At 65.6% G+C, this 115,343-nt stretch carries 101 protein-coding genes and 2 pseudogenes (1 of these 103 running past the window's edge); 56 read left to right on the top strand and 47 right to left on the bottom strand.

Annotation, left to right across the window (positions count from 1 at the left end):
* Positions 1–3,391 carry the 5' portion of a glycogen/starch synthase gene (locus BS38_RS26405; RefSeq protein ID WP_081818814.1) on the bottom strand. The gene continues 353 nt to the left of window position 1, outside the view, so the window shows 3,391 of its 3,744 coding nt (coding positions 1–3,391); the start codon lies at positions 3,389–3,391; the stop codon falls past the left edge of the window.
* A gap of 315 nt (positions 3,392–3,706) precedes the next feature.
* Here BS38_RS26405 and BS38_RS0104790 point away from each other — a divergent pair, with 315 nt between their 5' ends.
* From BS38_RS0104790 to BS38_RS0104775, 3 genes are all read left to right on the top strand, one after another.
* Positions 3,707–4,606, top strand: a complete 900-nt coding sequence (locus BS38_RS0104790; protein ID WP_043437683.1) for a polysaccharide deacetylase family protein — start codon at positions 3,707–3,709, stop codon at positions 4,604–4,606.
* 236 nt (positions 4,607–4,842) lie between these two features.
* Entirely contained in the window at positions 4,843–5,934 is a 1,092-nt protein-coding gene (locus BS38_RS0104785) for a type I restriction endonuclease (protein ID WP_028269755.1), read from the top strand.
* A gap of 289 nt (positions 5,935–6,223) precedes the next feature.
* A complete protein-coding gene (locus BS38_RS0104775) occupies positions 6,224–7,072 on the top strand; it encodes an HAD-IIB family hydrolase (RefSeq protein ID WP_028269754.1) in 849 nt (282 codons plus the stop codon).
* Positions 7,073–7,171: 99 nt separating this feature from the next.
* Here BS38_RS0104775 and BS38_RS0104770 read toward each other — a convergent pair whose 3' ends face one another.
* Positions 7,172–7,969, bottom strand: coding sequence for a GOLPH3/VPS74 family protein (locus tag BS38_RS0104770; protein WP_028269753.1), 798 nt, complete (start codon positions 7,967–7,969; stop codon positions 7,172–7,174).
* A gap of 150 nt (positions 7,970–8,119) precedes the next feature.
* Between BS38_RS0104770 and BS38_RS0104765 the strand changes: the two genes are divergently transcribed.
* Positions 8,120–8,380 (top strand): hypothetical protein, encoded by a 261-nt coding sequence (locus BS38_RS0104765; RefSeq protein WP_028269752.1) that lies wholly within the window; start codon positions 8,120–8,122, stop codon positions 8,378–8,380.
* A 97-nt stretch (positions 8,381–8,477) separates the two neighbouring features.
* On the opposite strand, the gene BS38_RS24410 is transcribed toward BS38_RS0104765, so the two are convergent.
* On the bottom strand, positions 8,478–9,977 hold the full coding sequence (locus BS38_RS24410; RefSeq protein ID WP_231511080.1) for an HNH endonuclease signature motif containing protein: 1,500 nt from the start codon (positions 9,975–9,977) through the stop codon (positions 8,478–8,480).
* Positions 9,978–10,033: 56 nt separating this feature from the next.
* Positions 10,034–10,918: an aminoglycoside phosphotransferase family protein gene (locus tag BS38_RS0104755; RefSeq protein ID WP_028269751.1), complete on the bottom strand. Its 885-nt coding sequence runs from the start codon at positions 10,916–10,918 to the stop codon at positions 10,034–10,036.
* A gap of 224 nt (positions 10,919–11,142) precedes the next feature.
* Between BS38_RS0104755 and BS38_RS0104750 the strand changes: the two genes are divergently transcribed.
* The 3 genes from BS38_RS0104750 to BS38_RS24405 are packed head-to-tail and all read left to right on the top strand — an operon-like array spanning position 11,143 to position 15,162.
* On the top strand, positions 11,143–12,561 hold the full coding sequence (locus BS38_RS0104750) for a class-II fumarase/aspartase family protein (protein WP_028269750.1): 1,419 nt from the start codon (positions 11,143–11,145) through the stop codon (positions 12,559–12,561).
* Positions 12,558–14,090 (top strand): SLC13 family permease, encoded by a 1,533-nt coding sequence (locus BS38_RS0104745; RefSeq protein WP_028269749.1) that lies wholly within the window; start codon positions 12,558–12,560, stop codon positions 14,088–14,090. The genes BS38_RS0104750 and BS38_RS0104745 overlap by 4 nt, the downstream gene beginning before the upstream one ends.
* Positions 14,091–14,127: 37 nt before the next feature.
* A complete protein-coding gene (locus tag BS38_RS24405) occupies positions 14,128–15,162 on the top strand; it encodes a LacI family DNA-binding transcriptional regulator (protein WP_051628729.1) in 1,035 nt (344 codons plus the stop codon).
* A gap of 40 nt (positions 15,163–15,202) precedes the next feature.
* Here BS38_RS24405 and BS38_RS0104735 read toward each other — a convergent pair whose 3' ends face one another.
* Both BS38_RS0104735 and BS38_RS24400 read right to left on the bottom strand, forming a co-directional pair.
* On the bottom strand, positions 15,203–15,382 hold the full coding sequence (locus tag BS38_RS0104735; RefSeq protein WP_231511079.1) for a hypothetical protein: 180 nt from the start codon (positions 15,380–15,382) through the stop codon (positions 15,203–15,205).
* A 260-nt stretch (positions 15,383–15,642) separates the two neighbouring features.
* Positions 15,643–15,987, bottom strand: coding sequence for a CBU_0592 family membrane protein (locus BS38_RS24400; protein WP_051628728.1), 345 nt, complete (start codon positions 15,985–15,987; stop codon positions 15,643–15,645).
* Between the two features lie 195 nt (positions 15,988–16,182).
* Here BS38_RS24400 and BS38_RS0104725 point away from each other — a divergent pair, with 195 nt between their 5' ends.
* The 8 genes from BS38_RS0104725 to BS38_RS0104690 all read left to right on the top strand — a co-directional run bounded on the left by BS38_RS0104725 (position 16,183) and on the right by BS38_RS0104690 (position 27,358).
* Entirely contained in the window at positions 16,183–17,106 is a 924-nt protein-coding gene (locus BS38_RS0104725; protein WP_028269747.1) for a LysR family transcriptional regulator, read from the top strand.
* A 69-nt stretch (positions 17,107–17,175) separates the two neighbouring features.
* On the top strand, positions 17,176–17,778 hold the full coding sequence (locus BS38_RS0104720; RefSeq protein WP_028269746.1) for a TetR/AcrR family transcriptional regulator: 603 nt from the start codon (positions 17,176–17,178) through the stop codon (positions 17,776–17,778).
* Positions 17,779–17,880: 102 nt separating this feature from the next.
* Positions 17,881–19,419, top strand: a complete 1,539-nt coding sequence (locus BS38_RS0104715) for an aldehyde dehydrogenase family protein (protein WP_043437672.1) — start codon at positions 17,881–17,883, stop codon at positions 19,417–19,419.
* Entirely contained in the window at positions 19,420–21,087 is a 1,668-nt protein-coding gene (locus BS38_RS0104710; RefSeq protein ID WP_028269744.1) for a GMC family oxidoreductase, read from the top strand.
* A gap of 126 nt (positions 21,088–21,213) precedes the next feature.
* Positions 21,214–22,842, top strand: coding sequence for an APC family permease (locus BS38_RS24395; RefSeq protein WP_231511077.1), 1,629 nt, complete (start codon positions 21,214–21,216; stop codon positions 22,840–22,842).
* A gap of 144 nt (positions 22,843–22,986) precedes the next feature.
* Positions 22,987–23,541, top strand: coding sequence for a hypothetical protein (locus tag BS38_RS0104700; protein ID WP_051628727.1), 555 nt, complete (start codon positions 22,987–22,989; stop codon positions 23,539–23,541).
* Positions 23,538–26,447, top strand: a complete 2,910-nt coding sequence (locus BS38_RS0104695; RefSeq protein ID WP_028269742.1) for an ATP-binding cassette domain-containing protein — start codon at positions 23,538–23,540, stop codon at positions 26,445–26,447. The genes BS38_RS0104700 and BS38_RS0104695 overlap by 4 nt, the downstream gene beginning before the upstream one ends.
* 14 nt (positions 26,448–26,461) lie before the next feature.
* Complete coding sequence (locus tag BS38_RS0104690) at positions 26,462–27,358, top strand: IclR family transcriptional regulator (protein ID WP_231511076.1); 897 nt, start codon at positions 26,462–26,464, stop codon at positions 27,356–27,358.
* A 15-nt stretch (positions 27,359–27,373) separates the two neighbouring features.
* Here the strand turns inward: BS38_RS0104690 and BS38_RS0104685 are convergent, their stop codons facing one another.
* Positions 27,374–28,186: an IclR family transcriptional regulator gene (locus BS38_RS0104685; RefSeq protein ID WP_028269740.1), complete on the bottom strand. Its 813-nt coding sequence runs from the start codon at positions 28,184–28,186 to the stop codon at positions 27,374–27,376.
* 207 nt (positions 28,187–28,393) lie between these two features.
* A complete protein-coding gene (locus BS38_RS0104680) occupies positions 28,394–29,167 on the bottom strand; it encodes an N-carbamoylsarcosine amidohydrolase (RefSeq protein WP_028269739.1) in 774 nt (257 codons plus the stop codon).
* A 457-nt stretch (positions 29,168–29,624) separates the two neighbouring features.
* On the opposite strand from BS38_RS0104680, the gene BS38_RS0104675 reads away from it, so the two are divergent.
* Positions 29,625–33,491 carry a hydantoinase B/oxoprolinase family protein gene (locus BS38_RS0104675; RefSeq protein WP_028269738.1) on the top strand — a complete coding sequence of 1,289 codons (3,867 nt, stop codon included), beginning with the start codon at positions 29,625–29,627 and terminating at the stop codon, positions 33,489–33,491.
* Positions 33,492–33,607: 116 nt separating this feature from the next.
* On the top strand, positions 33,608–34,972 hold the full coding sequence (locus BS38_RS0104670; protein ID WP_028269737.1) for an MFS transporter: 1,365 nt from the start codon (positions 33,608–33,610) through the stop codon (positions 34,970–34,972).
* A 190-nt stretch (positions 34,973–35,162) separates the two neighbouring features.
* Here the strand turns inward: BS38_RS0104670 and BS38_RS27025 are convergent, their stop codons facing one another.
* Together BS38_RS27025 and metH are read right to left on the bottom strand one after the other, a co-directional pair.
* On the bottom strand, positions 35,163–35,315 hold the full coding sequence (locus BS38_RS27025; protein WP_028269736.1) for an LPXTG cell wall anchor domain-containing protein: 153 nt from the start codon (positions 35,313–35,315) through the stop codon (positions 35,163–35,165).
* Positions 35,316–35,358: 43 nt separating this feature from the next.
* The gene (gene metH, locus BS38_RS0104660) at positions 35,359–39,009 is read right to left on the bottom strand and encodes a methionine synthase (protein WP_028269735.1); all 3,651 of its coding nucleotides are present in this window, start codon (positions 39,007–39,009) and stop codon (positions 35,359–35,361) included.
* A gap of 588 nt (positions 39,010–39,597) precedes the next feature.
* Here metH and BS38_RS27935 point away from each other — a divergent pair.
* The 4 genes from BS38_RS27935 (at position 39,598) to BS38_RS26640 (ending at position 44,306) form a co-directional block, all read left to right on the top strand.
* The gene (locus tag BS38_RS27935; RefSeq protein ID WP_442853333.1) at positions 39,598–40,458 is read left to right on the top strand and encodes a HipA family kinase; all 861 of its coding nucleotides are present in this window, start codon (positions 39,598–39,600) and stop codon (positions 40,456–40,458) included.
* A 37-nt stretch (positions 40,459–40,495) separates the two neighbouring features.
* The gene (locus tag BS38_RS0104655; protein ID WP_156037065.1) at positions 40,496–41,254 is read left to right on the top strand and encodes a hypothetical protein; all 759 of its coding nucleotides are present in this window, start codon (positions 40,496–40,498) and stop codon (positions 41,252–41,254) included.
* A 516-nt stretch (positions 41,255–41,770) separates the two neighbouring features.
* The gene (locus tag BS38_RS27020) at positions 41,771–42,982 is read left to right on the top strand and encodes a phosphoribosyltransferase-like protein (protein ID WP_156037064.1); all 1,212 of its coding nucleotides are present in this window, start codon (positions 41,771–41,773) and stop codon (positions 42,980–42,982) included.
* A gap of 253 nt (positions 42,983–43,235) precedes the next feature.
* Complete coding sequence (locus BS38_RS26640) at positions 43,236–44,306, top strand: reverse transcriptase family protein (protein WP_331280044.1); 1,071 nt, start codon at positions 43,236–43,238, stop codon at positions 44,304–44,306.
* 13 nt (positions 44,307–44,319) lie between these two features.
* Here the strand turns inward: BS38_RS26640 and BS38_RS0104650 are convergent.
* The 7 genes and pseudogenes from BS38_RS0104650 to BS38_RS26400 all read right to left on the bottom strand — a co-directional run.
* A pseudogene (locus tag BS38_RS0104650) lies at positions 44,320–44,928 on the bottom strand (ABC transporter ATP-binding protein); the annotation flags it as partial.
* 26 nt (positions 44,929–44,954) lie between these two features.
* Positions 44,955–45,691: pseudogene (locus tag BS38_RS24390) on the bottom strand (GntR family transcriptional regulator).
* Between the two features lie 79 nt (positions 45,692–45,770).
* Positions 45,771–46,778, bottom strand: coding sequence for an ABC transporter permease (locus BS38_RS0104640; RefSeq protein ID WP_081818812.1), 1,008 nt, complete (start codon positions 46,776–46,778; stop codon positions 45,771–45,773).
* Positions 46,775–48,304: a sugar ABC transporter ATP-binding protein gene (locus BS38_RS24385; RefSeq protein ID WP_043437748.1), complete on the bottom strand. Its 1,530-nt coding sequence runs from the start codon at positions 48,302–48,304 to the stop codon at positions 46,775–46,777. The genes BS38_RS0104640 and BS38_RS24385 overlap by 4 nt, the downstream gene beginning before the upstream one ends.
* 5 nt (positions 48,305–48,309) lie before the next feature.
* Positions 48,310–49,308: a sugar ABC transporter substrate-binding protein gene (locus tag BS38_RS0104630; protein ID WP_028269731.1), complete on the bottom strand. Its 999-nt coding sequence runs from the start codon at positions 49,306–49,308 to the stop codon at positions 48,310–48,312.
* Between the two features lie 361 nt (positions 49,309–49,669).
* Positions 49,670–49,975, bottom strand: coding sequence for a hypothetical protein (locus tag BS38_RS0104620; protein WP_028269729.1), 306 nt, complete (start codon positions 49,973–49,975; stop codon positions 49,670–49,672).
* 103 nt (positions 49,976–50,078) lie between these two features.
* Positions 50,079–50,492, bottom strand: coding sequence for a MarR family winged helix-turn-helix transcriptional regulator (locus tag BS38_RS26400; RefSeq protein WP_051628725.1), 414 nt, complete (start codon positions 50,490–50,492; stop codon positions 50,079–50,081).
* A gap of 345 nt (positions 50,493–50,837) precedes the next feature.
* Here BS38_RS26400 and BS38_RS0104610 point away from each other — a divergent pair, with 345 nt between their 5' ends.
* The gene (locus tag BS38_RS0104610; RefSeq protein ID WP_028269728.1) at positions 50,838–52,097 is read left to right on the top strand and encodes a prolyl oligopeptidase family serine peptidase; all 1,260 of its coding nucleotides are present in this window, start codon (positions 50,838–50,840) and stop codon (positions 52,095–52,097) included.
* A gap of 88 nt (positions 52,098–52,185) precedes the next feature.
* Here the strand turns inward: BS38_RS0104610 and BS38_RS0104605 are convergent, their stop codons facing one another.
* Positions 52,186–52,965: an SDR family NAD(P)-dependent oxidoreductase gene (locus BS38_RS0104605; protein ID WP_028269727.1), complete on the bottom strand. Its 780-nt coding sequence runs from the start codon at positions 52,963–52,965 to the stop codon at positions 52,186–52,188.
* An 83-nt stretch (positions 52,966–53,048) separates the two neighbouring features.
* On the opposite strand from BS38_RS0104605, the gene BS38_RS0104600 reads away from it, so the two are divergent.
* Positions 53,049–53,666, top strand: coding sequence for a TetR/AcrR family transcriptional regulator (locus tag BS38_RS0104600; RefSeq protein ID WP_028269726.1), 618 nt, complete (start codon positions 53,049–53,051; stop codon positions 53,664–53,666).
* Between the two features lie 63 nt (positions 53,667–53,729).
* Here BS38_RS0104600 and BS38_RS0104595 read toward each other — a convergent pair whose 3' ends face one another.
* Complete coding sequence (locus BS38_RS0104595; RefSeq protein ID WP_028269725.1) at positions 53,730–55,313, bottom strand: amino acid permease; 1,584 nt, start codon at positions 55,311–55,313, stop codon at positions 53,730–53,732.
* 497 nt (positions 55,314–55,810) lie between these two features.
* Between BS38_RS0104595 and BS38_RS0104590 the strand changes: the two genes are divergently transcribed.
* Both BS38_RS0104590 and BS38_RS0104585 read left to right on the top strand, forming a co-directional pair.
* Positions 55,811–57,214, top strand: a complete 1,404-nt coding sequence (locus tag BS38_RS0104590; protein ID WP_028269724.1) for a DUF6421 family protein — start codon at positions 55,811–55,813, stop codon at positions 57,212–57,214.
* A complete protein-coding gene (locus BS38_RS0104585) occupies positions 57,211–57,984 on the top strand; it encodes an SDR family NAD(P)-dependent oxidoreductase (RefSeq protein WP_028269723.1) in 774 nt (257 codons plus the stop codon). The genes BS38_RS0104590 and BS38_RS0104585 overlap by 4 nt, the downstream gene beginning before the upstream one ends.
* A gap of 51 nt (positions 57,985–58,035) precedes the next feature.
* Here BS38_RS0104585 and BS38_RS24375 read toward each other — a convergent pair whose 3' ends face one another.
* The 5 genes from BS38_RS24375 to BS38_RS0104560 all read right to left on the bottom strand — a co-directional run bounded on the left by BS38_RS24375 (position 58,036) and on the right by BS38_RS0104560 (position 63,803).
* Positions 58,036–58,905: a serine/threonine-protein kinase gene (locus tag BS38_RS24375; RefSeq protein WP_231511074.1), complete on the bottom strand. Its 870-nt coding sequence runs from the start codon at positions 58,903–58,905 to the stop codon at positions 58,036–58,038.
* Entirely contained in the window at positions 58,902–59,204 is a 303-nt protein-coding gene (locus tag BS38_RS27015) for a hypothetical protein (protein WP_051628742.1), read from the bottom strand. The genes BS38_RS24375 and BS38_RS27015 overlap by 4 nt, the downstream gene beginning before the upstream one ends.
* A 211-nt stretch (positions 59,205–59,415) precedes the next feature.
* Positions 59,416–59,955 carry a MarR family winged helix-turn-helix transcriptional regulator gene (locus BS38_RS24365; protein ID WP_051628724.1) on the bottom strand — a complete coding sequence of 180 codons (540 nt, stop codon included), beginning with the start codon at positions 59,953–59,955 and terminating at the stop codon, positions 59,416–59,418.
* A 96-nt stretch (positions 59,956–60,051) separates the two neighbouring features.
* Positions 60,052–62,058 (bottom strand): ABC transporter ATP-binding protein, encoded by a 2,007-nt coding sequence (locus BS38_RS0104565; protein WP_028269722.1) that lies wholly within the window; start codon positions 62,056–62,058, stop codon positions 60,052–60,054.
* Positions 62,055–63,803, bottom strand: a complete 1,749-nt coding sequence (locus tag BS38_RS0104560; RefSeq protein WP_028269721.1) for an ABC transporter ATP-binding protein — start codon at positions 63,801–63,803, stop codon at positions 62,055–62,057. The genes BS38_RS0104565 and BS38_RS0104560 overlap by 4 nt, the downstream gene beginning before the upstream one ends.
* 185 nt (positions 63,804–63,988) lie before the next feature.
* Between BS38_RS0104560 and BS38_RS0104555 the strand changes: the two genes are divergently transcribed.
* Together BS38_RS0104555 and BS38_RS0104550 are read left to right on the top strand one after the other, a co-directional pair.
* Positions 63,989–64,444 (top strand): group II truncated hemoglobin, encoded by a 456-nt coding sequence (locus BS38_RS0104555; protein WP_028269720.1) that lies wholly within the window; start codon positions 63,989–63,991, stop codon positions 64,442–64,444.
* Positions 64,445–64,517: 73 nt separating this feature from the next.
* Complete coding sequence (locus tag BS38_RS0104550) at positions 64,518–65,366, top strand: PhzF family phenazine biosynthesis protein (protein WP_028269719.1); 849 nt, start codon at positions 64,518–64,520, stop codon at positions 65,364–65,366.
* 18 nt (positions 65,367–65,384) lie between these two features.
* Here BS38_RS0104550 and BS38_RS24360 read toward each other — a convergent pair whose 3' ends face one another.
* From BS38_RS24360 to BS38_RS24350, 6 genes are all read right to left on the bottom strand, one after another.
* Positions 65,385–65,708, bottom strand: a complete 324-nt coding sequence (locus BS38_RS24360; RefSeq protein WP_043437662.1) for a YegP family protein — start codon at positions 65,706–65,708, stop codon at positions 65,385–65,387.
* A gap of 106 nt (positions 65,709–65,814) precedes the next feature.
* On the bottom strand, positions 65,815–66,228 hold the full coding sequence (locus BS38_RS27565; RefSeq protein WP_231511067.1) for a hypothetical protein: 414 nt from the start codon (positions 66,226–66,228) through the stop codon (positions 65,815–65,817).
* Between the two features lie 10 nt (positions 66,229–66,238).
* Positions 66,239–66,958 carry a GAF and ANTAR domain-containing protein gene (locus BS38_RS0104535; RefSeq protein ID WP_028269718.1) on the bottom strand — a complete coding sequence of 240 codons (720 nt, stop codon included), beginning with the start codon at positions 66,956–66,958 and terminating at the stop codon, positions 66,239–66,241.
* A gap of 185 nt (positions 66,959–67,143) precedes the next feature.
* Complete coding sequence (locus BS38_RS0104530; protein WP_081818809.1) at positions 67,144–67,629, bottom strand: Hsp20/alpha crystallin family protein; 486 nt, start codon at positions 67,627–67,629, stop codon at positions 67,144–67,146.
* 130 nt (positions 67,630–67,759) lie between these two features.
* Positions 67,760–67,855, bottom strand: a complete 96-nt coding sequence (locus BS38_RS27880) for a winged helix-turn-helix domain-containing protein (protein WP_331280041.1) — start codon at positions 67,853–67,855, stop codon at positions 67,760–67,762.
* On the bottom strand, positions 67,839–68,591 hold the full coding sequence (locus BS38_RS24350; RefSeq protein ID WP_331280040.1) for a response regulator transcription factor: 753 nt from the start codon (positions 68,589–68,591) through the stop codon (positions 67,839–67,841). The genes BS38_RS27880 and BS38_RS24350 overlap by 17 nt, the downstream gene beginning before the upstream one ends.
* A 297-nt stretch (positions 68,592–68,888) precedes the next feature.
* Here BS38_RS24350 and BS38_RS24345 point away from each other — a divergent pair, with 297 nt between their 5' ends.
* A complete protein-coding gene (locus BS38_RS24345) occupies positions 68,889–69,893 on the top strand; it encodes a hypothetical protein (protein WP_231511066.1) in 1,005 nt (334 codons plus the stop codon).
* Between the two features lie 70 nt (positions 69,894–69,963).
* Here BS38_RS24345 and BS38_RS27360 read toward each other — a convergent pair whose 3' ends face one another.
* From BS38_RS27360 to BS38_RS0104500, 4 genes are all read right to left on the bottom strand, one after another.
* Entirely contained in the window at positions 69,964–70,122 is a 159-nt protein-coding gene (locus BS38_RS27360; RefSeq protein ID WP_197024897.1) for a hypothetical protein, read from the bottom strand.
* A gap of 4 nt (positions 70,123–70,126) precedes the next feature.
* Positions 70,127–71,176, bottom strand: coding sequence for a glycosyltransferase family 2 protein (locus tag BS38_RS24340; protein ID WP_043437659.1), 1,050 nt, complete (start codon positions 71,174–71,176; stop codon positions 70,127–70,129).
* Between the two features lie 298 nt (positions 71,177–71,474).
* Positions 71,475–72,452 carry a hypothetical protein gene (locus tag BS38_RS0104505; RefSeq protein ID WP_028269716.1) on the bottom strand — a complete coding sequence of 326 codons (978 nt, stop codon included), beginning with the start codon at positions 72,450–72,452 and terminating at the stop codon, positions 71,475–71,477.
* Positions 72,453–72,543: 91 nt separating this feature from the next.
* On the bottom strand, positions 72,544–73,431 hold the full coding sequence (locus BS38_RS0104500; protein ID WP_028269715.1) for a hypothetical protein: 888 nt from the start codon (positions 73,429–73,431) through the stop codon (positions 72,544–72,546).
* A gap of 254 nt (positions 73,432–73,685) precedes the next feature.
* Between BS38_RS0104500 and BS38_RS0104495 the strand changes: the two genes are divergently transcribed.
* The 5 genes from BS38_RS0104495 to BS38_RS24335 all read left to right on the top strand — a co-directional run bounded on the left by BS38_RS0104495 (position 73,686) and on the right by BS38_RS24335 (position 78,188).
* Positions 73,686–75,044, top strand: coding sequence for a hemolysin family protein (locus tag BS38_RS0104495; protein WP_028269714.1), 1,359 nt, complete (start codon positions 73,686–73,688; stop codon positions 75,042–75,044).
* Complete coding sequence (locus BS38_RS0104490; RefSeq protein WP_028269713.1) at positions 75,041–76,081, top strand: hemolysin family protein; 1,041 nt, start codon at positions 75,041–75,043, stop codon at positions 76,079–76,081. Before BS38_RS0104495 ends, BS38_RS0104490 begins: the two co-directional genes overlap by 4 nt.
* 75 nt (positions 76,082–76,156) lie before the next feature.
* Positions 76,157–76,930, top strand: a complete 774-nt coding sequence (locus BS38_RS0104485) for an SRPBCC family protein (RefSeq protein ID WP_028269712.1) — start codon at positions 76,157–76,159, stop codon at positions 76,928–76,930.
* A gap of 2 nt (positions 76,931–76,932) precedes the next feature.
* Entirely contained in the window at positions 76,933–77,616 is a 684-nt protein-coding gene (locus tag BS38_RS0104480; RefSeq protein ID WP_028269711.1) for a DUF4166 domain-containing protein, read from the top strand.
* A 206-nt stretch (positions 77,617–77,822) separates the two neighbouring features.
* The gene (locus BS38_RS24335; RefSeq protein ID WP_197024896.1) at positions 77,823–78,188 is read left to right on the top strand and encodes a hypothetical protein; all 366 of its coding nucleotides are present in this window, start codon (positions 77,823–77,825) and stop codon (positions 78,186–78,188) included.
* Between the two features lie 29 nt (positions 78,189–78,217).
* Here the strand turns inward: BS38_RS24335 and BS38_RS0104470 are convergent, their stop codons facing one another.
* On the bottom strand, positions 78,218–79,138 hold the full coding sequence (locus tag BS38_RS0104470; protein WP_028269710.1) for a 2-hydroxyacid dehydrogenase: 921 nt from the start codon (positions 79,136–79,138) through the stop codon (positions 78,218–78,220).
* A gap of 31 nt (positions 79,139–79,169) precedes the next feature.
* Positions 79,170–79,658 carry an SRPBCC family protein gene (locus BS38_RS0104465; protein WP_156037061.1) on the bottom strand — a complete coding sequence of 163 codons (489 nt, stop codon included), beginning with the start codon at positions 79,656–79,658 and terminating at the stop codon, positions 79,170–79,172.
* A gap of 184 nt (positions 79,659–79,842) precedes the next feature.
* On the opposite strand from BS38_RS0104465, the gene BS38_RS0104460 reads away from it, so the two are divergent.
* Positions 79,843–80,214: a VOC family protein gene (locus BS38_RS0104460; RefSeq protein ID WP_028269708.1), complete on the top strand. Its 372-nt coding sequence runs from the start codon at positions 79,843–79,845 to the stop codon at positions 80,212–80,214.
* A 23-nt stretch (positions 80,215–80,237) separates the two neighbouring features.
* Here the strand turns inward: BS38_RS0104460 and BS38_RS0104455 are convergent, their stop codons facing one another.
* Complete coding sequence (locus BS38_RS0104455) at positions 80,238–80,558, bottom strand: hypothetical protein (protein WP_156037060.1); 321 nt, start codon at positions 80,556–80,558, stop codon at positions 80,238–80,240.
* Positions 80,555–81,436 (bottom strand): helix-turn-helix transcriptional regulator, encoded by an 882-nt coding sequence (locus BS38_RS0104450; protein WP_028269706.1) that lies wholly within the window; start codon positions 81,434–81,436, stop codon positions 80,555–80,557. The genes BS38_RS0104455 and BS38_RS0104450 overlap by 4 nt, the downstream gene beginning before the upstream one ends.
* Before the next feature lie 102 nt (positions 81,437–81,538).
* On the opposite strand from BS38_RS0104450, the gene BS38_RS0104445 reads away from it, so the two are divergent.
* The 3 genes from BS38_RS0104445 to BS38_RS0104435 all read left to right on the top strand — a co-directional run bounded on the left by BS38_RS0104445 (position 81,539) and on the right by BS38_RS0104435 (position 86,902).
* Positions 81,539–82,990 (top strand): MFS transporter, encoded by a 1,452-nt coding sequence (locus BS38_RS0104445; RefSeq protein WP_028269705.1) that lies wholly within the window; start codon positions 81,539–81,541, stop codon positions 82,988–82,990.
* Positions 82,991–83,082: 92 nt separating this feature from the next.
* Positions 83,083–84,102, top strand: a complete 1,020-nt coding sequence (locus tag BS38_RS0104440; RefSeq protein ID WP_028269704.1) for an aldo/keto reductase — start codon at positions 83,083–83,085, stop codon at positions 84,100–84,102.
* Positions 84,103–84,250: 148 nt separating this feature from the next.
* The gene (locus BS38_RS0104435; protein ID WP_028269703.1) at positions 84,251–86,902 is read left to right on the top strand and encodes an exo-rhamnogalacturonan lyase family protein; all 2,652 of its coding nucleotides are present in this window, start codon (positions 84,251–84,253) and stop codon (positions 86,900–86,902) included.
* A 9-nt stretch (positions 86,903–86,911) separates the two neighbouring features.
* Here the strand turns inward: BS38_RS0104435 and BS38_RS24330 are convergent, their stop codons facing one another.
* Positions 86,912–88,126, bottom strand: coding sequence for an MFS transporter (locus BS38_RS24330; protein WP_051628722.1), 1,215 nt, complete (start codon positions 88,124–88,126; stop codon positions 86,912–86,914).
* Positions 88,123–88,962: a MurR/RpiR family transcriptional regulator gene (locus BS38_RS0104425; RefSeq protein ID WP_197024895.1), complete on the bottom strand. Its 840-nt coding sequence runs from the start codon at positions 88,960–88,962 to the stop codon at positions 88,123–88,125. Before BS38_RS0104425 ends, BS38_RS24330 begins: the two co-directional genes overlap by 4 nt.
* A 42-nt stretch (positions 88,963–89,004) precedes the next feature.
* On the opposite strand from BS38_RS0104425, the gene BS38_RS0104420 reads away from it, so the two are divergent.
* Genes BS38_RS0104420 through BS38_RS0104405 form a run of 4 tightly spaced genes read left to right on the top strand, consistent with a single transcriptional unit; the run spans position 89,005 to position 92,503 of the window.
* The gene (locus tag BS38_RS0104420) at positions 89,005–89,310 is read left to right on the top strand and encodes a tripartite tricarboxylate transporter TctB family protein (RefSeq protein ID WP_081818806.1); all 306 of its coding nucleotides are present in this window, start codon (positions 89,005–89,007) and stop codon (positions 89,308–89,310) included.
* A 3-nt stretch (positions 89,311–89,313) separates the two neighbouring features.
* A complete protein-coding gene (locus BS38_RS0104415) occupies positions 89,314–90,837 on the top strand; it encodes a tripartite tricarboxylate transporter permease (RefSeq protein ID WP_028269700.1) in 1,524 nt (507 codons plus the stop codon).
* Complete coding sequence (locus BS38_RS0104410; protein ID WP_028269699.1) at positions 90,834–91,844, top strand: Bug family tripartite tricarboxylate transporter substrate binding protein; 1,011 nt, start codon at positions 90,834–90,836, stop codon at positions 91,842–91,844. Before BS38_RS0104415 ends, BS38_RS0104410 begins: the two co-directional genes overlap by 4 nt.
* Before the next feature lie 2 nt (positions 91,845–91,846).
* Complete coding sequence (locus BS38_RS0104405; protein WP_331280039.1) at positions 91,847–92,503, top strand: methyltransferase; 657 nt, start codon at positions 91,847–91,849, stop codon at positions 92,501–92,503.
* A 112-nt stretch (positions 92,504–92,615) separates the two neighbouring features.
* Here BS38_RS0104405 and BS38_RS0104400 read toward each other — a convergent pair whose 3' ends face one another.
* Entirely contained in the window at positions 92,616–92,918 is a 303-nt protein-coding gene (locus BS38_RS0104400) for a helix-turn-helix transcriptional regulator (RefSeq protein WP_028269697.1), read from the bottom strand.
* 66 nt (positions 92,919–92,984) lie between these two features.
* Between BS38_RS0104400 and map the strand changes: the two genes are divergently transcribed.
* Positions 92,985–93,767, top strand: a complete 783-nt coding sequence (gene map, locus BS38_RS0104395; protein WP_028269696.1) for a type I methionyl aminopeptidase — start codon at positions 92,985–92,987, stop codon at positions 93,765–93,767.
* On the opposite strand, the gene BS38_RS24325 is transcribed toward map, so the two are convergent.
* A complete protein-coding gene (locus BS38_RS24325; RefSeq protein ID WP_051628721.1) occupies positions 93,739–95,118 on the bottom strand; it encodes a cation:dicarboxylate symporter family transporter in 1,380 nt (459 codons plus the stop codon). The two genes, map and BS38_RS24325, sit on opposite strands and share 29 nt — an antisense overlap.
* A 437-nt stretch (positions 95,119–95,555) precedes the next feature.
* On the opposite strand from BS38_RS24325, the gene BS38_RS0104385 reads away from it, so the two are divergent.
* The 4 genes from BS38_RS0104385 to BS38_RS24315 all read left to right on the top strand — a co-directional run bounded on the left by BS38_RS0104385 (position 95,556) and on the right by BS38_RS24315 (position 98,990).
* Positions 95,556–96,038 carry a hypothetical protein gene (locus BS38_RS0104385; protein WP_028269695.1) on the top strand — a complete coding sequence of 161 codons (483 nt, stop codon included), beginning with the start codon at positions 95,556–95,558 and terminating at the stop codon, positions 96,036–96,038.
* Positions 96,039–96,511: 473 nt separating this feature from the next.
* Positions 96,512–97,183, top strand: a complete 672-nt coding sequence (locus BS38_RS0104380) for a response regulator transcription factor (protein WP_028269694.1) — start codon at positions 96,512–96,514, stop codon at positions 97,181–97,183.
* Positions 97,152–98,723 (top strand): sensor histidine kinase, encoded by a 1,572-nt coding sequence (locus tag BS38_RS24320; protein ID WP_197024894.1) that lies wholly within the window; start codon positions 97,152–97,154, stop codon positions 98,721–98,723. Before BS38_RS0104380 ends, BS38_RS24320 begins: the two co-directional genes overlap by 32 nt.
* A 90-nt stretch (positions 98,724–98,813) precedes the next feature.
* On the top strand, positions 98,814–98,990 hold the full coding sequence (locus tag BS38_RS24315) for a CsbD family protein (RefSeq protein ID WP_043437655.1): 177 nt from the start codon (positions 98,814–98,816) through the stop codon (positions 98,988–98,990).
* Positions 98,991–99,133: 143 nt separating this feature from the next.
* Here BS38_RS24315 and BS38_RS0104365 read toward each other — a convergent pair whose 3' ends face one another.
* Positions 99,134–99,868, bottom strand: coding sequence for an NUDIX hydrolase (locus BS38_RS0104365; RefSeq protein WP_028269693.1), 735 nt, complete (start codon positions 99,866–99,868; stop codon positions 99,134–99,136).
* 104 nt (positions 99,869–99,972) lie between these two features.
* Between BS38_RS0104365 and BS38_RS0104360 the strand changes: the two genes are divergently transcribed.
* From BS38_RS0104360 to bcp, 9 genes are all read left to right on the top strand, one after another.
* Positions 99,973–101,016 (top strand): SPFH domain-containing protein, encoded by a 1,044-nt coding sequence (locus BS38_RS0104360; RefSeq protein ID WP_028269692.1) that lies wholly within the window; start codon positions 99,973–99,975, stop codon positions 101,014–101,016.
* Between the two features lie 9 nt (positions 101,017–101,025).
* Entirely contained in the window at positions 101,026–101,925 is a 900-nt protein-coding gene (locus tag BS38_RS0104355) for an inorganic polyphosphate kinase (RefSeq protein WP_028269691.1), read from the top strand.
* Positions 101,926–102,081: 156 nt separating this feature from the next.
* Entirely contained in the window at positions 102,082–102,882 is an 801-nt protein-coding gene (locus BS38_RS0104350; RefSeq protein ID WP_028269690.1) for a hydroxypyruvate isomerase family protein, read from the top strand.
* A 125-nt stretch (positions 102,883–103,007) separates the two neighbouring features.
* Complete coding sequence (locus BS38_RS0104345; protein WP_028269689.1) at positions 103,008–103,886, top strand: 2-hydroxy-3-oxopropionate reductase; 879 nt, start codon at positions 103,008–103,010, stop codon at positions 103,884–103,886.
* 126 nt (positions 103,887–104,012) lie between these two features.
* Positions 104,013–105,803: a glyoxylate carboligase gene (gcl, locus tag BS38_RS0104340; protein ID WP_028269688.1), complete on the top strand. Its 1,791-nt coding sequence runs from the start codon at positions 104,013–104,015 to the stop codon at positions 105,801–105,803.
* A 2-nt stretch (positions 105,804–105,805) separates the two neighbouring features.
* Positions 105,806–107,011, top strand: coding sequence for a glycerate kinase (locus BS38_RS0104335; protein WP_028269687.1), 1,206 nt, complete (start codon positions 105,806–105,808; stop codon positions 107,009–107,011).
* Positions 107,004–108,347, top strand: coding sequence for an allantoinase AllB (allB, locus tag BS38_RS0104330; RefSeq protein ID WP_028269686.1), 1,344 nt, complete (start codon positions 107,004–107,006; stop codon positions 108,345–108,347). The genes BS38_RS0104335 and allB overlap by 8 nt, the downstream gene beginning before the upstream one ends.
* 11 nt (positions 108,348–108,358) lie before the next feature.
* Complete coding sequence (locus BS38_RS0104325; RefSeq protein WP_028269685.1) at positions 108,359–109,078, top strand: winged helix-turn-helix domain-containing protein; 720 nt, start codon at positions 108,359–108,361, stop codon at positions 109,076–109,078.
* An 86-nt stretch (positions 109,079–109,164) separates the two neighbouring features.
* Positions 109,165–109,644, top strand: a complete 480-nt coding sequence (gene bcp, locus BS38_RS0104320; protein ID WP_028269684.1) for a thioredoxin-dependent thiol peroxidase — start codon at positions 109,165–109,167, stop codon at positions 109,642–109,644.
* A gap of 138 nt (positions 109,645–109,782) precedes the next feature.
* Here the strand turns inward: bcp and BS38_RS0104315 are convergent, their stop codons facing one another.
* Both BS38_RS0104315 and BS38_RS0104310 read right to left on the bottom strand, forming a co-directional pair.
* Positions 109,783–110,748 (bottom strand): polysaccharide deacetylase family protein, encoded by a 966-nt coding sequence (locus tag BS38_RS0104315; protein ID WP_028269683.1) that lies wholly within the window; start codon positions 110,746–110,748, stop codon positions 109,783–109,785.
* A 14-nt stretch (positions 110,749–110,762) separates the two neighbouring features.
* Positions 110,763–112,295, bottom strand: a complete 1,533-nt coding sequence (locus BS38_RS0104310; protein WP_043437651.1) for a purine-cytosine permease family protein — start codon at positions 112,293–112,295, stop codon at positions 110,763–110,765.
* Between the two features lie 107 nt (positions 112,296–112,402).
* Between BS38_RS0104310 and BS38_RS0104305 the strand changes: the two genes are divergently transcribed.
* Positions 112,403–113,998 (top strand): PucR family transcriptional regulator, encoded by a 1,596-nt coding sequence (locus tag BS38_RS0104305; protein ID WP_028269681.1) that lies wholly within the window; start codon positions 112,403–112,405, stop codon positions 113,996–113,998.
* 152 nt (positions 113,999–114,150) lie between these two features.
* Here the strand turns inward: BS38_RS0104305 and purU are convergent, their stop codons facing one another.
* Positions 114,151–115,056, bottom strand: a complete 906-nt coding sequence (purU, locus tag BS38_RS0104300) for a formyltetrahydrofolate deformylase (RefSeq protein ID WP_028269680.1) — start codon at positions 115,054–115,056, stop codon at positions 114,151–114,153.
* A 2-nt stretch (positions 115,057–115,058) separates the two neighbouring features.
* The coding region (locus BS38_RS24310) for an L-serine ammonia-lyase, iron-sulfur-dependent, subunit alpha (RefSeq protein WP_028272760.1) at positions 115,059–115,343 on the bottom strand (285 nt) is incomplete at its 5' end.

Genomic DNA, 115,343 nt, shown 5'->3' with positions numbered 1-115,343 from the left:
TGGCGAGGGCGACCCACACCTCCGCGCCGCGGTTGCGGGCGCCCCGCCAGCTGCGTCCTCCGCAACGCTGCAGCTCTGCCGTGCCGTGGCGGAGCAGCCGGTAGTAGTCCGGCGACAGGCAGGTCTCAACGGTGATCCCGGGCGCTGCCGCGGGGAGCTCGTAGGCCACCAGCAGTGCGGGGCTCACGTCATCGAGGAGAAGCCGTTTGCGGAGCCCGTGCAGCGGGCTGTCCTGCTGCACGTTGGTCAGCTCCACCTGGACCGCTCCGTCGCCTGCGTGGATGGTCACCTCATGGCGGTCGTGGACACCCCCGACGTCGGCGAGCGCACCGGGGTGGTTGGCCGGGACGTCCATGTAGCTGTTCATCTCCTGTTGCTTGTTCCAGTCGTCGGTCGGGTTCCCGATCACCAGCATGCCGCCGTCCGGGCCCCGGCATGCCAGGTAGACCAGGCGGCCGCCGCACTCCGGGGACAGCACCGCGAACAGGTGCTCGCTCCTGAGGACCAGTTCCTCCGCGCCGTCCTCGTCGAGGTCCACCAGTTCCGCTCCGAGCGCGCGGGCAGGGTTGCCGAACCACCGGGCCGCGGCAGCCAGCACGCCGGCGGCGCGCCCGTGGCTTGCCAGCGCCTTGGCCCAGGCGGCCGGCTCCCGCTCCGGCTGGTCCGTGTCGTGCCACGCAGTCTCGTATCCCGAGGCCAGCAGGTGTTTCCAGGCCAGTGCGGTCAGCCGGGGTTCCGCGCCCGCGCTCTCAGCGCCCGCCACGGCGCGGCGGGCCCGGGCGAGGTGCTGCTGGTAGGGCGCCCAGGCCGTGTCCTGGTCCCAGCCGCTGTAGTCCTCTCCCGCGTGCCAGTCCTGGGCCAGTTCCACGAAGGTGCCGCGCTCCACGACGCGGACGCCGGGGGTCCGCCGGCGCTGGCGGAGCCATGACGGCAGGTCAACGGGGATGAGGTTGGGCTGGGTGGCCAGCCAGCGCAGGAATTCCTCGTAGCGTCCCAGGGCGCTGGGGTGCCACGGGCCCACGCCCGCACTCTTCTCCATGTCGTCCGCGTACACAAGGATCGTGTCGTCGCCGGGAGCCGTGGGGAGTTCGGCCGTGCGGGACAGGCTGCGCCAGTGGCTCCGGTCGTCCGGCGGAAGCCAATACCGCAGCCGGGTGGACATCGGCACCACCTGCAGGCCGCTGCCGCCGTCGATGCAGTAAGGGCGCAGCGCGTCGGCCGGAGGAGGGCTGTCCTGATCGGCGCCGTCGAAGTCGGCCCTGTCACTGCTCCCGTGGGAGCCGTCGGTGGGATACAGGAGCCTGTCGTCGAGGAGGACGTACCGGTAGCCGCCGTTGGGCAGCGTGGGATCGGTCAGGAGTCCGGCCAGGCGGCTGGTGTCCCATACCCGTTCGGGGATCCAGCAGATTTCGAGGTCCTCCGGGGCACACTTCAGGTGCTGCCGGTAGAGCCAGAACAGCTCCTTGAGCTGGCGCCGGTTGTACTCCGGGTCGAAGGCGGTGAGGATGTTTTCGGAGTAGGTTCCACCCACCAGCGAGAGAAGGCCGACGTCGCGCAGCCGGCGGACCTCGGCGAGGAACCAGGGGTGGTGCCAGGCGGCCGCTTCCACCATAGTCCCGGACAGGTGGAGCGTGACCGGCGTGCGGTATTTTTCGTGCAGCCGCAGCAGCGCCGCGTACCCGTTCACCAGCGAGGTCAGGCCTTCCCGGTCCTGGTAGCCGTCGGTGACCAGGAACTGGTTGGCGTGGTGGACGATCGCCAGGGGCAGCGGTGCCGGCCGCGGCCGCTGCCGGGGCAGCGGGATCCTGGTCGATGCGGCGCCCGGGACGGCGTTTGGGACGCCTTCGTTTGGGACGCCTTCGTTCCCGACGACAGTGGCGCTGCCCGGGACGACGACGGCGGCGCCGCGCCGCGAGCGCACGGCCTCGTCGTACAGGGCGACGTATTCATTTGCGGGCGCCTGCCAGGAAAAATCCGCCCCCATCGCCCGCGTCTGCAGCCGCCGCCACTCAGGCTTGCGGCGGTAGACGGCTATGGCGTTGTCGACGGCGGACAGCATCGACGCGACGCGGCGCTGGACGAAGGCGAAACCCAGCCCCGTGGCAGGGTCCTCGGTGTAGTCCTTCACGGTGTCCGCGAGCCCGCCGGTCCGGCGGACCACCGGAATGGTGCCGTAGCGCAGGGCGATCAGCGGGGTCAGCCCGCAGGGCTCAAAGACGGACGGCGCCAGGAAGAGGTCCGAGCCCGCGTAGACCTGCCGGGCCAGGGATTCCTGCGAGGTCGGGTGGAACGCCACGTGGCCCGAGAGCCGGCGCGCCGCGGCATGGAGCTCCCGTTGATACCGGGGCGCCCCCTCGCCCATCACTACCACTTGGGCTCCGCGGTCCACGAACTGGTCCAGGGCCGAGGACAGCAGGCCCACGCCCTTCTGCGACACCAGCCGGGCCACCATGCCGAAGAGCGGCCGGTCCGGCGCGTCCTCCAGGTTGCTGATCCGCTGCAGGACTTCCTTGTTCGCGCGCTTGCCGAGGACGAACGAGCCGTTGTAGCGGGTGTCGATCCAGGGGTCCCGTTCGGGGCTGAACTCCTCGTAGTCGACGCCGTTGAGGATGCCCCGTGCGGTGTCTCCGCGGGTGCGCAGCAGCTGGTCCATGCCTGCGCCCTGCGCCGGGGTGAGGATCTCCTGCATGTAGCGGGGACTGACGGTGTTGACCTGGTCTGCGAAGGTGACGCCCCGCTCCAGCAGGCTTCCTGCCGGCGGCAGCCCGATCAGCTGGTCGGTGGCGGCCCCCACCGGCCCCTGGTAGGCGATGTTGTGGATCGTGAAGATAATGCCGGTGCGGTCCAGGGCGGGCCGGTGGGGTCCCTGCCGGGCTTCCTGGGCAACCAGCCCGCAGTGCCAGTCGTTGCAGTGGATGATGTCGGGACGCCAGGCGTCCTGCGCCGCGAGAGTTGCGATTGCCTTGGAGAACAGGACGAACGGCATGACGTCGTCGTCCTGGTAGCTGTAGGGGACCTCCCGGTCGAACCATCCGGGCAGGCCGATGGTGAAGACCTCCACTCCACGGAGCGGCGGCAGCCGCCGCACCACCACACGCTCGGCCACCGGACCGAGCGGGACGTCGAACGTCAGTACAGGCGTTCCGCCGATCCCCCGGTACGCCGGAATCACCAGGCGGACGTCGAAGCCCAGTTCAGCCAGCCTCTTCGGCAGCGCAATGCTGACGTCGGCCAGCCCGCCCACCTTCACGAACGGGTACGCTTCCGCGCTGGCAAAAAGGATCCGCTGCGGCCGTTGTGCCGGGATGCCGGCGGACACCGTCGGGGCAGGGTTCAATGGCGCCCGGCGGACCTGCCAGGGACGGTCCGCGGACGGGCTTTGTCCTTCCATGCCCACCCCCTGTGTTCCCACTTAGGCTTTTCCGGCGCCAGCCGCTTCGTTTCTTCAGCTTGGCCGAGAACCATGAGGCGCACATGAAGAGATCATGAAGGAATCTTCATGAAAGCGCTGTCTGTTGAGAGTGGGCGGGATTGCGGGCTGACGGGCCTTTGGGCTCCACGCACAACGGCCGACGGCGGGACTTCCCGCCGTCGTCCGTTTGTGTTAAGCGGCGCTTCCTCGTTGTTCGTTATCGGCTGTTATGGTTCGGGGTGCCAACACCAAGCTGCTGGCACCCGCCGCCAGGAAGAACAGAGGGACCCCGGCATGCCTGCAGATGGCCCGCGCCACCGCAAATTTCTGACCAGCCGTCGCGCGTTCCTGCTGACGGCGGCTGCCATTTCGCTTGCGGGCTGCGCTGCCAACACCCCCGAGGCCGGAACAGCCGACGAGGTGGCAGCCAACGCTGTGGCGGCTCCGCCTACTCCCGTTGTTACTGCGGCAGCCCAGGCGCCCGCCCCCGTGCCTCCGGGAAGAGACAGTATTGTTTCCTCGTTCGCGGGCCGGCCGCCGAACTCCTGGGGGCTCCAACTCCCCGGAACGGCGACGAGGCTCGCCGCCGGTGCCCAAGGCGTGGCCCTGACGTTTGACTGCTGCGGAGGACCCGGCGGAAACGGCGTGGACCAGGCCCTCATTGATGTGCTCAGGCACACCCGGACACCGGCAACGTTCTTCCTCAACTCCCGATGGATCCAAGCCAACCCTGGAACCGCGAAGTCGTTGGCAGAAGATCCGCTGTTCGAAATCGGAAACCACGGCACGCGGCATGTTCCACTGTCTGTTTCCGGACGCGCCGCATACGGAGTTCCTGGCACGTCCAGCCCGGCGGAAGTTTACGACGAGATAATGCTCAACCAGGAGGCCCTGCACCGCCTCACCGGCACCGCTCCCCGGTATTTCCGGCCCGGCACCGCCTACTTCGACGATGTTGCCGTGGCCATTGTCCGGGAACTCGGCCTGGTCCCGGTGTCCTTCAGCATCAACGGCGACGGCGGCGCCACCTACCCCATGCCCGTAGTTCTCCGCGAGGTGTCCGCCGCGAAACCTGGCGACGTCATCATCGCGCACGCCAACCACCCAAACGGCGGAACCGCGTCGGGGATCACGCGCGCACTGCCCATCCTGCGCGCCGCGGGACTCGAACCCGTCCGGCTCACAGTCACCTGATTTCGGTCAAACAAAGACTGGCCCCGTGGTGGAAATCAATATCGGCCCTTCAGGAATAAAATTCTGCGTGTGCCCCCCGTGACGCTGGAACCCAACCAGCTTTCCTTGCTCGAGGCAGACATCGAGGCCGCCAATCAGGAGTGATTCAGGACTAGGGACATCTAGATTCCGCGACTTCCTCAAATTGTCGCGGCGCTGCGCTACCGTTGCACCACCATCATTTCTTAGGGGGACAATTGGAGTTTGCAGAAAAGCTTTCAGCGTTGGCAGCAAAGGTGCGCCAGCAGCGGGGTGTGATCCAAACGGAAGAAGCAACAAAGAATGCCTTTGTGATGCCCTTCATTTCCACAATTCTTGGCTACGACGTCTTCAATCCCATGGAAGTCGTTCCGGAGTTCATCGCGGATGTCGGACTTAAGAAGGGCGAAAAGATCGACTACGCGATCGTCAAAGACGGCGAAGTGCAGATCCTGATCGAGTGCAAGAAGTCCACGGAGCCGGTCAAGATCGAACACGCATCGCAGCTGTTCCGGTACTTTGCCGTCACTAACGCCAGGATCGCAATCCTCACTAACGGCGAGGTATACCAGTTCTTCACTGACCTCGATGCGCCGAACCGCATGGACGCCAAGCCGTTCCTGGTACTCGATTTGAACGATATCGACGAGTCGCTCATTCCGGAACTTCAGAAACTATCCAAAGACATCTTTGATCTCGATTCGATCATCAGCGCCGCTGGCGAACTGAAATACATCGGCGAACTCAAAAGGACACTCGCGGCACAGTTTAAGGAACCGGAAGACGAATGGGTCAAGTTCCTCACGGGCCGCGTATATCCGGGCCCTTATACGCAGAAAGTGCGTGAGCAGTTCACCGCTTTGGTAGCTAAAGCGTCCAAGCAGTTCCTGAACGACCAAGTGAACGAGCGTCTGAAGAAAGCCCTCGGCGCCCCGGGCTTCCCCCAGAATGACGACCCTGCCGCCGCCGCCAGTGTAACCAGTGCACCTGTGGCCGAAGCAGACCTGGCCGAGGCGGACGGGCTGGAAACGACGCTCGAGGAAATCGAGGGTTACCAGATTGTCCGGGCCATCGTCTGCAGCGAAGTGAAGCCGGCTCGCGTAGTACAGAGGGACGCCAAGTCGTATTTTGCGGTGCTGCTAGACGACAACAACCGCAAGCCAATCGCGCGCTTGCACTTCAACCGCACCCAGAAGTACATCGGAATCTTCGACGACAACAAGGAAGAGACTCGGGTGCCCATCGGCTCGCTGGAAGAGATCTATGAGCACACAGAGGCCCTGCGCGCGAGCGTCAAGAGCTACCTGTGAGTGCCGCCGCCTCCGACCTGGATCTCCTCCTGACCGCCATCGCGGCCGTGCCGACGCCCTGGAAGAAGTGGCCTGGCGGTTATCCGGACCGTTTGTAGGCTCCGTTTAGATCAAATGCCCTGAACCCCAGAGCAGGAAGCGGCAGTCGACGGCGGGAAGTCCCGCCGTCGACCGTTTCAGTTTCGTACCGCTCCCCTGCGGCGTCGAGCGCGGAATAGTTGGACTGAGTCGCTGCGGCAGCCGGGCGCCGGTTAGCTCGGGATGTTGCGCATGGGTATGATCCGGGATCATGAGCACAACGCCGAGTACCGCTGGAACTGTCCGGGCCGTCTTCCTTGACGTGGACGGCACCTACGCGGACTACGGCGTCGTCCCCGAGGGCCACATGCGCGCGGTCCAGGCCGCGCGGAAGGCAGGACACCGGGTCTTCCTATGCACCGGACGCCCGGTCTCAATGTTGCCCAAAAGCATTCTCGCCGCGGGTTTCGACGGCCTCGTGGCCAGTGCCGGCGCCTACGCCGAGGTGGCCGGGACGGTGCTGATGGACCGGCGGTTCCCGGCCAACCTTGCGGCCAGGACGGTCCGGGCGCTCGACGCGCACGACGCCGTCTACATCCTGGAAGCCCAGGAGGCGCTGCACGTGCCACCCGCTGCGCTGGAGCGGTTGCGGGTGATTCTTGACGCCCATTTCGAGCAGGCACCCGGAGGCCCGGTAGGGTCGTCCGACATCCTCCGCGCGGTGCGCCCCACCTCGAATGGGGCCGACGTGCAGTTCTCCAAGGTGTCCGTGTTTGACTCCCCCGTGGCCATGGAGGACCTGGTCGGGGAAATTGGCGGGGCCATTGCCGTGGTCGCGAATTCGGTGGCTGACGAGGGCCGGCACGCGGGGGAACTGTACCAGCGCGGGATCAGCAAGGCCGACGGCGTCGCGGCCGTCATTGCCCATCTGGGCATCGCCCGCGAAGACACGATTGCGGCCGGCGACGGCGCGAACGATCTGGAGATGATCGCCTTCGCAGGAATCGGCATCGCCATCGAAGGATCGCTCCCGGAGCTGGTGGCACTCGCCGACCTGACGGCCGCTCCTCCCCGGCAGGAAGGGCTCGTTGCGGCCTTCGCGGAGCTCGGCCTCATCTGATCCGGCGGGTAGGGGCCAGAGCACGAACAAGCAACGTTCTAGCGTTCGACGGCGGGACCTCCCGCCGTCGAACGTCAACCGTCGGAGCCGTTCCCGGCATCACAAGGTTGCAGCCTCTTCCTCCGCCAACCTGATCAGGCGAAGTTCGTCCTCCACCGCACGGGACGGCCAATAGCTCCTCGCCAGCTCGTTTGCCCGGCTTCCGTCAGCCTCCGGGAAGAGCTTCCCGAACAGTCCGGCCGCCTGAAGCAGTGCGATCAGTGCTGTGATCCTGGCATCGGGCGCCTGGGCACCAGGCTTCGCAGGAGCGGGTTCCGCGGCACCGGGCGCCTTGGCCTGGGCGGTGCCCGAGTCCCCTGCCGCCGAGTCCGATGCCGCGGTATCAACCGCTTCGGCTTCAGCGTCGGTCACTTTGGACGCAGACGCCTCGGGGTCGGACAATGCACCGGTGAGGGTGGCCTGGATCTTTTTCAGCAGCGCTTCCTCCGGTGCGTGGTCCTTCTCGGGGTACCGCACGGCCCGGAAGCGGCCCAGATGCTTTTCGCCGACATGTTCCACGATGCCCCGCGACGCCATCCCCTCATAGATGCGCCGCACTTCGGCCCGGCCCTCCAGTATGGCGACCCACGCCTTGGGAGTGTGGGGCCGGGACTTGCCGCGGATGAGTTCCAGCTCCTGCAGGAAGTCCGTCCTGGGGGCGGCGTCTGTAGCCCTGATGTGCTTCCCCTGCAGTTCGATCGCACCGAGCAGGGCCAGCTCGGCCAATATTGCCCCTGCCGTAGTGGTTCTGAGCGCGAACACGGGCACTTCAGGTTTGCCGTCTTTGTCGTTTGTAGCTAGAAGCAGGAAGGCCTGGGGAAGGCTCAGTTCCACCGCTTTTGGTGTTTCAGCATCCATAGCATCATGGTGGCCCTGTTGGGCAGCCACCACAATGAGGAATTGCTACCGCCGCATTCGACGCCGTGGTACGTTCACGATGATCAGGATGTCCCATGCGGCCCCTATCCAGCCCGGCTCCTGGCACAAACCCAGAAAGCGGAGGCAACGATGCCAACTCTATTGGTCTTCCACGAGGTCGACGATGTTGAGCACTGGCTCAGCTCACCAAAGCGAGAAGAAGTATTCGGGCCGCTGGGCATCACGGTTCGAACGTTCAGCGACCCGGCGAAGAGCCAGCGTGTGGGCCTGATCGTCCAGGTCCCGGACATGGAAACATTCCAGCGAATCATGGAGTCCGAAACGACAGCCGACGCAATGAAATTCGACGGCGTCCGTCCGGAAACAATCCTGGTTCTCGTCGAGTCCTAGGCGGACCGCCCCGGATCGGGAACGCAGCCAGGCGCGGCGGCGCCTTGGGTGGCCGCCGCAGTCGAGGCGGCCGGGGCAGGCAGGACAGGCATCGATCCTAGGCCGCGATGAATAGCTCCCAGTCAGGGAAGGGATCCACCGGTAATGGTGGCCCCGTCTCGCCGGGACCGGCGGCACCGGCAAGTCCGTCCGGCCCTGTGGGCGGTTCCCACTCCGGATCTTCGCCATCTTCGCCCGCGATGCCGGGGTGGTCGGGCCAGTGTGGTGGTTCCCAGTCCTGTTGTTCGCTGGGATATGCGCGTCCCGAAGGTGAGATCCAGCCGGGCCGCTGATCCTTGGTGGCGCCAACGGGTTTCCAGCGTGAGCTGTGTTTCAGGCGGTGGTGTTTGCGGCATGGCTGGCCAAGGTTTGAGATTCCGGTGCCGCCTCCGTCCGACCACGCCAGGAGGTGGTCCGCTTCGTTGTCCAGTGAGTGGTTGTTGCAGCCGGGGAAAGGACAGCGGCCATCCCGAAGCCGCAACCACTGGCGCATCGCTTTCGGAACCGGGTAGCTGGTGCGCCCTATTTCCAGCGGCGCTCCGCTGCGCGGGTCTGTCAGGACGCGCATCAACGATGTGGCGCCGTCCGCGACAAGCCGGCGGGCCATGCTGGCAGGTATGGGACCATACCCGTCCAGGGTGGCCGGTTCGGTCGCTACCCCGAGAAGCGAGAACACCGGAACGGTGACCAGGACCTGCGCCCGCGGGGACGGGGTTCCTTCCGCTATCCCTGCTAGCAGCCAGGATGTGGCGACGTCGGCACGGAGCTGGGTCAGGGTCCGGGCTTCGGCCGGGCCCTGCAGGGCGCGCGCCGCGTCCGTGGCACGGGACCAGACACCCGCCGCCACATCGGCGGCCACGTAGGCGGAGAGCCAGGCCATGCCGTCCCGGTCCGGGACAAGTTCCAGCCGGCGCTCCTTCGCACCCTTGCGGTGGCGGGCTTCGATGCTCACAGGATGGTGCCGTTCACGCCAGCTGCGCGCCTTGGCCCGGAACCTGCCCGGCACCAGCTCACCGGCCGGGCAGCCACGCGCAGCAAACGGGGCTGCGGGGTCCAGGAAGTGAGCCTCGAGGGCAGCAGCGGCGGCGGGGTCCAGGCCGGATGTTTCATCGCACATCACCCGCGCGTGCTGCCATGAAATGGTCCCTGCCCCCAGCGCAGCGAGCGTCAGCGGCAAGCCCTCGGTCAGGGTGGCTGAATCCGCCAGGAGCGCGGCGGCCGACCGTTCACTCACCGTCAGGACACAGGCCACCTCTGCTGTCACCGCCATTTCCCGGGCGGTGCACTCCTGCGGGGAACCGGCCGGGGCCGCCAAGGCCGCGGCAGCGTGGACGTATCCGGCGGCAAAATGCACCTTCAGCGCGGCCATCATGGCCTCCAGGCCACCCACCTCAGCCAGGCCGTCCAGGCACGCGTCCGCCTCGTCCTGGAGCGGGTCAGCCCCGGCCGGGGCCACGTTCCCGGCAGCGTTTCCGTCCACGCGACCGGCACAGGCAGCCAGCGCAACAAAGGAGGCCGCCATGGCCTCCAACGTCGCCGCAACAGCTGTGCTTTCCATACCCACAGCATGTCAGCGGGCACCGACATTTAAGGGCCGGCATCAGGGGTGCAAAGTCAGGCTTCCAGGATCTGGCTGATCCCGAACTCTCCCACGGCAAACATCCGCGGATTGTCGTCGGAGTTGCTGAGCATGGCCGTGGACAGGACCAGCGCCCAGCCGAGTGCCCTCATCCAGGTGTCCCCGCCGGCTGCGGGGCCAAAGGCGCCCATGAAGCGGCGGCGGGCGCCGGCGTCGAACATCAGCCACGCCACTGCGAGGTCAACAGCCGGATCCCCTGCCCCGACGTCGCCGAAATCGATGACGCCGGCCAGCGAGCCGCCGTCCGCCAGCAGGATATTGCCCGGGTGAAGGTCGCCGTGGAGCATCATCGCCGGACCAGCCCAGGCTCTAGCGGCACTGGCCTCCGCCCACACCGCACCCAGCGCTGCTGCCTGCGGGTAACGTTCGCGGTCCCTGAGCCGTTCCACCACCGCTGACTCACGGTCCGTCAGCGGCACACCGCGGAAAGGATTCACCGGGACGCCGGATTCGGCGGGCACGTGCAGGGACAGGAGGAAATCGGCCAAGCCTTCAGCTGCCCGGCCGCGATCTGCCGGGCCGACGTCCGCCGCGGCGTCTCCGGGCACCCACCGCACGATGCTCCACGGCCAGGGAAAGTCCGACGTCGGCCGGCCGGCATGGACGGGGACAGGAACCGCAACCGGGGAGCGGCGGGCGATGTCCGGAAGGTAGCGCTGCTCGTGCAGTATCAGCGGAACGGCCTCGGCCCGGCGCGGCAGCCGGACGGCCAGGTCGTCGCCGAGCCGGAAGGTCGCGTTGTCCCAGCCGTTCTCAATCCGCACCAAAGGGCGATCACCGAGATCGGGCCGCTGCTCCAGGACGAGGCGTTGGACGGCGGTGTCACTCACGTCAAGCGTGGCTGGTGGCATTCCCGCCATTCAGAGATCCGCCTCCCTTGATCCTGCAAATGCGACCGGGTCGTTTCCTTGTCCGAATATAGTTCAGATTCCGCCCGGCAAACCCCTGCACCTTTGATTGTGATCTTGACAACATCGGCAGCACCAGCTCTAATGGATTCGAATCCACTTCCCGCAAGGCGATAACAACTATCGCAGAGTGGATTCGAATCCACTGCAACGACGCAACTGAAGGCAGGCCAACGTTGACCTCTACCCCTTTCTCCCTGCTCATGCACCTGGTCGGAGATTCCCGACAGGCTGAGCTCTTTTCTCCGGCGGAAGCCGTTGAGTCCTGGCTGGCCGCCGAGCGGGCCCTCGCGCTGGCCCAGGCCGAGCTGGGCATCATCTCGCAGGAGGACGCGCAGGCGATCGCCAAGGCTGCCGTCCCCGCGAACATCGACCTCGAGCGGCTGTGGTCCTCGGCCCGGAACGTGGGCTACCCGATCCTCGGCGTCGTCCGCGAGATAGCGGCAGCCCTCCCGGAAGGCGCCAACGGCCGCGTGCACTACGGGGCAACCACGCAGGACATCATGGATACCGGCCTGGCCCTGCAGCTCCAGCGTTCCCTGAAGCTCCTGGACGACGACCTGGAACGCCTGGGCGACCGCCTTGCCGAGCAGGTCCTCACCCACAGTGCGACCCTCATGGCCGGCCGGACCCACGCCCAGCAGGCCGTACCCACCACCTTTGGCGCCACGCTGGCCACCATGCTGAACCAGTTCACCCGTCAGCGGGAGCGTCTCGCCCAGGCACTCCCCCGCATCGCCGTCATCTCGATGTTCGGCGCCGGCGGAACCTCAGCCGCGTATGGGCAGCAGTCGGCTGCCCTGCGCACGCGGGTGTCCGAGATCCTGGGCTTGGAAGACACCGAGGTGCCCTGGCACGTCGAACGCGACAGCCTGGCCGAGTTCGGCTGGTTGTGCGTGACGATCACCGCCTCGTGCGCCAAATTTGCCCGCAACATCGTGGACTTGTCCCGCACCGAGATCGCGGAAGTGTTCGAGCCCTATTCCCCGCACCGGGGCGCGTCGTCCACGATGCCGCAGAAGGTCAACCCGATCTCCTCCGAACTGATCATCGGCCTGTCCGGAACCGCCGGGGCGCTTGCTTCCTCGCTGGCCCGCATCCAGGAAGCAGGCCACGAACGGAGCGCCGGCGAGTGGCAGATCGAATGGCAGGTCATCCCCCAGCTGGCCTCGCTTGCCGGCAGTGCCCTGCGGGAGACCCTGGTCATCGTTGACGGCATGCGCGTGGATGCGGAGCGGATGCGCCGCAACATGGAACTCGACGGCGGCCTGGTCCTTGCCGAGGCGCAGATGATCCAGCTCGCCGAGCAGGTGGGGCGGGAAAAGGCCCACGACCTGCTGTACGCGGCGTCGACACGCGCCCGCGAATCCGGTACCGTGCTCGCCGACGCACTCCGGTCAGTGGCTGCTGAACAGGGGATGTCCGCGCTGCTGCCCGAATCCCTGGTTCAGGCCCGCGACTATCTGGGCGAGGCCGAATCCATCTGCAAGACTGCAGTCAGCATCTGGCACTCCAGCACGCCGCTGCCCGCCACGTGCCCTCCCATCGCTGACCTGGCGGTAGCCGCCAACGGAGTCGAAGGAGACCCCGCATGAGCGCAACAGAGGTAACTACCCACAACGACGTCGGTGAAGCCAGCCGGTTCGACTACCTCCGTGCACGCGCCGGCCTCTGGGCAGTCGTTCCGCTGATGGCCCTGGCCATGTTCCTGCCGCAGGGACTGCCGTGGGAACAGCGTGCCATGCTCGGCGTGCTCAGCTTCATCGTCCTCTTCTGGGTCACGGAGACCATCCCGATCCCCGCCACAGCCCTGATCGGCATCGCCCTGCTGGTGATCCTCGGCGTCGGAACCCCCTCGGCTGTCTACTCCGCGTTCGGCTCACCCACGGTCTTCCTGGTCATCGGGGCCTTCATCCTGGCCCGCGCCATGACCGTTCACGGCCTCGACCGCAGATTCGCCCTCCGTGTCCTGTCACTTCCCAAAGTCGGTGACAGCACCCACCTGACCGCGCTGGCTTTCATGATCGTGGCAACCCTGCTCGCCATGCTGGTTTCGGCCTCCGCGACCGCCGCCATGCTCCTCCCGATCGGCATCGGCGTCGTCCGCACGGTCGGTGACCTTATCCATGACCCGGCCAGCGGCCGCAAGAGCTACCAGACGCGGTTCTCCTGCATGCTGATGCTGGCCATCGCCTACGGCGCCGGCGTCGGCTCCGTCCTCACCCCGGTCACAGGCATCGCCAACGTCATCGGGCGCGGGACCGTGGAGCAGATGACCGGATACAAGATCCCCCTCTTCGACTGGGTGTCCATCTCCGGCCCGTACGTCCTGGGCCTGGGGACACTCATGTTCATCGCCCTGGTGTTCATGAACAAGCCCGAAACCCACCACATCCCGAACGGGACGGCATCCTTCCGCCGCCAATACGCCGAACTCGGCCCCATGACCCGCGGCGAGAAGATCGTTGCCCTGGTCTTCGCCCTGACCGTGCTCCTGTGGACCTTCCCGGCCCTTGTCACCACCCTCAACATCACGGATCCGGTTATCTCCACCATCGCCTCGCACCTGAACGAGGGATCCGTCGTCGTCCTGCTGGCGGGACTCCTGTTCCTGATCCCCACCCAGAAGAAGACCCCGACGCTGGAATGGAGCGAAGCCGCAAAAATCGACTGGGGAACCGTCATCCTGGTGGGCGTCGGACTGACCGTCGGTGCCATGATGAAAGCCACCGGCCTGGCCGAAACCATCGGCGCCGCCGTCGCGGACGTCACCGGAGTCAACAGCGTCCTGCTGCTGTGCCTCGTGGCAGTCGTGCTTGGCATGGTGATCTCCGAAACCACCAGCAACACAGCGAGCGTCGGGATCGTAGTGCCCATCATTATCCCGATCGCCGTGGCCATCGGCGTCGATCCGCTCATCCCCGCCATGGCGGCCATCTTCGGCGGCAACGCCGGCGCCATGCTCCCGGTCTCTACGCCCCCGAATGCGATCGTGTACGGTTCCGGCTACGTACCGATGCTGCGCATGATCAAGACCGGCGTCGTCGCAGACCTGGTCACCATTCCGCTGATCCTGCTCACCGTGATCGGCATCGGCAGCGCCATAGGCCTGTCACTGCCGTAGTCACTGCGTACCCGGCCCCGCCAATAAGATGGACTCCATGGTCAAACTGACGGACGTCGCACGAGCCGCCGGGGTCGGGTACGGCACAGCTTCGCGGGCACTCAGCGGGAAGGGACCCGTGGGCGGCGACGCTCGCACCCGCGTCCTCGAAGCCGCACGGCAGCTTGGCTACACCGGCGACGCCACTGCCCGCGCACTGCGGGAAGGCCGGACTCGCACCGTTGGCCTCATCGTTCCCGACATGACCAACGAGTTCTACACGTCCAGCGCCGAAGTCCTCCAGGACGTGCTCCGGACCGCGGGCCACCACCTCTTCGTCGCCACCACGGGGAACCACCCGGACCGCGACCATGAAGCACTTCGGGAAATGGCCGCCCGGCGGGTCGACGGCATCGTCCACGTACCTGTCGGGCCGCCACCGGCAAATCCCCTGCCGGTCCCCATCGTTGAACTCAACCGATACAGCGGACGGAACGTCCCGGCCGTAGTCAGCGACGACCCCGCCGGCGTCAGCGAACTCACCGAATTGGCCATCGGCGCCGGCTACACCGACATCGCCGCGATTGTCGGGCCCGAGGTGTACAGCACCAGCCGCGACAGGCTCGCCGGTTTCAAGGCCGCCGCCCTAAGTGCGGGATTCGACGAAAACGCGGCAACCGGCAAACGCTTCCGTGTGGTGTTCTCCGATTTCTCAGCCGACGGCGGCGCCCGCGCAATGCGCTCCTTGCTGGATGATCCGCCACAGGCCGTCCTTCCCCTGAGCAGCCGGCTCGTGTTGGGCGTCCTCCGGACCGCGCGGGAAGCCGGCATCAGCATCCCCGGGGACCTGGCCCTGGCGGGGTACGGCGATCCGGACTGGTTCGAAATCTGGGGACCCGGCATCACCACCTTCGCTCCGCCGCTGGCCGAAATGGGAGCGAGAGCGGCCGAAATCCTGTTGGACCTGATCAACGGCAACCACCCGGCAGCCTCTGTCCACCGGATCCCTGGAGAACTTCGCCTCCGCGGGACATTGGCCCAGGCGGATCCCGGCCACAAGCCCGGTCAGGCAGCCTCGGCTAGCGGCCGGTAGTCCCCGGCTGAACCGTCACGGCACGGCGGGAACGCGGCGGTCAGTGGATGCGGTGCGTATCCGGTTCAATGGCCCACGCAAGCCGGTGGAGCAGGCTGGCGATCCGGCCCCGCATGGCGGACCACCGCGACAACTCAAGTTTGGTTTTCCGGTGCACCCGCGGGGCATTCGGGAGCGCGCTCGTGGCGGTGTCGTCTGTCCCGGCAAGGAAAAGTGCCATGAAACCTGAACTGTCCATAGAGGTATATCCCTGAATTATTTGAAGGTGTTGCCTGCGAGCGAGGACCAGCGGCTCCGAGGCGAGCGGATTCTTCAGGCGGAAGGACCGGCACACGCGGCCCAAGCCTTACCTTGATTATCAGACAACCTCGCCGCAATCCGCCAACCAGTTGACCAATTGTTACCGCCCGCGAAACGCAGCGGACGACGGCGGGACCTCCCGCCGTCGTCCGCTCAACAGTCGTCCGCTTGAGTTTCGGCCTAAGTGAAGCTGGGTGCCCTGGGTGCTTCGACGATGGCCATCTGGCCGGTTTCGGGAACGCCGGGAAACTGCACGTGCGGGACCTCGACGGCTGGGACCGGCGCCGCCTGCGTGGACCGCATGCGAAGAAGGGCCACTGCGGAAATGAGGAACCAGGCGATGTTCGTGACCACCGACGGCCATGCCTCGTGGAAGGCGCCGTTGACGATGAAGGCGCAGGAACCGAGGAGATTCGCGATCTGGAAGCCCTTTCCGGCCTTCAGCCACCCCATGGACACAGCCAGGTACGCACTGAGGATGGCGACAGCGCCTGCCCAGCCGGCAATTTCCCAGAGCAGTTCCATGATGTCCTTTCGGGGGTGATGCCCGGCTGCCATCCGCAGGGCGGAGTGGACAGCTGGCGGGCTAAATTTTCGTGTTCGGGGCTGGTTCCGATTGGATCAGGCATCCCTGGATTTGGCTTTCAACTGCAATTATGAGGTCGACATGCCTGTAGATCAATTGCATTCCTCTGAAGATGTGGTTTAGAACTACTTAACATGGATATCGATCCGCGCCGGCTGCGAATTCTCCTTGCGGTTGCCCGCGCCGGCGGAGTGCTCGCCGCGGCTGACGAACTGGGGATCACGGCGTCGGCCGTGTCCCAGCAGCTCAACAAACTGGAGGACGAGACGGGGCATGCGCTGGTGGTGCGCACACCCAAAGGCTCCGTTCTGACACCCGCAGGCCTGGCCTTTGCCGAAGCCGGCGAGGAGATCGAACGCGCACTCAGTGTCGCCCGCGCCCGGATGGAGAGCGGGGCCAAGGTCGCAGGGGTGGTGCGGGTGGGAGGATTCACCAGCTTTGTCCGCACGGTGGTGATCCCGCGCCTGCCCGAGTGGCGCACCCGCTACCCGCAATTGCAGATCCGGATAGTTGAAGACGACTTCCCCGACCTGGTCCGGATGCTCCGCCAGCGCGCGCTCGACGCCGTGGTGGTGGAGCTCGATTCGACGACGGCCGCCCAAGGTTCGCTGTCCGCCGGAATGATCGAGGAGCCCCTCCTGGACGAGCCGTGGAAACTGGTGGTTCCCGCCGGCGCCCTGCTCACCACCGAGAACATCGACCTTGGCAACCTGCCGATTCCCTGGCTCGGCGTCGACGCCTCCGCCGCCAACGCTTCGGTCCTCGGCCGGCTCCGTCAGGCTACGGGCGCCCGGATGGAGACGGTTCATCAGTACCAGGAGACGCTGACCGCGCTGGCACTCGTCGCGGCGGGCGAGGGCGTTGCGATCGTGCCCACCCTCGCGTTGAGCGGCGTCAGCCACGACGGGGTGGACGTCCTGGACGTCCCCGGCCTGGGCACGCGGCGCATCGTCCTGCGGCGGTTCGACCGGCGGCGGGCAGCCAGCACGCCCGTGGACACCGTCGCACGCCTTCTGCGGGAATCGGCGGCTGCGTTCGACACGCGGTCCACCTCCTGACCGCCTACACGCAAGGTCACGCGGCCCCTCAAAGTGCACTCGTGACGGGTTAGGCAATAGTCTGGCCAGATGGGGACCAAAGCCGTGAACTCCGGCGAACAGATGGACAGGCAGTCGCGCATTCTCGAGGCGGCGCTGGACTTGCTGTCCCGCCACGGGATCTCGGGGGTGAGCATGCGGGCCGTGGCGCGCGAGGCCGGCGTCGCGCTGGGCCTGGTGAACTACTACTACGACGACAAGACGAGCCTCATACGGGCAGCCCTCCGCCGGGTGGACGAGCACGACCTCCTGCTGGTGGCACCCGACCCCTCGTCAGACCCCGAGGAACAGCTGCGCAAGGCCCTGCGGCGAGTGGCGGCCGCTGATCTGCTGACCACCCGCTACCTGTCCCTGCGCCTCCACCTTTGGGCCCTCGCCCAGGCGGACGAGGGCTATGCGCAGATCAACGCAGAGGCCTTCGACCGCTATCTCGACGGCCTCGCGGCACTCGTTTCCAACGCGCAACCCGACCTGTCCTGGGAGGCCTGCCGGGACAGGGCGGCCGACATTGTGGTCATTCAAAACGGCATGTGGCTGACGGCGCTGCTCGGCGTTGATCCGGCCGCCATCCAGCGAAGCATCGCCCGCACGGAGGAAATCGCCTTCGCGCCGCTTCACGACCACACCGTCTAGGACCACACTCGGGGCACGGGCAGCGCAACCGCCCTACGTAGCATTGAACGAGTGTTCAAAAAAGTATTGAACACTCGTTCAATCTGCATTACTGTCCTTCCTATGACTTACGCCACACCAGCCCATGACGTCATTCGAACCGCAACAACCGAGACAGCATCCACCCTGTTCATCAACGGTGCCTGGGAGCCGGCCGCCTCCGGCGCCGTGCGTGCAATCCGCAACCCCGCCGACGGCGAATTGGTGGCCACCGTGTCCGAGGCCGGCCGGGAGGACGCGGAACGCGCCATCGCCGCAGCCCGTGCAGCCTTCGACTCCGGAATCTGGTCGAACGTCCCGGCACCCGAGCGCGGCACCTTCCTGCTTAAGGTCGCAGCGGGACTGCGCGAACGCCGGGAAAAGTTCGCCCGCGCCGAGTCGCTGGACACCGGCAAGCGCATGGTCGAGAGCCGCATCGACATGGACGACATTGCCGCCTGCTTCGAGTACTTCGGCAGGCTCGCCGGGCAGCAGGCGGGCCGCATCGTCGACGCCGGGAACACGGCCGTCGTCAGCAAAATCGTCTACGAACCCGTGGGGGTCTGCGGCCTGATCACCCCGTGGAACTACCCCCTGCTCCAGGCGGCATGGAAGATCGCGCCCGCACTCGCCGCGGGCTGCACGTTCGTCCTCAAGCCCTCCGAGCTGACCCCGTCCACCGCTATCCTGGCCATGCAGCTGCTGCAGGACCTCGGCCTGCCGGACGGCGTCGCCAACCTCGTGACCGGCGCCGGCGCGGAGGCGGGCGCCCCGCTCTCGGAACACCCCGCCGTCGACCTCGTCTCCTTCACGGGCGGCCTGGAAACCGGTAAGCGGATCGCGGCGGCCGCCGCCGGCACCGTCAAGAAGGTGGCACTGGAGCTTGGCGGGAAGAACCCCAACGTGGTGTTCGCGGACGCGGACTTCGACGCCGCCGTGGACAACGCCCTGAACGGCGCCTTCGTCCACTCCGGGCAGGTCTGCTCCGCCGGGGCCCGGCTCGTGGTGGAGGAATCGATCGCCGAACGCTTCGTGGACGAGCTGGTCCGCCGCGCCCGGGAGATCCGGATCGGCGGGCCGTTCGATGACGCCGCCGAAACCGGCCCGCTGATTTCCGCGGCCCACCGCGACAAGGTCCACGCCTACGTCCAGCGCGGCATTCAGGAGGGTGCGCGGCTGCGGACCGGCGGTGCGGCGCCGGAAGGAGAAAAGTACGACGGCGGGTTCTACTACCAGCCCACCGTCCTGGACCGTGTCCGGCGGGGGATGTCCGTGGTCACCGATGAGGCGTTCGGCCCGGTGGTCACCGTGGAAACGTTCCGCACCGAGGACGAAGCGGTTGCCACCGCCAACGACACCATTTACGGCCTGGCCGGCGCGGTCTGGACCCAGGATGCCGGCAAGGCGCAGCGGGTGGCATCCCGGCTGCGGCACGGCACCATCTGGATCAACGATTACCACCCCTACCTCCCCCAGGCCGAGTGGGGCGGCTTCGGCCAGTCCGGCGTCGGCCGCGAGCTGGGTCCCACGGGCCTGGCCGAATACCAGGAAGCCAAGCACATCTACCAGAACACCAGCCCGCAGGTCACCGGCTGGTTTGCTGACCACGGCAAGGAGAACTAGATGCACTACGACAACATTGAGGACCTCACCGAGCGCGGGTTCGACTACGTCGTCATCGGCGGCGGATCCGCCGGTGCCGCAGTCGCCGCCCGGCTGAGCGAGGATCCGGACGTGACCGTGGCCCTCGTGGAGGCCGGCCCGGATGACCGCAACCTGCCCGAAATCCTGCAGCTGGACCGCTGGATGGAGCTGCTCGAATCCGGCTACGACTGGGACTACCCGGTGGAGCCGCAGGAAAACGGCAACTCCTTCATGCGCCACGCCCGTGCCAAGGTGATGGGCGGCTGCTCGAGCCACAACTCGTGCATCGCCTTCTGGGCACCCCGCGAGGACCTGGACGAGTGGGAGTCCAAGTATGGAGCCGCCGGCTGGAACGCCGACGCCGCCTGGCCCCTCTACCAGCGGCTGGAAACCAATGAGGACGCCGGCCCGGACGCACCCCACCATGGGGACTCGGGCCCGGTGCACCTGATGAACGTTCCCCCGGTGGATCCTGCCGGCGTCGCACTCCTGGACGCCTGTGAACAGACGGGTATTCCCCGGGCGAAGTTCAACTCCGGCACCACCGTGGTCAACGGCGCCAACTTCTTCCAGATCAACCGCCGCGCGGACGGCACCCGGGCCTCCAGCTCGGTCTCCTACATCCACCCCATCATCGACCGCCCCAACTTCACCCTGCTCACAGGCCTCCGCGCCCGCCAGCTGGTGTTCGGCGCGGACAAGCGCTGCACCGGCGTGGACGTGGTGGACTCCGCGTTCGGCCGGACCCACCGGCTCTCCGCGCACCGCGAGGTCATCCTGTCCACCGGCGCCATCGACTCCCCCAAGCTGCTGATGCTCTCCGGCATCGGCCCGGCAGCGCACCTGGCCCAGCACGGCATCGAGGTGCTGGCGGACTCCCCCGGCGTGGGCGAAAACCTCCAGGACCATCCCGAAGGCGTGGTCCAGTTCGAGGCCAGGCAGCCCATGGTGCAGACCTCCACCCAGTGGTGGGAGATCGGCATCTTCACTCCAACCGAGGACGGACTGGACCGCCCGGACCTGATGATGCACTACGGTTCCGTTCCGTTCGACATGAACACCCTGCGGCACGGCTACCCCACCACGGAGAACGGCTTCAGCCTCACCCCGAACGTCACGCACGCCCGGTCCCGCGGCACCGTCCGGCTGCGCAGCCGCGATTTCCGCGACAAGCCCATGGTGGACCCGCGCTACTTCACGGATCCCGAAGGCCACGACATGCGCGTTATGGTGGCCGGCATCCGCAAGGCCCGCGAAATCGCGGCCCAGCCGGCCATGGCCGAATGGACCGGCCGCGAGCTATCGCCCGGCGTCGAGGCGCAGACGGACGAGGAACTGCGGGAGTACATCCGCAAGACCCACAACACCGTGTACCACCCGGTGGGCACCGTCCGGATGGGCCCGGCCGACGACGATCTGTCACCGCTGGATCCCGAGCTGCGGGTCAAGGGCGTCACCGGCCTGCGCGTCGCGGATGCGTCCGTGATGCCGGAACACGTCACCGTCAACCCCAACATCACCGTCATGATGATCGGCGAGCGCTGCGCGGATTTGATCCGGGCGGACCTCATCCGCGCCGGCCACACCGATGGCGCTGAAAGGCCCGCTGAAGAGAAAGAGGTGGAGCTCAGCCCGTCCTTCGCCTGAGAGGCAAGTTCCGGAGGCTAGTTGATTTCACCCGCGTCCAATGGCGGCCGCGGGGTGCATCGTGCGTACTTTTCTGACTTAGGAGTTCACATTTTGGAACCCAGCAAGAGTATTGATTCAAGCGGCATGGATGAATTTGGCTACACCCAGACCCTGGACCGGAGCATCGGCAAGTTTGCCAGCTTCGCCGCAGGCGTCAGCTACATCTCCATCCTGACCGGCGTCTTCCAACTGTTCTACTTTGGTTTTTCCATGGCCGGCCCGGCGTACGCCTGGTCCTGGCCCATCGTCTTCGTCGGCCAGCTGATGGTGGCGCTCTGTTTCGCCGAGCTGGCCGGCCGCTACCCCGTGGCGGGATCGGTCTACAACTGGGCCAAGCGGCTCTCGTCGGGGACCTCGTCCTGGCTGGCGGGCTGGCTGCTGCTGCTCTCCTCCATCGTGGCGCTGGGCTCCGTGGCGCTGGCCCTGCAGCTCACCCTGCCGCAGCTCTGGTCCGGTTTCCAGTTCGTCGGTGACGGCACCGGACCCTACGACTTCGCCATGAACGGCGTGGTGCTGGCCACCATCATGATCACCATCTCCACCCTCATCAACGCCTTCGGTGTGAAGCTGATGACCAGGATCAACAGCATCGGCGTCTTCGTGGAGCTGACCGCGGCCGTGCTGCTGATCCTCGCGCTGGGCTGGCACGTAGTGCGGGGGCCTGAGGTCTTCTTCGACACCGCCGGCTTCGGCGAAGGGCACGACCTTGGCTTCTTCGGCGTCTTCCTCATCGGCGCCATGGCGTCCGGCTACGTCATGTACGGCTTCGACACCGCCAGCTCCCTCGGCGAGGAAACGAAGGACCCCAAGCGCACGGCACCCAAAGCCATCCTGCGGGCCATTACGGCCTCGTTCCTGCTGGGCGGCCTGATCCTGCTGTTTGGCATCCTGGCCGCACCGGACCTGGCCGATCCCAAGGTGGGAGCTGCCGACGGCGGCCTGCAGTACATTGTGCTCTCCGTCCTGGGCGGACCGTTCGGCAAGGCCTTCCTGGCCTGCATCGTGGTGGCCGTGGTGGTCTGCACCCTGGCTGTCCATGCCGCCGCCATCCGCATGATGTTCGCGATGGCCCGGGACAACAACCTGCCGTTCAGCCGGCAGCTCAGCAAGGTGGATCCGGTCCGCAGGACCCCCAAGATCGCGGCGATCGTGATCGGTGTTATGGCCGTCATTCCGCTGCTGGTCAACGTGATGCAGCCGGCCATCTTCACCATCATGTCCAGCATCAGCATCGTCCTGATCTACCTGTCCTACCTCCTGGTGACTGTTCCGTTGCTGCGCAACCGGCTCCTGAAGAAGTGGCCGCTCGCCGCAGACGGCACCGAGCCCGGATTCAGCCTTGGCAAATGGGGCCTGCCGGTGAACATCCTGGCGGTCTTCTGGGGCGGTGCCATGACACTGAATCTGGTCTGGCCCCGGCCGGAGATCTACAACTCGGTGCCGCCGTTCGAGTGGTACCTGCAGTGGGGCGGCGTGATCTTCGTGGCCGCCGTGATCATTGGCGGGACCCTGCTCTACCGCCTGAAGATCCGTCACCAGACCGGGGTGCTGGCCGAGCACGCCGCGGCGGTCGCCGCACATCCGTCGTCGGCTGGTGCCCCTCATTACGGCACAGCTCAGTCCGGCGCAGCGCAGGACGAAGCGGCGCAGCACGAGGCGGCGCAGCGCAAAGCCCCGGAGGATGCGCTGGTAACCGCGTCGGAAGCTTCGTAACGCCCCCGGAAGGGTCGACGACGGCACTCACCTGAGCGCCGTCGTCGGCCCTTTTGCGTTGGTGACTCCCGCGCAGGTGAGTGACTTAACGTCACACAACGCGACGGCCTCCGGATCCGGACAAGCACGTCCTACCCTTGACAGGTGACTTTGACTAAGATCCGCACCGCCGCCGCGAGCTCCCTCGCCGCCGCCGGTCTCCTGTTTGCCCTTGCCGCCTGTTCCGCGCCGGCCGCCACCCAGCCCACCACCTCTGCCCCTGCCTCCACGGCAGCGGCTTCATCCAGCGCCGCCGCCGGGCCCTGCACCGGCGTAAAGGTCATCGTCGATTCCGGCTCCCTGAAGCAGGCTGCCGCTGACACGTCCGTTTGCGTGCCTGTGGACGGACCCACTCTGGCATCGGCCGTGCTGAGCCAAGCTGACGTGAAGATCGAGGGCACCGCTAAGTACCCCACGAGCTTCGCGTGCCGCGTCAACGGTGTGCCCGCTGCGGACTTCGACATCAAGCACAAGGGTGGCACTGCCCGCGAAGCGTGCGATGACAAAAACACTGTCTCTTATTGGGCCCTCTGGGTGAAGCCCGCCGCCGGCAAATGGGGCTACGCGCAAGAAGGCCTGGACAGCCTGAAGCTCAACCCCGGCGAGAGCCTTGAACTGCTCTACACGGTGGACAACGAACCGGCAGCTCCCAACGCATGACCTTTCGACCCGCGCCGCTACGCGCAGCGGCGGCTCTCGCCGTCGTCTTCGTCGCGGCGCGGGTCATCTACCGCATCCTTTTCAACGGGGCGGGCCTTGGCGAACCTGTCCTGCTCGATCTGCCCGCGGTCCGGCTGCCTGCCCCGTACGCGCATGTGGTCCTGCTCGGCCCGGTCACGGGACAAGGGCTGTGGGAGGCGGTGCTGTCCGCCCTGCCGATTGCCGGGATGTTCCTCGCTTTCGGCCTGCTCAACGCCTGGGTGGATGTGTCCCGCGGCTTTGTGCACCTGGCCCGCGGCGGCCCCATGCAGGGCCTGGCCCGGACCCTTGTGGTGGCCTGGGCGGCGCTTCCGGCACTTTCGGAGGCCGTGACCTCCGTCCGCCTGGCCTTCCGGTTGCGGGGCGAACGCTTCGGGCCCCGGGCCCTGGTGCCCGTGCTGGAGCGCACCCTCGAGCATGCCAGCCGGGTGGCCGCAGCCCTGGAGCTGCGCGGTTTCGGGAGCCGGGCACCCCATTCATCCATCGGCGGGACCGACGCACCGCTTCTGGTCCGGGACGCACTGTTCCGCATTGGTGACGCGCAGGTGCGCATCGCCGGGTTCACGCCGTCGAGCGGGTCCGTCACGGTGATCACCGGGCCGACGGGCTCCGGCAAATCCACCATCCTGAGGGGCGTCGCCGGCCTCCTCTCGCACGTTGACGGCGGAGATATCTCCGGCACCGTGCGCGTCGCCGGCACGGACCGTGCCACCACACCCCCGCGCGATACCGCGCGCCTCATCGGCGTCGTCCTGCAGAATCCCCGCGCCGCCTTCGCCACCACCCGGGTCCGGGATGAAATCGGCCTCGCACTGGAGCTGCGCGGCATGGCATCCGGAACCGCCAAGGCCCGGGTGCTGGAAGTTGCTGAGGTCATCGGAGTGTCGGCGCTGCTGGACCGGAACGTCAGCACCCTGTCCGCGGGTGAGGCAACGCTGGTAGCCATCGCCGCGGCAGTGGTGGAGCATCCGGCCCTGCTCCTGGTCGATGAGCCGCTGGCCGACCTTGACACCGCGGCGCGCGGACACGTGATCGCCGTGCTCAACGACCTCGCCCGCCAAGACGGTGTCTGCGTCATCGCGGCGGAGCACCGGGCGGAACAGTTCGTCCCGGTTGCCGACTCGTGGTGGACCATCGACGACGGCGCCCTGGTGCCGGGTGCCGTGCCCTCCGCGCCTCTGCCTCGTGTTCACGGCCCAGCCCCGGCCTCCTACGATGAGCACGCGCCGGTGCTGACGGCGGCAAATCTTGCGGTGCACCGGAAGGGCAAGACGCTGGTGCGCGACGCGTCGCTGACCCTGCACCGCGGTGAAGTGGTGGCCCTGGTGGGGCCGAACGGGGCCGGGAAGTCGTCCGTCCTCGTGGCGCTCGCTCTCGGTGAAGGGACAGCCGGTCGCGGAGAGGACCGTCCAGGGACGGTCGACGGCGGCATTGTCGACGGCGGCCGCGTCGCCCTCGTCCCGGACGCCTCGGACGACCTCTTCACCAGGGATACGGTGGCGGGAGAGCTCCGCGCCGCCGAGCGGCGCCAGGCGCGGGCTGCGCGTCAGGCCCGCACCGCACGCAGCCCAAGCAATGCCCAACTTCCCCCGATGCCTGCGGCGTCACGCCTGGCCCGTTTGCGGGGAGATGTCCGGATCCCCATTGGAGATGAGCACCCCCGGGACCTCTCCGCGGGAGAGCGCCGGATCCTTGCCATCGCGCTGCAGACCATGGACGACCCCCAGGTCCTCCTGATCGATGAGCCCACCCGCGGGCTGGATCCCGCGGCCCGCACGGCAGTTTCGGCAGCGTTGCGGGCGGCGGCGGACTCCGGTGCTGCGGTCCTGATCGCCACGCACGACCTCGATTTTGCCCATGGCCTCGGGGCCCGGATCCTGCCGATGCGTGACGGCGTCGCGCCCTCTTCCGTGCCGGAAGCCGCACCGGCCGCTGCATCTGAACCGCCCCTGCCGTTTTCCCGGCCAGCGGGTGCCGGACCGCGGCAACGGGTCATCGAACCAACGGACACCCAGGGGGCGGCAAAACAGCGCCACATCCGGATGCCGCGGGGCGTCGAACTGGCAGTGCTCACGGCCGCAAACCTTCTGGCCCTCGCAGCATTCTGCTGGCCGCTGCTCGCCGCGGCACTGCCCGAGGATGCCGCCGCGGCCCTCCCCTACGCGGCGCTGGCCATCGCACCGATTGCCGCCGTCGCCGTCGTTGTGTCCATGGACGGCTCGGTGCGCTCCGCTCATACGGTCGCGTTGCTCGGCGTCCTGGCCGCCGTCGGTTCGGCGGTGCGGGTGGCGAGCACCGGCGTCGGGGGCGTGGAAGCAGTCTTTATCCTGCTGATCCTGGCCGGCCGGGCCTTCGGTGCGCGTTTCGGCATGCTTCTCGGTGCCGCCACTATCGCCCTCTCCAGCGCCTTGTGGGGTGGGATCGGGCCGTGGACGCCGTTCCAGATTTTCGCCTGTGCGTGGGTGGGTGCCGGGGCCGGCCTGCTCCCCCGCCGGGTGCGGGGCAAGGCCGAGCTGTGGATGCTGTGCGGCTACGGGGTTGTGGCGTCCTACCTGTTCGGCCTGCTGACCAACCTGTGGTTCTGGCCCTTCGCCGTGGGCGCCGGCACCGGCATCTCCTACATACCGGGCGCCCCGCTGGGCACCAACCTCAGCAGCTTCCTGCTCTACTCGCTGGTGACGTCGACGGCGGGCTGGGACACCCTGCGTGCCGTCACCACCATCGTCGGAATCGCTGTGGTGGGGCGGGCCATCCTCGCAGCACTGCGGCGGGTGAAGCCGGTCTCCGGCCTGGGGGGAAGTGCGGGCGGGGCCGCCGAGCAGGCCCAACCCGCTCAGGACAGGGACCAGCCCCAAATCCGGGTCTGAGGACCCCGCCGGCAGTGCCGCGCCGCATCTTCCGTTTCTGCGCGCAAGGACGGCATATGATGGCCCAAAAGGGTGGCGGGACGGTCACGTTGCACGAGAGGATGCAGATGCCGGGAAGGCCGAGGCAGGACAACAGCCAGGTCCAAGGAGCTGCGGCGTCGCTATTGAATGGTCTTGCTGTCCTGGAAGCCTTCTCGGTGCAAAATCCGGTTCTTGGTGTGACTGAGGTTGCTCACCGGGTTGGCCTCCACAAGAGCACGGTGTCACGCATTTTGAGCGGTCTGACAGAAGCTGGATATGTCCAGCGGGATGAGGAGACGGGGCGGTATCGCCTCGGGCTGGGCCTCCTTGCGTTGGCCGGCCCTTTACTGGCGGACCTGGATGTCCGCCGTGCCGCGGTTCCCTATCTGGAGAAATTAACCGAAAGCACCCAAGAGACCAGCGCAATCTCGGTCTGGAACGGTCATGAGGCCATCGTCGTGGAGCAGGTTGCCAGCCCCTTCCAGGTCAAACACACTGCCTCCATTGGAACCCGGTACAACACATTCGAAAGTTCCTCGGTGCGGGTCTTCCTGGCGGAGCTGGCACCGGCCCTCGCAACCGAGCTGATCGGATCCGGGCAGATACTACGCAAGGCAGGAGATGGTTTGCCGGAGGACCACACCACCCACCTGCAGGAAGTCGCCCGTCAGGCATACGCCGTCAACGACGGTGCAACCGCAGACGAAGAGTTTGGGGTCTCCGCTCCGGTCCGGGATTACCGAAGCAAGGTGGTTGGGTGCATCACTGCAGCCGCTCCCCGTTCCCGCGTGCACAAGCAGGCCACCAGGGACGCTCTGGTTCAAGCCGTACAGCACGCTGCCTCGGAACTATCCACCCGATTGGGCTGGTCAGCTTCACTTCCGGGCTGATTCACCCACGCAACGTCAGCGCACTGGATTTGTTTCCCCCGGGAGGCTGCCCAGCCGAGTCGAAACGCGCTCAGCGGCCTGTAGCACGGCTTCGCGCAGGCTCGACTGACTCTTCAGGTGCTGAACCCGGGACCGGGGCGCGCTGGCTGTGATGCAGCCGACGACTTCGCCCCGATAGTCCCGCACGGGGGCGGACACGCCGTATTCCTCGTAAGTGGTCTCGCCGTCGTTGACGGCGTACCCCTGGTCCCGCACGGCGGCCAGCTGTTCGTAGACCGGGTCCTCGAGACCGCGGTAGTCCTCTCGCAGCACCATCCGGCCGGCCAGCAGACGGTCGGTCTCCTCGCGCGGCAGGTCGGCGAGAAACACGCGGACTGAGGAGCTGGCGAACTTGTTGTAGCGCGTGCCGATCGCCGCGCTGTGTTTGACCTGATGGGGGGAGGCCGTCTGTTCCACAACGATCGCGTTGGTGCCGTTCCAGACGGCGATCGCGGCCGTCTCGCCGGTGGCTTCGGTGAGTTCTTCGAGGTGGGGCAGGGCGGTACGGCGGACGCCGAGTTCGGCCAGCAGCGGCCCTGCCAAGCCGATCATCCCGAGGCCCAGGCGGTATCGCCCGGTGTCTTCGTCGCGCTGCACGTAGCCGGCTTCGTCCAGGCCGGTGAGCATCCGGGAGACGGTGCTCTTGTGCAGGCCGACGAGTTCGGAGATCTCCGTGACGCCCAGGAGGGATCGCTTGGCGACGGAGAAGGCTTCGAGGACCGTCAGACCGTTGAGCAGCGATGCTGCCGCCCCTTGCGGTTTGTCAGTGGTGGTTTGTGGGTCCAGCATGAGTTCTCCCTCTCCAGGCGCTAAGTCCAGTCACCGTAGCAGCCATCGTACGGTGTGCCCATTCAACCTAATGTCGGAGGACCGGTCACACCACTCCCGGCACGCGGCAGCGAGCCCGACGACGGCCGGCACCCGTTGAGGGGTACCGGCTGTCGTCGGGTCGGCCCGGGGATGCCGGACCGCGGGGCTCCGAGAGTGCGGTGCGGCTTAGGCCGGATCCGCAGGGCACGCCACCTCGGGCTGGGGATCCGAGAGGGTCTTCGGGACCGTGTCCTCGAACTGCGGGAGGCGGTTCAGGTAATCCACCACCGAATCCGTGGACTCCACGTCACCGAACTTGTTGTCGATGTCGTAGAGGTTCCACTGCACGACGCCCGGGACGCGGTCGCCGATGGTCTCCCTGGGGATGATCGGGCGGAAGCCCTTCGCGATCGCGTCCTCGACGGTGTGGCGCACGCACCCGGCCGCGGTCGCACCGGTCACGATCAGGGTGTCGATGCGGTTGGAGGTCAGGAAGAGCTCGAGGTTCGTCCCCGGGAACGCCGAGGCGCGATTCTTCTCGATTACGACCTCGCCTTCCGCGGGAGCAATGCGGTCGTCGATCTGCGCCCAGTAGGAACCCGCCGGAAGGGTCTCCGTGGGAATCTTCGAGTACCACAGGCCCATGTCGTTCGTCCCGGAGGTGGCGTCGCGGTTGCGGTACACGTTCGTCGTGTAGAAGACCGGGACACCTTTGGCGCGCGCGGCCTCGTTGATCCGCTGGACGTTCGGGATGATCGTCTCCATGCCCGGGCAGCTGAACGGGTGGCCCGGACGGGTCCAAGCGTTCGCGAGGTCGATGTGGATGACAGCGGGGCGGTTGCCGTAGCCGATCCGACGCTTGAAGCCTCGCTCGTTGTAGATATCCGTGCCTGCTTCGAACGCCTCCTCCAGCACTGCTGCCAGGCGGGCTTCGATGTCGTTGAACGTCTCTGTTGTCATGGCTGTCTCCACTCTCTCGGGGACCGGGCTTTCCCTGTCCACATTTTGTTGCTGTGTCATCACAGTAGTTGCTGTTTGCGCAACGCACAACCCCCTTCTGAGATTTGCCGGAATTCGCTTCCAGGCCCCGCGCCCCCATGGGATCCAGGGGCCGGCGCCTTCCAAAAGCATGAACTCGGAGCAAGGCGATCTATCCAAAGGCGAGTGGGGGTCGACCTTTTACCACTCCCGGCATACGGCCCGCAAGCGGAGGGGGCCGCCTGAAAAAAAGAACCATCAACCATTGCTTGTTGCTTCCACGGGAACTACATTGCTTACTAAGCAACTTGTGACCTATGGCACATAAATTTGCGGTCTAACCCAGCGGACTCCGAACGAGGGTTGCCAATGGCCGAAAGGCCCGCCCCAGGCTTCCCTTCAACGCAGTCCTGAGCCTCACTTCCGAAAGGACCCCAGCATGAAGCGCATCGGAGTAGACGTCGGCGGCACCTTCACCGACTTGTATTTTTCAGACGACGCCCAGCGCATTGCCGTTGTGGAGAAGGTCCCGTCCACCCCGCACGATCCGTCCGAAGCCGTTATCTCCGGCATCAAGAAGCTCTGCGAGAAGGCCGGTGTCTCGCTTGCGGAGATTGACCAGCTGGTGCACGGGACCACGGTGGCGACGAACACCGCGCTGACGCATACCGGTGCGGAGGTCGGGATGATCACTACCGAGGGTTTCCGTGACATCCTGCACATCGCCCGGCACAAGAAGCCGTACAACTTTTCCCTCCAGCAGGAACTGCCGTGGCAGACCAAGCCCCTGATCAAGCGCCGTCATCGGCTCACGGTCAAGGAGCGCATCACGGCACCCAACGGCGACGTCCTGGTTCCCCTGGACGAAGATGAGGTTCGTGAGCGCGTGCGCGAGCTGAAGGCTGCCGGAGTCGAGGCCATCGCCGTTTGCCTGCTGCACTCGTACCTGAATTCCGCCCACGAGCAGCGGATCGGGGAAATCGTCGCGGAGGAGTTCCCCGAGGCTTACCTGTCCCTGTCCAGCGAGATCGTGCCCCTTTACCGGGAGTATGAGCGGTTCTCCACCACGGCGCTCAATGCCTATGTCGGGCCGCGGGTCTCGCGTTACCTGCACCGCTTGCAGGAGCAGGCCGAAGGATTGGGCTACAAGCGGGAGATCCTGCTGATGCAGTCCTCCGGCGGTATGGTTCCGATCAAGGAGGCCGCCAAGCGCCCGGTGACGCTGATGATGTCCGGACCGGTCGGCGGCCTGATCGGCGGCATGTGGGCCGGCCGCCAGTCCGGCTTCGAGAACGTTGTCACCCTGGACATCGGCGGTACGTCGGCGGACATCGGTGTGGCTTATAAGGGTGAACTGCGCATGCGTCACCTGCTGGACACCAAGATCGGCGATCACCAGGCCATGGTCCCCATGGTGGACATCGACACCATTGGTGCCGGCGGCGGTTCCATCGCCTACGTCGACGCTGGCGGTGTCTTCCGCGTGGGTCCGCAATCTGCAGGCGCCGTCCCGGGCCCGGTCTGCTACGGCCGCGGCGGGTCGGAGCCCACATCGACCGACGCCCAGGTGCTGCTGGGCCGCATGCGTCCTGACCGCGTTCTGGCAGGCTCAGGTATGGATATGGACCTTGATGGCGCCCGAAAGGCCATGGAAGGTCTGGCAGAAAAGCTCAACATGTCGGTGGACCAGGCGGCCCTCGGCGCGCTGCAGATCCAGAAGTTCGGCATGACCCAGGCGATCGAGCAGAACTCCGTGCGCCGGGGCTACGACCCGCGCGACTTCACCCTCGTCGCTGCCGGCGGTGCCGGCGCACTGTTCGCCTGCGAGATCGCCGCGGAGCTGGAGGTCCCGAAGGTGCTGATCCCCGCCCACCCCGGCATCATGGCTGCCACCGGCCTGTTGGCTACCGACGAGAAGTACGAGTTCGTCGCCACCAGCCGGTTCACGTTCGCCCACGCCAACCCCGCCGCCATCCAGGCCTCCTTCGAGCAGTTGGAACGCGAGGCCAATGCCCAGCTGGATGCCGAGGACGTGCCGGCCGAACGCCGCAAGCTTGAATGGCTCGCGGACGCGCGCTACGAGGGCCAGGGGTACGAGATCCGCTTCGCCGCCCCCGCAGGACCAGTCAACGAAGCCTGGCTGGAAAAGGCCGAGGCAGCCTTCCACGATGCCCACTTTGAGGAGTACGGTCACCGTTTCAAGAACGGCACCGTGGAGGTCATCAACATCCGTGTGGAGGCCAGCGCCGTGATGGATGACCTGCCCACGCCGGAGGCGATCAAGTCCGGTTCCCTCAAAGACGCCCTGGTGGAAACCCGTCCGGTGACCTTCGAACAGGACGGCAAGCCGGTGACCCTGGACACCAGGTTCTACGACCGCGACAGGATGGGCGTGGGAATTACCTTCACCGGTCCCGCCATCATCGAACAGTACGACTCCACCACCGTTATTCCTCCGGGATTCTCCGGAGCGGTGGACGCAGCCGGCAACCTCGTCATCGACTGCCCGGCCGCGACCCAGAGTGCCGAGAAACTGGCCACGCCGATCCTGATGCGCGTGATCGGGGGCGCTCTGAACTCGGCGGCCAAGGAAATGGCCTCGGTGCTGTTCCGAATGGCCTATTCCTCGATCATCCGCGAGTCCGAGGACCTCGGTGCAGGGCTTTTCGACAGGGACGGCAACGTGCTGGCCGAGTCCGACTCCACGCCCATGTTCATGGGCTCCATGCCCAAGATCGTCAAGGGCGTGATCTCGGTCCTGGGCGACGACATCCACGACGGTGACGTCATCCTGCACAACGATCCTTACTTGGGGGCCACGCACTCCCCTGACGTGGCGATCATCGAACCGATCTTCCACGACGGGGAACTCGTCGGCTTCGCCGGAGCCTCGGGCCAGCTGATCGATAACGGCGGCGCGTACTCCGGACTGATGGTGGACATTCAGGACATCCAGTCCGAAGGCACCATCTTCCGGGCGGTGAAGATTGCCGAGAAGGGCGTCCGCCAGGAATCGCTGATCCGGCACATTCTCAACAACACCCGGACACCCACCTCCAACGAGGGCGACTTCCAGGCGATGATCGCCGCCTGCGAGCTGGCCAAGTCCCGCTACATCGCCCTCATTGAGCGCTACGGCTTCGGCGCGGTCCGCGAGGCCGGCCAGAGCTGGATCGACTACTCGGAGCGAATGCTGCGCCAGGAAATCGCCAAGATCCCGGACGGCGTCTACGAGACCGAGGTCGGCTACCTGGACGACGACGGCCGCAACTATGGCAAGAAGCTGCCGATCGTCGTGAAGGTGATCGTCGAGGGTGACGAGATTACCTACGACCTCACCGGCTCTTCCGAACAGGTGCCGACCGCCTACAACTGCGCCTTCGAGGGCACCACAGTCTCGGCATTCACGTTCATCACCCGCATGATGTTCCTGGATGAGGTCGCCTTCCCGGTGTTCGTGCCCCAGAACGAGGGCATGCTCAAGCCCCTGAAGGTGATCGCCCCGGAAGGCACCATCTTCAACCCGACGTACCCGGCCGCAACCTTCTCCCGGTTCTCCCAAGTACAACGTGCCGTCGATTTGGCTTTGCGGGCCCTGGCCCCTGTCATCCCCGACCGCGTCACCGCCGGCAACTCCGCCCACATCCACTTCATCTCCTACTCCGGATGGGACGAGAAACAGGGCGAGTACTGGGTCTACCTCGAGGTCAACGAGGGCTCGTACGGCGCCCGCGCAACCAGCGACGGGCCGGACTCCGTGGACAACCTCATCGCCAACACCCGCAACAACCCGATCGAGGAGCTCGAGTGGCGGTTCCCGATGCGCACCGACCGCTACGAACTGCGCTCCGAGCCGGCGGCGGCCGGCGAGTTCCGCGGCGGCATCGGCATCGTCCGGGAGAACACCTTCCTGACGGACACCGCGATCACCTGCGAGGGTGAACGCCACGAGTCGGACGTACCGTGGGGCGCGTTCGGCGGCCACGAGGGCCTCAACGGCTCGCTCGTGAAAAACCCCGGCCGGGAGGGCGAGGAGTCCTGGCCGTCCAAAGTCACCGGTCGTCAGCTGCTGGCCGGCGACTCCCTCCAGATCACCGTGCCCAGCGGTGGCGGCTTCGGTGACCCCCAGCGGCGGGACCCCCTGAAGGTCCTCGAAGACGTCCTGGACGGCTTCACAACCGCCGAGGCAGCCGCCCGTGACTACGGCGTGGTCCTCAAGGAGGTCAACGGCCAGCTCACTGTCGATCTGAAGTCCACCGCCGAACGCCGCGAGGTATTCGTCTCCGAGCTCAGTTCCGCAATCTGATCCAAAGCAGCAGCAAGGGGGGCGGCCTGGAGCCAGCTAGCGACGCTGGCTCCAGGCCGCCCCTTCGTTCCCTACTCATCACACCGCCCACCTATCCCCGTGAATTAGGAACCGCTATGACCACTGCCCCAACCCTTCAATTTGTCGAGTCTGATGTCACGCCCAAGGACGTCCGGCTGGCCACTTGGATTTGCTTCTTCGCCTGGACCTTCGCCGTCTACGACTTTGTCCTGTTCGGCAACCTCCTGCCGATGTTGGCCGCAGACCTCGGCTGGAGCGCGGCCCAGTCCACGGGGATCAATACCTGGGTGACGGCAGGGACCGCGCTCGTGGCCTTCGGGATAGGCCCGATCGTCGACCGGATCGGCCGGCGCAAGGGCATCCTGATCGCCGTCGTCGGTGCCGCCGTCGCCTCCCTGCTGACCGCCACGGTCGGCTGGGTTGTGGGCCTCGCTGCCGGCATTGGACTCGTCTTCCTGGTCCTCGTGCGTTCACTGGCCGGCCTCGGCTACGCCGAACAGTCCATCAACGCGGCATACCTCAACGAGATGTTCGCCCACAACAGCGATCCCGCCAAGGCACGCCGCCGCGGTCTCATCTTCTCACTCGTCCAGTCCGGCTGGCCGGTCGGCTCCGTCCTGGCCGCCGGGTCCGTCTACCTGCTGTTCCCCGTTGGCGGGTGGGCGCTCTGCTTCGCCGTGGCCGCCCTGCCCGCCGTCTTCATCGTCTTCGCCGGACGCTGGCTCAAAGAAAGCCCCCAGTTTGCCCACCGTCACCAGATCGACAAGATGATCAAGGACGGCCGGACGGAAGAGGCCCAGCAGCTCGGGGAGAAATACGGGATTGATGTCTCGGAGAAGGCCAGCCCGCTGGTCTCGGTCTTCCGCGGAGAATCGCTGCGGTCCACGCTGACGATCGGCGGTGCCTTCCTCCTGAACTGGCTGGGCGTGCTTGCATTCGCGATCCTCGGCACGTCGCTGCTCACGGCACCGGACGGCAAGAACCTCGAGTTCGATAACGCGCTGCTGATTCTCATTATCTCCAATGCCACCGCCTTCGCCGGCTACCTGTTCCACGGCTGGCTCGGTGACCGGATCGGGCGCCGCAACGCGATCGGGATCGGCTGGATCCTGTGCGCCGTCTCCTTCTTCACCATGCTCCAGGCCCCGAACGGGAACTTCCCGCTCATCATCGGGCTGTACAGCGCCGGGCTGTTCTTCCTCATCGGGCCCTTCTCCGCCCTGCTGTTCTTCACCGGCGAAAGCTTCCCCGTCCACACCCGGGCAACGGGCAGTTCCATCATCAACGCCTCCGGCCAGGTCGGGGCGATCATCGGCGGCCTGCTCATTACCGCCGCCCTCGCTTCCGGAGCCGGCTGGATCAACGCCACCCTCTGGTGGGGCGTCCTCCCCATCCTGGCGTCCGGCTTGCTGATCTTCGCCGCCCGGAACGTCGATCCCAGCACGGTCCGCGCGGACTGACAGGTCCCCGACACCCCGCACCACAGACACCATCCGCCCGGCGATAACTCCTGTCCCAACAGGGTTTCCGCCGGGCGGATGACGTCCATGCGTTCCGGTCGCAGCAGTTCGGTGACCTTGCGGCGGTCCTACGACAACGGCGGGCAGGCCACCAAGGACCTACCCGCCGTCGTATCTGATCTGGAAGAGATCAGGCGTTAGTCTTCCGCTTGAACCAGCCCCACACGGCCGTGGCCACGAACAGGATCAGGCCGATGAATGCCAGCCACAGCAGGCCCTTCACCACGAAGCCGAGGATCGACAGGACAAGCCAGATGATAAGCAGTGTGATGATAATTCCCATAGGGGAAGCTTAGGCCTTTGTTCCTGCTGAAACCGGCTCCAACTCACACCTTGAAGTACTTCGCCTCCGGGTGGTGGAACACGAACGCGTCGGTGGACTGCTCGGGGTGCAGCATCAGCTCATCGCTGAGCACCACGCCCATCCGTTCGGGTTTCAGGAGCTCGGTGACCTTGCGGCGGTCCTCCATATCCGGGCACGCGGGGTAGCCGAGCGAGAACCGGGCACCGCGGTAGTCGAGCTTGAACAGGCCGGCCTTGTCCTTCGGCTCCTCGGAAGCGAAGCCCAGCTCGGAGCGGATGCGCGCATGCCAGAACTCCGCGAGCGCCTCGGTGAGCTGCATGACCAGGCCGTTGAGCTCGTAGTAGTCGCGGTAGTGGTTTCCCTTGAACAGCTCGCCGGTCACCTCGTCGATCTTCGAGCCGGCGGTGACCAGCTGCACCGGCAGGACATCCACCTGCCCGGATTCGCGCGAGCGCACAAAGTCGGCCAGGCACAGGTGCCGGTCGCGGCGCTGGCGCGGGAAGTCGAAACGCAGCCGCTCGGTGCCGATCGGGCCGCCTGAGCCGCCGTCGGGGGCGAGCAGGCCCGCGGTGCCGAGAACGCCGTCGGAATCCGTACCGTGGTGGAGCACCACCACCTGTTCCCCCTCGGAGACCACCGGGAAGTAGCCGTACGCGACGGACGCGTCCAGCATTCCCTCGCCGAGGATGCGGTCCAGCCAGTACCGCAGGCGCGGCCGGCCCTCGCGCTCCACCAGTTCCTCGTAGGAGGCGCCGTCCTCGCCGCGGCCGGGCTTGAGCCCCCACTGCCCCATGAAGGTGGCGCGTTCGTCGAGAAAGGTGGAGTAGTCGTGGAGCGAGACGCCGCGCACAATGCGGGTGCCCCAGAACGGCGGCGACGGCACGTGGTTGTCGGACACGACGTCGGACCGGCCGGGCATCGCTTCCGGCTCAGTCACCGTGAACTTCGGCCCGCCCTTATGGATACGCTTCTTCAGCGGCGGGAGGCCGACGGCGTCGGGGTCGGCGCCGCGGGCCACCTGCACCAGCGGTTCCATAAGGGACAGGCCCTCAAACGCGTCCTTGGCGTACCGGACGGTTCCTTCAAACTGCTCCGCCAGGTCCTGCTCCACATAGGCGCGGGTCAGGGCTGCGCCGCCGAGGATGATGGGCCACTTCTTCGCAAGGCCACGGGACTGGAGTTCGGCGAGGTTCTCCTTCATCACCACGGTGGATTTCACCAGCAGGCCGGACATGCCGATCACGTCGGCGTTGTGTTCCTCGGCTGCCGCCATGATCTCGGCGATCCCCTGCTTGATGCCGATGTTGACCACTTTGTAGCCGTTGTTGGTGAGGATGATGTCCACCAGGTTCTTGCCGATGTCGTGCACGTCGCCGCGGACGGTGGCGATCACCATGGTGCCCTTGCCGGACGAATCCGACTTTTCCATGTGCGGCTCGAGCAGGGCCACCGCGTTCTTCATCACCTCGGCGGACTGCAGCACGAAGGGCAGCTGCATCTCGCCGGCGCCGAAGCGCTCACCGACGACCTTCATGCCTTCGAGCAGCTGGTCGTTGATGATGCCGAGCGGGGTCATGCCCTCGCTGCGTGCGAGGTCGAGGTCCTCTTCGAGGCCCTTGCCTTCGCCGTCGATGATGCGCCGCTGCAGGCGTTCGCCGGTGGGCAGCGCCGCGAGTTCCGCGGCGCGCTGGTCCTTCAGCGCTGCAGTGTCGACGCCGGCGAACATGTCCAGCATGATGTTGAGGGGGTCGTAGGTGACGTTGCCGTCGGCGTCGTATTCGCGGCGGTCCCAGACGAGGTCCAGGGCCACCTTGCGCTGCTCCTCCGGCAGGGAAGCGAGCGGCACGATCTTGGCGGCGTCGATGATGCCGCTGGTCAGGCCCGCCTGCACGGCCTCGTGCAGGAACACCGAGTTCAGGGCCATGCGCGCTGCCGGGTTCAGGCCGAAGGAGACGTTGGAGACGCCGAGGGTGGTGTTGATGCCGGGGTACTTGGCGGTGATCTGGCGGATGGCCTCGATGGTTTCGATGCCGTCCCGGCGGGTTTCTTCCTGGCCGGTGGCGATGGGGAAGGTCAGGGCGTCGACGATGATGTCCTCGACGCGCATCCCCCATTCGCCCACCAGGGCGTCGACGAGGCGCGAGGCGATGGCCACTTTGCCCTCGGTGGTGCGTGCCTGGCCCTGCTCGTCGATGGTCAGGGCGATGACGGCGGTGCCGTGTTCCTTCACGAGCGGCATGATGCGCGCGAAGCGGCTGTCCGGGCCGTCGCCGTCCTCGTAGTTGACGGAGTTGACCACCGGGCGTCCGCCGATGAGTTCGAGCCCGGCCCGGAGGACGGGCGGTTCGGTGGAGTCGATGACGAGCGGGAGGGTGGAGGCCGACGCGAAACGCGAGACGACCTCCTTGATGTCGGCCACGCCGTCGCGCCCCACGTAGTCGATGCACACATCGAGCAGGTGCGCACCGACGCGGACCTGCTCGCGGGCGATGTCCACGCAGTCGTCCCAGCGCTCGTCCAGCATCGCCTGGCGGAAGGCCTTGGAACCGTTCGCGTTGGTCCGCTCGCCGATGGCGAGGTACGCGGACTCCTGGTCGAAGTTCACGTGGTGGTAGAGGGAAGCGATGCCGGCTTCACGTTCGGTGGGAAGGCGGCTGCCGTCGGCGCCCCTCCCGCCGCTGGTGACGGCGGCACTCTCGCGCAAGGGCGCAAGGCGTTCGACGACGGCGGCCATGTGCTCCGGCGTCGTACCGCAGCAGCCGCCCACCAGGCCCAGGCCGAATTCGCGCACGAACTGCTCGTGCGCGGTGGCGAGTTCGGTGGGTGAGAGCGGGTAGTGCGCGCCGTTGGGGCCGAGGACGGGCAGGCCGGCGTTGGGCATGCAGGCGATGGCGACGGAGGACTGCTTGGAGAGGTGGCGGAGGTGCTCGCTCATCTCGTCCGGGCCGGTGGCGCAGTTCAGGCCGATGGCGTCGACGCCGAGCGGCTCGAGGGCGGTGAGCGCGGCGCCGATCTCGGAGCCCATCAGCATGGTTCCGGTGGTTTCGACGGTCACCTCAACGAAGATGGGGAGCCGGACGCCGCGGGTGACGATGGCCTGCTTGCAGCCGTTGACTGCCGCTTTGGTCTGCAGGAGGTCCTGGCTGGTTTCGATGAGGAAGGCATCCGCTCCCCCGTCGATGAGGCCCTCGGCCTGCAGGGCGAAGGTCTGCTTCAGGTAGTCGTAGCTGGTGTGGCCGAGGCTGGGGAGCTTGGTGCCCGGGCCCATCGAGCCCAGAACCCAGCGCATCCGCCCGTCGGTTTTTTCTGCCGCTTCTGCGCGGTCCCGGGCGATCTCCGCGCCCTTGCGGGCGAGTTCTTCGATCCGGTCGTCGATGCCGTAGTCGGAGAGGTTGGACCAGTTCGCGCCGAAGGTGTTGGTCTCGACGGCGTCGATGCCTGTGGCGAAGTACGCGTCGTGGATGTCCGCGAGGACATCCGGCCGGGTGTGGTTGAGGATCTCGTTGCAGCCCTCCAGGCCGAGGAAGTCGTCCTCCAGCGAGAGGTCCCTGCCCTGCAGCATGGTGCCCATCGCACCATCGGCAATAACGACCCGGTGGTTCACTGCGTCCAGGAGCGCCTGGGCGCGGGCAGGACGGGGGACGGACTCAATATCAAGCGCAAAACGAGGCATCTAAACAGACTACGGCGGGGGCCCGAACATTGCGCCGTGTTTCCGTGTACTACGAGAGGGTGGCGGGCAGTTCTGGGTAATCTCCGCCGGTGCACCGCAGCGCCGCAGCGGGAAGCAGGCACCGTCGTACTGCTGAAGCGACTTTCTCGCGTAGACAGTGCAAGATTTCCTAGGACTCGACCGGCGTGCTGGCGCCCAGGCTCTTAGCAGGCTTGCTGGAGTACACCTTGGCAGCTTGTCCAGCGCTCGAGGGTTGAGGGCTCCGTTGTTGTCACGGTGGCACTCCGCCTTTTCGTTGTTACCCGCGTGGGGACCATCTGATGGGTGAAAGTGGCAAGCTGAGCGCCCTGCTGGTTGCCGTATTGATTGTGGCCCACATGCGTGACGAACTTCAGTCATGGCGGTGTTGATGCCCGGGCTGTTGGAAGGGGAAACTCGCCAGCACACTTCCATGGTGACGACGCCGACCGGACAGATGAAGTTGGCAGCAGCGCGTGGCCGAGGTCCCCGTCTTCTGTCCCGGCCCCTCGTCGCAGTACCGGTAAACTGCACAGGGGCTTCAGGAAGCCACGGCTAGCATCAAAGCCAATGTCATCTCTGCCGGATGCACGCTCACGCAAATTTTTTCGGGGACGCTCAGATGAGAGGTATGGATCAGTGGTTCGACGTGTAAAGCCAGGCCTTCGCGTTACGGAAATATCTGCGCGTCCTGAGTTCGGAACAAAAGACATCTGGATCGGTAGCAGCAAATCCTATGTCAAGATCCAAGATAGCGACGCCCCGCGTCTCGTCGCACATGAGTTCTTGGCGGCGCGTCTCGCCAACGGAATGGGAATCCCAGTTCCTTTCGGAGAAGTGGCTCAGTTGGACGATGAACGCTTTGCTTGGGCGGTCGCTCATATAGGCAGCGATGGCGAAGCATTCGCTCCCCCTGATATGAGTGTTTTGCTACAAAGGTCGCCCCACGTTTTGGCGGGTATCAGTGTCTTTGACACGTGGATTCACAACACGGACCGAACTGACGAGAACCTTATTTGGCATGACAGCGTTGGCCTTTGGGCCATCGATCACGAACAGGCTTTTTGTGGAAGTTCGGCAGACCCAGCGAAAGTCCTCCGCGGGTCCCATGAGAGCATCACGCCTTTGCATGCCATGGAGGGCCTATCTGTGAGCTCCCTGGAAGTACTACCGTGGCTACTTTCAGTTCGTACACATGGAAAACCCCTCGCAACACGAGCCTGCGAGGAAGCCTGGTCTCGAGGACTGATCACGAGGCCGGAGGCTGAGGCCTACCAACGCTTTTTGTCAGTACGGGCTGCGACAATAGGCGCGTTGGTTACCACGAGTCTTAGGCTGACGGAGAATCCGCTGGAGTCCATACGTCGGGGGGAGGACGCTCAGCCCCCCAACCAGCCTATAGACCTGTTCACCTCTTCGGAGGAAGAATGATTCAACTAGAGGATACGGGAGAAGGAAGGTCATGGGCATGAAGTGGCATCTCATTAAATACATGGCCGATCCCCGACGTCGCGAACCCCGAAACGTGGGGCTTGCGCTTGAAACGTCCAACGGCTGGCTGCTGAAATTTGTAGGCGAAGAAAAGCCCGGCCTAGTCAATGGTCAAAAGATTCGCAGCATCCACCTCCAAAAGGACGTTTACACGTCTTGGGTGGAGTATTACCGCCGTAAAGCCGATTCCAATCGTTGGAGCGACGTCGAGCGCCTAAACGTCAGCAAACCCGGAAACTTCTTTACCGAGCTTGCGGGTGAGATATTTGAAACTGATGAAAGCGCCACCGTCATATTGCACCGCCTGTACTCAGAACTGGTGGAGGAACCTAAGCAGCTCAGCCCGTCTGAGAAATTTCACGCCAGAATACGGCAGGTATTCGAACTAGCGCAGATTGAACCTCAGGAACACGTTCGCGTACCCGCCAAGTGGACTGATACTGGGGAAAGGGTAGATGTTGAGTTCGATTTTGGCTATCAGAACGGCCAGCTGCACGTAATGGATGCCGTCAGCATCACACGGATGACTTCAGTGCTCGACTTCAAGGCTAGGTTAGACGCGGTCGAAAGAGCGGGGAAAATTCGAAGCTTCGTTGCATTCTGTTCCTACTCGCAGGTCGAAAACGCCGACCGACTTGAAGAATTGCTACGCCCGCTTGAAAAAGGCGCAAGGACTATAGACGTCGATGACACTCAGAATGCTGCCGACACCTTAGTTTCAATCATGCGACATTGATAACTTATTCATGGAACCTAGGCTTAAGCCGCCAGATTCTTTAGTGCGGATGCAACGGTCGCTGTGTTGCAAAGTGATCCACAAATCACTCCCTGACGGTGGCGACATCCTCGTTTATACGCCCTTGGATCACAGACAAGCCCTGAGCAGATTGAAGAACTTCCAGGCTTCAATCGACAGATCACGACGCCGAATCTCCTTCAGCAATATGGAGCCCCGATCTCCTAGACAGTAGGGCGGCAGTCCATACAGATTTTCCACGTCTCGCCGGTGCCCTAAGCAGAGAGAACGCCTCGAGAAACCGAAGTAATCAATCGGCAGTGCTACGCGAACACGGGGAACAACTGCAAGCCAGAACCAGAAACTAAGGCCACTGCGCATGACGTATACGAATCGGGATTAGGCCATATCGGCGCCGAGATTCTGTTGCTGTATAACTGCCCGCGACTCGTACGGTTCTCGTCTTCCACTGGTCGCCCAATTCATCTAGGGTAGCCATTACAGGAAGAAGGCAGCGTGCATTTGAAACCCTCAACGACAGTACTCGGCAAGCAATGGATTGAAACTTTTCCGACAGACGACCAAACGACGGCTGCACTTCTCATAGACAGTCTCGAGATTCACGACCACGTCGACATCCTCAGCTCCTTAGGCGAGCAGATACGCGCCATCGCTAACGACAATAGTGCTGTCCCCATTCTTCTCGTCCCAATTCGATCGATTGAGGATCTAGATGAACTGGACTCCGAAGAATCGGAGCATATTGCGTACCGAACATTCGATCCGGGTTCGATGTTTTCAGTGCTACCGGGGAGCGAAGCCGATGTAGGAAGCCTCATTAGAACACTTGTGACAACCAGCCCGCGAGTCTTCCTGTCACCCGAGCTCCCACTTGATGCACTGCGAGAATTGAAAGTTCGGACAATTTGCCTAATAACAGACTACAGCGGTAGCGGCAAGCAAGCCGCAAAGTACGTACAAACATTCAGAGCGAACCGCACAATTGCAAGCTGGATTTCGTTAGGACTACTACGACTTCACGTCCTAACATACGCCTCCAGCATAGGTGCAGCACACCGAGTCCGCGCCCAGGGAAACGTCGAGTTCAGCAGTAAGATTTTTGCAAAATCTGCCGACTCAGCAAATTGGAGCAAGAAAGAACGCGACAAAATCTTCAGACTTTGCATCGATTATGCAGATCCGAATGACAATAACTCACCTTTAGGATATAAGAACAGTTTCGGGCTATACCTGACGAACTGGAGAGTCCCAAATAATCTCCCACAAATCCTCATTCGAAAAAATGGTCAACCCCCGGGAATCTTCGCAGATAGAGAATTTCCGCATGACCTTCGTAGTGATTTACCCGTCTACAGGCCACAACCCTCCCTGGTAACAACTTTGCGAAACCTGGGCGCGGACGATCTGGCCACTCAACTCGGACAGAAGACGCGACCGGTTAAAGGGCTTAGGGCTCTAGCCGCACTTTATCTACTCGAGTACGGAATGTCGGAGGATCAGGTCTTCGCCATGCTGGGGCTCGATCCCGAAGGCATAGCGCAACTGCGTAGTACACTCATAGCCCTCGACTGCATCACTCTAGACAACAAATTAACTAAAAGAGGCCGGAATGAGCTGCGTCGAGCTCAACATCGGGGCGTGGCAAAGCCCAAATACAAACACGAACCTCATCCTCCTGTATGGTACAAACCGACCCAGCTGAGGTGACGCTCGTGAAACTCCTAGTGATGAAGCCTGTCAAATGGACAGGCTCGGGCACCCTGTGTGCCAGGTTGCAGCACTCTGCAATCGTTGGACAAACCATCGATTCGGAGGCGATGGTTCGGTTTCCCTCCTCGAAGTCTCGACGAGGAAAACCGAACCACCCCTCCGGGGAGGTTCAAAGTAGGTGAGTAGGGGGAATCACCTCAGTTGGGCCCAAGTCTCCGAGGGCGGACTCCAAGTGGATCTGGCCAATGCAATGATGAGTCGCCGGGAGAATCTGCGACGAACCGGCGCCCCGGTAGTTTATTCTCTAAAGCACTTAGCAACCACTACGGGTGTTGACTATGGGTATCTTCGTGGTGTCATTCGAAATAACGCTCACGCCTATAGGGCAATGCGCATTCCCAAGAACACAGGCGGGTTTAGGGACCTACTTTCACCGCATGAATCGCTAATGCACGTTCAACGCTGGATTCTCCACGAGATCCTGGTTCACGTGCAGCGTCATGTGAATAACTTTGCATACTTTCGTAAGGTGACGGCTAGAGAATGTGCCGAGCGTCACGCAGGAGCTGCTTGGATGATAAAGGCGGACATCCACAACTATTTTCCGACTATTTCCGAGAAGGACGTCTATCGCGTATTTCTTAGCCTCGGATACTCGTCCCTGCTGTCATTTGAGCTCGCCCGTCTCTGCACATGGCGCGGGCCCGCCCAAGTCGACGGGACATACGAGCCTAAAGAGCAGCAGGGGAACTCTTTGACGACACCATATCGACGAGTTGGATTAGGTCACTTACCACAAGGATCTCCAACGAGCGGTGCTCTAGCCAACGCCTGCACTCTCGGACTTGACGATGCTCTCTCCGACTTTGCAGCAAGTAATTACTTGATCTACACCCGATACTCCGACGACATGACGTTTTCCAGCCCAGGAAGTCTCGATCGTGAGCGTGCCCGCCAGTTTATCAAGGAAATCCGCAAAATTGTTACTGCCTCGGGACTCGCGCTACATGCTCAGAAGACAAAGATCATTCCTCCTGGATCACGAAAAATCGTCCTAGGGATGCTGATATCAGACGATGGTGTCGGAATCCTTCCTGAGCACCGACGAATGGTCGATCTGTACATCCACGCAGTATCCAAGTACGGCCCCGTGGACTACTCAGTGAAGCGACGATTTGATTCGGTCCTCTCATTCATAAACCATGTTGAGGGCTGGCTGGCATACCTGTCTCATATTGATCGGCCATGGACGAAACTCCGCAGCGAGGCCTGGAATGCTGCCTTATTGAAACACGGTGTTTTGACCAGAACGCTGGGTTAGTTCGCATCGAACTTTAAGCCTCCGCCACAGAAGCCGCGAACTGCGCGGCATACAGCGCCGAGTAATCCCCGCCCGCAGCCAACAAGGACGTATGTGTCCCCTGCCCCACAATCTGCCCCGCCTCCATCACCAGGATGAGGTCGGCGTCGCGGACCGTGGACAGGCGGTACGCGATCACAAAGCTCGTCTGGTCGGACCCCAAAGCGCTCATCGCCTTCTGCACCAGTACCTCGGTGCGGGTATCCACTGAAGAAGTCGCCTCGTCCAAGATCAGCACCGATGGCCGAGCCAGGAAAGCCCGGGCAATCGTCAGCAACTGCTTCTCACCAGCCGAAACGTTAGAACCCTCGGCCTCCAGCACCGTGTCGTACCCCTCGGGCAGCGACCGCACGAACCGGTCCACATACGTCGCCCGCGCCGCCTCCAGGATCTCCGCCTCGGTCGCATCGGGCCGGCTGTACGCGATGTTGTCCCGGATCGTCCCGCCGAACAGCCACGTATCCTGCAGCACCATGCCCATCCGCGAGCGCAGCTCGCGCCGAGAAACCGAGGTGACATCCACGCCGTCGAGCGTTATCCGCCCCGCATCAATCTCGTAGAACCGCATCATCAGGTTCACCAGCGCCGCCCCTCAGGACGGATAGTTAATCACCGCTGAACAAGCGTCACGTCGAAGGTGTACGAGTCGGCCCGGTAGAGATGCCGGCCGGTTTCGATGGCGCGGCCGTTGTCGTCGGACGCTGTGCGCTGCATGGTGACGAGGGCGCTGCCCGGGGTGACACCCAGGAGCCCGGCCTGCCGCGCGTCCGATGTGGTGGCGCCGATGCTCTGGCTCGCGACCCGCAGATTGATGCCGGCCCCGCGCAGGAGTCCGTACAGCCATTCACCTCGAGGAGCGCCGGGGTGATGCAGGGGATGGTGCCAGCGATCCAGTTCTCCATCAGGGAAAGCGGCTCCCCGCCAACGGAGCGGAGCCTGATGACGTGGTAGACGGAGGACCGGGGCGGAAGCTGGAGGGTTTCCTGGATCTGTGGTGCGGCCGGCCCGTGCGAGAAGGAGATGACTTCCGTCGCCGGTGTGCGCCCGCTGCCCGTGAGGTCGTCAAAAAGGCTCGTGAGATCAATGGCGCGGCGGATGGGACCGGCAACCACCTGCGTTCCTACGCCTCGTTTGCGGACCAGCAGTCCCTGGCGGACAAGCTCGTCCATGGCCTGGCGCATGGTGGGCCGGGAAAGCCGCAGCGTTGCGGCGAGGGCGAGTTCGCTCTCCAGCCGCTGACCCCGGGCCAGGCGCCCGTCGTGGATGGCGGCTTCTATGCCCGATGCCACCTGCCGGTAGAGCGGGACGGGCGAATTGCGGTCGACACGCAGGTCCAGGGACGGCATGGGGTGGCTCCTTGGTCCAGCGTTCCGGTGGTTGGGAGAGGTGGTGCCGGCGGCCGTGTTGCCGCCGGCACCAGCGTGTTTAGTTCCGTTTGTTGAAGATAACGTCGACGGCGACCGCAAGGATGATGACTGCGCCCTTGACCATGCCCTGCCAGTAGGCAGCGACCCCGAGGAGCACAAGGCCGCTGGACAGTGACGCGAGAATGAGGACTCCGACGATGGTCCGCGGGACGGATCCAAAGCCACCGCTGAGCCGGGTGCCGCCAATGATAACCGCGGCGATCGCATCCAGTTCGGCTCCCGGGAGGGCCACCGGGGAGGCAGTCTGGAGCCGGGCGGTCAGGAGGATGCCGGCGATGCCGGCGCACAGGGCGCAGACAATGTAGGCGATGGTCAGGACCTTGTTGACCTTGATGCCCGCCAGCCGGCTGGCCTCGAAGTTTCCGCCCACTGCGTAGATGTGGCGTCCGAAGCGCGTGTGGGCGAGGACGATGTGGGCTGCGATGGCGATGCCGATGAACCAGAACACGATGCTGGAAACGCCCATGATCTTCAGCGACGTCAAGCCGGTGAGCCAGCCCGGAAGCTTGCTGACGGAGCCGCCGTCGTTGATCAGCAGTGCCACGGACGTCAGGATCGTGTACATGCCCAGGGTGACGACGAACGGGTTGACCTTGGCCCTGGAGATCAGGGTTCCGCTGACCAGTCCAACAATGATGGAGGACAGTACGGCCAGGGCGATGGCCGGGAACATCCCGAGGGGACTCACCAGACCAACCACCATTCCGGCGACGACGGCGGTGCGGGCGACGGCGAGGTCGAACCCGCCGGTGAGCATCACCACGGTCTGGCCGATGGCCAGGATGCCGATCACGGACGCGCTGAGGAGGATGTTGCGGATGTTGCCCTCGGACAGGAACTCCGGACGGACCGCCGCAAAGACCAGCAGCAGGACGCCGAAGAAAATAATGAGGCCGTTGCGGCGAAGAACGGGACGAATCTGCTTGGTCCAGTTAGGCCGGGAGGACGACTTTGGCAGCTGCGCCCCGGTTGGTGTGGCAGCGGGTGCCGTGGATTGGATGGTCATTGCTTTGCTCCCTGCTTGAGGTGTTCTTCGGCCGCCATGCGGGCCCGGAGAACGGCTTCTTCCGTGGCGTCCTTGCCACTCATTTCCGCCACGACGCGGCCTTCGTCAAAGACGAGGACCCGGTGGCTCATGCCCTGCAGCTCGGCCTGATCCGCCGAGACGATGATGACGGCCATGCCCGTTGCGGTCAGCTCCACGATCTGGTCGTAGATTTCCCGGCGTGCACCGACGTCGACGCCGAGCGTGGGCTCGTCCAGGATCAGCAGCTTCGGGGAGATGGCTGCCCAGCGGGCCAGGAGGGCCTTTTGCTGGTTGCCGCCGCTGAGGGTGACGATCTCCTGGTTGGGGCTGGCCGACCGTACGTCGAATTTGCGGATCAGGTCCAAGCCGATCTTCTTCTCCGCCCGGGGGTTGATGATCCCCAGACGGCCCAGGCCGTGGGCCTTGACCAGCGTGGCGTTCCGCCAGACAGACAGGGACGGGATCAGTCCGTCCGTTTTGCGGTCTCCGGACACGTACCCGATCCCGGCCGCCGTCGCGAGGTCGGGCCGCCCGTGCGGGAGCGCCTTGCCCTTCAGCGTCATGGTTCCGCGGCCGTTGTCCGCACCGAAGATGATGCGTGCAATGTTCCGCTGGCCCGCGCCGATGGCGCCGGTAATGCCGAGGATTTCACCGGCGTGGACGGTGAAGCTGACATCGCGGGCCCGCTTCCCGGACACACCCCTAACTTCCAGGACCGGCTCGGGACGGACTTCCGGCAGCTCGGGGAACAGGTCAGTGATCTGGCGGCCCACCAGCAGCGGGATGATTTCATCCGGCACGGAGTGTTCCTTGTCCAGTTCACCGGCGTAGGACCCGTCACGCAGCACCACCACGCGGTCACAGATCCGGGGGATTTCATCAAGCCGGTGGCTCACATAAAGCACGGGGATCCCCTGGGCTTTGAGCTTGCGGATGACGTCGAACAGTTCGTCCACTTCGTCCGGGTTCAGGGCCGCCGTGGGCTCATCCAGGATGATCAAGGTTCCCGCCTCGCTGGAGGCCTTGAGGATCTCGACCCGCTGGCGCTGGGCAACGGTGAGGTCGCCGGCCAGGGTTTTGAGGGGCAGCTCGATGCCGGAGCGGTCCACGAGTTCCTGGGCCCGGCGCAGGGTTTCGCGCTTGCGGATCCAGAAGTTCGCGCCCTTGGTGCCGGGTTCCTTGCCCAGCACCAGGTTCTCGGCGACGGTGAGGTTGTCCGCCAGCATGGAGTGCTGGTGAACGGTGGCGATGCCGGCGGCGAGGGCCTCGGAGGGTTCCTTGAAGTGGGTGTCCGTGCCGTTGATGACGATGGTGCCGCCGTCGGGCCGGTAGACGCCGGAGAGAACCTTGATCAGAGTCGATTTGCCTGCGCCGTTTTCGCCGAGCAGGCCGACTACTTCACCGGCGTACAGGTCAAGATCGATTCCCTTGAGGGCCGGCACGCCGGCGAAGAGCTTACGGATGCCCTTCGCCGACACACGGGGTGTTTCTGTTGTGGCAGGCACGGGTGTCACCACTCGCCCGGGTACTGGCCGACGTTTTCCTTCGTCACCTTGACGGCGGAAACCTCAACGGTGGGGCGGTCGCCAAGCGTCGCCGTCGTGACCTGTTCCTTGCGGAGGATCTTCACCAGCGTTTCGACGGCGGCAGTGGCGTCCTGCTTCGCGGACACCCAGACGGTTCCGTACAGTTCACCGGACTGCACTGCCGCGGTGCCTTCGATGCTTCCCCCGATGCCGATCACCTTGATGCCGTCCTGGCGGCCCTGCTCCTTGATGACTCGGGCGGCGGCGACGGCCTCCGGGTCAGTCTGGGCCAGCATGATGTCCACCTTGGGGTGCTTCTGCAGGAGGGTCTGGGTGACCTCGACCGCTTTGGTGGGGTCGAAGTCGTTGGACTGCTTGTCGATGATCTTGACGTTGGCTGCCCCCTTGATGCCTTCCATGAGGCCCGCCGACCGTTCGATCTGCGGGGTGGACCCCAGAGTTCCTTCCTGCAGCACTACCTGGCAGGGGTTGATGTCCTTGCAGGCCTGGACCACCAGTTCGCCCTGCATCTTGCCGATGGCGACGTCGTTGAAGCCGACGTGGACGCGGGGGTTGGCGCCCTCCAGCCCGCCGTACGGAACTTCCAGGGTGCGGTTGCCGGTGATCAGGACGGCGTCGGCGTCGGAGGCCGCCTGGGCCACCGAGGCGTTGGCCTTGGGGTCCACGGAAGCGATGATGATGCCCTTCGCGCCGCCGACGAGCAGGCTGTTGACCTGGTCGTTCTGGGTGTTGGCGTCACCCTTCGCGTCGGAGAAGGAGGCTTCCACCCCGAGCTTCGCGGCGGCGTCGCGGGCTGCGTTCTGCCATCCCGTCCAGAAGGTCTGGTTGCCGGCCGGGAGGGCAATGCCGATCTTTTCCTTGCCCGCGCTGCCCGATTCCGTGCCGGCCCCTGCTGCCGAGCAACCGGCGAGTGCGAGGGCGGCCACGGCGCTGATGGCGGCGGTCTTGGCGAGTTTGTTCATGTGCTTCTCCTGAAAGTTCTTCGTTGGACTGATGCAGGTGGAGTGACCAGAAATCCCTCATGTTCTGACGTACATATGTCAATACAAACTAGGGCTGAGGAAAACTGTAGCGCTCCAATGACGCAGGTCACAAGCGTTTTGGACAAAAAATTGTTGCGCTACAATTTTGGGCGCTCTGATGTCGTCGCGGTCGTTGGAACCGGCCAGGGCCCCGCGGCTGGCCCCGTCAAGGGCCTGGGCGGCGTCGGGCAGCAAGCGCCCGCTTGGCGGGAGCGCATCTCAGCAGAAAGTCCCCGGCAGCGGCGCTCGAAGCTGAACGGATTTTAGTAGCTGCCCCCGAAACGGAAGGGCTACGGTTCGCTCAGTTCGTCGGCTTGGCGTTTCCACCGATTCTGTATCCGGCCCAGAACGCCAGGACGAGCAGTCCGGTGACTGCGACCGCCAAGCCGATCTGCGTCCCTTGACTGACGAACGCGATGCCGTTCCCGGTGAAGACCTCGTTGCTCAGCGGAGCGTAGGCGAACCAGCCGAAAGTGGCATTGGCGTTGTTCCATGCCACGAAGCAACCCACCAGCACCGCAATAAGCCCCACCACGGGCAGGATGGCAGCAGAGATTCGGGCCGGCTTCGGTATTCCATGGTCCCCGGATGCGTTGTTTTCCCCCATGCAGGCGAGTCTAGCGGGGCTTCTTCCTGCCGCCTGGGCCTGGAGGGACGACGGCGGGACCTCCCGCCGTCGTCGGCTTGCGTTTAGTGGTGCATGCTGCGATTCAGAGGTTCGCCTCGTTCTCGAGCGGCTGCAGCTCCCGGGCTTTTTCGAGCATGCGCCGCAGTAAGAGATTGAGTTGCTCGACCTCGCCGCTGGAGAGATCGGCCAGAATGATCTCTTGTCCGCGCATTGAGATGGGAAGCATGGCGTCGTGCATCTCCGCGCCCGCTTGAGTCAGGTACATGGGCCGTGAGCCGCGCGGCCCGTCGATCAGCAGCAACAGCTGACGTTCGAGCAAGGTGTTGACGCTCTTAGAAACGACGGCCTTGTTGAGTCCGAGAAATTCAGTAACCTCTGTTGCTGATGCGCCGGGGCGACTGGCCAGGGCCGAGATGACTCGCCAATCATTTGTACCCAGCTGGAATTGTCGCCGGAGCTCCTGCGACTCTCGCCAAACAAGAGCGTTGGACAGCAACGCCAGAAGTCTTGGCGTGAAGTTCTCCGGGTCTATGGACCCGGTTAGCGGTTCCCTGACAGCCCCAGGTGGAGTGAGCGGACTCGGCCGGTCGTGCTTCTCGATGGTTTTCCCCTCTTGCTGATAGCGGAGTTCAGGTCTCGCTGATTCCTATGCGAAGGAGTTTCCATTGTCACCCGGCTTGCCCCGTTACGGGCACGCAACCGAGAAGTTTATGAGCAAACTTGTTTACAGCTAAACAACCCGGTGTTAGTCTCGTCACCTCGAGGCCGTGGGGCGGCCTTGCCCCACGATTCTCGAATCCACCAGATCTACCCATGCCGCATCCGAACAAAGGAGTTCCCATTGATCACCCCTATGTCCCGCCGCACGTTTCTGGCCGCTGGCACCGCCGTCGCGGTCGCCGGCCTCGCTCCGACCGCGGCCTTCGCCGCCGGTGAAGCCAACAGCCCGTCCGCTGGCACCGTGCCCTTCACCCTTCACGCGGACGTGCTCGACAGCGGGGAGCAGGTCACCTCGGTGACCATCGACGCCTCCCGACAGGGCGGCGTGAAGGAGGGCGATCTGCCCACCACCGCATTCAACGTCCACGCTCGCGGCACCAACCCCCTGACTGGAACCTTGGCGTACGACATGGACCGGACCGTGACCGCGGCGCGGGCTGACAACCGTGGTCGCATTGTCCTCGAACTCGAGCACGGCGAGGGCGTCCTGGGCGGCGCCACCCTGGGTTACATAGGGAGCGCCGGCCGCAACGTCATGCTTGACCTCGAATACACCATCACGCAGGTCGAGCCACTCCCCCAGCACGGAAGGGCCGCGCCTCAGATCAAGTCCTTCACGCAGGGCGCCCTCATCGACCCCGAAGTGGATGCCTTCTCCCACCACGTGGCGGCCTCCGGCCTCAACTATCGCCTGTTCACTCCCCCGGAGCGGGGCCGCTCCCAGAAGCGTCCACTCATTGTGTGGTTGCACGGCGGCGGCGAAGGCGGACTGCTGACCGGCGGATACAACTACTACGACAACCAAACCCCGCTCCGGGCCAATCGCGGCGCGCTCGGATTCACGACCGACGAAGCACAGGATCTCTTCGGCGGCGCCTACGTGGTCGCCCCGCAGTGCCCCGCCTACTGGCTGGCGGATGGACCCCGCTACGCACCTCTTATCTCGGCGGTGATCGAGGAAGTATGCGCGGCCCACTCGGTGGACCGCGACCGCATCCACGTGGTGGGTTGCAGCAACGGCGGCTACATGACACTGAAGATGGTGGTCGAGAACCCGAGCGCCTTCGCCTCCGCGGTGCCAATCTGTTCCGTTGTCGGCCCGTTCAACTCCAACGGCCCCCTGGTGCCCGACGCGCAGCTTGCCGCGATCGATACCCCTACTTGGCTGATCACCTCCGCCGACGACACAACCGTCGACCCGCAGGCCAATACCGTGCATGCCCATGAGCTGATCCCCGGGTCGATCATGAGCCTGTACCAGAACGTCACTTGGGACGGGTACAACTTCCCCGGGCACTGGTCGTGGATCTACCCCGCCCGCAACGACCCGTCGCACCAAGGTGTCAGCCTGTGGAAGTGGATGGCCGAACAGCAGCGCTGAGAACCCTCAGCACGAATTCAGGGCCAGAAGATGAGCGGACGACGGCGGGATGTCCCGCCGTCGTCCGCTTGAGTTTGCGTGAGGTGCTTTACAGCGCCGACCAGCCGCCGTCAGACGCGAGGATGGCGCCGTTCACGTTGGTGCCGTCGTCACTGAGGAGGAAAGTGATGGAGGCGGCGAGCTGCGCCGCGGTGGCGGGCGTGGGGACGGTGGCCTGCATCAGCGGGCCGAGGCGTTCGGCCGCGAGCTGGGATCCCCAGTTCGCCACGATGTTGGTGATGGTGGGGCCGGGGGCCACGGCGTTGAAGCGCAGGCCTTTGGGCCCGTACATCACGGCGGAGTTCTTGGTCAGGCCTACGACGGCGTGCTTGGACGCGGTGTACGCGGCGCCGGCAGCGGACCCGCGCAGCCCGGCTTCGGAGGCGACGTTGACCACGGAGCCGGTGCCGGCGTCGAGCATCAGCGGCACCACGGCGCGGGTGAGGCGCATGAGGGCGGTGACGTTGATCCGGAAGACGCGGTCCCAGAGGTCGTCGTCGATTTCGTGGATGGGGGCGAAGTTGTCCATGATGCCGGCGACGTTCGCCAGGGCGTCGACGCGTCCCCCTGCGGCAGCGACGACGGCGGCCACCGTCTCTTCGGTGGAGATGTCGCCGGCCACGGGGACAAGGTCCAGTCCTTTGTTTTCTTCCACCAGGGCGTCCAGGCGTTCCTTGCTGATGTCGGCGGCGATGACGCGGCCGCCTTCCTTGGCGATGCGCAGGGCGGTGGCCTGGCCGATGCCGGAGGCAGCGCCGGTGACAATGATGATTTTGCCGGCGAACCGGCCGCCGGTGGTGGTCTCCTGCCACGTAGCTTCGTTGCCCATGATGTCCTTCCAGATGTTGCTTGTTGAGGTGGAATCCACCTTATGACACTCTGTGTCATTACGTAAGGGTGAATACTGGTGGGATGCCTTCGGATGATGTGAAGACCGCCGTTCCTCGCTCCACCGGTCGCCCCGTAACGATTGATCCCGACGCCGTCGCCGCGATCGCGCTGCGGCTGTTCGCCGAGCGCGGCTACGAGCAGACCTCCATGGAGGACATCGCTCGCGAGGCCGGAATCGGACGCAAGAGCCTGTACCGCTACTTCTCCAGCAAAGCCGAGCTCATCTGGGGCGGCATGGAGCCGGTGGTCGAGGTGTCGGGGCGGGTTCTGGATTCAGCCCGCACTGGGGGCGCGGCCGCGGGCGCCACTGGCGGCGACGTCCTGGCCGGGCTGCGCGAGGTGGCTGTCGCCGGGGTTGCCGTACTGCCAGACCTAGCGGTCACCCGCGGCCGGCTGCGGCTGATCGCTGAACATCCCGAACTGGCGAGCCGGAGCTACGAGTCCCTGGCGCCGCAGCGCGAGCGGGCTCGGGCATATCTGGTTTCGGCCGGTCTTGGCGAGGACGTTGCCGGGTATCTGTGCGCCGCGTTCATGGGCACCACGTTCGAGGCCTGGATGCAGTGGGCCGCGGGGACGGATCCGGATCCCGTGCCGTATTTGGTGGCCGCGGTTGGGGTGCTGCGGGTGCCGGGCTCATAATCCTTCCCGGCGAAGACGGGAGCCGGGTGCTGCTCTCACCCGGCTCCCCTCATTCTGGCCTCGTTAGTGGGTGGCGACCCTGGGTTCGTCCTCGACGTCCTTAGGCGCCGTGAGATCCATCTCGAGCAGCGGCACTACTTTGGACTTGGTGATGTAGCGGTGACCCAGCCACAGAACGATGAAGACTGGCAGCCCGATGTAGGAAGAAAGCACCTCCACGGACCGTCCGGCAAGCACAGCCTCGTAGTTCTGTCCCGCGATGACCAGTATGAGCAGGGCGAAGGCCAGCAGCGGGCCAATGGGGAACAGGGATGCCTTGTACGGCAGGTCACTGACTTTGTTTCCCTGGGCCAGGAAGCCGCGCCTGAAACGGTAGTGGGAGACCGCGATTCCCGCCCAGACGATGAAGCCGCATAGGCCCGACATGTTCAGCAGCCAGGAGTAGGCTGCACCCTGCCCGACGATCGCGGAGAGGAATCCGAAGAGTCCCACGGCCGCCGTCGCGAGCAACGCCGCGATCGGCACGCCACGCGTATTGGTTCGGCCGAAGATCTTCGGGGCCATGCCGTCATGGGCCATGGCGTAAAGCATCCGGGTGGAGGCATATAGTCCGGAGTTGCCCGCGGACAGGATTGCGGTCAGGATCACGGCGTTCATCAAGGCCGCCGCGAAGGCAATTCCGGCACGAGAGAAGACCAGGGTAAAGGGCGATGATGCAATATCGGACTCACCGGAGGCCAGCAGGCTCGGATCGGTGAACGGGATGAGGCAGCCGATGATAAAGATGGCGCCAATGTAGAAAAGCATGATGCGCCAGAAGACAGTGCGGATAGCTTTCGGCACCTCGCGGCGCGGGTCCTTCGCTTCGCCTGCGGCGACTCCTACGAGCTCGGTGCCCTGGAAGGAGAACCCGGCAACCATGAAGACCGAGATGATCGAGACCCAGCCCCCGTGGAACACGTCGTCGCGGTTTTCCCAGTTGCTCAGTCCCGGAGAGTTATCCCCGAGGATGCCGAAAATCATCAGCACGCCGGCGATCAGGAAGAGCACCACTGCGCTGACCTTGATCAGTGAGAGCCAGAACTCCGACTCACCAAAGGCCTTGGCCGAGAGGGCATTGAGCCCGGTCAGCACCAGCAGGAAGAACCCTGCCCACACCCACCCTGGAACCCCCGGGAACCAGAAGTCCATGATGATTCCGGCCGCGACCAGCTCTGCGGCCACCGTGATGGCCCAGTTGAACCAATAGTTCCAGCCGATCGCGAACCCAAAGGACGGGGAGACGAAACGGGTGGCAAAGGACTGGAACGAACCGGCAACCGGAATTTTGGCGGACATCTCGCCCAGTGACTGCATCAACAGGAATACCATCAGCCCGACCAGCGCGTAGCCGGCCAACGCCCCGCCGGGACCCGCTTGGGAAATGGTGCTGCCCGAGGCCACAAACAGCCCGGTACCGATCGCACCGCCGATGGCGATCATCTGCAGGTGGCGGTGGTTTAGCCCGCGCTTGAGTTCGTTGGTGGATTCGCCGGAACCGTGATCTGCCGCTATCGCAAGGGAAGACCCCTCTGTTCCATCGGGCTTGATTTCTTCTTCGAAATCAATAGCCCGATCACTTAATTGCGTTTGGGAGCCAAGTCCCATGGTGCCTCCGAAAAGGGTAGCTGCGGTGAATTTTGGGCCTTCCGAAGCCCTCGGGCCGGAAGGATGGTGATCAAGCTAACACAGGCAAAGGAGGCGCCATTTGGCGTCGCGAATGTTGCACGTCCGACGGGTCAAGTCCTTACGCATGGGCGGTGGCAACCCAATCTGAGCACAAGAGTTGCTGATTTGGCATCGCTCAGTGACTAAGCAGCCCTGATGATCTGGTATGGCGCGTCGATAAGCCGAGGACAGCCAATGCCACTGCTGGAACAAGTGGCCGGAGCGAACCTCCGCTCGCCCCTATATCGCTACCTCGCCATCGTGATGCGCGGTTTCTGGGATGCCGTAAAACAGCCCGAGCCAAAGGTTGGGCGGAGGCATAGCACTGAAGAACAATCGACAAGCAAAAGTATTTCTTATTCATACGGGAAGAATCCTTCACGGATGCTTACGCACTGCTAGCTTCTTCAGGAATCCCCTCAACGGAAGGAACGAGCATGTCTGTATTAGCAAACCCTGAAGTGACAACCATCCAGGCAGAAGACCTCAAGGCGCTCCCCGCATGGCAGGCCCTGAAGGCAGCCGTCGTCGGGCTGCAGCAAATTCAAGTGCAGGACGGTTCCGTTCCGGAATCCGCTGACCATGACCACGCCCGCCGGAATGTCTGCATCATCACGGACTCAATCAACGATCTGCGCCGCCACCTCCCCCACGATGCGGACTACCTTGAACTGCTCGTGCAGGACTTCCAGCGGTGGGCCTCCGAGGGCTTCGCCGTACCGGATTTCCTCGACTCATTGGTAGCCTTCCACCCCGAGCAGTGGCGAATCGACGGGCTGCCGCACCTGGTTCTGTTTCCCATGTACACGCAGAACGGCAGCACCAACCGCTACTTCGAGGCCGTCCTCATCGAGGTCATTTGGCCTTCATTCGTGGCTGACCTGGAGGCAACAAACTACTCCAACAAGCTGTTCGTCCCCATCAGCTTCATTGATTTCACGCCCGGCTACGACACGAACTCCGCAGTACTCTTCCCCGAGAGCGTAGCGGTCCGGAGCACCCCTTCCTTCACGTGGGGAGGTATCTTCGCGGACCGCGAAGCTGCCCGGTTCCGTCGCGTCCTCAAAGCGGCTGCCCACATCACTTCCCTGGACCTGCCGGCTGACGCCGCTGAACTGCTGGAGGACCAGCACCTCACGGAGAAGGCCTTCGTGATGTGGGATCTGATCCATGACCGGACCCACATGCGCGGAGACCTGCCCTTTGACCCGTTCATGATCAAACAGCGAATGCCCTATTTCCTGTACTCCCTGGAGGAGCTCCGCTGCGACCTGACCGCCTTCCGCGAATCAGTCCTCATCGAGCGGGACGAAACGGCATCCGAGGACGCCCGCAAGCACGCCAAGCTGGTCCAGTACGCCGTGATCTTCGACCGGGTTTTCCGCTTCGCGATTACCGGGAACCGGGTCCGTAACTACGACGCCGTGGGCGGCCAATTGCTGTTCGCATGGATGCACCAGCACCGGGTCCTGCACTGGACTGATGGAAAGTTGAGCATCGACTGGAAGGACGTCGCCGGCGTGGTCGTCGAGCTGGGTCTCCGCATCGAGGAACTCTACTGGCGTTCAATCGACCGGCCGAAGACCGCACACTGGCTGGCTGCCTACGAGCTCGTCGCCGAAACACTCACCCCCCACCCCGCCTCCGTGTGGGCCAAGGGACCGGAGGCCCTTAGGCTCGACGGCCCGCCCCGGGATCTGACGAACCAGATCCTTGATGACGAATTCCCCCTGTCGATGTTCTACGAAGCACTGGAGAAGAAGATGCGCCCTGTTATTGACTCAACTGCAGGAATCACGGGTAAGAGCCCTGTCAAGACTGAGGGCGAGGCGGGCGCATGAGCCAGGACCTCTCGGGGCGTACGGTCGTCGTCGCCGGTTCGACAAGCGCAGCCGGTGTCGCAGTAGTCCGCACCCTCTCGCAAGCCGGGGCACGCGTGGCCGCCGTAGACATTCTTGAGGACCGGGTGCAGGAGCTCGCGGGAGCGTACGACAACGTCACGGGCTATGTCTGCAACCTCGCGGACCTGCAAGCTGTTGAGGACCTGGCGGCGTCCGTCCGGACCGATCTGGGTCCCGTGGACGGCCTTATCCATCTTGTCGGAGGGTGGCGAGGCGGTACCGAAATTACAGACCAGACGGATGACGACTGGGAGTTCCTGCACACCAGCGTCCTTACCACGCTGAGGAACACCAGCCGCGCCTTTTACGACGATTTGGCTGCCTCCCCTGTAGGTCGCCTGGCCGTCGTTTCCGCACAGTCCGCCTCCTCGCCGACAGCGGGCGGCGCCGCCTATGCCGCCGTCAAGTCCGCCGCCGAGGCATGGACCCTGGCCGTGGCCGACGGATTCCGTCGGGTGCAGGGAGGAAACGAAAGCCCCCACTCCGCCCAGCACTCAGCCGCCTTGGTTTTCGTCGTCAAGGCTCTGGTCGATGACCGGGTGCGCGCAGCCCAGCCGGAACGGAAATTTCCGGGCTACACCGATGTCAGTGTCCTTGCCGACGCTGTCCAGCGGATCTTCGGCCTGGAGGCAGAACAGATCAACGGGCAGCGCTTGCCCCTCACAGCCGGCCACCTCACGGCCGGCCACCTCGCGGGTGCACCGGCATAACGCCAACCGGCTTAGGACTACGGCTACCGGCTACCGCCTTCCAACGACCGGCTACCGGCTGATCTTGTGGAGCGTCCGGTGCACCTCAGCGGCGCTGGGTCGCCGGGCAGGGTCCGCGTCTGTCATGGCGAGGAGGAGCCGGGACCAGCGCCGCTGGACGGTGGCGGGAAGCCGCGGTGAGCGCAGGGTTCGGGCGACCATCGATTCCAGGGCGGGCCCGGGAAAAGCCTTGATGCCGGTGAGGCTTTCGAAGATCACCAGGCCAAGGGCATAGATGTCGCTGGCGCTGGTGGTGTGCTGTCCGTGGACTGCCTCGGGGCTCAGGTAGTGCGGGGTGCCCGATACGTCCGTGTTCGGGCGGTGCCAGGAGCTGGTGGCAATTCCGAAGTCGATGAGTTTGGCTTCGGCCTTGGAGGACATGCCATCAGTCCGGCTCACCATGATGTTGGCGGGTTTGACGTCGTTGTGCACGATGCCTTTGCGGTGGATGTAGGACAGGGCCGAAGCGACTCCGCCCATCCACGCCGTCACGTCGGCGGGGTCCAACGGCCCGTCGTGGATTGCCTTTCGGAGATCGGTCCCCGCGGCGAGTTCAGCCGCGACGTAGTTCCGGCCCGAGCCTGTGCCGCCGTCGGCCGGCATACGGCCATACCTTTTGATCCGCACGATGTTGTTGTGGTGCAGGCGTGCGTGGAGCTCAATCTCGCGGTTGAACGGCGAGTCGGGATGGACGGTCCCGGTCCGGAAGATCTTGAGAGCCGCAGATCCGCCGCTCAGCAGGTCCGTCGCCTCATAGACGTCAGCTTCCGCGCCGCGCCCCAACAGTGCTCCAACCCGGTATCCCCGCTCCAGCGCGCGGCGCCCGCCCCCGGCAACGCCCAGCCGGGCAGCTGCCGCCGGCCGGATCAGGGTTGCCGTCACTGGAGCAGTTCGAGAAGCTCGGCATGCGTGAGTCCGGCTTCGGCGGCGATGGCAGTGGACTCGGCCCCGGCAGCCATGGCGCTTTTCACTGCGGAGGCAAATGCGGCCTCCGCAGCATCCATTTCCCATTGGAGGGTCTCAAGGCGTGCCCCCGCTGCGTGAACCGCGGCCAAGGGGTCGACTGCCAACTCGAGTCCAAAGCTGTCCTGCCGGAAGCCGCAGGCGCAGACCCATTCCCCCATGTCCGTGTGGGTCTGCGCCCAGGGCACCGAGGGAGACGGAGCCAGCGATGGCGTCATTCTGGTGCCACAGTGCAACGGCGCCCCGTGTGCTGTCTCGTGGCTTGCTGACGCTTCCGGGCCGGCTGGGAGCTGATCGCTGAACTCCCCCGTGAAGCTGACGGCCCGCCCGGGAAGGGCGCGGGGTTGAAGGGGAAAGCTGGAGGTTGTCCGTTCTGCCACAGCGGTCATGTGATCCATCCCTAAATAGCTAGCCAAGTACCTAGCTAGACTACCTAGTTTTATTTGGATGTCCAGCAGGGGGTTGGCCCGACTCGCTGTCGAGCGTGTCCACCGCGTCCCGCATCGCCAGAAGGAAGTGCGTGACAGCGGCAGCCTGCTCGGGCGTGAGGGATTCGGCAACCTCGATCATGCGCTGGTGCATCTTGCCAAGGGTCTGGCGGACTTCCGCGTCCGCGCCCGGGGTGGGGCGGAGAAGGATGGCCCGACGGTCCGACGGGTGCGTTTCGCGGGTGACATATCCCCCGGTCACCATTCGATCAATCAGGGATGTCATGGATGCCGAGGTCATGCCCAGGCGGGCCGCAAGCTCTTTGGGTTGAATGCCGACGCCGGCCTTGTCGGCCTCCAGCAGGTAGCGCAGGGCGAGAAGGTCCGACTCCCCCATTTCCATGGAGGAACGCGTCCGGCGCCTCATGGCGGTTTCAGAGGCCCTGTACTCACGAAGGGCGTTCAGAACTGCAACCGCAGCAGCTCTATGCTCCTGCTCCGAGGGATACCAATAGCCGTCGCCTGCACCATATGCATTCATCAGGATTTCCTTCGACCGCCTAGTTACACGCTGAACTAACCAATAGATGGTAGCCCAACCGACTCATCCCGGCGGCATGCGAGGGCGGGGGTATCCCTAAACCTCCGCTACCGGAGCCGCGAACTGCGCCTCGTAGAGCCGCGCGTAGGCCCCGCCCGCGGCCAACAGTGAAGCGTGCGTCCCCTGCTCCACGATCTGCCCGGCCTCCATCACCAGGATGAGGTCGGCGTCGCGGATGGTGGACAGCCGGTGCGCAATCACAAAAGAAGTTCGGTCGCTCCTCAAAGCACTCATCGCCTTCTGCACCAGCACCTCGGTCCGGGTGTCCACGGAAGAAGTCGCCTCGTCCAAAATCAGCACAGAAGGCCGCGCCAGGAACGCCCGCGCAATCGTCAGCAGCTGTTTCTCGCCCGCGGACACGTTCCCGCCCTCGTCCTCCAGCACCGTGTCGTAACCCTCCGGCAGCGAATGCACGAACCGGTCCACGTACGTCGCCTTCGCCGCCTCCAGAATTTCGGCTTCAGTCGCATCAGGCCGCCCGTACGCAATGTTGTCCCGGATGGTCCCGCCGAACAACCACGTATCCTGCAGCACCATCCCCATCCGCGAGCGCAGCTCGCGCCGGGAAACCGAGGTGACATCCACGCCGTCGAGCGTTATCCGCCCCGCATCAATCTCGTAGAACCGCATCATCAGGTTCACCAGCGTCGTCTTCCCGGCCCCGGTGGGGCCGACAATCGCCACCGTCTGCCCCGGCTCCGCGACCAACGAAAGGTCTGAGATGAGCGGCTTGTCCGGCGAGTAGGAGAACGAGACGTTCTCGAACACCAGCCGCCCCCGCCCGCCGGCAGGAACGGAGCCTGCGGCTTCCGGCGACTCCTCCGGCTCATCCAGCAACGCGAACACCCGCTCGGCGGACGCCACCCCGGACTGCAGCAGGTTGGCCATGGACCCCAGCTGGGCCAGCGGCTGGGTGAACTGCCGCGAGTACTGGATGAACGCCTGCACATCGCCCAGCTGCATCGCCCCGGACGCCACCTGCAGGCCGCCCACCACGGCGATCCCCACGTACACCAGGTTCCCGATGAACGTCATGGCAGGCATGATCAGGCCGGAGATGAACTGCGCGCCGAAGCTCGCCTCATACAGCTCCGTGTTCTTCTGCCGGAACCGCTCCCCCACCTCCTGCTGCCGGCCGAACACCTTCACCAGCGCATGCCCGGTGTAGGTCTCCTCGATCTGGCCGTTCAGCTCGCCGGTGTGCTTCCACTGCGCCACGAACAGCTTCTGCGAGCGCTTGGCGATCATCGCCGTCGTCACCAGCGTCAGCGGAACGGTCACCAGCGCGATCAGCGCCAGCGTGGGCGAGAGCAGGAACATCATCAGCAGCACACCCAGCACGGTCAGCAGCGACATCACCGCCTGGCTGATGGACTGCTGCAGGCTCTGCGAAATGTTGTCCACGTCGTTCGTCACCCGGCTGAGCAGCTCGCCGCGCTGGATCGAATCGAAATACCGGAGCGGCAGCCGGTTGATCTTCGCTTCAATCCGCTCGCGCAGCCGGAACACCGTCCGCTGCACCACGCCGTTCAGAATGTACGCCTGCACCCACATGAACGCGGACGCCAGCACATACAGCACCAGCGCCCACAGCAGCACACTGGCCAGCGCCGTGAAGTCGATCCCCGTCCCCGGCGTCAGCGCCATGGCACTGAGCATGTCCGCCTTCTGGTTCTCCCCCGCCGCCCGTAGCTGCGCGATCAGCTGCGCCTTGGTCATCCCCGCCGGAAGCTGCTTGGACACGATGCCGGCGAAGATGATGTTGGTGCCCTCGCCCAGCAGCCGCGGCCCGATCACGGACAACGTCACCCCGGCGACGCTCAGCGCGATCACCAGCACCAGCCAGAGCCGCTCCGGCTGCAGCGTGCCCAGCAGCCGCCTGGCCGACGGCCAGAAGTTCATCGCCTTCTCCGCCGGGATGTTCATCCCCGCAAACGGCCCTCCGCGGCCTGGCCCCATCGGCGGACGCGGCGGACGTCCGACGGCGGTGGTCCCGGTTTCCGGGGCCGGTTCCGTCCGGCTCGGGGTGCTTCGCCCGCTCATACCGCCTCCTCCGCTGCCAGCTGCGAGGACACGATCTCGCGGTACGTTTCCGAAGTCCCCAGCAGCTCATCGTGCGTTCCGTGCCCCACGATCCTGCCGTCGTCCAGCACCAGGATCTGGTCCGCGTCGGCGATGCTGGACACCCGCTGGGCGATGATCACCAGGGTGGCGCCGGAGGTGTCGTGCTTGAGCGCCTGCCGCAGCCGGGCGTCCGTGGCGGTGTCCAGCGAGGAGAACGAATCGTCAAAGATGTAGAGCTCGGGCCGTTTCACCAGCGCCCGGGCGATCGCGATCCGCTGCCGCTGCCCGCCGGACACGTTGGTGCCGCCCTGCGAAATGGGCGCATCCAGGCCGCCCTCCATCTCGCGGACAAAGTCCTGAGCCTGCGCGGTGGTGAGCGCCCGCCACAGCTCATCCTCGGTGGCGTCCGGCTTGCCGTAGAGCAGGTTGCTCCGCACCGTGCCGGAGAACAGGTACGGCTTCTGCGGCACCAGGCCGATGTGCCCCCACAGCTGGTCCGGGTGCAGCTCGCGGACGTCCACGCCGTCGAACTTCACCGAACCGCTGGTGGCGTCGAAAAGCCGCGGCAGCAGGTTCACCAGGGTGGTCTTGCCGGACCCGGTGCTGCCGATGATCGCCGTCGTCTGCCCCGACCGGGCAGTGAAACTGATGCCGGACAGAACCGGCTGCTCGGCACCCGGGTAGGCAAACCCGACGTCGCGCATTTCCATCTCGCCGCTGCCCGCACCGCCCCGGCCGGCGGCGGCGGTGACCGGATGCTCCGGCGGCCGCACGCTCGACTCCGTGGTCAGCACCTCGCCGATCCGGTCCGCCGAGACCGCGGCGCGCGGGATCATCACCGCCATGAACGTGGCCATCATGACGGACATCAGGATCTGCAGCAGGTAGCTGAGGAAGGCGATCAGCGTGCCCACCTGCATGGAGCCGTCCTCGATCCGGAACGAGCCGAACCAGATCACCGCCACGCTGGAGACGTTCAGCACCAGCATCACCACGGGGAAGGCGAGCGCCATCAGCCGGCCGGCCCGGAGGGCGGTGTCCGTGACGTCCTCGTTCGCGCGGCCGAAGCGGGCGGTCTCAATGTCCTCGCGCACGAACGCCCGCACCACCCGGATGCCGGTGAGCTGCTCGCGGAGCACCCGGTTCACGGTGTCGATCCGCACCTGCATCTTCCGGAACAGCGGCACCATCCGGGTGATGATCAGCGCGACGGCCACCAGCAGCACCGGGACGCTGACGGCGATCAGCCAGGACAGCTGCGCATCCTGCCGGACCGCCATGATCACCCCGCCGATGCTGAGCATGGGCGCGGCCACCATCATGGTGGCGGACATCAGGACCAGCTGCTGCACCTGCTGGACGTCGTTGGTGGAGCGGGTGATGAGGCTCGGCGCCCCGAAGCGAGTGACCTCCTGCTCGGAGAACTCCCCCACCCGGCTGAAGATGGCCCCGCGCAGGTCCCGGCCCAGGGCCATGGCCGCCTTCGCCCCGAAATACACGGCCACCACCGCGCAGGCGATCTGCAGCAGGGTGATGAACAGCATGAGGCTGCCCACCCGGAGGATATACCCGGTATCCCCCTTGGCCACGCCCTCATCGATGATGTCCGCGTTCAGCGTGGGCAGGTACAGGGACGCGATGGACTGCGCCAGCTGGAAAATCACGACGGCGATCAGCAGCCGCCGCTGCGGCCGCAGGTATTCAACGAGCAGTTTCCAGAGCATCCGGACTCCACTTCACGCCGCGAGGGCTCCTCCGGAGCCCGCGCAATCAGATTCGAAGGCCAGTTTACGACCGGAAGCTGCGAGCGGACCGGGTTCCTCTCAGGGCGAAGCGTGTCACGTGCGATTCATGGCCGCTGGCCGGGAAGCCCCTTCCGTGCACTGCCGGGCCGTGCCATCGTTGCAGCATGCAAACGGTCTATGAGGCTGCGGGCGACGCCGGCTTCTTCCTGACGCTGGCCAACGCCTGGCATGCCCGGGTCATGGCCGACGACGTGGTCAGCCATGCGTTCAGCCACGGATTCCATCCCGAGCACAGCCAGCGGCTCGCCGCGTATTGGGCGGAGGCTTTGGGCGGGCCGCCGAGCTATTCGGTCTCGTACGGCGACGAGACATCGGTGGTGCGGATCCACAGCGGCAACGGGCCTCACGAGGAGATGGACCGCAGGGCCATCGCCTGCTTCGACCAGGCACTGACCGACGTCGGGCTCACCGGCGGCAACACCCTCCGCAAGGTGCTGCACGACTACTTCGCGTGGGCGACGACCACCACGATGTCCCGGTACGAGCGGTCCCCGGACGACGTGCCCGACGGGCTCCGCATCCCGCAATGGTCCTGGGACGGGCTGGTGGGCCAGGACTGAACAAGGCCACTTTCCGGAATCGGCTATGGTGCCGCTGCACGGCGGCCACCTACGGTTGGTTGCTATGACCAGCATGACCACCGCAGTGAACGAATATCCCTTCTCCCAGGTTGACGTCTTTGCCCCAGGGCCCAAGGCAGGTAACCCGGTCGCCGTCGTCCATGACGCCCACGGCCTGTCCACCGAACAGATGCAGAGCTTCGCGAACTGGACCAATCTCTCGGAGACCACATTCCTTCTGGAGCCCTCGCACCCGGAGGCCGACTACCGGTTGCGTATTTTCACGCCCGCGGCCGAACTGCCGTTTGCCGGGCACCCCACCCTGGGCTCGGCGCACGCGTGGCTCGAGAACGGCGGGCAGCCCCGCCGTGACGGGGAGCTGGTGCAGGAATGCGAGGCAGGGCTGGTGAAAATCCGCCGCACGGGCACCGATCTCGCCTTCGCGGCGCCGCCGCTTGCCCGCTCCGGTCCGGTTGAACCGGCGGTGCTGGAACAGGCCCTCGCCAGCCTGGGCATCGATGCGAGCCAGGTCCTGGGCAGCAACTGGGTGGACAACGGCCCGGGCTGGCTGGGAATCCGGCTGGAATCAGCCGAGGCCGTGCTCTGGCTGCAGCCCGACTTCGCCCTGATGGACCAGCTCTGCGTAGGCGTCATCGGCAGCTACCCGGAGGGTGGACCTGCGGACTTTGAGGTCAGGGCGTTCGTTCCCGGTCTGAGCGTTCCCGAGGACCCCGTAACCGGCAGCCTCAACGCCGGCCTGGCGCAATGGCTACTGGGCGAGGGAGTGGTGGACGGCAGCTACACCGTCCAGCAAGGCACAGCGCTGGGACGCGGCGGCCTGCTGACCGTCACGGCGGACGACGACGGCATTTGGGTCGGCGGGGTCAGCCGCTCAGTGGTGAGCGGCCGGGTCTCGCTGTAGGCGCCGACGTGGCTCGCGTCAGCGGCTGGCGCTGCTCAGTTGTGCCCGCTCCCGCAGAGCGTGCAGGCTGTGGGCTCCCCGGGCCTGGAAGGCATGGGTTCCGCTGTGGACCTGTGCCGGCTGGGAGGGCCTGATCCGGTGGGATGGTTCGCTCCGGCGGCTGGTGCTCAGGTCATGGATCAGGCCGGTCCCGGCGATCTCGCGAACGCGGTAGATCCCCGCCGCGGCGGCCTTCTTCGTCGGGAACTTTACTGAGATCGCCACAAGTTCCCCGGCCTTGTCCAGCAGCTTAAACCTGTACCCGCCGTCGGGCACGCTGATCAATTCGAAGTGTCCGGACATCGTCGTCAGCCTCCACTCGTCTGGTTCATCGCTTAGGCTTCCAGCTTACTTTCGGCACCGCGCGAATGTCAGCCCGCAGCTGGGCAACGGCCGTCCGGCGGGACTGCTATTCGTCTCCGGGCGGGTCGGCCTGTTCATCCGGCCCCGGCCTGCCGTGGGTGTCGTGATCGCCGGCGGCGTCGGCGGCGGCGTCGGCGTTGGCGTTGGCATCCTGGCCCGATCCAGGCGCGGATTCCCGGCCGGGCTCCGGACGGCGTTCTGCGAGGTCGGGGTCATCGGAGTACGGCGCATAGAGGCGGGGGATGGCCTCGATGAGTTCGTTGGCGGCCATTGCCAGCAGGTCCCGCTGGATCGGCGGCAGGGAGAGCAGCCCCTGCAGGTACGCTTCGACTTCGTATTCGCCCACGCCGCCGCCAATGCTGAAATAGTTCAGCCAGAGTTCCCCCGGCGTGAGGTCCGAGGCCTTCAGGGCAGCCCGGAGCTTCCGCCGTTGTTCGGGTTCGTTCAGATCGAAGCCCATAGTGGCGCCTCTAGTTCCTGCCGGCCTGTAGCGCGGCGATGATTTCGGCACCGGCCCCGGCGAGGGTCGTCCTGCGTTGCCGGGCGTGGTGCATGAGGTCCTCCAACGCACGCTCGTACGTGACCCCGTGCCGCTGCATCAGGATCCCGCAGGCCCGGTTCACCACGTCCCTGCTCTCCAGGGCTGCATGAAGCTCCTCACTGATCTGCTGCGGCAATTCGTTGGCTTGCACGTGTGAAAGCAGCGTCGCGGCCGGGGCGGCGAACAGCTCCAGGAGCCGCGCAGTCGCCGGGGTGTAGGCGGACGGAAGCGCGGCGTAAACCTTGATGGCACCGATACATTCCTTGTCCGCTCCAAGGGCTGCGCTCACCACCGAGCGGACGGGCAGCCCCCTGACAGCCTCACTCCAGCGCGGCCAGCGGCTGTCCGTGCGGATATCGTCCACGAGTATGGTTTCCTCGGCGGCCCACGCCGTCAGGCACGGCCCTTCCCCGAGCTCATACTGCAGCGCATCCGCCTCCGCAACCACCCTGTCCGTGGATCCGTGACTGGTCCTGCGGCCCTGCAAGTCCAGGACGGACACCCCCGCCCCGATAGTACCCGGCACGGAATCTTTGATGGCCCTCGCCAAAAGTTCGACGGCGGTGCTTACCTTCTCCTCGGTCAGAAGCAGCCGGCGGATCCTGCCGATGGCACCGGAGAGCTCATCCAGTGGAAGTTTCTTAGCCATGGATCGTCCTCCGGCCAGTCACCGGACAATCGAAGAGGAGGGACCGTCCGGAGAAATCGTGCGCGCGCAACGCCTCCTACCCCAGACATTACGCCTGCCCGAAGCCGCGGAACATGCCCCGCTGCGCCAGGCACAGTAACGGCTAGCCGGGCCACTCTGCTGTTCGACGGCGAGTTCGGCGGCGGCTATTCGCGCGTGATGGGAAGTTTCTTCCCCGTGGACTCGGACAACTCTTTTTCGGGAACCGGTGTGCGTACTTCGAGGACGCCGTCCTTGTAGGAGGCTTTGATGTCCTCCTCTTTTACGTCCGGCGGCAGCGGGAGGGACCGGAAGAAGGAGCCATAGCGGAACTCCGACCGGTAGCTGTCCTTTTCCTTCTCTTCCTTCTCCTCCCGGCGTTCGGCGCGGATCTGGAGGGAACCGTTAACAACAGAGACGTCGATGTCTTTGTCCGGATCCAGCCCCGGCGCTTCGGCCCGGACCACGAGGGTGTTGCCGTCGAGGTACTCCTCGACGCGGATCGGCATTGGCTGGCTGCCTTGCTGGAAGACCCTGTCCATGGCGTCCATCATTTCGGACGGGGATCGGCGCAGCAGATCGAACGGGCCGCTGCGGAACGTATCCAGCCAGCGGTTGGTGTGGAACGGTGACCACCTGAACAGATCAGACATGACGGTACCTCCCGTGCGTTGCGGTGTAGTGCCCAAAGCGGGCTGACACTTCAAGTACACGCCTGCACACATGGGCCGGGCAGGGGCAAAAGACCCGCCTCGCGGGGCCGGAGCTGCGGCGGGGACGGAGCTACTGGGGGGTCAGCCGGTATCCCACTCCCCGGACGGTCTGCACCCACCGCGGCGACCGCGGGCTGTCGCCCAGCCGCTTACGCAGGTTGCCCATGTGCACTTCCAGCACGCGTTCGTCCCGGGCTGTCACGGGGCTCCCGGGAATAGGGGCTTCGTGCCGCAGATGACGGGCAAGGTCCCCCCTTGGTCAGCACCGCCCCCTTGCTTTGGAGCAGTGCGCGCAGCAGTTCGAACTGGGTGCGGGTGAGATCAATGGCTCGTCCGTCTGCCGAAACTGCGCGCGTACTGTCCATCAGGGCGAGGCCGCGGTGTTCAAAATCCCATCCGGACCCGGCCGCGCGTTCCTCGGCTGCGGCAACGTCGCGGGGAGCGGCGGCAGCCGGATCGGGCAGTTCGGCACCTGCGGGCCTGGCGACGAAATGTCCTGCCGCGCACTGCGCAGCGTCCACCAGCGCGTGGCGCCTCGGCCGGCGCAGCAAGGCAGCAACCCTTGCCCGGAGCTCGCGCGGACGGAACGGCTTGGCCAGGTAGTCGTCAGCACCGGCTTCGAGTCCCAGCAGCGCATCGGCTTCGCTCGCCAGGGCGCCCACCAGGATCACGTAGGCATGGCTGAAGGTCCGGATCCGGCGGGAGGCTTCGATGCCGTCAAAGTCGGGAAGCCCCAGCTCCACGGTGACCAGGACCGGATCATGCCGCCGGACGGCAGCCACCCCCTCGGCACCGGACGCTGCGGCCACTACTTCGAATCCCGACTGGACCAGCAACTCCGCCAGGGATGCCCTGCTACGACCGTCGCCGTCAACCACCACAGCCAAGCCGCGCGTAACCATCAATCCCCCAAGAAATTCTCGTTCGTTTCCAGATGCAGAAATATCACTAATTCCTCAACTCGGAATTGCGTAAAAATTGTGTATTTATTGAGCGTCATCAAAAATAAATATCGGCATTCATCTATTGCCAACCAAACCGGCCTGAATGATGATCATCTTGTGCTCACTGGGGGCGCGGCGCTGCATTGGTCAGCGCAAATGTAAGGGGCGTTAATGGTTTCCTCGAGGTCTCGCATCGCAAAAGCAGTTTGGCTCAACCGGCCGCTTGCAATGCTGGCAGCTGCCAGCCTGGTCATGTTGTGCGCAACAACTCCGGCCCACGCCGCCGACACCACCCCCATGGACCCGAACCCGGGGCCCGTGGGCAGCTTTGCCTGGAAGGGGTTCAACTGGGAAAAGCGGTTCTGGGGCGGCGCGCCACAGTTCAACAAGGCTTTCGCCGCGGCCAACGTCAGCAATCCCGACGGCGACGGATACGTCACGCTCTCGCTCACCAATCCAACCGGCAGCGCACCCGTTGGGGCTGAATTCCAGTCCACCCGGCAGGGATTCGGCTACGGCACCTACAGCACCACAGTGGCGAAAAACGTCAACAGCCTCCAGAAGGAAGTGGTGTGGGGATGCCTATTCACGTATGACCCGTTGGCCTCCCCGGGCTACAACGAAATAGACCTGTGCGAGGCATCCGCCTGGGGCGGCGGCGCAAGCTACGGCGAATCCTGGCCCGTCACGCAGGCGCACGGCTATTGGTTTGATGCGTCCAAGCCGCCGGGCCAGGGCAACAACACCGTGGTGTTCGATACGACGAATGACCCGGTCCTCACCCACAGAATGGTCTGGGAGCCGGGCAAGATCACGTTCGAGACCTTCGCCGGAGAGGGGTACGGCGGCACGCTGCTCAAGCGAACGGTCCTTCAGGGAAGCACCGTTCCCCTGCCGGCCAAAGAAGCCATCCACTTCAACCTGTGGGTCACAGGCGGGGGTGGCGGAGATCCCGAGCATGTGAAACCCGAGTCCGTGGTGATCCGCGACTTCTCGTTCACGCCGGCCGTTGGCACGCCGCCTGTCGTGGCGTCGCCCATCAAGCTGTCTGCAGCCACCACCAAGGCCAAGGGCGTCAATTCCACCACCCTGACCTGGACCGGGGCCACAGGGGCCAGCGTCACACTCTGGATCAACGGCACCCAGAAAACCGTCCCCAACACGGGAAGCTACGTGAACAAATTCAAGGGCGGAGCCACCACAAGCTACAAGGTCTGCGATGCGGCAGCCTGTTCCAATGCGGTCAGCGTGGTCACCTGAGGCGAACGCGGACGGGTGGCCGGGGATGTTGGTGAATCCCGGCCACCCGCACGGTCAGCTCAGGCTGGAGTTACTTCGCCCTGACCGGCACGATGCGCTTGATGGCGAGCCCGAGCGCCACGAGGGCGAAGGCTGCCAGGGCAAACCAGAAGAGGTCACCGGCTCCGGTTGCCGCGAGGGTTCCGGCTCCGACACCAGCGGCTGCAGGAGCAGCAGGATTGTTGTACATAGGGTTACCAAGCTTTCTTTTTGTTGAAGACTGCATCCACGTAGGCCTTCGCGTGGACTACCTGAAGGAACAGGTCGATCAGAAGTTCGTACATCGTTGCGGCGGCCAGCATGTACTTCCAGCCACGCAGCCGCACAGTCACTACCCGTTCGATCACGAAGACACCGGTCACGGCCAGCCAGAACGGCTGAATGTGCAGCCCTTCTCCCGTGCCCAGTGCAAAAGCCACCGTTCCGACGTAGGCCAACGACACCAGAATTCCCGTCACGGAGAGGGCCTGCCGCCCCCAATACGGCCAGGTGACCCTGGTCCAGCCGTACTGGACGCAGTTCTCCACCGCGCCGCGTTTCCACCTCAGCCGCTGCGCCCAGAGTTCACGCCAGGAGGGCATGATCTCCGTGACAAGCGTGCAGTCGGCCGGAGATTTGATGCGGTACTTGAGGGTCAGCAGCGCAAAGGACAGCTCGTTGTCCTCGGTCAGCACGGAAGTGTCGTAAACGCCTCCCCTGCCGTTGCCGGGAGGCAGTGTGCCCTCGAGCCGCGCAGCGATCACGTCCCGCAGGGTCCGGACGCGGAAGAGCGCCGCCGTTCCCGTCACTACCAGGCATTTGCCGTGGAGCCGCTTCACATCCCGCGCGTACCGCGCATACTCGTTCCGCTGCAGGTGACCCACGAGGCCGCCGCCCTTCGCACCGCGGAAGACTCCTCCTACGGCACCAAGCCGCCGGTCGGCCGCCAGATGGCCGGTTGCCCGCTCGATGAAGTCGTGGCTCAACTGCGAATCTGCGTCCTGGACCAGGACCATGTCTTCCGGCTCTGCTCCGGCCAGGAGCCCCTCCAGAGCGAAATTCAGGGCACCCGCCTTCTTGTCCGTGTTTCCCACGGTGCGGATCACCTCGGCCCCGAGTGCCAGGGCAATCGCTTCGGTGGCATCGGTGCAGTTGTCAGCGACAACCACCACCCTGTCCGGCGGGAGAGTCTGGGATTTGAGGGATTCAAGCGTGTCAGAAATACCTGCGGCTTCGTTATGCGCAGGGATGAGGACCGTAATCACAGAAGACCGGCACCCGCAGTTCCGGGCACGGAATTCGAACTGTCACACACTGGCTTGTTGCTCCAACCCGAATTAGTCAATTTGTTTGTTGACTCGAGTTTTTCAACCGGAACGCAAGCAGCCGGAAAATATTCGAAAAGGAATACGCAATCTTCCGTCAGGAAAATTGGTTCTCAACGGAACCTCAATTTCTCACCGTACTGAGGCCGCTTAAAAGCGAAAGTCGGGGTGCTGCCCTGGGACAGCACCCCGACTCCGTTAGTCAGCCAAGTTCATGGCCGGAGACTGACTTGCGTGGTTATAGGAGGCTGCTGTGACCGTCGTTCATAGCAGCACCCTCAGTCACCGCGGAAGCCGCAGCATCCACGTTCACATCAGCGTTCAGGTTCAGGCCCGCGTTCAGATCCGACACAACACTGCCCTCGGCGGAACCTTCGCTCCAGGTGGAGGACCCGCCGTCGTTTACAACAGACCCGTCGTTCACAACAGAACCCTCAGACACCGCGGTGGCCGCAGCATCCACGTTCACATCAGCGTCCAGGTTCAGGCCCGCGTTCAGGTCCGACACAACACTGCCCTCGGCGGAACCTTCGCTCCAAGAGGAGGACCCGCCGTCGTTCACAACAGAACCCTCAGACACCGCCGAAGCCGCAGCATCCAAGCTCGCATCAGCGTTCAGGTTCAGGCCCGCGTTCAGATCCGACGCAACATTGCCTTCGGCGGAACCTTCGCTCCAAGAAGAGGACCCGCCGTCGTTCACAACAGACCCGTCGTTCACAACAGAACCCTCAGACACCGCGGTGGCCGCAGCATCCAGGCTCGCATCGGCGTCCAGGTTCAGGCCCGCGTTCAGATCCGACGCAACACTGCCCTCGGCGGAGTCTTCGCTCCAAGAGGAGGACCCGGCGTCGTTCACTACAGACCCGTCGTTAACAACAGACCCGTCCGTCACCGTGTAGGTGGCCGTGTGCAGGTTCGCGTCGGCGTCCAGGTTCAGGCCCAGGCCTGCGCTCAGATCCGACACGACGCTGCCGTCGGTGGTGCCGTGCCCCGAGGTGGAGGACCCGCCGTCGTTCACTACCGAGCCCTCAGACGCTGCGGAAGCCGCGGCATCCAGGCTGGCGCCCAGGTTCAGGCCAATGTGGGTTCCCGAGCCGAGGCCAAGGTCCGACGTCGTGGTGGTGGAATCGGAGGCGGAGGCTGCGCCTGCGCCGAGGATGAGCACTCCGCCGGCGAACACGGCGCTGCACAGGGTGGTGCGTACGAAAGATTTCATGAGAATTGATTTCCTTACTAGTGAGATGAGCCAGGCACAGTGAGTGCGCAGCTGATTGCCGTCCGCGCGAAAGGGCGCGGTGCCGGCCCCACTAGTCGGGGGAAAAGCCGTGTTCCAGGCTGACCGAGCCGGGTAGCTCGTCGGAGGAGTTGCGGACATCCTTGAGCGGGATCTGCGTCAAGGAAAACTGGAGGGCCGGAACATCGGCTGCGACGCCGGATCCGCCGTCGCCGCCCGTCCTGAGCAACGAGCCGGAACCCGTCGGGACTGTCGCCGGCGGGGCGGGAGCCGGCGTTGCGGGACGCTCGGGAGCAGGAGTCGGCGCTGCCACGACAACGGTGCTGCCGCCGTCGGACATTGCCGGCCGGAAGGCTGCACGGTCCTGCGTACCAGTCAGCAGGACGCCGGACGCTGTACCCGCTGACGGTGCGGGGTTCTGCGGTTCGGACCCCGGAGCGGGCGGCTGCGCGGAAACTCCGACGACGGCGGGGACCGCGGCAACATCACCGGCAGCCGAACCGACCGTAACCAGCACGGGCGCCGTGATATCAGCCGCCAGGCCTGTGACCGGGGCCGCGATTTCGGCGATCGTTAGCGTTACGGGGGCGACGGCGGCGGAAGTGAGCGCCGTGACCGGAGCCACCGCGCTGGTGACCTGCTCGACGACGGCGGTCACCGGCGCCGCGGCCGGAGCAAGCGCGGCATCCACGGGAGCCAGAACCGGTTCGGTGACGGCCTGGACCTGGGGCGCCAGCGGCGCTGCCACGACGGCAACGGGCTCTGCGAGCGCAGCCAGCGGACCTTGCTCAACCGCGGCGGTGTCAGAGACGGCATCAGACGTGACGGTGTCCGTGACAGGCGGCAACAGGCTGGAAGCCTGCGCCGAGACGGCTCCGAAGATGACCCAGGCCGCCGCGAGCAGCACACCCAGGAGAAGTGACCGCAGGGCGGAGGAAAGCCGGGATGCACCATCGCGCATTGCTCCACCTCCCCATCATGGCCGGACGTCATCGATTACCGCAGGACTTACCAGCCATTCGCTGCCGCCGGGGTGGCGGATGGGTGCGCGGACCGAAAATGGAGCGCGCACTTTTCGCCTACGGCGCACACGCCCAGTCCGTATAGCGGCGACCCGTAGACTGAACGGCATTATGGATGACCCTCCTTCACATATGCCCAAGCCCCTCCACCTTCTGACCGGTTCGCCGGCCACCACGGGAGAGGGGCGCCCGAATGTATGAATGGATCATGCTCGGTATCGGCCTTGTCCTTACGGTCGGCACCGGATTTTTCGTTGCCTCCGAGTTCGCGCTGGTCAACCTGGACCGCAACGACCTTGAGAACCGCCAGGCCCGCGGCGAGAAGCGCCTTGCACCCACCATCAAGGCCCTCAAGATCACCTCGACACATCTCTCCGGGGCACAGCTCGGCATTACGCTGACCACGCTCCTCACCGGCTACACCTTTGAACCGGCCATCAGCAGCATGCTCAGCGGACCTTTGCTGGCAGCCGGCCTGCCTGCGGCAGTGGTGCCGGGGATCGGCGCCGTCGCGGGCATCTTCCTGGCCACGATCTTCTCCATGGTGATCGGCGAACTGGTCCCGAAGAACTTCGCCTTGGCCCTCCCCCTGGCCACCGCCAAAGTGGTGGTTCCGTTCCAGGCCCTGTTCACCGCCGTCTTCAAGCCCGTGATCCTGCTGTTCAACAACACGGCCAACGGCATCATCCGGTCCTTCGGCATCGAGCCGAAGGAAGAGCTGTCCGGCGCCCGCAGCGCCGAGGAACTCAGCTCGCTGGTCCGGCGCTCGGCGCTGGAAGGCGTGCTCGACGTCGACCATGCAGTGCTGCTGCACCGCACCCTGCGTTTCTCCGAGCACTCCGCGGCGGACGTCATGACGCCCCGCGTCCGCATGACGGCGGTCAGCGCCGATGACACGGCGGAGCAGATCGTCACGCTGGCCAGCTCCACGGGGTACTCGCGTTTTCCGGTGATCGGCAGGGACCGCGACGACGTCCTGGGCGTTCTGCACGTCAAGCAGGCCTTCGCCGTGGCCCTGGCCGCGCGGGCCAGCGTCAGCGCCGCGGAGCTCATGATCGAACCGCTCCGCGTCCCGGAGTCCATGGGCGTGGACACCCTGCTGGTCCTGCTGCGCAAGCAGGGCCTCCAGGTGGCGATCGTGTCCGACGAGCACGGCGGAACGGCCGGCATCGTGACCCTCGAAGACCTTGTGGAGGAGATCGTCGGCGAACTCGAGGACGAACACGACCGCGCCAAGGTCGGTGTGGTGCGCACGGGCCTGTCCACCACCTTTGATGCCTCGCTGCGCCCGGACGAACTGCTGGACCGGACCGGCATCACGGTTCCCGACGGGGAAGAGTACGACACCATCGCCGGCTTCGTTACCGACGAACTGGACCGCATCCCGGAACTCGGCGACGAAGTCACTATCGACGGGGGCACACTGCGCGTGGAACGCGTGGCGGGCACCCAGGTGCAGCGTCTCCGCTTCACCCCGGACGATCCGCAGGAAGCCCCCAAAAGTCCGCATGACCGCCTCGTCGACAACCTCACCCCCGGAGCTGAGCAATGAGTGAATACCTTCCCGGCATTATCTGGCTGGTGGTGCTCCTGGTGGTCAACGCCTTCTTCGTGGGCGCCGAGTTCGCGGTCATTTCCGCCCGCCGCTCGCAGATCGAGCCCAAGGCCGAGGCCGGCAGCAAGGCCGCCAAAACCACGCTGTGGGCCATGGAACATGCCACGCTCATGCTGGCCACCAGCCAGCTGGGCATCACCGTCTGTTCGCTGGTGATCCTCAACGTCTCTGAACCGGCCATCCACCACCTGCTTGAGATACCGCTGGGCCTGACCTCCCTGTCCGGCGAAGCCATCGGCATCATCGCCTTCGTGGCGGCGCTGCTCCTGGTGACGTTCCTGCACGTGGTCCTGGGCGAAATGGTGCCCAAGAACATCTCGTTCTCGGTTCCTACCCGGGCGGCGCTCATCCTCGCCCCGCCGCTGGTGATGGTGGCTCGCGTGTTCAAGCCGGTGATCTGGACGCTCAACGGGATCGCCAACGCCATCCTGCGGCTCTTCAAGGTCCAGCCCAAGGACGAGGCCACCAGCGCCTACACGCTGGACGAAGTGGCCAACATCGTGGAGCAGTCCACCCGCGACGGCATGCTCACGGACACCACCGGAACGCTCACGGCGGCATTCGAGTTCACCGCCAAAACTGTTGCGGACGTGGAGGTGCCGATCACCGAGATGGTGCTCCTGCCGGCGTCGTCCACTCCCGCGGACATCCAGCGCGCGGTGGCGGAACACGGCTACTCCCGCTACATTCTCACCGACGACGACGGCGTGCCGTCCGGCTACCTGCACCTCAAGGACGTCATGGACCTGACGTCCCCGGAGAAGTTCGCCCGGCCGGTGCCGGCCAAGCGGATCCGCAAGCTCGCGTCCGCCTTCGGCGGCGGCGAACTCGAGGATGCCCTGGCCACCATGCGCCGGACGGGCGCCCACGTGGCCCGGGTCTTCGACGCTTACGGGAACACTACGGGCGTGCTGTTCCTGGAGGACATCATCGAGGAACTGGTGGGCGAAGTGCAGGACGCCACCAGCGCCTGACGCGGCGGCCAATTAACTCATTTGTGATTCGCCGCGTCTTAGGATGCTGGAATGGGGGAGCATCAAGGCGGGAAATTGTCACGCACGCGCGGGCAGATCTATGTTGAAATCGGCATTCGTGCGTCCATGGAGCGGCTGTGGACGCTCAGCCAGGATCCGGACCTGCATCCGCGGTGGGACCTGCGGTTTTCCCGGATCGTCCCGAGGGACGGTGACGACGGCGGACCTGTCAGCTTTCGTTATGAGTTCCGGCTGCCGTTCCACACCATCAGCGGCACCGGGACGTCCCTGGGCCACCGGTGGCGCGCCGACGGGCAGGCGACTTCGGTACTGAAGTTCACCACCCGCGACGCGCTCTCCCCCATTGGTCCGGGCTCGGGCTACTGGCGGTACATCCCCACGGCTGAAGGCGTCCGCTTCATCACCGACTACAACTATCAGCCGGGGATGGGCACCCTTGGAAAGCTGCTGGACGGCCGGGTGATCCGGCCCGCGCTGGGCTGGGCAACAGCCATCAGTTTTGACCGCCTGCGGTTGTGGGCGGAGCGGGACCTTGACCCCGGAGACTCCCGGAACCGGTGGATCATCGACGCCGTGGCCAGGTCGGGCGGTTTCCTGGCGTCCGCCCTGCTACTCCGGCGGGCGTTGACCGGACCATTCGCCGGGGCGGCTGCCGCCGTCGGCGTCGCGGCGGCAATGGCCTCATGCTTCCTTCCGGCGCACCGGACGGTGCCCCGGGCCCGGCGGTGCCTGCGGCTCGCGCCGGATGAGCGGGCCGGACGTGCCCCGTCCGCGCTTGTGGCGCTTCCGTCGCCGGGTGGCGGCGGCCTGCCGGCGGGTGAGGAGTAGCCGTGGCCTCCATCTTTGAGCAGGCGCTCGGGCGGGACTTCGGCCGCCTCCACCCGATGCTGCAGAAACGCTTCGGCGTCGACACCGCGGCCGGTTACGCCTGCGTTGGCCGGGGAGTCTTTTCGGAAGTGCGCCGCGGGGCGTGGTGGACGGTTCCGTTTCTGCGGCTCGGGGCGTACCGCAACATCCTCTTTCCCGACCAGGGCGAGAACGTCCCGTTCACCATCGAAAACTACCCTTATGTTGATGGTCTCGGCCGGCCTACGGTCACCTTCGTGCGCACCCTGGAGCTGCCGGGGTCCAAGCGCCGACGCTTCGATGCCACCATGGTTTACAGTCCGGAGACCGGGGGCATCATCGACTACCTCGGCACCCACCAGCACCTGGCCACCGGCCTCATCCTGGAAGTGTTGCCGGACGGGTCACTGCATCTCCGGTCGACAGGCCAGCGGTTCTACGAAGGCTTCATCGGATTCGCCTTCCCCGCAGCCTTCACGGGCACGGCGGACCTGTACGAGAGCTTCGACGACGCCCGCGGGGTTTTCACCATTCAGATGCAGGTGCGGAATCCGTTCTTGGGGTTCCTGTTTGGCTACCGGGGCGAGTTCACCTGCGCGTTCCCCGCCACGCCTCCCGAGGGTGCGCCGCTCCGGCTCAGGCCAGTCCGCGAAGAAAGGCGGCAGTAATGGGACGCACGTGGGGATTCAGGAAGCGGCGGGGGCCGCATGACGTCTGGTCAGAGTGGAAGGCTGCGGCGCAGCAGTTTTCGCAACCTCAAAGGGCTTACGCTCAGTCGCATGCATGAGCTAAATAGCCGGGTGGTACAGGGGAGCTTTAGAGGCAGCGGCATATCCCGAACGCGGCCCATGAAGCGGCCCGCGCTGGAAAGCTGTTGAGCGCTGCGTCGGGCACACCGGTCGAGGTCGCGGGCGTCGTAGTGGTCGTCGCTCCCGAGAACCTAACCATCAGGAAAGTACCGGATGGCGCCAAGGTCCTGACCGACCGACAACTCCTGCGTTGGCTCCAGAGCCTGCGGCCGGTACTCGCCGTCGATCAGGTTTACCGGATCGCCTCCGTGGCTGGCATGCCCCGAACATGGCACCGGAATCCCGGGCAGCAAACTGACCCGGTCGAATTGCAGCACCGTTTCAACGCTCTCCGGGACCAGGTGGACCGGGCGCGACAGCGGCGCCTCCTTTGGGTGCTCGCTGCGTTCCTGGGCTTCTTCTCCATGATTTTCCTCGGCCCCTTCTTTTAGCGACGCCTAGCTGCAGCGCCGCCTGGAGCTCAGCCGCCCAGCACCACGTTCACCGGCGGCTCCCCCGCCAGCATCAGGTCGATCTGGCGCTGCAGCAGCCGGCCCATCCTCGGCCGCATCGCGGAACTGGCTCCGCCCACGTGCGGGGTGATGATGACGCCGGGCGTGCCCCACAGCGGGTGGTCCTGCGGCAGCGGTTCGGGATCCGTAACGTCCAGCGCGGCGCGGATCCGGCCGGATGCCGTGTGGCGGACCAATGCCTCCGTGTCCGCAACGGGGCCCCGGGCCACGTTGACCAGCAACGCGCCGTCGGGCATTGCCGCCAGGAAATCGTCGTCGATGAGGTGACGGGTGGCGTCGCCAAGCGGAACGCCGACCACCACAATGTCGTGCTCCGGCAGCAGCTCCGGCAACTCGTCGATTCCATGGATAACGCCGCTCTCATCGGTGCGCTGGCGGCTGGCAACCCTCGTGACGCTCGTTTCGAACGGAAGGAGACGCTGCTCGATCGCTTTGCCCACACCGCCGTAGCCCACGATGAGGACGCGGCGGTCCGCCAAGCTGGCGGTGGGCCGGGCGTCCCAGACCCCGTCCCGCTGGCTTTTCATGAGCCGTGGGAACTCGCGCTGGCTGGCCAGGATCATGGCCAGCGTCAGTTCTGCAGTGGAGGTCTCGTGCACGCCTGCTGCGTTGGCGAACACCCGGCCCGCAGGGAGCGAGTCCGCCACGCCGTCGTACCCGATCGACTGGCTCTGCACCAGGGCGGTCTCTACCGCCTCAAGATTCTTCAGGACCTTCGTGCCGCCCATGTACGGCGGGACCACAATATCGATCTGCGGCTGCGGCGGCTCGCCCGTGAAGTCCCACTCAAGCACGGTGACGTCCGGATGCGGCGTCAGGTACTCACGAAGTACGGCATCGGGCAGGCTGACAGTGATCTTCCGCGTCATGGTTGCCAGCCTAGTGGAGGGAGGCTGGCAGTCAGTTATCGGCGCGGGTCGGGGCACCGGGGTGGAGGTAGTCCCGCAGCAAGGGGAACTCCGTGCGGACGTGGGCATCCAGTTCCGTGATGAACCTGGACGTAAAATACATCCGGAGCAACGGATCCAGCACCCGGCCGATCCCGGGCCATCCGGCTCTGACTGTGTGACGCACCGACACCCCGCCCGGTACCGGGGTGAGCTCCAGGGAGAGGCTCGCCGGAAGCGGCACGATCTTCCGGAAGCGCCACACGAGCCTGCGTCCCGGTTCGACCGCTTCCACGACTCCGTGCAGGCGCAACCGGCGCCGGCCGACGAACTCGTCCATGAGCATCACATCTCCTACTCCGGCGCTGGCCCGCCCCAGCACGTGGAGCTGCAGGTGGGTTCCCGGCCACCAGTTCCGGTACTGCTCATCGGTGCAGGCCATCATGAAGTCGGTGACGTCACGGCCCGTCAATCCCGCAACATCCACTCTCGATTCGGTCACCAGCACCGGTGCAACCTGTGCTGCCGCGCAGCCGGGAAAGCCGCCAGGTCCTGGTTGTCAGAATTGATTCCCATTGCGCCAACGCTACGCACGCTGCGGGCACGGTCAAGAGCCTCCTCCGGCGGCAGCGGATAGATTCCCCAGTGCGTTGCCGGGGCTCTTTGAGTCGGTGTACCTTGGCCGGATGCTGAGCATTGGCTCGATCGTGATCCGCGTTGACGACCTCCAGGCCCAGATGGCCTTCTGGCAGGCCGCACTCGGCTTCGAACCGCGGCATGAACCCGAGGACGACTTTGTGATCCTGCAGCCACCGGGCGGCGCGGGCACCTGCATCTCGCTGGACCGTGTCCCGTCGTCGGTCCACCTGCCGCCCCGCATCCACCTGGACCTCTACACGGAGGACCAGGCCGGCGAAGTGCAGCGGCTCCTCAGCCTCGGCGCCACCCGCATCGAATGGAGCAAACAGCCCGCCGACGCGGACTACGTGATCATGGCAGATCCCGAAGGCAACCGCTTCTGCGTCATCGACACGGCCGGCCGCAGCCAGGCGGACTAGCCACCCGGAGGAGGAGCCGCGATTCAGTGTCCGGCGTTGACGCTTCCTGCCGCGATTGTGGCGACGTCCTGGCGGAACCTTTCGGGCTCACTCTCCAAGGGGAGGTTCACCAGGTCTTCGGCTGCATCGATTGATCCAGCCAAGTCCGGGGCCAGGGAGCTGAAGACCGTGGTGAAGCTGCGCAGCTTCCACTGGGCGTAGGCGACGCCGGCATAGTCGTTGTCCCGCACGTCTCGTTCGCCGGTGGTGGATCCGTGGGTGAACACGACGGCATCGGCCACGGCGTGGCGGCCGATGCTGCCGGTGGCACCGACCATCAGGACAGTGGAGGGACAATGGGTCATTTATTCTCCTTGACCGGGGCCTTTGTTGTTTCACGCTGGGTGGCTGCCCAACTGGCGAGGACTTTCAAAGCGTCCTCTGAGGGTGTTTCGGGATCTGCTGTGTACACGTTGATGCGCAGTCCCGGGTCTGCAGGAAGTTCCAGCGCCTCAAAGCTCAAGTCGAGGTCGCCAACGATCGGGTGGTGGAGCCGCTTCCGGCCGGCGCGGTGGTACTTCACGTCGTGCCGGGCCCACCGGGTGCGGAACTCCTCGCTGCGGGTGGAGAGTTCACCGATCAGGTCCGTGAGGTCCTTGTCATACGGGTTTTTCCCGGCCGTGGACCGCAGGACCGCGACGATGTCATCGGCCGCCCGTTCCCAATCGGCGAAGAACTCCCGCGCTTTCGGGTTCAGGAAGGTGAACCGCGCACTGTTCGGCGGGGTGGTCTGTTCGGCCATCAGGTCCTGATACAGCGCACGGCCCAGCTCATTGGCGGCGAGGACATCCCCGCGGTCGTTGCGGACCCAGGCCGGCGCCGTCGTGATCGCATCGATGACGCGCTGCACGCTCGGCCGCACCGTCTGCGGGCTGCGCTTGCGGCGCACCCGGGGAGCGGCGGTGGCGGCGCGGGCCAGGTCGAAAAGGTGGGCCGTTTCGGCGTCGTCGAGCTTCAGGGCGCGGGCGAGTGCTTCAAGGACGCTGTCCGAGGCGCCGGAGAGGTTTCCGCGCTCAAGGCGGATGTAGTAATCGATGCTCATCCCGGCCAGCATGGCGACTTCCTCGCGGCGCAGCCCGGCAACGCGGCGGTTGCCGCCATAGACCGGCAGGCCGGCCTCTTCGGGCGTAATCCTTGCACGGCGGGAGGTCAGGAATTTCCGCACGTCGTCGCTGTGTGTCATGGCATCCACGCTACGCGGGGTCGGTGGAACGAGGGAGGGACTGGCATTACCCGGAAGGACAGTGACTCCCGGCCTGCAGGGAATCACTGTTGCATTGAAAGCATGAAACCTGAACCCACAGCCGCTCCCCGCCGGGCAGCGATCCTGGCGATCATCCTCGTCAGCTACTTCATGATCCTGCTGGACAACTCGGTGATCTTCACTGCCCTGCCGAGCCTGCAGGAGGACCTTCAGCTGGGCACCGGTGAGCTCTCCTGGGTTCAGGATGCGTACACGCTGGTCTTCGGCGGCCTGCTGCTCCTCGGCGCCCGGGCAGGAGATCTGCTTGGACGCCGGCGGGTTTTCGTGTTCGGGCTGGTGGTGTTCTCGGTGGCGTCGCTGCTGATCGGGCTGGCGCCGGCGGGCTGGTGGGCGATCGCCGGCCGCGCCGTTCAGGGCATCGGGGCTGCGATCGTCGCGCCTGCCTCGCTGTCCCTGCTCACGGCGAGCTTCCCGGAGGGCCGTGAGCGCACCCGGGCCGTCGCCCTGTACGGTGCCACCGCAGGAATCGGCGCCAGCCTGGGGCTGGTCATCGGCGGGGCGCTGGCCCACTGGATCTCCTGGCGGGCCGGGTTCTTCGTCAACGTTCCCATCGGCGCCGCGATGATCCTTCTCGCTCCGCGGTTCATCCCGGAAACGGGCCGGTCCCGCGGCCGCTTCGACGTGTTCGGCGCGCTCAGCGCCACACTGGGTGTCGGCGCTCTCGTGTTCGGCATCATCAACACCGTCGATGCGGGATGGACGTCCCCGGCTACGTTCACAGCCGTCGGCGCCGGCGCCGTGCTCCTGGTGACGTTCGTTCTGATCGAGCGCAGGGCGGCCCAGCCGATCATGCCGCTGCGGCTGTTCGCGAGCCGCCGCCGCACCGGCGCCTACGTCGCCCGTTTCATGTACCTGGGGGCGATGATCGGGTTCTTCTTCTTTACCACCCAGTTCATGCAGGAAGTGCTGGGCTTCGACCCGCTGCAGGCCGGCCTCGGCTTCCTCCCCATGACGGCGGTCAACTTCGCCGTCGCGATGGCCATCCCGCGGCTGCTGGGGCGGATGCCGGCTTCCATTCCACTCGCGGCAGGAATCCTGGTCACTCTCGCCGGAATGTTCTGGCTCAGCAGGGTGGGAGTCGACTCCGCATACCTGACGGCGGTGGCACTGCCCATGATCCTCATCGGCGCCGGTCAAGGCCTGGCGTTCGCACCGCTGACCTCGTTCGGCATCATCGGCGCCCCAGCAGCCGACGCCGGCGCGGCATCGGGCCTGGTGAACACATTCCACCAGGTGGGCACCTGCCTCGGGCTTGGCATCGCGGTCGCGGCCGCAGCGACCGTCCCTGCCACGGGTTCTGCTGTAGCGCACCTGGCCGCAGAGGTCAGCACCGCCCTCACCACAGGCAGTGTCCTCCTGTTCCTTGCCCTGGCCGTGACGGCCGTCCTCATCCTGCCCGCCGATCTTGCCGCCCGCCGGACCACGAAACAGCCGACGGCGGGGCGTGCCCCGCAGTTCGAGGCCGCCCGGTAAGGGCGCTCGAAGGGAGGTAACGGCGTGCCCTCCCACAATCCCGAACGCCTGAATACCGTGAAAGCAACTTAAGACAGAGAGAAGGAACCACCATGGAATACCGTCCCCTCGGCCGCACAGGCGTGCAGGTCAGCCCCTTATGCCTGGGTGCGATGATGTTCGGGCCCTGGGGCAACAAGGACACCGCCGACTCCATCCGCATCATCCACCACGCCCTCGACGCGGGCATCAACTTCATCGACACCGCCGACGTCTACTCCGGCGGGGCATCAGAAGAAATCGTCGGCCAGGCACTTGAAGGCCGGCGCGACGACGTCTTCCTGGCCACCAAGTTCTTCATGCCCATGAATGAAGGCGACCCCAACCAGCGCGGTGGATCCCGCCGCTGGATCATCCGCGAAGTCGAAAACTCCCTCCGCCGCCTGAACACCGACTACATCGACCTCTACCAGGTCCACCGGCCCAGCCCCGATACGGACGTTGAGGAAACCCTCGGCGCCCTCACCGACCTGGTCCGCCAAGGTAAGGTCCGTTACATCGGCTCCTCGTCCTACTCCGGATCCCAGATCGTCGAAGCCCAGTGGGCATCCCGCGAACGCAACCTGGAGCGGTTCGTCACCGAGCAGCCGCCCTACTCGATCCTGGTCCGCGGCATCGAGGAAGACATCCTCCCCGCGGTGCAGCGCCACGGCATGGGCACCCTCACTTACAGCCCGCTCAGCGGCGGCTGGCTGTCCGGTCGCTGGCGCAAAGACTCAGCGTCCGCCCCCGCCTCTTCCGCGCGTCCGAGCGCCCGGTTCGACATGACAAGCCCGGCCAACCAGCGAAAACTCGACATCGTCGAAGAACTCGCCGGGCTCGCGGAACACGCCGGACTGACGCTCATCGAGCTGGCCATCGCGTTCGTGATCAACCACCCGGGGGTCACGTCCGCCATCGTCGGACCACGCACCATGGAGCAGTTGGAGTCCTACCTGACGGCCGCCGATGTCACACTGTCCACCGAGGTACTGGACCGCATCGACGAGCTTGTGGCGCCCGGAGTCACCCTCAACCCCGACGACAACAGCTATGGCGCCAACGAACTCACGCCGGCGGCACGACGACGGTGACAGAGCGTTGACTTGTACCGTCGATGACTGTTAGACATGATGGGAAAGCGTTTTCTGCGCACCACCCAACCCGCCCCGCCTCTTCGAGGGGTGGGCTGGGTGGCTTGATTGAAACGATACAAAAGCATGTCTAAGGAGACGGACAACGATGACCTACGCCACACTCAACTGGCTCGAGGGCGAGGCCCCCGCAGAGCTTTCCGGCGGCACCACCTGGGGCATGCCGTTCACCCGGGGTGCCCTTGCCGGCGCCGACGGGATCACGGTCTCGGACGCGGACGGGCGGCCTGTCCCCGCGCAGGCCTGGCCCCTCGCCACCTGGCCGGACGGCTCGCTGAAATGGGCCGGCGTCGCGCTGCCGGCAACCGATGCGCCCTCCGCGCAGTACCGGGTGACGTCCGACGGCGGCACCCCGCCGGTGCCCGAACCGTCACCGCTGGTTGCGGTGACGGAGTCCGACGACCTCGTCACTGTGTCCACCGGCACGTTGGAAATGGTGATCAGCCGAAGCGGTCCGTCCCTGTTCACATCCCTCTCCCGCGGCGGCACAGTCGTTGCTGAAGACGCCGGGCTGGTCAGCCTGCTTCAGGACGGCATCCCGGACGGCCCCGGCAGCGTCAGCCGGCAGGCCTTCACCGGCGAGGTGACCGCCGTCGTGCTTGAACAATACGGACCGGTCCGTGCAGTGGTCCGGCTGGAGGGCACCCATCGGCAGGACCACGCGGACGCAGACGGGCAGCGGCGCAGCTGGCTGCCGTTCGTGGTCCGGTTCTACTTCCACGCCGGCGCCCGCAGCGTGCGGATGGTCCACTCGTTCATCTGGGACGGCGACGCGGACCGCGACTTCCTTGCCGGGCTGGGCGTCCGCTTCACGGTGCCGCTGGAATCCGAGCTGCACGACCGGCACATGCGCATCGCAGGGGCCGACGGCGGCTTCCTCACCGAGGCGGTGCGCGGCCTGACCGGCCTGCGCCGCGATCCCGGCGAGGACGTCCGGCACGCCCAGCTCGCAGGACGGCCGACGCCACCCCTGGAGGAGTGGAGCGAGCTGGTGTCCGAGCGGCTGCACCTCATCCCGGCGTGGAACGACTTCACGCTCACCCAGCTCAGCGCCGACGGCTTCGAGCTCCGCAAGCGGACCGGAGAGGGCCACGGCTGGGTGGGGATCTCCGGCGGTACGCGGGCCTCCGGGTTCTGTTCCCTCAGCGATCCGCGCGGCGGTTTCGGCATCGGCATCCGTGATTTCTGGCAGTCCCACCCGGGCCAGCTGGACATCCGCGGCGCCGCCACGGCCCGGGCATCGGTGACCGCGTGGCTCTACTCCCCCGAGGCGCAGCCCATGGACCTGCGTTTCTACCACGACGGCCTGGGACAGGACACCTTCGAGGACCAGCTCGAGGGCCTGGAAATCACCTACGAGGACTACGAACCTGGCTTCGGGAACCCGCACGGCATCGCCCGCACCCACGAACTGACGCTCTTTGCCTACGACGCCACGCCGGACACCGCGTCCCTCGCCGCCGATGCCGCCGCCGCATCGACGCCTGCGATGCTGCAGGCCACGCCCGGGTACCTGCACTCGGCCGGCGTGTTCGGCGACTGGGCGCCCGCGGACCGCAGCACCCCGGAGCGGGCCGCGCTCGAGGACAAGCTGGACTTCCTCGTCGACTTCTACCAGGGCCAGGTGGAACAGCGCCGCTGGTACGGTTTCTGGAACTACGGCGACGTGATGCACACCTACGACTTCGACCGGCACGCCTGGCGGTACGACGTGGGCGGCTACGCCTGGGACAACTCGGAGCTCTCCCCCGACCTGTGGCTCTGGTACACATACCTCCGCACCGGCCGCGCCGACGTCTTCCGCCTCGCGGAGGCCATGACCCGGCACACCGGCGAAGTGGACGTCTACCACCTGGGCGAGTGGCGCGGCCTGGGCTCCCGGCACAACGTGCAGCACTGGGGCTGCAGCGCCAAGCAGCTGCGGATCAGCACCCCGGCCTACCGGCGCTTCTACTACTACCTGACGGCGGATGAACGCACCGGTGACCTTCTCACCGAGCTCGTGGACAGCGACCGGAACTTCCTGGGCCTGGATCCCACCCGGAAAGTCCGCACGGACAGCGCCACGTACCGCCCGGACCGGCGCGCCCTGGCCGTGGGGCTGGGGACGGACTGGGGATCGCTGGCCGCCACCTGGCTCACCGACTGGGAACGCACCGGAAACCCGCGGTCACGGGACAGGCTGCTGGGCACCATGGCGGACATCGGCGCGCTGAAGTACGGCTTCCTCACGGGCGAGGCGCTGTACAACCTGGACACCGGACGGTTCGACGCCGGCCGGGACATGATCCTGGTTTCGCACCTTTCCGCGGTGTTCGGGCTGGTGGAAATCTGCAGCGAGCTCATCGATCTGGTGCCGGACGCCGGCTTTGAACGCGCCTGGCTGCAGTACTGCCGGCTCTTCCTGGCCACGCCGGAAGAACAAGTTGCCGAGGTGGGCCGGCCGCTGGACGGAATCCACCTGACGCAGGCCCACAGCCGGCTCAGCGCCTATGCAGCGTCGCGGCTGGGGGACGCTGAACTGGCGCGGCGGGCCTGGACCAGCTTCGCGGAAGGCGGGGAGCACCTCAACCACGCGGAAGCATTCACGTTGCGGCGGATCGAACCTCCCTATGTCCTCACGGCCGTGGACGAGGCCCCCACAGTGTCCACCAACGACACAGCCCAGTTCGGCCTGGCGGTGATCCAGAATCTGGCGCTGATCGGGGACCAGTTGCCGGCCCTTCAGCGGGTCCGCTGAGCGGCGGTTTCAGCCGCCGTCGGCCGGGTCAACCGCCGGCGTACCGGTGCCGGTTCCGGCGTCGGACCCGGCCACCACCACGATGGCCCCGACAAGCAGCGCAGCGTTGGCCCAAAAGATCCCCAGCACGCCCAGCGGTGCGGCGGCGGCGCCCATGGCGATGGGCAGCGAGATCTGCGCAAACCGGTTCACCGTCAGCCGGAGGCCCAGGACGGCGCCGTGGTGTGACGCGTGGGTCAGCGAGGTCACCCAGGCCATGGTCAGGGGCTGGGGTATGCCCAGTCCCAGGCCTAGGCCCACCATCACGGCAATGGCACCGTAGACCCCGGTCAGCGGCAGGGCCAGCAGTGCAACTGCCGCCGCGGCGATCGAGGCGATCAGCAGCACCTTCCGCCCGAACCTGTCAATGAGGCGCATGAGCCCCAGCCTGCTCAGCACGGAGACGGCGGCCCGGAGTGCCAGCAGGAGCCCGACGGCGGTGGCGCTGATGTTTTGTTCGGTGGCCCAGACCGGGACGAACGCATACATCAGGTCTACGGTCACCAGCACCGCGCCGCTGACGGCAAGGGACCGCCACATTCCGGGGGTCTTCAGGACGCCGCCGATCTTTGCGGGTGCGGCGCTCACGTTCAGGCGTTTCCTCCGGAGCGAGCTGTCAGTGCGCCGCAGGAAGAAGAATGCCGGGGTGGCAAGCACACTGAAGCCCATGCACACGAGAAGGCCCAGGTTGGTGTCCGGCGCCGACCCGCCGGCAACCCCTAGCGACGCAACGAACGTCACGGCGGGCGGACCGATCAGCTGGCCGATCGAGGCAGCCGCGGTCAGGGTCCCGAACGCGCTGTCCGTGGAGCCCTTGACGCTGACATGGGCAACGAAGGTCTGCTGGCCCACCATCACCAACAGATGCCCCAGCCCGACGAAGGCACTGGCCACAAGAAGAAACGGCAGCCCGGGTACGGCGAACAGCATTCCCGTTCCCGCTGCCGCCGAGATCAGGCCGATAAACGCCATGCCGGTTCCGCCCCGGCGGTCCGCGATCCGGCCAGCCGTCAGCGCTGCGAGCAGGGCTGGCAGCGCAAACGTGGAGGCAAGCAACCCCAGGAACACCGGATCGGCGCCGAAGGCGAGTGCGCGGTAACCGATCATCAGGCGGATACCCACCCATGCGGCCTGCGCCAGGACGGCCTGGGTGCTCAGCGCCCGCCGCCAGGCCAGTGCGCTCACGCGCGGAGGGGGATTTCGTCCGTCCCGCCGAACAGCCGGGTCAGGTCATCGATGCTGTCCCGGGCCGCCTGGTAGCGGACCGGGTCGAGGTGGAAAATCGCCAACTGCAGGGCGTAGGCCAAGGCCACGGGAATCAGCTGGGTGCGGTACTCGGTGTCGTCACCGCGCCGGGCGGCGATGAGGTGGTCCGGGCTGGGGCGGAACCGGTAACCCGGGACGTCGGAGATCACTATGGACTTCCCTCCCCTGCGCGCGGCCTCGGCGGTCAACGTGGCAAGCTGCCGGGGCGCCTCCCGGAGCGCCAGGGAAATCAGGGTGCTGTTTTCGTCAAAACTGACGAACCGTTCCGCAAGGTCTTTGGGGGTGGGGGCGAGCATGACTGTGGTCAGCCCGAGGCGCCTGAGGCGCCGTGACAGCAGATCCAGGGTTGACCGTTCGTCATTATTGGAAAACAGGTAGACGGTCCGCGACTCGTGAAGAATGCGCGCGGCCGCCTCCAGGTCCTCCTGCGGGACAAAGTGCGGCAGGCGTTTCAGGGCACGGATTTCATCGGAAATAAACGCCGAGAGGTCGTAGCCGGATTCCCCGCGCATGATGGTCCCGCTGGTCTCTGTCGCTTCCTCGTCCCGGCGCAGGTCGCTCCGCAGCTCCGGATAGCCGCGGTAGCCGAGCTTTTTGGCCAGCCGCACCACCGTTGACTCATGCGTCTTGGCCCGGTCCGCGACCTCCGCAGCAGTGATGCCGGACATCTGGTCCCCCATCAGCACGTTCATGACGCGTTCCTCGGAAGCGCTGAGCTGGACCGCGCTGCTGGCCACTACTGCTTTGAAACTCAAGATGACTCTCCTTTGAGAACCCTGCGGGCAAACCTGTGATGCTTGACACTCTCTCACGAACATGCAATCCTGTGCAAGATTGCAAGTGAGGCTCCTGCCGAAGCCAGGGTGGGCATCATCGTCGGATCCATCCTGCTCGCTGCCCTGCTCCTCCCGTTCCTCGGCTACACCGTGGTCATGACGCTGCAGCTGGGCACCATCCTCTACTTCGTCAGCAAACGGAAGCTGTGGATCTCGGTGGCGGTGGCCATCGGAGCCGCCCTCGCGTCCCGCCTGGTCTTCGAGGTATGGCTCGGCACGGCCCTTCCCACCGCCAGCATTGAATTCCTCGCCGGATTGGGGCTGTAAGCCATGGGTTTCGATCAGCTCCTGGGCGGCCTCGCCACGGTCTTCACCCCGGAACACCTGCTCTTCGCGTTGCTCGGCTGCGTGCTGGGCATGCTGGTGGGCGTCCTGCCGGGCTTCGGCCCCGCAGCGGCGGTGTCGCTGCTCATCCCGGTCACCTTCGGACTGGACGCCACCTCCGCGATCATCATGCTCGCAGCCATCCTGTACGGTGCGGCGTACGGCGGAACCACGACGGCGGTGCTGCTGCGGATTCCCGGCGAAGCCTCGTCGATTGCCACCACCCTCGACGGGTACCAGATGGCCAAGAAAGGGCGCGGCGGCCCGGCCCTGGTCATCGCCGCCCTGGCCTCCTTCGTGGGCGGACTCATCGGCGTCATCGGGTTCGTGGTGGTGGCACCCTTCAGCCGGCTGGCCCTGGAGTTCGGCGCGCCGGAACTGTTCCTGGTCTCGCTACTGGGATTCGCCCTCATCACCAGCTTCGCCGGCTCCAACCCGGCCAAAGCCCTGCTGAGCGCCGCCGCAGGGCTGGCCATCGCCACCGTGGGCGTCGATTCCGGCGTCGGCATTGCCCGCTTTACCTTCGACATGCCGGAACTGTTCGACGGCGTGGGGCTGGTGGCCGTCGTCATGGGCGTCTTCGGCCTGAGCGAAGTCCTGGGACAGGCGCAGAAGGGCCCGCTCGGCGTGCCGAGCCCGCTCAAGGTGGCCCGGCTCCTGCCCACCCGGACCGACCTGCAGCGCTCCGCGCTCCCGTCCCTGCGCGGCTCGGTGATCGGCTTCTTCATGGGCCTGCTCCCCGGCTCTCCCGGGGCCGCGACTTCCCTGGCGTCCTACGCGGCGGAGAAGAAGCTGTCCAGGCGCCGGTCCGAGTTCGGCAGGGGTGCCGTGGAAGGCATCGCCGGCCCGGAGGCAGCCAATAATGCCCTGGCCGTGTCCTCCATGATCCCGCTGTTCACGCTCGGCATCCCCACCTCGGCCACCGTGGCCATCATGGCGGGCGCGTTCACCATGAACGGCCTGATCCCCGGGCCGCTGCTGTTCCGCGACAACCCGGACGTGGCCTGGGCCATCATCGCCAGCCTGATTGTGGGCAACCTGATCCTGCTCATCCTCAACGTCCCGCTCGCCCGGGTGTGGATTGCCGTGCTGAAGGTGCCGTTCCACTACCTGATGGCCGCCATCCTGGCCTTTATGTTCCTGGGCACGTACTCCATCAACGGCAGCCCGTTCGACATCCTGATCATGCTGGGAGCAGGCGTCCTGGGCTACATCTTCCAGCTCGTCAAAGTCCCGCTGACGCCGCTGGTCCTGGGACTGATCCTCGGACCCATGCTCGAAGAGAACTTCCAGCGCTCACTGGCTCTGTCCCTCGGTGACTACGGCGTGTTCCTGGAGGGCCCCATCAGCCTCACCCTCATCGGCGTCATTGTGGTCGCCATCCTGTTCGGCGCCGTCCGCCCCCTCATTGCTTCCATGCTGAAGAAGAAGTCACACACCCCCGTCGCACCAAAGGAGCTTGCGAAATGAAGAAACTCACTGCCCTGACCACCACGGCCCTCACCGCCGCCGTCGCCCTCGCCCTCACAGGCTGCGGAGGCCAGGCCAACAGCAGCACCTCCAGCAAAGCCGCTGAGTTCCCCAAGGCGGGATCCACGATTGAGTGGATCGTGCCCTCGGCCGCCGGCGCCGGCAACGACATCCTGGCCCGCATCGTGGCACCCGTCATGCAGGAGGACCTGGGTGCCAACGTCAAGGTGGTCAACAAGGAAGGCGGCAGCCAGGTGGTGGGACTGAACTACGTGGCCAACGCCAAGGCGGACGGACTCACCTTCGGCAACACCAACATCCCGTCCATTCTGGGCCGCTACCTGGACCCGAGCAAGAAGGCGGCCTTCGACCGCAGCAGCTTCACCCCCATCGGCGCCTTTGCCACCAACTCCGTGGTAATCGGCGTCAACAAGGACAGCAAGTACAAGAGCATCAAGGAGCTCTTCGATGCAGTCAAGGCAGAACCCGGAAAGATCACCGTGGGCACCGACTCCCGCGCCGGCGACGATCACATCAACCTTCGCCTCCTGGAAAACCAGCTGGGGCTGGACTTCAACATCGTGCATTACAACAGCGGCGCGGACAAGGTAGCCGCCATTGTCTCCGGCGAGACTGACTTCGCCCTGGGCGGCGTCTCCAGCTTTTTCGGCCAGTACAAGTCCGGCGACATCAAGCTCTTGACCGTCATTGAGGACAACCCCAGTCCGTTCGCCCCTGAAGTTCCCACCATGAAGAGCGCCGGCTACGACGTCGAGCCCATGGCCAGCAACTTCGCCCTGTCCGTCCCGTCCAAGACGCCCAAGGAAGTTGTGGCACGGCTCGAAGCTGCGCTGAAGAAGGCCACCGAAACCCCGGCCGTGCAGGAAAAGCTCAAGGGTGCCGCCACGGCGCCGGCATGGAAGTCCAGCAGCGACGTCGCCAAGCTCTGGGAAGAACGCGAAAAGACCATCAAGCCCGTCATCGACGAACTCCTCCAGCAGAAGTGACCGTGAACACCAACAGAAAGGCCGGCGACGGCATGAATGCAACACCAGATTCCACGGCCCCCGGCCAGCTCCCGACCGACGAACTGGTGCGCAGGCTCGGTTTCATTCCGGCAGCCAACATCGGCGATGCCCAGGAACGGATCGGCGTGGCCTCCGGGCTCTCCCCCGTCTGGACTGGCGCCAAACTTTCCGGCCCTGCGTATACGGTGTGGACGCGTCCCGGCGACAACCTGTTCATCCACAAAGCCCTCGACGGCGCCCAGCCCGGGGACGTCATTGTGATCAACGGCGGCGGCGACGTCTCCCGCGCCCTCATCGGGGACCTCATCGGCATCCGCGCGAAAAGCATGGGAATCGCCGGCTTCGTGATTGACGGCGCCGTCCGCGACGCCGATGCCCTCGCTGACTGCGGCCTGCCGGTGTTCGCCCGGTCCATAACCCCCGCCGGGCCCTACAAGTTCGGCCCCGGCCGGCTGCAGATCCCGGTGGCGATCGCCGGCGTCGTGGTTTCCCCCGGCGACATCGTGGTGGCGGACGCGGACGGCGTGGTGGTGGTCAGGCGGGAGGACGCCGAACACGTCCTCCTCGAGGCCCAGCGGATCGAAGCCAGGGAAACCGAGAAGCGGATTTCCTACGAGGCAGCCATGGCGGGCAGCTAGGTCCGGGAACGTTAGGCAGGCACGACGGCGGACGGCCCCTCAGGCGGGCCGTCCGCCGTCGTGCTTTCAGCGCCTTGGGGACCAACTGCCGGTGCAGTTGCGGGATTGAGTCTTACGAGGCCAGCCGCTCCCGTTCACCGTGACGGGGGCGGGCGGGTTCAACGCCGCGTTCGGGCCGGTTGATCTCGGCCCAGACCGCGTCAAGGGAGAGGCCCAGGACATCGGCGATCGCCGCGATGGTCGGGAAGGCCGGAGTGGCTATGCGGCCCGTTTCGATCTTCCGGAGTGTCTCCGGCGAGACGCCTGCATGGAGCGCGGTATCGAGCATCGGGCGCTCTCCCCTGGCGAGGCGCAGCAGGGCGCCAAGACGCTGTCCGCGCTCGACTTCTCCGGGTGTGAGGGGCAACCTGACCATGGCTCCAATTCTAATACCGGGATAATATGGCCGGTATAGTTATTGGTTTCCAGAGAAAGGCGCCGCATGATCGAGATCCTGAACCCCGCCGAACTGCACCGCGCAAAGGAGTCAGGCGCCCTGGTGGCCCACATCCTGCAGACGCTCAAAAGCCGCAGCACGGTGGGCACAAACCTCCTGGACATCGACCGGTGGGCCAAGGACATGATCGCCGAAGCCGGCGCGCAGTCCTGCTACGTCGACTACGAGCCGTCCTTCGGCCGCGGGCCGTTCGGCCACTACATCTGCACGGCCGTCAACGACGCCGTGCTGCACGGACTGCCGCACCGGTACACGCTTGCCGATGGCGACCTTCTGACACTCGACCTCGCCGTCTCCAAAGACGGAGTCGCCGCAGATTCAGCCATCAGCTTCCTCGTGGGTGACTCACAACCCGCGGAGAGCGTCGCGATGATCAGCGCCACCGAACGGGCACTGAGCGCAGGGATAGCCGCCGCCCGCCCCGGCGCCCGGATCGGCGACATCTCCCATGCCATCGGCACCGTCCTCAGCGAGGCCGGCTACCCGATCAACACCGAATTCGGGGGCCATGGCATCGGATCAACGATGCACCAGGACCCGCACGTTCCGAACACCGGACGGCCCGGCCGCGGATTCCAACTGCGCCCCGGGTTGCTGCTCGCCTTGGAGCCGTGGGTCATGGCAGACACCGCCAAGCTCGTGACAGATGCCGACGGGTGGACGCTCCGGAGTGCGACGGGCTGCCGGACAGCCCACAGCGAGCACACCATCGCCATCACCGAGGACGGCGCCGAAATCCTTACCTTGCCGAAGCAGCCGCAGCCGTAAGGTCCGCCGTCGTTCTTTCAGTGCTTTCTGCTCTTTCCGTTGCTTCCGGAAGCTCACCGCGGAAGGCGCGGAGCATGGCGTCGCGGTCGAACTGGCCCTCCCACTTGGCCACCACGAACGTAGCCACGCAGTTTCCCAGCAGGTTGACGGAGACGCGCATGGAGTCCATCAGGCGGTCGGCGCCCAGGAGCAGGGCCACTCCGGCCACCGGGAAGATGCCCAGTGCGGCCGCGGTTGCCGAAAGCGCCAGGAAGGCCGAACCGGGAACGCCCGCCATGCCCTTCGACGTCAGCATCAGGATGCCCAGGGCGGCGAGCTGCTGGCCCAGGTCGAGGTTGTGCCCGAAGGCCTGGGCCAGGAACAGCAGGGAGATGGACAAATACAGTGCGGCGCCGTCCAAATTGAACGAGTAGCCGGTGGGAACCACCAGCCCCGTGGTGGCCCGCGAGCAGCCCGCGTTGGTCAGCTTGGTCATGATGCGCGGAAGCACCGACTCGGTGGACGCCGTGCCCAGCGCCAGCAGGAACTCTTCGCGGCTGTACTTGATGAACTGCCACAGCGGCACGCGCGGATACACCCAGGCCACCACAAAAAGCAGCCCGATGAAGATGATTGCCGCCCCGTAGCAGGCCGCAATCAGCAACGCGTACGTGCTCAGCGAGCCGAGGCCGTACTGGCCGATGATGAAGGCCATGGCGCCGAACGCGCCCACGGGGGCAACACGCATCACCCAGCCCATGATCTTGAAGAACAGCTCCAGCACCGTCTCCAGAAGCGTCACAACAGGCAGGCAGCGTTCCCGCCCCACCACCACGATGGCCGCTCCGAAGAACACCGAGAAGCAGAGCACCTGCAGCAGGCTGTTGGAGGCGAAGGCGCCCACCACACTGGTGGGAATGATACCCAGCAGGAACGCGCCGGCGTCCTTCGGCGGGGCCGTGCCGGTCTTGGCGTTGAGGGCATCCTGGGACAGCGTATTCGGATCGATGTTCAGGCCGGCACCGGGCTGCACGATGTTGCCCACCACCAGCCCGAACACCAGGGCGAACAGCGTGGCTCCGGTAAAGTACAGCAGCGCCTTCACGCCCACCCTCCCCACGGCCTTCACGTCACCCACGGCGGAGATGCCCGTGACAATCACCAGGAAGATCAGCGGGGCGATGATCATCTTGATCAGCTGGATAAAGCCGTCGCCCAGCGGCCGCAGGGCGGAGCCGAGATCAGGCCAGAAGTGGCCGATCCCGATGCCCAGGCACACGGCCACGAGGATCTGGAAGAACAGCGACGTGTAGAGCGGCTTCTTCACGGGCGTGCCGGTTTTGTCCGGCACCAGGGGCGAGGGGAGTTTCATCAGGGCTGCCAATCAACAGGGAAAAGGCGCTGGACGCCTTCAGGTCACGGGCAACGCTAGGGACCTCGTGTTTCCGGAATGCTAAATCCGTACTGCGGAATTGTTTAACCGCAGCATGGAAAATCCATAGCGTATAGTTCCGTGTTCATTCGTGCGGCATATCCGGACACTGGACATCTGGAATAAGCCCGACTTTTCCCCGTCAATTCGCGGAAAAAAGGTGCGCAAGGGCACTGGCGCCGCGGCAAAAGCAGGCGGACGATTGTACTACCGGGTCACGAATTCACGTGGGAAGAGCCCGGAGTCAAGCCCCCGCGGAGGCCGGGTGTGCTGTTTGAAAATGGGATGGGCAGGCTGAGGCCGCAACCAATTTTTTCTTGATCGTGGCCGGACGGCGCTGTCCGAAAATGATTCGCATCCTTCTAGGAGCAAAAGAAATGTCCATCACTCCAACAACGAAAGCCCGCACCCGGGCAATCGCCTTGGTCCCGATCGTCTCACTCGGACTACTCGGGGGTTCCGTGGCAGTGGCTGCCCCGGCACAGGCGGAAACCAGCCGGAACGGCTGTACCGTCAACCCGCTGGATCCACGCGACCTTCGCGGCAACCGGGTCGATTTCAGGATCAAAGTGGAATGCAGGGCCGACAGGACCGTCCAGATCCGCCAGCTTCGCTACGAAGACGAGCGTGGCCCGCGGCGCAGCGACGATTTCCTCGGTGGCTCGCACTTCACCGAAAAGTTCAATTGGCGCGACACCAGGACGATTCACAGCGTGGACCGCGTCCCCAACCTTGACAGGAGGGGCACCGAAGAGGTCTACCACATCGTTTCCTTCCGCGTGAAGAACAACAACGGTCACTGGTCCGACTGGACCCGTTGGGAGAAGAGTGGCGTAGTGGAGGTTCAACGCGGCCGGTGAACTGATCCGTTTCGCTATTCGAACTAAAGAGCCAGGGGCGAAGTAGCCCCTGGCTCTTCCGTCCCTGGCTCTTCCGTCCCGCGGCTGTTCCGTCAGCGGCCGCAACCGTCAGGGGATTGACGTTTGCCGGGAGCGCTGGAAGGGTGGGTCGAACTTAGCCGACTGCCGCCGTCGGCCGCTTCGCCCACGGACGGCTGTAAACCTAAGTACATCTGAGTACTCCGGCCCTGGCCACCCTCCCTAAACGAGTAATCACCACTCGTGTATTTTTTGCCGACACGTGGTGAAATACGGGGGTCCGTAACATGCTCGCAGTCTCGGTGGATCGGCCACCCCGCTCCCCGGACCCTCCAAGAATCACGCGGAGACCCCGTATTCTCGAACGTCGAATTCCCCGGAATATCGTCAGGAGCGTACACATGCGATTCCACGAGCCGGCACAGGCCCGGATGCCACGCCTCTAAAGGTAAGCCGTGATCCGCATATTGGTTGCCGAAGACGAAGAGCGCATCGCCAGGTTCATTGAAAAGGGCCTGCGCGCAGCCGGCTACGCCCCCACCGTGGTGTCGGACGGGCTCACCGCCATCGACTACGCCTCCAGCGGCCAGTACGACCTGCTGCTTCTCGACGTCGGGCTTCCCCGCCTGGACGGATTCACGGTTCTCAGCGTGCTCCGGCGTGACCACCTGAGCATTCCGGTTATCTTCCTGACCGCGCGCGACTCGGCCGCGGACACGGTTGCAGGCCTGGAGGGAGGCGCGGATGACTACATGGCCAAACCGTTCGGGTTTGATGAGCTTCTCGCCCGCATCCGGCTCCGCCTTCGCCCGTCCGATATCACCGACGCGTTGGCGGGAAACACGATGCGCTACGGATCCCTGGAGTTGAACCTCCACACCCACACACTCAGGGTGGGCGACAAGACAGTGGAACTTTCCGCCCGCGAGTTCGCCCTGGTGGAGATGTTCCTGCACCATCCCGGCCAGATCCTGAGCCGTCAACAGCTCCTCAGCCAGGTGTGGGGTTATGACTTCGACGGTACGTCCAACGTGGTGGATGTGTACGTGCGCCAGCTGCGCCAGAAGATCGGGGCCGAGAGAATTGTCACCGCCCGTGGGGCCGGGTACCGGCTGGCAACGTCATGAACGCACCAACGCCATGAAGGATCCCGGGGCCCGGGGGCCGGGAGACGGCACCCGGGAAGGCAATCCGGCGAAGCAGTGGAGCATCTCAGGCTGGAAGGCCAAGATCTCCTCCGTGAGGTTCCGAGTTGTGGCTGCCATGCTGGCCATGATGGCCGCCGGGCTGTGCGTTGCCGGCGTCATTACCTTTGCCGTCCAGTTCCAGGAGGCGGACGCCCGGGTGGACCAGGCGCTCCTGGACAAAGCCCAGGCCGTCATCAAGCTCGCAGAAACCGCCAACGCGGCGGACCCCGAATCGTTCTTGAAGGAACTGCAGGACGCCGCAGAGGACATTGAGCCCCGGGGCAACGAAGTCATGGCCACCATCACGGGCGGGAAGGTGTCATGGACACTCGATGGCGCGTCCGACGAGAAGCTGCTGCCCAAGGACATGTACCAGGGGGCCGCCGCGCTTGCTAACGCCTCCGGTGCCGCCTACGGCGACCTGAGCTTCGAGGGCCGCCGCCTCCGGACTGTCGTGCTCCCCGTGCCCGCCGCCACCGACGCCAAACAGGCCTATTTCCTGATCGGCAGGGAAACTGCCGACCAGCGCGAGCACACCATCTCTTCCGTGCACACCTATACCCTGGTGGGCGCCGGGACCCTCCTGGGCGCTGCCGCACTAGGGAGCCTGGTTGCCGGCCGGCTCCTGAACCCGCTGCGCCGCCTTCGTGAAGCCAGCCAGGTGGTCAGCCACGAGGACCTCACCCAGCGTGTTGAAGTGAAGGACGGATCCGACGACGTGACCCTGCTCGCCAAAACATTCAACACCATGCTCGAAAGGCTGGATGAAGGCGCAAAGCAGCAGGAGCAGTTCCTGGACGACGCCGGGCATGAGTTGCGCACCCCGCTGACGATTCTGCGCGGGCACCTTGAGCTCATATCCGTCCATGACCCCGAAGACGTGGCAACCACGAGGGACGTGCTGCTCGAAGAGGTGGACCGGATGCAGCGGCTGGTGGACGACCTGCTCCTGCTTGCGAACGCCAGCCATCCGGATTTCATCAGGAAAGAGTCCATCAGGATTCCGGAATTCATCCAGCAGGTGCTGGAGAAAGTCCACGTGTTGGCCGACCGCACATGGACCATCGACGAAACCGCCGACTGCACCGTGGAGGCAGACCCCCAGCGACTGACGCAGGCGTTGGCGCAACTCGCCGCAAACGCCGTCAGGTACACCGGCAGTTCGTCAACGATCGCACTCGGCAGCAGAGTTGACCTCGCCCAGGAATCCGATGAGGTAGCCGCCCCGGAATCCAACACGCTCGTGCTGTGGGTGCGGGATACCGGCAGCGGCATAGCGGTCGAGGACCAGCAGCGGATCTTTGAGCGGTTCGGCCGCGCGGCCCACGGCCGGGGCGACAAGGGGTCGGGACTGGGGCTGGCCATCGTGTCGGCCATCGCCCAGGCCCACGGCGGCGCAGCAACGGTGCACTCCACGGTCGGACAGGGGTCCTCCTTCATCATCAAGATTCCGCTGCAGACTGCCGACGCCCGGCTTTGAACATCGCGAAGATGCACCGCAGTTCCTACAATTTAAGTGGCGGGAATTGCGGCAACCAGCCGCATCGGCCGCACCACAAGGAGGACCGCAATGGGTTTGGGTGACAGGATCCACAACGCCGCGGAGCGACTTCACGGCAAGGGAAAGAAAGCCGCCGGCGAAGTCAGCGGCGACCGCCGGATGAGGGCCGAAGGCAAAGGCCGCGCCATCAGGGCCGACCTCAAGCAGGCCGGCGAAAAGTTCAGGCACGCCTTCAAACGGCACTAATCCGCTAGCTAGTCCACATGGGCGGCCCCGGCAGGGACCGCCCATTCTTTATGCCCCGCTTTAATGTCCGCCGCCGGGGCCGGGCCCGGGCACGGGCGGGCCGCCGCAGGGTGACTGCCGTCGCCCCCTGACCGGCGGGCCGATCAGTCCCGCGGCCGCATGAGCGGAGGGTTTAGGACTGCCCGGCTTGGCTGGCCGGCCACCGGGCGGGCAGCCTCCACCAGCCGGAAAAGCGCCGCCGGCCGGCCTGCATCACCGGCCGTCATCCGCCCGGTGTCCTCCAGGAATCCGGGAGTGCCGGTCGCCTTCCGGTGGAAGTTCCTGGGGTCAAGGCGGGTACCCCACACTGCCTCATACACGGCGCGGAGTTGGGCGATGGTGAACTCCTCGCCACAGAAGGCGGCCCCTAAGGGCGAATACTCCAGCTTCGATTTCGCGCGTTCGAGAGCGTCCCCGAGGATGCGGCGATGGTCGAACGCGAGCTGCAATCCGCCGTCGAGCACCTGGGTGACCGGATACCAGGCTGCCTGTTCCGCGTCGCTGCCGGCCGACAGCACCGGAAAGTCCGGCGCCAGGAGCAGGTGGGCGACCGTCAGGACATCCCCGCGAGGGTCGCGGCCCTTTGGGCCGTAGCTCGCCAACTGCTCTAGGTGCCCGGGGACGCGGTCGACGCCGGTTTCCTCCGCGAGCTCACGGCTCGCCGCCGTCGCAAGATCCTCGCCGGAGAGCACGAAGCCACCGGGCAGCGCGAGCATGCCCCGGAAGGGGTCGATCAGCCGGGTAATAAGCAGGACGTTTAGGACGTCGTTGCGCACGGTAAGGGCGACGACGTCGACAGTCACCGGAAAGAGCGCCGGGGCTGTGGGCAATTCAGGCATGACCTCATACTAGGTATTTATCGTCAGATTGACAATAAATCAGGTCGGGCGCTATCTTATGGTTATCGTCAAATTGACGATAACCATTTTTTGAAGGAGCTCCCATGGCCAGCATCAAGCGCTACCCCTGGATCAACCACTTCCTGGGCACCCCTACCGGTTACGTCGTCCACCTGCAGAAGGGGACCGTGAAGCATCAGGGTGTGGGCCAGGCGTTCTGGTACCGCCCTGCGAACTCGGTCCTGAGTGAGGTTCCAGTGGATGACCAGGAATTGCCCACGCTCTTCCACGCCATCACCCGCGACCACCAGGACGTAAGCGTGCAAGCCAACGTGACTTACAGGTTCATTGATCCGGTGGCCGTGTCGAGCCGCCTGGACTTCGGCCTCGAACCCGACCGGAAGGTGCCGGCAACGGGCCGGGAGCAGGTGGCCACCATCATCGGCCAGCTGTGCCAGAGCCACGCCATCGACCAGATCGCAACCACCACACTGTCCCAAGCCCTGGAACGGGGCGTAAGCCAGCTGCGCACCATCCTCACCGATGCACTGCGGGCGGATACCCGGCTTCTGTCCACCGGCATCGAAATCCTCGGAGTGCAGGTGCTCGCCGTCCGGCCCGAGTCCGACGTCGAACGCGCCCTGCAGACGCCGGTCCGCGAACAGCTCCAGGCCGAGGCTGACCGCGCAATGTACGAACGCCGGGCACTCGCCGTCGAGCGCGAGCGGACCATTTCCGAGAACGAGATGGCGAGCCAGATCGAGCTGGCCACCCGCCGCGAACACCTGGTGACCCAGGAAGGCACCAACGCGCGGCGCGCTGCGGAGGAGAAGGCAGCCGCGGGACTCATCCAAACGCAGGGTTCGGCCGTACAGCTCGACATCACCTCAACGGCGGAAGCCAACCGGCTCCGCCAACTGGGTGAAGCACAAGCGGCCCAGGAAGCCGCGACCATGGCCGTTTACCGGGACATGGAACAATCCACGTTGTTGGCGCTTGCGCTCCGCGAAGCGGCAGGAAAGCTGCCGAGCATCGGCAGCCTGACCATCACGCCCGACCTCCTCAGCGGAGCGTTGGCCGGCCTGCTCCGGGCGCCCGGCGACACCCTGCCCGCCAGCGCGACCGGCGCCGCCGGTGCTGGCAAGTAGGGCCCGGTCATGACCAACCCCCGCCTCGTGATTGTCCGCCGACGCACCGAGCTTCAGGAACTCCTGGATCGGCATGCGACGCGCGGCCAGGCTGAGTTCTTCCTCCGCACACGCGGCCGGACCATCGCAGAAGTACAGGAGCGGCACGACCGGCTGGAGGCAGCCCTGGCCACGGTCCGCGCCTCCGTTCCTTCCGAGTGGCGGCAGGCCGAGGTGGAGCGGGCGGACCTCAGCCGCTTCCTGCTGACCCCGGACGACGTCATCGCGGTGGTGGGACAGGACGGCCTCGTCGCCAACATGGCCAAGTACCTCAGCGGCCAGCCCGTCATCGGGATCGATCCGGAGCCCGGGGTAAACCCGGGCGTTCTGGTCCGGCACTCCCCGGAAGCCGCGGCCGCGCTCTTGCAGCGGCTTGGCGCCGCCGGGCGCCTGGAGCGACTGGCTTGCCAGGAGCTCGCCACCGTGACGGCAAGGCTCGACGACGGGCAGGAACTTTCAGGGCTCAACGAAGTGTTCATCGGTCACACATCCCACCAATCGGCCCGGTACCGGCTGGCCCTGCCCGACGGCCGGTCGGAGCGGCAGTCCTCCTCCGGCATGATCGTGTCCACCGGGACCGGAGCCACCGGCTGGTGCGCATCGATCGCCCTGGAACGCGGCGGACGGGCCCTGCCCGGGCCCACGGACCCCCGGCTGGCCTGGTTCGTCCGCGAGGCCTGGCCCTCCCCGATTACCGGCACTTCCCTGACCGAAGGGCTGCTGGAATCTGGCGAAGAGCTGCGAATCACCGTGGCATCCGACCAGCTGGTGGTATTCGGCGACGGGATGGAGGGTGACCGGCTGATTGCCTCGTGGGGCCAGGAACTCACCGTGCGGCTCGGGGACCGGCCGCTGCGGCTGGTGGCTTAGCCTCTCACCTCGCCCCTTGACTCGCACCCCCACCCTTCCCTACACTTTTCATAAAGCAGAATCTAATTTCCACAAAGCGGAATCTTGAAGCGAAATCGCGAAGAGACAAGAAGCATAGGAAGCTAGATCAAAGCCCCCTCCTCGGAAGGACCTACGATGACGTACACAGTGAACTGCTCCATCCTGCTGACAGAGCTGCCCCTGCTCGAGCGGCCCGCTGCCGCGAAGGCCGCCGGCTTTGACGCCGTCGAGTTCTGGTGGCCTTTTGACACTTCCGTCCCCACCGACGCCGAGACCACGGCTTTCGAGCGCGCCATCACCGACGCCGGCGTGCAGCTCACCGGCCTGAACTTCAACGCCGGCAACATGCCCGGCGGCGACCGCGGCCTGGTCTCCTGGAAGGGACGCTGCTCCGAGTTCAAGGACAACATCGACGTCGTCGCCGGCATCGGCGAGCGCCTCGGCTGCAAGGCGTTCAACGCCCTCTACGGCAACCGCCAGGACGAATTCACCCCGGAGGAACAGGACGAACTGGGCGCCAGGAACCTGGCCGCCGCAGCCGCAGGAGTGGCCCGCATCGGCGGCACCGTCCTCCTCGAACCGGTCAGCGGCGCCCCCAGGTACCCGCTCCTCAAAGCCCAGGACGCACTCAACGTCATTGCCCGGGTCAAGGAGGAATCCGGCGCGGAGAACATCAAGCTCCTCGCCGACTTCTACCACCTGGCCGTCAACGGAGACGACGTCGCCGCCGTCATCGAAAAGCACGCCAAGGACTTCGGCCACATCCAGATCGCCGACAACCCCGGCCGCGGGGCTCCCGGAACCGGCGGGCTTCCCCTCGGCGAATGGATCGCCCGCAGCCGCGAACTCGGCTATGAGGGCTACATCGGCCTCGAATACAAGGAACCGCAGGAAACCGCCTTCAGCTGGGCCATCCGCCAGCGCGTCTCCCAGTAGGTTCCGTTCCCACCCGCCCAACTGAGTAGCAGCAGATGTCGTTTTGAGCCCCCAAAACGACATCAACTGCGACCTAGTTGGGACCGCCGCCCTCCACCACCACAGACTTCAGAAAGAGAACCACAATGAGCAACGTTTCAGTCATCGGACTCGGAATCATGGGCCTGCCCATGGCCATCAACCTCGTCAAGGCCGGCCACACCGTCACCGGCTTCAACCGCAGCCAGGACAAGATCGACAAGCTGGTATCCGAAGGCGGCAAGGGCGCCACGAGCATCGCGGACGCCGTCAAGGACGCCGACGTCGTCATCACCATGGTGCCGGACTCCCCCGACGTTGAGGGTGTTGTCAGCGGCCCCGACGGAGTCTTCGCCAACGCCAAGCAGGGCACCCTCTGGATCGACGCCTCCAGCATCCGCCCGGACGTCGCCAAGCGTTTGGCCGAGGATGCAGTCGCCGCAGGCATCCGCCCGCTCGACGCCCCGGTCTCCGGCGGCGAACAGGGCGCCATCGACGCCGCACTCTCCATCATGGTGGGCGGCGACGCAGCCGACTTCGAGGCAGCACAGGACGTCCTCAACGCCGTCGGCAAGACCATCGTCCACGTCGGCCCCGCAGGCTCCGGCCAGACCGTCAAGGCAGCCAACCAGCTGATCGTCGCCGTCAACATCGAGGTCCTGGCAGAAGCCATCGCCTTCCTCGAGGCCTACGGCGTGGACACCGACGCCGCCCTCAAGGTCCTGGGCGGCGGCCTGGCCGGCTCCAAGGTCCTGGACCAGAAGGGCCAGAAGATGCTGGACCGCAACTTCGACCCCGGCTTCCGTCTGGCCCTGCACCACAAGGACCTCGGCATCGTCACCTCCGCCGCCCGCGAAGCCAACGTCGCCGTCCCCCTCGGCGCCGTCGTCGCGCAGCTCGTCGCCGCCACCGTCAACCAGGGCGACGGCGGCCTCGACCACTCAGGCCTCTTCAAGCAGGTCCTCCAGCTCAGCGGCCGGAAGTAACGCACCTCCGGCAGTAGCCGGCCACAAAAGCAACAACCAGGGCAACCGCCGTCGTACATCAACGACGGCGGCTCCCTCAGCACACCCAAAAACAGGCTTTTCCCACAGACTTTCAAGGAGTACACCATGACCAAGATGCGCACCGTAGACGCTGCCGTCGCGATCCTGGAAAAGGAGGGCGCCACCGAGGCGTTCGGCCTGCCAGGCGCGGCAATCAACCCCTTCTATTCGGCCATGCGGGCCCACGGCGGCATCCGCCACACGCTGGCCCGCCACGTTGAAGGCGCCAGCCACATGGCGGACGGCTACTCCCGTGCCGCGGACGGCAACATCGGCATCTGCATCGGCACCTCCGGCCCCGCCGGCACCGACATGATCACCGGGCTGTACGCGGCCTGGGCCGATTCCATCCCCATGCTCTGCATCACCGGCCAGGCCCCCGTGGCCAAGCTGCACAAGGAAGACTTCCAGGCCGTGGACATCGAATCCATCGCCAAGCCCGTCACCAAGATGGCCATGACCATCCTGGAACCCGGCCAGGTTCCGGGCGCCTTCCAGAAGGCGTTCCAGCTGATGCGCTCCGGCCGCCCCGGCCCCGTGCTGCTGGACCTGCCGATCGACGTGCAGATGGCCGAGATCGAATTCGACATCGATACCTACGAGCCCCTGCCCGTGGAAAAGCCGAAGGCCTCCCGGAAGCAGCTGGAAAAGGCCCTGGACATGCTGACCGCAGGCGAGCGCCCGCTGATCGTGGCTGGCGGCGGCATCATCAACGCCGGCGCCTCCGCCGAACTGGTGGAACTGGCCGAGCTGCTGGGTGTTCCCGTGATCCCCACCCTGATGGGCTGGGGCGCCATCTCGGACGACCACCCGCTGATGGCCGGCATGGTGGGCCTGCAGACCAGCCACCGCTACGGCAACGAGAACTACCTGCGCAGCGACTTCGTGATCGGCATCGGCAACCGCTGGGCCAACCGCCACACCGGCGGCCTGGACACCTACACGGCCGGCCGCACGTTCGTGCACATCGACATCGAGCCCACGCAGATCGGCCGCGTGTTCTCCCCGGACTTCGGCGTCGCGTCCGACGCCCGTGCGGCGCTGGCCGGGCTGATTGAACTGGCCCGTGAGCGCCGGGCCGCCGGATCCCTGCCGGACTATTCCGCCTGGGCCGCCGAATGCGCCGAACGCAAGGCCACCCTGCACCGCAAGACGCACTTCGAGAACATCCCGATCAAGCCGCAGCGCGTGTACGAGGAGATGAACAAGTCCTTCGGCAAGGACACCACGTACGTTTCCACCATCGGCCTGTCCCAGATCGCCGGCGCCCAGATGCTGCACGTGTTCGGCCCGCGCAAGTGGATCAACGCCGGCCAGGCCGGTCCCCTGGGCTGGACCGCTCCGGCCGCCCTGGGCGTTGTCCGCGGCAAGCCGGACGAGACGGTTGTGGCCCTGTCCGGCGACTATGACTTCCAGTTCATGATCGAGGAACTGGCCGTGGGCGCGCAGTTCAACCTGCCGTACATCCACGTGGTGGTCAACAACTCGTACCTGGGCCTGATCCGCCAGTCCCAGCGCGGCTTCAATATGGAGCAGAACGTGTCCCTGGCGTTCGAGAACATCAACAGCACCGATCTCTCGGCAACGGCGGCGGGCTACGGCGTGGACCACATCAAGGTGGCTGAGGGCCTGGGCTGCAAGGCCATCCGTGTGGAGGACCCCAGCGACCTGGGTTCCGCATTCGACAAGGCCAAGGCGCTGGCCGGCGAGTTCAAGGTTCCCGTGGTGGTGGAAGTGATCCTGGAGAAGATCACCAACATCTCCATGGGCGTGGAAATCAACGCGGTCAACGAGTTCGAGGAACTGGCCGAGACCAGCGCCGACGCCCCCACCGCCATCCTGGCGATGCAGGCCTAACCATGCGGATCGTGATCGCCCCGGACAAGTTCAAGGGCTCGCTGTCCGCCCCGGACGTGGCCCGGCACCTGGCTGCCGGGCTGCAGTCCGCCACGGGCCACAACCTTGAGGTACTCCGGATTCCGGTGGCCGACGGCGGCGAGGGCACCCTCGATGCCGCCGTCGGCTCCGGCTTCTCCCGCCGGAGCGCCACGGTCAGCGGCCCTACCGGGCAGCCGCTCCGGGCGGACTTTGCCGTCCGCGGCCGCGAGGCGGTCATCGAAATGGCAGCTGCTTCCGGCCTCGCCGTCCTCCCCGGCGGCACCCTGGACGCCAAGGGAGCCACCAGCCTGGGAACCGGTGAACTGATCCGGGCGGCGCTCGACGCCGGATGCCGGCAGATCATCCTCGGCGTCGGCGGGAGCGCCAACACCGACGGCGGCGCCGGCGTCCTGCGGGGACTCGGCGCGCAGCTCCTCGACGCCGGCGGCAACGAACTGCCGCCGGGCGGCGCGGCCCTCGCCAGGCTGGACCGGATCGACTTCTCGGACTTCGATTCCCGGCTGGACGAGACGCGCTTTGTCCTGGCCAGCGACGTGGACAACCCCCTGCTCGGGGCGGAGGGCGCTCCCGCGATCTTCGGCCCGCAGAAGGGTGCCAGCCCGCAGGACGTGGAAGAGCTGGATGCCGCCCTGGCGCACTTTGTGGACGTGCTCGCCGCCGAGATCGGGCCCCGCGCGCTGAAGGCCGCGGACGCACCGGGTGCCGGGGCGGCCGGCGGCGTGGGCTACGCCGCCATCGCCGTCCTGGCGGCGACGCGCAGGCCGGGCATCGACGTCGTACTTGAATTCACCGGGCTGGCCGACCGCCTGGCCGGCGCCGACCTGGTGATCACCGGCGAAGGCAGCCTGGACGAGCAGAGCCTGCTGGGCAAGACGCCCATGGGCGTGGCGCGGGCGGCTGAACGGGCCGGCGTTCCGGCGGTGGCCGTCTGCGGCCGGACCACCCTGACACCGGAACAGCAAAAGGATTCCGGATTCCGGCAGGTCTACCCGCTGACCGCGCTGGAGGCCAAGGTAGAAATATGTATAGCCGAAGCAGGACCCCTGCTTGAACAATTGGGAAAGCACATCGGCGCGGAACTGGCGGACCTGACCCAGGCCCCCGCCCCGGCCGGTTCCACCACGCCGGTGAACAGCGCCCGCACTAAGGAGCCCCTCAATGTCTGAAGAACGCTTTGACCTCGTTATCCGGGGGCAGCGCATCCTCACCACGGCCGGCATCGCGCCCCGTGAGGTGGGCGTGCGCGGCGGCAAGATCGTGGCCATCGAGCCCCTCGGCAACGGCCTGGCCGGCGACGCCGTGATCGACCTCGCCGACGACGAAACCCTGATCCCCGGCCTGGTGGACACCCACGTCCACGTCAACGAGCCCGGCCGCACCGAGTGGGAGGGCTTCGCGTCCGCCACCCGTGCCGCCGCGGCCGGCGGTGTCACCACCATCATCGACATGCCGCTGAACTCCATCCCGCCCACCACCACCGTGGAAGGCCTCAAGCTCAAGCGCGAGGTGGCCGAGGACCAGGCGTTCGTGGACGTCGGGTTCTGGGGCGGCGCGGTTCCCGGCAACAAGGCGGACCTGCGCCCGCTGCACGACGAGGGCGTGTTCGGTTTCAAGTGCTTCCTGCTGCACTCCGGCGTGGACGAGTTCCCGCACCTGGAGGCGGACGAGATGGAAGAGGACATGGCCGAACTCAAGTCCTTCGACTCGCTCATGATCGTCCACGCCGAGGACTCGCACGCCATTGACCGCGCACCCCACCCGGGCGGCGACCACTACTCCACCTTCCTGGCCTCCCGCCCCCGCGGCGCCGAGAACAAGGCCATCGCCGAGGTGATCGAACGTGCCCGGTGGACCGGCGCCCGCGCCCACATCCTGCACCTCTCCTCCTCGGATGCGCTCCCGATGATCGCCTCCGCCAAGCGCGACGGCGTGCACCTCACCGTGGAGACCTGCCCGCACTACCTCACGCTCATGGCCGAGGAAATCCCGGACGGCGCCACCGCCTACAAGTGCTGCCCGCCGATCCGCGAGGCCTCCAACCGAGAGCTGCTCTGGAAGGGCCTGCAGGACGGCACCATCGACTGCATCGTCTCCGACCACTCCCCGTCGACGCTGGATCTGAAGGACCTGGAAAACGGCGACTTCGCCGTGGCCTGGGGCGGGGTTTCCTCGCTGCAGCTGGGCCTCTCGCTCATCTGGACCGAAGCCCGGCACCGCGGCATCCCGCTGGAGCAGGTGGTGTCCTGGATGGCCGAGAAGCCGGCCGCCCTGGCACGCCTGTCCAACAAGGGCCAGCTGGCGCTCGGTTTCGACGCGGACTTCTCGGTCTTCGCCCCGGATGAGGCCTTCGTAGTGGATGTTTCCAAGCTCAAGCACAAGAACCCCATCACTCCGTACGACGGCAAGGCGCTCTCCGGCGTGGTCCGGAAGACATTCCTGCGCGGACATGAGATCGACGGCCAGACCCCCAGCGGCAAGCTCATCCGCCGCGGCGGCGTCTGAGGAACCACGCCGTGGCAGTCCAGGTACATTCTCCGCGCGGCATATGTGCGTCCGCTCCGGCGCCCGCTGGCCCGGCGAAAGCCGGGCCGGCGACGCGGGGTCCGCAGCTCAAAGCCCATGGCCTGGCCGTCTGGGTGACCCCGGACGGCGAACAGGACATTGACGATGCCGTCATGGCGCGCGCCGCGGAACTGTTGCTGGCCCGTGCCCTGAAGATTGCTCCGGAGGCGGAAGTCCACGTCTGGCCCGCCGCCGGAGCTGCAACTTCCGCTGCCGAAGCTGCCCTGCCGGGGGGACCGCACGGGGCAGCCGGCAGCGGAACCCGGGTGCCGTCGTCGGCCCTTCCGGAGGACTCCCCGGAAGTGGACGACGACGGCGCCACTCCCCTGCCGCCGTCGGCCGGTCCCGCGAGCCTGGTGTCCGTGGACCTTGCCGCAGGCGAGGTCCTGCTGGACGGGAAGCTCGTGGCGCTGACCGGCGTCGAATTCAAGCTGCTGCGCTACCTCGTGGAAAACTGTTCGCGGGCCATCAGCCGGGAAGAGCTGCGGCTGTTCCTGGAATCGTTCGATTCCCCCGCGGCGGCCTCCCGTTCCATCGATGTGTATGTGGGCCGGGTGCGGCGGAAGCTGCGCCGCGGCCGGCATGCGATCGCCACCGTGCGCGGCGGCGGGTACCAGTTCGTCCCGGGACCGCACACCAAAGTTCGCGGCCCCGCGGAATACTGCATCTGAAACCGTGGTTGTGCCTGTAGAAGCCAGCGCAGCCAGCCCGTTCAGTACGCACGCTTTGTCAGTAATCAGACTCCCGAAGGATCATCATGAGCCCCACTCTGACCACCAAGCTCCAGCCCGGAACCCAGGCACCGGACTTCACCCTGCCGGACGCTGAGGGCAAGCCGACGTCACTGGCCGATTACCGCGGCAAGAACGTCATTGTGTACTTCTACCCGGAGGCCGCCACCCCGGGCTGCACCACCGAGGCCTGCGACTTCCGCGACAGCCTCGAGTCCCTCCAGGGCTCCGGCTACGAGGTCCTCGGCGTCTCCCCCGACGCCCCCGAGAAGCTGGCGCACTTCACCGGCGACTTCGCACTGACCTTCCCGCTCCTGGCAGACGAGGACCACGCCGTGGCACTGGCCTACGGCGCCTGGGGTGAAAAGCTCCGCGACGGGGAAGTCACTGAAGGAATCGTCCGCTCCACCGTGGTGCTCGACCCCGAAGGAAAAGTGAAGCTGGCCCAGTACCAGGTCAAGGCCCAGGGCCACGTCGCAGCGCTGAAGGAAGCCCTGGGCGTCTAGCCTCCCCGGGACCCTCTCTCACTTCCTGCGCCTTTTCGGCGGACCCTCTCTCACTTGTTGCGCCAAAAGCCGGAACCCTCTCTCACCGGTGAGAGAGGGTTCCGGCTTTTCCGGCAAATAGTGGGAGAGCGTCCGGGGTTAGGGGCGGAGCCGGTCGGAGGCCAGTGCTGACTGGCGGACCTGCGCCGGAGTGAAGCGGGCACCGGCGTCGGGGAAGCCTGGAACCTCGATCCGCGCGTGGCTGTGGACTTCGGTCACCGTGTCCCGGGTGTGCTCGGCGATCTTTGCCATCGTGGTGACCCACATGCCGTCCATATCCTTGACCCGGCTGATCAGCTGCTCGAGCGCCACCGCCTTTGAGGGCCGGCCCGAGATGAACGGGTGGTTGGTCAGTACGAAACAGCTCCCGGCCGCGTGGTGCGCCTCGGCTTCCAGCGTCCACATTTCGAGGACCTTGGCGGGGCTTTCGATGACTCCGCTGCCGGTCACGCCGGGATAGAACGCGTACTGCTCCCAGTCGTCCAAGGCCCAGTCGACCGGGATCTCAACGAGGTCCCTGGAGTCACCCTCGGCGACGCTGAAGCGGTACGGTGCGTCGCCGTCGAGCAGGCTTGAATCGTAGAGGAAGCCGCGGTCCGCAAGGAGTGCCGGCGAGTGCCAGTTGAGCTCCCACCAGGGAGCGCGGTAGCCCACGGGCCGGACGCCCGCCACTTTGGCCAGCGCTTCCAGCCCACGGTCGATGTACCGCGCCTCGGTGGCGGCGTCGATGCCCTGCATGGGTTCGTGCAGGTAGCCGTGGTGGGCGATCTCATGGCCCGCATCCACGATCCGGCGCACCACGTCGGGGTAGCTCTCAGCGGTGAAGCCCGGGATGAAGAACGTTGCCTGGATGTCCTGGCGCTGCAGGATCTGCAGCAGCCGCGGCACAGCAACCTTGGGTCCGTATGACTGGTGGGTCATGAGCGACATCCGGCGCGTGCTGCTGGGATCGTGGGCGATGGTGCAGGACTCCGCGTCCACATCGAAGGTGAACGACGCGGCCGCCCGGTAGCCTTCGGGCCAGGTGATGGGATGGGCGGAGTCCGGGAAAGCGGGGAATTCCATGGTCCGGTTCCTTTCTACAGTGAGACTGCGGTTGTTGCCGGGCGGACTGACGTTTCGGGTGCAGCTTCCTCGGGCACGGTTACCTGCTGAGCTGCGGCACTGGCCAGAAACCTGCGGTGAACCCGGGGGCCAAGAACGGCGTAGCTCGCAGCGCTGCTGAGTCCGCCGGCCAGCCAGGACAGGTCCCAGCCGCCCAGGGCCACGGCGATGGGGCCCTGCATTGCGGGGACAAGCCCGTACATGAACAGCCAGGTGGCAAAGATACCGACCAGGAGGGATACGACGCCGGCCCAGTTGACTCCGGGGAGCCGCTTGGTGCCCACGCGGTCGAACAGCCGCGAAGCGTCACTGGGCCAGCGCTTCTCGACCCAGAAGTAGTGAACCAGCATGACGCCGCCCCAGGCGGCAACCCATGCCACGAGGCCGATCAGCCAGGCGTCCAGCACGGCGGCGAAGTCTTCCTGGAAGATGAAGAACACGACGGCGGCCAGCGAGAACACCCCGACGAACAGGTTGAGCTTGCGGCGGCTGATGGTGATGTCGAGCGCCTGCGTGGCGACCGAGAAGGTGTAGATGTTCAGGATATTGGTGGCGATGGGTCCGTGCAGGACCATCAGCAGTACGGGAAGTGCGAGGACGCCGAAGTTCTGGACGATCAGTTTTCCGGGATCAATTTCGCCGCTGTTGGTGGCGAGGCTGGCGCCCAGGATTCCGAGCCAGACGACGGGGATGAACTGGCCCAGCACTGAGGCGAGGTAAACCTTGCGCTTGGGCACCTCGGTGCTGACGAAGCGGGAGTAGTCGGCGGCGTAGGTGAACCAGGTGATTCCCCAGCCGATGCCGATCGCCGTCATGACAGCGCTCATCGCGGCGATCCGCTCCGAGCCTTCAAGGATGTTGCCGGCAGGTCCGGCGTAGGTCCAGTTGATCTTCATGCCGAACCAGGCGACGGCGGACATGACCGCAAGGATGATGATAGTGGGCGGCACTGTCCACTTTTCAAACGCGGCGATGGCCTTGTAGCCGAACCAGGCGATGGCTACCTGTGCAGCCATGATGGTGGTGGCGACGCCGATCTTCCAGGCGTAGTTGTGGGCGGTGGGGTCAACCCAGCCGAGGGTCCCGAACAGCGCCATGACCAGGTCCAGGATGATCCACGTGTTCACGGCACACCAGCCGATGACCAGCAGCGCCTGGATGGCGGCGGGCAGGTAATTTCCGCGCCTGCCGAAAGCTGCCCGGGCCAGCACCATGCCGGTTGCCCCGGTCTTCTGGCCAAGCAGGACGAAGCAGCCGAAGAGGAGCATCCCGATCAGGTTCCCCAGGACCAGAACGGTGACGGTGTCCGCAAAACCAAGCCCGAGGTGGATGCCCAGGGCGCCGAGCACCCAGTTGATGGGTGCGAGGTTTGCGCCGGCCCAGATCCAGAACTGGCCGGATACCTTCCGGGTCCGCTGGGATTCGGGAATGGGCTGAAGCCAGGCTTCGACGTCTTCGCCGGCTACGGGCGCTTGGCCGGCCGGGACTGCAGTGGAGTTGTGTTGCATGGGGGCCTCCGTAGGGGGAAAAGGGTATATCCAGATTATGTGTTGCAGGCCACACCCAACAAGATACGATATGTACATCAAAACGATCTTTTGCGTTACGGAGCGTCATGCCAATCAGGCTCAGCGATATCATGAACCACGCCAGTTTCACCGCCGCGGATCCGGTGCTCCGCGCCGGCGCGGCCGCGGTGGCCGATACGCAGCTGCGGTGGGTCCACTCCAGTGAGGTTCTGGACATTGCGCCGTTACTTAGCGGCGGCGAATTGCTCCTCACCGGCGGCGACGCGCTGGTCACGGCCTCGGACGCGCGCCGCGTGGAGTACATCCGCCAGCTGGCTGAGCGCGGTGTCGGCGCGCTGGTGGTGGAAACGGGCCAGCGGCTCGCATCGCTTCCCTCCTCCATGGTCCGCGCGGCGGAGCAAGCGGGACTGCCACTGATCGAATTCCGCAAAGTGGTGCCCTTCGTGGGCATCATGCAGGCCATCAATTCAATGCTGGTCAGCGAATCGGTGGCCCACCTGCGCCGCGCGGACGAAGCCAGCCATGAGATGGCTGTTGAGCTGGCCCATGGGAGCAGTCTGGACCAGATCCTTGGCGTCCTGGCCGGAATCCTTGACGCGACGCTGGAGCTTTCGTCGGTGTCCGGCGTGACACTCGGCAGCGCCGGCCCCAACGGCACCGGCCCCCGGACGGAGGGCCCCGGCAACGCGGGCCCCGGCGACGCGGCGGACGGCCCCGGCAGTGACGAGGAGCCCGGACACCCGGGCGCTGACGGCACCGTCATCAACATCGATGTGCCGGTCCGCGGCGTGCCGTCAGCGAGGCTGATCATCACCGTCCCGGCCGACGGCGACATCAACCTCGCACGAGTCGCCGGCGGCCGCTGCGTGGACATCCTCTCGCTGGCCCTGCTGCAGCGGATGCCGCCCGGGTTGAAGGAGGTCGCAGGGACTGCGCTGCTGCGCGCCGTCAGTTCCGGCAGCCAGCCGTGGCGGCTGCAGCAGCTCTCGCCGGCCGCCGGCATTCCGCCCTCCGCAACGATGGTCGCCGTCGTCGTCCGGACATCCACCTCGCAGCAATTGCGGGTGGCCATGGACAAGATCCTGAAGAAGTCGGCCCAGCAGAGTGCCAGCTATGTGGACAATGCGGAGGTCCTGGCGCTTGCCGCCCTTCCGTTTGACGGGGCCGCGGCGGCGCGGGCCGAACTCGTTGCCGCGCTGGAGGAGCTCCCGGTGGAGGCCGGAACCATGACGGCGGTGGGCCCGCTGGCTGTCGGGATCGAGAACGCGCCGTGGTCGCTGTCGGAGGCGAAAGTCGCCCTGGATCTCGCGGTAAACGGTTCGCTGCGCGCTGCGGCTCGCCCGGCGTCGGACACCGGCGGTGTGGTGCTCGACGTCGAGAATCTCGCCGTCGAGCGGCTGGCGGCACAGCACCTGGACCAGGGAGCCCGGCAGGATTTTGTCCGCCAGCAGCTGGGTCCCGTGCTGGACCACGACGCCCGGCGGAACTCGCAGCTGCTGGAAACACTGGCGACGTGGCTCGACTCCGGCTGCAACACGGCGCAGGCTGCACGGGAACTGCACGTGGAGCGGCAGTCGATGCACCACCGGCTGCAGCGGATTTTCGAGCTGTGCGGCGGCGATCCGCGCGGAACCGGCCGGCTCGCCGCGCTGCACCTGGCCACCCGGCTGGCCGCCCCGTAGCCCGGGACACAACGCTCTCTCACTTAACGCAAGAAAAGCCGGGACGCTCTCTCACTTCCCCCAAGGAGGTGATAGAGCGTCCCGGCTAAACCGCCCGGAAGTGAGAGAGCGTCCCGACTCGCGGATTTGAGGCAGGCAGCGGCAGGGACGACCTACCGCAGCACCACGGTCCTGTTGCCCTGCAGGATCACCCGGCCCTCGCAGTGCCAGCGCACCGCGTTGGACAGCGCCTTGCATTCGGTGTCGCGGCCGGCGGCAACGAGATCTTCCGGACCGTAGGTGTGGTCCACCTCAACCACCTGCTGGGCGATGATGGGTCCCTCGTCCAGTTCGCCGTTGACGTAGTGCGCGGTGGCGCCCACGGTCTTCACCCCGCGGGCGTAGGCCTGGTGGTACGGCTTGGCGCCCTTGAAGCTGGGCAGGAACGAGTGGTGGATGTTGATCGCCTTGCCGTCCAGCTTGCGGGTGAGGCCGTCACTGAGCACCTGCATGTAGCGGGCCAGGACCACCAGTTCCACGTCGTACTCGTCCACGAGTTCCAGCAGCCGCGCCTCGGCTTCGGGCTTGGTGGCGGCGGTGACTGGCACGTGGAAGAAGGGGATGCCGTGCCATTCCACCAGCGCCTGGTGGTCGGTGTGGTTCGAGACCACGGCCACCACGTCCACCGGCAGTTCGCCGATGCGGGCGCGGAACAGCAGGTCGTTGAGGCAGTGCCCGAACTTGGACACCATGATCAGCACCTTGCGCTTGGAGCCGTGCGGCTCCAGCCGCCAGCTCATCCCGAAGCGTTCAGCCACCGGACCAAAAGCGGTCCGCAGCGTGTCCGCGGTGGAGTCATCGCCGTCGGACGCGAAGTGCACCCGCATGAAGAAGTGCCCCTCGGAACGTTCGCCGAACTGCTGGTTGTCGATGATGTCGCAGCCGTGCTCCAGCAGGAAGCCGGACACGGCGTGGACGATGCCCGGCGACTCGTTGCAGTCCAGGGTCAGGACGTGCTCCACGGTGGTGGCCGGTGAGCCGGCTGACGGCTGGGAAGTTTCAGTCTCAATGGCAGTCATGGTCAGCACTCGATGACGTTGACGGCGAGGCCTCCGCGGGAGGTTTCTTTGTATTTGGTTTTCATGTCCGCTCCTGTCTCACGCATGGTTTTGATGGCTTTGTCGAGGGATACTTTGTGGCTTCCGTCGCCGTGGAGGGAGAGTCGTGCGGCGTTGATGGCTTTCACGCTGGCGATGGCGTTCCGTTCGATGCAGGGGATTTGTACCAGTCCGCCGACGGGGTCGCAGGTCAGGCCGAGGTTGTGTTCGATGCCGACTTCGGCGGCGTTTTCGACTTGTTCGGGGGT

Source organism: Arthrobacter sp. UNC362MFTsu5.1 (genome assembly GCF_000685965.1).
Taxonomy (GTDB): Bacteria; Actinomycetota; Actinomycetes; order Actinomycetales; family Micrococcaceae; genus Arthrobacter.
The sequence above is the reverse complement of the archived record's forward strand: the minus strand, read 5'-3'. Positions and strand labels throughout refer to the sequence as shown.

Bases quoted from the DNA above. Each gene is read 5' to 3' on its own strand.
- BS38_RS0104385 (WP_028269695.1), top strand. From the start codon at position 95,556: ATGTCCATCACTCCAACAACGAAAGCCCGCACCCGGGCAATCGCCTTG.
- BS38_RS0104530 (WP_081818809.1), bottom strand. From the start codon at position 67,629: ATGTCTGATCTGTTCAGGTGGTCACCGTTCCACACCAACCGCTGGCTG.
- BS38_RS27015 (WP_051628742.1), bottom strand. From the start codon at position 59,204: ATGACGCCATCGCTGGCTCCGTCTCCCTCGGTGCCCTGGGCGCAGACC.
- BS38_RS27025 (WP_028269736.1), bottom strand. From the start codon at position 35,315: ATGGGAATTATCATCACACTGCTTATCATCTGGCTTGTCCTGTCGATC.
- BS38_RS0104455 (WP_156037060.1), bottom strand. From the start codon at position 80,558: ATGACCCATTGTCCCTCCACTGTCCTGATGGTCGGTGCCACCGGCAGC.
- BS38_RS0104360 (WP_028269692.1), top strand. From the start codon at position 99,973: ATGGCCAGCATCAAGCGCTACCCCTGGATCAACCACTTCCTGGGCACC.
- BS38_RS0104630 (WP_028269731.1), bottom strand. From the start codon at position 49,308: ATGAACAAACTCGCCAAGACCGCCGCCATCAGCGCCGTGGCCGCCCTC.
- BS38_RS0104315 (WP_028269683.1), bottom strand. From the start codon at position 110,748: ATGGAATTCCCCGCTTTCCCGGACTCCGCCCATCCCATCACCTGGCCC.
- BS38_RS0104585 (WP_028269723.1), top strand. From the start codon at position 57,211: ATGAGCCAGGACCTCTCGGGGCGTACGGTCGTCGTCGCCGGTTCGACA.
- BS38_RS0104655 (WP_156037065.1), top strand. From the start codon at position 40,496: ATGAAGTGGCATCTCATTAAATACATGGCCGATCCCCGACGTCGCGAA.
- BS38_RS0104725 (WP_028269747.1), top strand. From the start codon at position 16,183: ATGGATATCGATCCGCGCCGGCTGCGAATTCTCCTTGCGGTTGCCCGC.
- BS38_RS24325 (WP_051628721.1), bottom strand. From the start codon at position 95,118: ATGAAACTCCCCTCGCCCCTGGTGCCGGACAAAACCGGCACGCCCGTG.
- BS38_RS0104620 (WP_028269729.1), bottom strand. From the start codon at position 49,975: ATGGGGGAAAACAACGCATCCGGGGACCATGGAATACCGAAGCCGGCC.
- BS38_RS24395 (WP_231511077.1), top strand. From the start codon at position 21,214: ATGGATGAATTTGGCTACACCCAGACCCTGGACCGGAGCATCGGCAAG.
- BS38_RS0104715 (WP_043437672.1), top strand. From the start codon at position 17,881: ATGACTTACGCCACACCAGCCCATGACGTCATTCGAACCGCAACAACC.
- BS38_RS0104505 (WP_028269716.1), bottom strand. From the start codon at position 72,452: ATGAAATCTTTCGTACGCACCACCCTGTGCAGCGCCGTGTTCGCCGGC.
- BS38_RS27360 (WP_197024897.1), bottom strand. From the start codon at position 70,122: ATGTACAACAATCCTGCTGCTCCTGCAGCCGCTGGTGTCGGAGCCGGA.
- BS38_RS0104305 (WP_028269681.1), top strand. From the start codon at position 112,403: ATGCCAATCAGGCTCAGCGATATCATGAACCACGCCAGTTTCACCGCC.
- BS38_RS0104675 (WP_028269738.1), top strand. From the start codon at position 29,625: ATGAAGCGCATCGGAGTAGACGTCGGCGGCACCTTCACCGACTTGTAT.
- BS38_RS0104555 (WP_028269720.1), top strand. From the start codon at position 63,989: ATGCAAACGGTCTATGAGGCTGCGGGCGACGCCGGCTTCTTCCTGACG.
- BS38_RS0104500 (WP_028269715.1), bottom strand. From the start codon at position 73,431: ATGCGCGATGGTGCATCCCGGCTTTCCTCCGCCCTGCGGTCACTTCTC.
- bcp (WP_028269684.1), top strand. From the start codon at position 109,165: ATGAGCCCCACTCTGACCACCAAGCTCCAGCCCGGAACCCAGGCACCG.
- BS38_RS0104355 (WP_028269691.1), top strand. From the start codon at position 101,026: ATGACCAACCCCCGCCTCGTGATTGTCCGCCGACGCACCGAGCTTCAG.
- allB (WP_028269686.1), top strand. From the start codon at position 107,004: ATGTCTGAAGAACGCTTTGACCTCGTTATCCGGGGGCAGCGCATCCTC.
- BS38_RS0104590 (WP_028269724.1), top strand. From the start codon at position 55,811: ATGTCTGTATTAGCAAACCCTGAAGTGACAACCATCCAGGCAGAAGAC.
- BS38_RS0104345 (WP_028269689.1), top strand. From the start codon at position 103,008: ATGAGCAACGTTTCAGTCATCGGACTCGGAATCATGGGCCTGCCCATG.
- BS38_RS0104400 (WP_028269697.1), bottom strand. From the start codon at position 92,918: ATGGTCAGGTTGCCCCTCACACCCGGAGAAGTCGAGCGCGGACAGCGT.
- BS38_RS0104695 (WP_028269742.1), top strand. From the start codon at position 23,538: ATGACCTTTCGACCCGCGCCGCTACGCGCAGCGGCGGCTCTCGCCGTC.
- BS38_RS0104415 (WP_028269700.1), top strand. From the start codon at position 89,314: ATGGGTTTCGATCAGCTCCTGGGCGGCCTCGCCACGGTCTTCACCCCG.
- BS38_RS0104560 (WP_028269721.1), bottom strand. From the start codon at position 63,803: ATGCTCTGGAAACTGCTCGTTGAATACCTGCGGCCGCAGCGGCGGCTG.
- BS38_RS0104470 (WP_028269710.1), bottom strand. From the start codon at position 79,138: ATGACGCGGAAGATCACTGTCAGCCTGCCCGATGCCGTACTTCGTGAG.
- BS38_RS24405 (WP_051628729.1), top strand. From the start codon at position 14,128: ATGGTCAAACTGACGGACGTCGCACGAGCCGCCGGGGTCGGGTACGGC.
- BS38_RS0104460 (WP_028269708.1), top strand. From the start codon at position 79,843: ATGCTGAGCATTGGCTCGATCGTGATCCGCGTTGACGACCTCCAGGCC.
- BS38_RS0104640 (WP_081818812.1), bottom strand. From the start codon at position 46,778: ATGACCATCCAATCCACGGCACCCGCTGCCACACCAACCGGGGCGCAG.
- BS38_RS0104710 (WP_028269744.1), top strand. From the start codon at position 19,420: ATGCACTACGACAACATTGAGGACCTCACCGAGCGCGGGTTCGACTAC.
- BS38_RS24350 (WP_331280040.1), bottom strand. From the start codon at position 68,591: ATGGTTACGCGCGGCTTGGCTGTGGTGGTTGACGGCGACGGTCGTAGC.
- BS38_RS24410 (WP_231511080.1), bottom strand. From the start codon at position 9,977: ATGGAAAGCACAGCTGTTGCGGCGACGTTGGAGGCCATGGCGGCCTCC.
- BS38_RS26640 (WP_331280044.1), top strand. From the start codon at position 43,236: ATGATGAGTCGCCGGGAGAATCTGCGACGAACCGGCGCCCCGGTAGTT.
- BS38_RS0104685 (WP_028269740.1), bottom strand. From the start codon at position 28,186: ATGCTGGACCCACAAACCACCACTGACAAACCGCAAGGGGCGGCAGCA.
- BS38_RS0104605 (WP_028269727.1), bottom strand. From the start codon at position 52,965: ATGGGCAACGAAGCTACGTGGCAGGAGACCACCACCGGCGGCCGGTTC.
- BS38_RS0104790 (WP_043437683.1), top strand. From the start codon at position 3,707: ATGCCTGCAGATGGCCCGCGCCACCGCAAATTTCTGACCAGCCGTCGC.
- BS38_RS0104670 (WP_028269737.1), top strand. From the start codon at position 33,608: ATGACCACTGCCCCAACCCTTCAATTTGTCGAGTCTGATGTCACGCCC.
- BS38_RS24360 (WP_043437662.1), bottom strand. From the start codon at position 65,708: ATGTCCGGACACTTCGAATTGATCAGCGTGCCCGACGGCGGGTACAGG.
- BS38_RS0104310 (WP_043437651.1), bottom strand. From the start codon at position 112,295: ATGCAACACAACTCCACTGCAGTCCCGGCCGGCCAAGCGCCCGTAGCC.
- BS38_RS0104720 (WP_028269746.1), top strand. From the start codon at position 17,176: ATGGGGACCAAAGCCGTGAACTCCGGCGAACAGATGGACAGGCAGTCG.
- metH (WP_028269735.1), bottom strand. From the start codon at position 39,009: ATGCCTCGTTTTGCGCTTGATATTGAGTCCGTCCCCCGTCCTGCCCGC.
- BS38_RS0104365 (WP_028269693.1), bottom strand. From the start codon at position 99,868: ATGCCTGAATTGCCCACAGCCCCGGCGCTCTTTCCGGTGACTGTCGAC.
- BS38_RS0104450 (WP_028269706.1), bottom strand. From the start codon at position 81,436: ATGACACACAGCGACGACGTGCGGAAATTCCTGACCTCCCGCCGTGCA.
- BS38_RS27880 (WP_331280041.1), bottom strand. From the start codon at position 67,855: ATGGGCAACCTGCGTAAGCGGCTGGGCGACAGCCCGCGGTCGCCGCGG.
- BS38_RS0104775 (WP_028269754.1), top strand. From the start codon at position 6,224: ATGAGCACAACGCCGAGTACCGCTGGAACTGTCCGGGCCGTCTTCCTT.
- BS38_RS0104755 (WP_028269751.1), bottom strand. From the start codon at position 10,918: ATGGCGGGAATGCCACCAGCCACGCTTGACGTGAGTGACACCGCCGTC.
- purU (WP_028269680.1), bottom strand. From the start codon at position 115,056: ATGACTGCCATTGAGACTGAAACTTCCCAGCCGTCAGCCGGCTCACCG.
- gcl (WP_028269688.1), top strand. From the start codon at position 104,013: ATGACCAAGATGCGCACCGTAGACGCTGCCGTCGCGATCCTGGAAAAG.
- BS38_RS0104410 (WP_028269699.1), top strand. From the start codon at position 90,834: ATGAAGAAACTCACTGCCCTGACCACCACGGCCCTCACCGCCGCCGTC.
- BS38_RS0104565 (WP_028269722.1), bottom strand. From the start codon at position 62,058: ATGAGCGGGCGAAGCACCCCGAGCCGGACGGAACCGGCCCCGGAAACC.
- BS38_RS0104770 (WP_028269753.1), bottom strand. From the start codon at position 7,969: ATGGATGCTGAAACACCAAAAGCGGTGGAACTGAGCCTTCCCCAGGCC.
- BS38_RS0104595 (WP_028269725.1), bottom strand. From the start codon at position 55,313: ATGGGACTTGGCTCCCAAACGCAATTAAGTGATCGGGCTATTGATTTC.
- BS38_RS24315 (WP_043437655.1), top strand. From the start codon at position 98,814: ATGGGTTTGGGTGACAGGATCCACAACGCCGCGGAGCGACTTCACGGC.
- BS38_RS0104680 (WP_028269739.1), bottom strand. From the start codon at position 29,167: ATGACAACAGAGACGTTCAACGACATCGAAGCCCGCCTGGCAGCAGTG.
- BS38_RS24400 (WP_051628728.1), bottom strand. From the start codon at position 15,987: ATGGAACTGCTCTGGGAAATTGCCGGCTGGGCAGGCGCTGTCGCCATC.
- BS38_RS24365 (WP_051628724.1), bottom strand. From the start codon at position 59,955: ATGAATGCATATGGTGCAGGCGACGGCTATTGGTATCCCTCGGAGCAG.
- BS38_RS0104335 (WP_028269687.1), top strand. From the start codon at position 105,806: ATGCGGATCGTGATCGCCCCGGACAAGTTCAAGGGCTCGCTGTCCGCC.
- BS38_RS0104350 (WP_028269690.1), top strand. From the start codon at position 102,082: ATGACGTACACAGTGAACTGCTCCATCCTGCTGACAGAGCTGCCCCTG.
- BS38_RS0104440 (WP_028269704.1), top strand. From the start codon at position 83,083: ATGGAATACCGTCCCCTCGGCCGCACAGGCGTGCAGGTCAGCCCCTTA.
- BS38_RS0104745 (WP_028269749.1), top strand. From the start codon at position 12,558: ATGAGCGCAACAGAGGTAACTACCCACAACGACGTCGGTGAAGCCAGC.
- BS38_RS0104435 (WP_028269703.1), top strand. From the start codon at position 84,251: ATGACCTACGCCACACTCAACTGGCTCGAGGGCGAGGCCCCCGCAGAG.
- BS38_RS0104495 (WP_028269714.1), top strand. From the start codon at position 73,686: ATGTATGAATGGATCATGCTCGGTATCGGCCTTGTCCTTACGGTCGGC.
- BS38_RS0104765 (WP_028269752.1), top strand. From the start codon at position 8,120: ATGCCAACTCTATTGGTCTTCCACGAGGTCGACGATGTTGAGCACTGG.
- BS38_RS0104445 (WP_028269705.1), top strand. From the start codon at position 81,539: ATGAAACCTGAACCCACAGCCGCTCCCCGCCGGGCAGCGATCCTGGCG.
- BS38_RS27935 (WP_442853333.1), top strand. From the start codon at position 39,598: ATGTCATCTCTGCCGGATGCACGCTCACGCAAATTTTTTCGGGGACGC.
- BS38_RS0104490 (WP_028269713.1), top strand. From the start codon at position 75,041: ATGAGTGAATACCTTCCCGGCATTATCTGGCTGGTGGTGCTCCTGGTG.
- BS38_RS27565 (WP_231511067.1), bottom strand. From the start codon at position 66,228: ATGGGCTTCGATCTGAACGAACCCGAACAACGGCGGAAGCTCCGGGCT.
- BS38_RS0104735 (WP_231511079.1), bottom strand. From the start codon at position 15,382: ATGGCACTTTTCCTTGCCGGGACAGACGACACCGCCACGAGCGCGCTC.
- map (WP_028269696.1), top strand. From the start codon at position 92,985: ATGATCGAGATCCTGAACCCCGCCGAACTGCACCGCGCAAAGGAGTCA.
- BS38_RS0104550 (WP_028269719.1), top strand. From the start codon at position 64,518: ATGACCACCGCAGTGAACGAATATCCCTTCTCCCAGGTTGACGTCTTT.
- BS38_RS0104600 (WP_028269726.1), top strand. From the start codon at position 53,049: ATGCCTTCGGATGATGTGAAGACCGCCGTTCCTCGCTCCACCGGTCGC.
- BS38_RS0104535 (WP_028269718.1), bottom strand. From the start codon at position 66,958: ATGGCTAAGAAACTTCCACTGGATGAGCTCTCCGGTGCCATCGGCAGG.